The organism is Achromobacter sp. MUI-25009338, assembly GCF_057359325.1.
Genome location: NZ_CM170627.1, coordinates 4,667,400 through 4,777,260, shown reverse-complemented (window position 1 = coordinate 4,777,260; position 109,861 = coordinate 4,667,400). Strand labels below are relative to the sequence as shown.

The 109,861-nt window shown below is 67.9% G+C and carries 106 protein-coding genes, 3 tRNA genes and 1 pseudogene (2 of these 110 only partly in view); 55 read left to right on the top strand and 55 right to left on the bottom strand.

Annotation, left to right across the window (positions count from 1 at the left end):
• The 5 genes in view from AC1IQ6_RS22565 to kdpF are tightly spaced (at most 45 nt apart) and all read right to left on the bottom strand, a layout consistent with a single transcriptional unit that may run on beyond the window.
• On the bottom strand, positions 1–392 hold the 5' end (the start) of the coding sequence (locus AC1IQ6_RS22565) for a DUF4118 domain-containing protein (protein ID WP_485865335.1). It extends 2,383 nt beyond the left edge of the window; only the first 392 of its 2,775 coding nucleotides appear in the window; the start codon lies at positions 390–392; its stop codon lies off the left edge, out of view.
• 45 nt (positions 393–437) lie between these two features.
• On the bottom strand, positions 438–1,046 hold the full coding sequence (gene kdpC / locus AC1IQ6_RS22560; protein WP_102774219.1) for a potassium-transporting ATPase subunit KdpC: 609 nt from the start codon (positions 1,044–1,046) through the stop codon (positions 438–440).
• Between the two features lie 27 nt (positions 1,047–1,073).
• A complete protein-coding gene (gene kdpB / locus AC1IQ6_RS22555; protein WP_485865334.1) occupies positions 1,074–3,233 on the bottom strand; it encodes a potassium-transporting ATPase subunit KdpB in 2,160 nt (719 codons plus the stop codon).
• A 23-nt stretch (positions 3,234–3,256) separates the two neighbouring features.
• Positions 3,257–4,948, bottom strand: a complete 1,692-nt coding sequence (gene kdpA, locus AC1IQ6_RS22550; protein ID WP_485865333.1) for a potassium-transporting ATPase subunit KdpA — start codon at positions 4,946–4,948, stop codon at positions 3,257–3,259.
• Positions 4,948–5,037: a K(+)-transporting ATPase subunit F gene (gene kdpF, locus AC1IQ6_RS22545; protein ID WP_102774222.1), complete on the bottom strand. Its 90-nt coding sequence runs from the start codon at positions 5,035–5,037 to the stop codon at positions 4,948–4,950. Before kdpF ends, kdpA begins: the two co-directional genes overlap by 1 nt.
• Before the next feature lie 576 nt (positions 5,038–5,613).
• Here kdpF and AC1IQ6_RS22540 point away from each other — a divergent pair.
• Both AC1IQ6_RS22540 and AC1IQ6_RS22535 read left to right on the top strand, forming a co-directional pair.
• Positions 5,614–5,892 carry a DUF4212 domain-containing protein gene (locus tag AC1IQ6_RS22540; RefSeq protein WP_102774223.1) on the top strand — a complete coding sequence of 93 codons (279 nt, stop codon included), beginning with the start codon at positions 5,614–5,616 and terminating at the stop codon, positions 5,890–5,892.
• The gene (locus tag AC1IQ6_RS22535) at positions 5,892–7,982 is read left to right on the top strand and encodes a sodium:solute symporter family protein (protein ID WP_102774224.1); all 2,091 of its coding nucleotides are present in this window, start codon (positions 5,892–5,894) and stop codon (positions 7,980–7,982) included. Before AC1IQ6_RS22540 ends, AC1IQ6_RS22535 begins: the two co-directional genes overlap by 1 nt.
• Here the strand turns inward: AC1IQ6_RS22535 and AC1IQ6_RS22530 are convergent.
• From AC1IQ6_RS22530 to trxB, 5 genes are read right to left on the bottom strand one after another with little or no spacing between them, the layout of a single operon-like run.
• Positions 7,979–9,076, bottom strand: coding sequence for a hypothetical protein (locus AC1IQ6_RS22530; RefSeq protein WP_485865332.1), 1,098 nt, complete (start codon positions 9,074–9,076; stop codon positions 7,979–7,981). The two genes, AC1IQ6_RS22535 and AC1IQ6_RS22530, sit on opposite strands and share 4 nt — an antisense overlap.
• Positions 9,063–9,698 (bottom strand): hypothetical protein, encoded by a 636-nt coding sequence (locus AC1IQ6_RS22525; RefSeq protein WP_485865331.1) that lies wholly within the window; start codon positions 9,696–9,698, stop codon positions 9,063–9,065. The genes AC1IQ6_RS22530 and AC1IQ6_RS22525 overlap by 14 nt, the downstream gene beginning before the upstream one ends.
• The gene (locus tag AC1IQ6_RS22520; RefSeq protein WP_102774226.1) at positions 9,695–10,024 is read right to left on the bottom strand and encodes a DMT family transporter; all 330 of its coding nucleotides are present in this window, start codon (positions 10,022–10,024) and stop codon (positions 9,695–9,697) included. Before AC1IQ6_RS22520 ends, AC1IQ6_RS22525 begins: the two co-directional genes overlap by 4 nt.
• A complete protein-coding gene (locus tag AC1IQ6_RS22515) occupies positions 10,021–10,695 on the bottom strand; it encodes a Smr/MutS family protein (protein WP_111826484.1) in 675 nt (224 codons plus the stop codon). Before AC1IQ6_RS22515 ends, AC1IQ6_RS22520 begins: the two co-directional genes overlap by 4 nt.
• On the bottom strand, positions 10,682–11,641 hold the full coding sequence (gene trxB / locus AC1IQ6_RS22510) for a thioredoxin-disulfide reductase (RefSeq protein WP_102774228.1): 960 nt from the start codon (positions 11,639–11,641) through the stop codon (positions 10,682–10,684). The genes AC1IQ6_RS22515 and trxB overlap by 14 nt, the downstream gene beginning before the upstream one ends.
• 54 nt (positions 11,642–11,695) lie before the next feature.
• On the opposite strand from trxB, the gene AC1IQ6_RS22505 reads away from it, so the two are divergent.
• Together AC1IQ6_RS22505 and lolA are read left to right on the top strand one after the other, a co-directional pair.
• Positions 11,696–14,074 carry a DNA translocase FtsK gene (locus AC1IQ6_RS22505; RefSeq protein ID WP_102774229.1) on the top strand — a complete coding sequence of 793 codons (2,379 nt, stop codon included), beginning with the start codon at positions 11,696–11,698 and terminating at the stop codon, positions 14,072–14,074.
• Positions 14,074–14,697: an outer membrane lipoprotein chaperone LolA gene (lolA, locus tag AC1IQ6_RS22500; protein ID WP_485865330.1), complete on the top strand. Its 624-nt coding sequence runs from the start codon at positions 14,074–14,076 to the stop codon at positions 14,695–14,697. The genes AC1IQ6_RS22505 and lolA overlap by 1 nt, the downstream gene beginning before the upstream one ends.
• 35 nt (positions 14,698–14,732) lie before the next feature.
• Here the strand turns inward: lolA and AC1IQ6_RS22495 are convergent, their stop codons facing one another.
• From AC1IQ6_RS22495 to AC1IQ6_RS22455, 9 genes are all read right to left on the bottom strand, one after another.
• The gene (locus tag AC1IQ6_RS22495) at positions 14,733–15,149 is read right to left on the bottom strand and encodes a RidA family protein (protein WP_102774231.1); all 417 of its coding nucleotides are present in this window, start codon (positions 15,147–15,149) and stop codon (positions 14,733–14,735) included.
• Between the two features lie 29 nt (positions 15,150–15,178).
• Positions 15,179–16,633, bottom strand: a complete 1,455-nt coding sequence (locus AC1IQ6_RS22490) for an N-acyl-D-amino-acid deacylase family protein (protein ID WP_485865329.1) — start codon at positions 16,631–16,633, stop codon at positions 15,179–15,181.
• A gap of 13 nt (positions 16,634–16,646) precedes the next feature.
• A complete protein-coding gene (locus AC1IQ6_RS22485) occupies positions 16,647–17,519 on the bottom strand; it encodes a MurR/RpiR family transcriptional regulator (protein WP_102774233.1) in 873 nt (290 codons plus the stop codon).
• Between the two features lie 13 nt (positions 17,520–17,532).
• Positions 17,533–18,534, bottom strand: coding sequence for an ABC transporter ATP-binding protein (locus tag AC1IQ6_RS22480; protein WP_485865328.1), 1,002 nt, complete (start codon positions 18,532–18,534; stop codon positions 17,533–17,535).
• A complete protein-coding gene (locus AC1IQ6_RS22475) occupies positions 18,531–19,538 on the bottom strand; it encodes an ABC transporter ATP-binding protein (RefSeq protein ID WP_102774235.1) in 1,008 nt (335 codons plus the stop codon). The genes AC1IQ6_RS22480 and AC1IQ6_RS22475 overlap by 4 nt, the downstream gene beginning before the upstream one ends.
• A gap of 2 nt (positions 19,539–19,540) precedes the next feature.
• Positions 19,541–20,410: an ABC transporter permease gene (locus AC1IQ6_RS22470; protein ID WP_111826488.1), complete on the bottom strand. Its 870-nt coding sequence runs from the start codon at positions 20,408–20,410 to the stop codon at positions 19,541–19,543.
• Positions 20,411–20,416: 6 nt separating this feature from the next.
• Positions 20,417–21,358, bottom strand: a complete 942-nt coding sequence (locus tag AC1IQ6_RS22465; protein WP_111826688.1) for an ABC transporter permease — start codon at positions 21,356–21,358, stop codon at positions 20,417–20,419.
• 81 nt (positions 21,359–21,439) lie between these two features.
• Positions 21,440–22,999 carry an ABC transporter substrate-binding protein gene (locus tag AC1IQ6_RS22460; RefSeq protein WP_102774237.1) on the bottom strand — a complete coding sequence of 520 codons (1,560 nt, stop codon included), beginning with the start codon at positions 22,997–22,999 and terminating at the stop codon, positions 21,440–21,442.
• A 73-nt stretch (positions 23,000–23,072) separates the two neighbouring features.
• The gene (locus AC1IQ6_RS22455; protein WP_485865327.1) at positions 23,073–24,338 is read right to left on the bottom strand and encodes an amino acid deaminase; all 1,266 of its coding nucleotides are present in this window, start codon (positions 24,336–24,338) and stop codon (positions 23,073–23,075) included.
• Positions 24,339–24,483: 145 nt separating this feature from the next.
• Here AC1IQ6_RS22455 and AC1IQ6_RS22450 point away from each other — a divergent pair, with 145 nt between their 5' ends.
• The 5 genes from AC1IQ6_RS22450 to AC1IQ6_RS22430 all read left to right on the top strand — a co-directional run bounded on the left by AC1IQ6_RS22450 (position 24,484) and on the right by AC1IQ6_RS22430 (position 28,677).
• Entirely contained in the window at positions 24,484–25,275 is a 792-nt protein-coding gene (locus tag AC1IQ6_RS22450) for a deaminated glutathione amidase (RefSeq protein ID WP_102774238.1), read from the top strand.
• Between the two features lie 58 nt (positions 25,276–25,333).
• Entirely contained in the window at positions 25,334–26,674 is a 1,341-nt protein-coding gene (locus tag AC1IQ6_RS22445) for a replication-associated recombination protein A (RefSeq protein WP_102774239.1), read from the top strand.
• Between the two features lie 42 nt (positions 26,675–26,716).
• Positions 26,717–28,063, top strand: a complete 1,347-nt coding sequence (serS, locus tag AC1IQ6_RS22440) for a serine--tRNA ligase (protein WP_485865326.1) — start codon at positions 26,717–26,719, stop codon at positions 28,061–28,063.
• A 220-nt stretch (positions 28,064–28,283) separates the two neighbouring features.
• A complete protein-coding gene (locus AC1IQ6_RS22435) occupies positions 28,284–28,532 on the top strand; it encodes a hypothetical protein (RefSeq protein WP_102774241.1) in 249 nt (82 codons plus the stop codon).
• Positions 28,519–28,677 carry a hypothetical protein gene (locus tag AC1IQ6_RS22430; protein WP_485865325.1) on the top strand — a complete coding sequence of 53 codons (159 nt, stop codon included), beginning with the start codon at positions 28,519–28,521 and terminating at the stop codon, positions 28,675–28,677. Before AC1IQ6_RS22435 ends, AC1IQ6_RS22430 begins: the two co-directional genes overlap by 14 nt.
• Before the next feature lie 109 nt (positions 28,678–28,786).
• Here AC1IQ6_RS22430 and AC1IQ6_RS22425 read toward each other — a convergent pair whose 3' ends face one another.
• Both AC1IQ6_RS22425 and AC1IQ6_RS22420 read right to left on the bottom strand, forming a co-directional pair.
• On the bottom strand, positions 28,787–29,107 hold the full coding sequence (locus AC1IQ6_RS22425; RefSeq protein WP_102774242.1) for a virulence factor: 321 nt from the start codon (positions 29,105–29,107) through the stop codon (positions 28,787–28,789).
• A gap of 302 nt (positions 29,108–29,409) precedes the next feature.
• Positions 29,410–29,904: an ASCH domain-containing protein gene (locus AC1IQ6_RS22420; protein WP_102774243.1), complete on the bottom strand. Its 495-nt coding sequence runs from the start codon at positions 29,902–29,904 to the stop codon at positions 29,410–29,412.
• Positions 29,905–30,088: 184 nt separating this feature from the next.
• Between AC1IQ6_RS22420 and AC1IQ6_RS22415 the strand changes: the two genes are divergently transcribed.
• Both AC1IQ6_RS22415 and AC1IQ6_RS22410 read left to right on the top strand, forming a co-directional pair.
• Complete coding sequence (locus tag AC1IQ6_RS22415; protein ID WP_485865324.1) at positions 30,089–30,286, top strand: hypothetical protein; 198 nt, start codon at positions 30,089–30,091, stop codon at positions 30,284–30,286.
• A 21-nt stretch (positions 30,287–30,307) separates the two neighbouring features.
• On the top strand, positions 30,308–31,489 hold the full coding sequence (locus AC1IQ6_RS22410; RefSeq protein ID WP_209165095.1) for an amidohydrolase family protein: 1,182 nt from the start codon (positions 30,308–30,310) through the stop codon (positions 31,487–31,489).
• Here the strand turns inward: AC1IQ6_RS22410 and AC1IQ6_RS22405 are convergent.
• Positions 31,486–32,370 carry a LysR family transcriptional regulator gene (locus tag AC1IQ6_RS22405; protein ID WP_485865323.1) on the bottom strand — a complete coding sequence of 295 codons (885 nt, stop codon included), beginning with the start codon at positions 32,368–32,370 and terminating at the stop codon, positions 31,486–31,488. The genes AC1IQ6_RS22410 and AC1IQ6_RS22405 overlap by 4 nt on opposite strands.
• Positions 32,371–32,519: 149 nt before the next feature.
• Between AC1IQ6_RS22405 and AC1IQ6_RS22400 the strand changes: the two genes are divergently transcribed.
• Together AC1IQ6_RS22400 and AC1IQ6_RS22395 are read left to right on the top strand one after the other, a co-directional pair.
• Positions 32,520–33,647 carry a mandelate racemase/muconate lactonizing enzyme family protein gene (locus AC1IQ6_RS22400; protein WP_111826491.1) on the top strand — a complete coding sequence of 376 codons (1,128 nt, stop codon included), beginning with the start codon at positions 32,520–32,522 and terminating at the stop codon, positions 33,645–33,647.
• A gap of 81 nt (positions 33,648–33,728) precedes the next feature.
• A complete protein-coding gene (locus AC1IQ6_RS22395; protein WP_102774247.1) occupies positions 33,729–34,709 on the top strand; it encodes a Bug family tripartite tricarboxylate transporter substrate binding protein in 981 nt (326 codons plus the stop codon).
• Positions 34,710–34,728: 19 nt separating this feature from the next.
• On the opposite strand, the gene AC1IQ6_RS22390 is transcribed toward AC1IQ6_RS22395, so the two are convergent.
• On the bottom strand, positions 34,729–35,577 hold the full coding sequence (locus AC1IQ6_RS22390; protein WP_102774248.1) for an IclR family transcriptional regulator: 849 nt from the start codon (positions 35,575–35,577) through the stop codon (positions 34,729–34,731).
• A gap of 157 nt (positions 35,578–35,734) precedes the next feature.
• Here AC1IQ6_RS22390 and AC1IQ6_RS22385 point away from each other — a divergent pair, with 157 nt between their 5' ends.
• The 4 genes from AC1IQ6_RS22385 to AC1IQ6_RS22370 are packed head-to-tail and all read left to right on the top strand — an operon-like array spanning position 35,735 to position 39,995.
• Positions 35,735–37,387: an MFS transporter gene (locus AC1IQ6_RS22385; protein ID WP_111826492.1), complete on the top strand. Its 1,653-nt coding sequence runs from the start codon at positions 35,735–35,737 to the stop codon at positions 37,385–37,387.
• Between the two features lie 14 nt (positions 37,388–37,401).
• A complete protein-coding gene (locus AC1IQ6_RS22380; RefSeq protein WP_102774250.1) occupies positions 37,402–38,358 on the top strand; it encodes a carbon-nitrogen hydrolase family protein in 957 nt (318 codons plus the stop codon).
• Positions 38,359–38,361: 3 nt separating this feature from the next.
• The gene (locus AC1IQ6_RS22375; protein ID WP_485865322.1) at positions 38,362–38,979 is read left to right on the top strand and encodes a flavin reductase family protein; all 618 of its coding nucleotides are present in this window, start codon (positions 38,362–38,364) and stop codon (positions 38,977–38,979) included.
• Between the two features lie 50 nt (positions 38,980–39,029).
• On the top strand, positions 39,030–39,995 hold the full coding sequence (locus AC1IQ6_RS22370; protein WP_111826493.1) for an OmpA family protein: 966 nt from the start codon (positions 39,030–39,032) through the stop codon (positions 39,993–39,995).
• A 64-nt stretch (positions 39,996–40,059) separates the two neighbouring features.
• Here AC1IQ6_RS22370 and AC1IQ6_RS22365 read toward each other — a convergent pair.
• Positions 40,060–40,150: transfer RNA gene (locus tag AC1IQ6_RS22365), tRNA-Ser, on the bottom strand.
• 265 nt (positions 40,151–40,415) lie between these two features.
• Here AC1IQ6_RS22365 and AC1IQ6_RS22360 point away from each other — a divergent pair.
• The 3 genes from AC1IQ6_RS22360 (at position 40,416) to yaaA (ending at position 43,297) form a co-directional block, all read left to right on the top strand.
• Positions 40,416–41,624, top strand: a complete 1,209-nt coding sequence (locus tag AC1IQ6_RS22360) for a cation:proton antiporter domain-containing protein (RefSeq protein WP_102774547.1) — start codon at positions 40,416–40,418, stop codon at positions 41,622–41,624.
• 103 nt (positions 41,625–41,727) lie between these two features.
• Positions 41,728–42,510 (top strand): 3-hydroxybutyrate dehydrogenase, encoded by a 783-nt coding sequence (locus tag AC1IQ6_RS22355; protein WP_111826494.1) that lies wholly within the window; start codon positions 41,728–41,730, stop codon positions 42,508–42,510.
• A gap of 16 nt (positions 42,511–42,526) precedes the next feature.
• Positions 42,527–43,297 carry a peroxide stress protein YaaA gene (yaaA, locus tag AC1IQ6_RS22350; RefSeq protein ID WP_102774254.1) on the top strand — a complete coding sequence of 257 codons (771 nt, stop codon included), beginning with the start codon at positions 42,527–42,529 and terminating at the stop codon, positions 43,295–43,297.
• A 15-nt stretch (positions 43,298–43,312) separates the two neighbouring features.
• On the opposite strand, the gene AC1IQ6_RS22345 is transcribed toward yaaA, so the two are convergent.
• A complete protein-coding gene (locus tag AC1IQ6_RS22345) occupies positions 43,313–45,535 on the bottom strand; it encodes an FUSC family protein (RefSeq protein WP_102774255.1) in 2,223 nt (740 codons plus the stop codon).
• 457 nt (positions 45,536–45,992) lie between these two features.
• On the opposite strand from AC1IQ6_RS22345, the gene AC1IQ6_RS22340 reads away from it, so the two are divergent.
• From AC1IQ6_RS22340 to pssA, 4 genes are all read left to right on the top strand, one after another.
• A complete protein-coding gene (locus tag AC1IQ6_RS22340; RefSeq protein ID WP_102774256.1) occupies positions 45,993–47,708 on the top strand; it encodes an acetolactate synthase 3 catalytic subunit in 1,716 nt (571 codons plus the stop codon).
• Positions 47,709–47,719: 11 nt separating this feature from the next.
• Positions 47,720–48,211: an acetolactate synthase small subunit gene (gene ilvN / locus AC1IQ6_RS22335; RefSeq protein ID WP_102774257.1), complete on the top strand. Its 492-nt coding sequence runs from the start codon at positions 47,720–47,722 to the stop codon at positions 48,209–48,211.
• Positions 48,212–48,270: 59 nt separating this feature from the next.
• Positions 48,271–49,287: a ketol-acid reductoisomerase gene (gene ilvC / locus AC1IQ6_RS22330; protein ID WP_102774258.1), complete on the top strand. Its 1,017-nt coding sequence runs from the start codon at positions 48,271–48,273 to the stop codon at positions 49,285–49,287.
• 177 nt (positions 49,288–49,464) lie between these two features.
• Entirely contained in the window at positions 49,465–50,238 is a 774-nt protein-coding gene (gene pssA / locus AC1IQ6_RS22325; protein ID WP_102774259.1) for a CDP-diacylglycerol--serine O-phosphatidyltransferase, read from the top strand.
• Between the two features lie 69 nt (positions 50,239–50,307).
• Here the strand turns inward: pssA and AC1IQ6_RS22320 are convergent, their stop codons facing one another.
• Positions 50,308–50,826, bottom strand: coding sequence for a hypothetical protein (locus AC1IQ6_RS22320; RefSeq protein ID WP_102774260.1), 519 nt, complete (start codon positions 50,824–50,826; stop codon positions 50,308–50,310).
• A gap of 340 nt (positions 50,827–51,166) precedes the next feature.
• Between AC1IQ6_RS22320 and rpsO the strand changes: the two genes are divergently transcribed.
• The 4 genes from rpsO to AC1IQ6_RS22300 all read left to right on the top strand — a co-directional run bounded on the left by rpsO (position 51,167) and on the right by AC1IQ6_RS22300 (position 55,814).
• On the top strand, positions 51,167–51,436 hold the full coding sequence (gene rpsO, locus AC1IQ6_RS22315; RefSeq protein WP_006223612.1) for a 30S ribosomal protein S15: 270 nt from the start codon (positions 51,167–51,169) through the stop codon (positions 51,434–51,436).
• 90 nt (positions 51,437–51,526) lie between these two features.
• The gene (gene pnp / locus AC1IQ6_RS22310) at positions 51,527–53,689 is read left to right on the top strand and encodes a polyribonucleotide nucleotidyltransferase (RefSeq protein ID WP_102774261.1); all 2,163 of its coding nucleotides are present in this window, start codon (positions 51,527–51,529) and stop codon (positions 53,687–53,689) included.
• Between the two features lie 172 nt (positions 53,690–53,861).
• The gene (locus tag AC1IQ6_RS22305; protein WP_102774262.1) at positions 53,862–54,584 is read left to right on the top strand and encodes a hypothetical protein; all 723 of its coding nucleotides are present in this window, start codon (positions 53,862–53,864) and stop codon (positions 54,582–54,584) included.
• Positions 54,585–54,596: 12 nt separating this feature from the next.
• Entirely contained in the window at positions 54,597–55,814 is a 1,218-nt protein-coding gene (locus AC1IQ6_RS22300) for a threonine ammonia-lyase (RefSeq protein ID WP_102774263.1), read from the top strand.
• Positions 55,815–55,832: 18 nt separating this feature from the next.
• Here AC1IQ6_RS22300 and AC1IQ6_RS22295 read toward each other — a convergent pair whose 3' ends face one another.
• Both AC1IQ6_RS22295 and AC1IQ6_RS22290 read right to left on the bottom strand, forming a co-directional pair.
• On the bottom strand, positions 55,833–56,381 hold the full coding sequence (locus tag AC1IQ6_RS22295; protein ID WP_246842508.1) for a PIN domain-containing protein: 549 nt from the start codon (positions 56,379–56,381) through the stop codon (positions 55,833–55,835).
• Positions 56,382–56,915: 534 nt separating this feature from the next.
• Complete coding sequence (locus AC1IQ6_RS22290) at positions 56,916–57,839, bottom strand: carbon-nitrogen hydrolase family protein (protein ID WP_209165089.1); 924 nt, start codon at positions 57,837–57,839, stop codon at positions 56,916–56,918.
• Positions 57,840–57,921: 82 nt separating this feature from the next.
• Here AC1IQ6_RS22290 and AC1IQ6_RS22285 point away from each other — a divergent pair, with 82 nt between their 5' ends.
• The 5 genes from AC1IQ6_RS22285 (at position 57,922) to AC1IQ6_RS22265 (ending at position 63,201) form a co-directional block, all read left to right on the top strand.
• Positions 57,922–58,914 carry a LysR substrate-binding domain-containing protein gene (locus tag AC1IQ6_RS22285; protein ID WP_485865321.1) on the top strand — a complete coding sequence of 331 codons (993 nt, stop codon included), beginning with the start codon at positions 57,922–57,924 and terminating at the stop codon, positions 58,912–58,914.
• On the top strand, positions 58,911–59,837 hold the full coding sequence (locus AC1IQ6_RS22280; RefSeq protein ID WP_102774268.1) for a LysR family transcriptional regulator: 927 nt from the start codon (positions 58,911–58,913) through the stop codon (positions 59,835–59,837). Before AC1IQ6_RS22285 ends, AC1IQ6_RS22280 begins: the two co-directional genes overlap by 4 nt.
• Positions 59,838–60,008: 171 nt before the next feature.
• Positions 60,009–61,217, top strand: coding sequence for a CaiB/BaiF CoA transferase family protein (locus tag AC1IQ6_RS22275; RefSeq protein WP_102774269.1), 1,209 nt, complete (start codon positions 60,009–60,011; stop codon positions 61,215–61,217).
• A 75-nt stretch (positions 61,218–61,292) separates the two neighbouring features.
• Entirely contained in the window at positions 61,293–62,252 is a 960-nt protein-coding gene (locus AC1IQ6_RS22270) for a Bug family tripartite tricarboxylate transporter substrate binding protein (RefSeq protein WP_485865320.1), read from the top strand.
• Between the two features lie 28 nt (positions 62,253–62,280).
• Complete coding sequence (locus AC1IQ6_RS22265) at positions 62,281–63,201, top strand: hydroxymethylglutaryl-CoA lyase (protein WP_102774271.1); 921 nt, start codon at positions 62,281–62,283, stop codon at positions 63,199–63,201.
• A 6-nt stretch (positions 63,202–63,207) separates the two neighbouring features.
• Here the strand turns inward: AC1IQ6_RS22265 and AC1IQ6_RS22260 are convergent, their stop codons facing one another.
• Both AC1IQ6_RS22260 and AC1IQ6_RS22255 read right to left on the bottom strand, forming a co-directional pair.
• Positions 63,208–63,645 (bottom strand): universal stress protein, encoded by a 438-nt coding sequence (locus AC1IQ6_RS22260; RefSeq protein ID WP_102774272.1) that lies wholly within the window; start codon positions 63,643–63,645, stop codon positions 63,208–63,210.
• A 182-nt stretch (positions 63,646–63,827) separates the two neighbouring features.
• A tRNA-Ser gene (locus AC1IQ6_RS22255) sits at positions 63,828–63,915 on the bottom strand.
• Between the two features lie 136 nt (positions 63,916–64,051).
• Between AC1IQ6_RS22255 and AC1IQ6_RS22250 the strand changes: the two genes are divergently transcribed.
• From AC1IQ6_RS22250 to AC1IQ6_RS22215, 8 genes are all read left to right on the top strand, one after another.
• The gene (locus AC1IQ6_RS22250; protein ID WP_102774273.1) at positions 64,052–65,029 is read left to right on the top strand and encodes an NAD(P)H-quinone oxidoreductase; all 978 of its coding nucleotides are present in this window, start codon (positions 64,052–64,054) and stop codon (positions 65,027–65,029) included.
• 124 nt (positions 65,030–65,153) lie between these two features.
• The gene (gene tpiA, locus AC1IQ6_RS22245; RefSeq protein ID WP_102774274.1) at positions 65,154–65,900 is read left to right on the top strand and encodes a triose-phosphate isomerase; all 747 of its coding nucleotides are present in this window, start codon (positions 65,154–65,156) and stop codon (positions 65,898–65,900) included.
• A gap of 21 nt (positions 65,901–65,921) precedes the next feature.
• Positions 65,922–66,401, top strand: a complete 480-nt coding sequence (secG, locus tag AC1IQ6_RS22240; RefSeq protein WP_102774275.1) for a preprotein translocase subunit SecG — start codon at positions 65,922–65,924, stop codon at positions 66,399–66,401.
• Between the two features lie 156 nt (positions 66,402–66,557).
• A complete protein-coding gene (locus AC1IQ6_RS22235; RefSeq protein WP_102774276.1) occupies positions 66,558–67,454 on the top strand; it encodes a LysR substrate-binding domain-containing protein in 897 nt (298 codons plus the stop codon).
• 94 nt (positions 67,455–67,548) lie between these two features.
• Positions 67,549–68,946, top strand: a complete 1,398-nt coding sequence (hglS, locus tag AC1IQ6_RS22230) for a 2-oxoadipate dioxygenase/decarboxylase HglS (protein WP_485865319.1) — start codon at positions 67,549–67,551, stop codon at positions 68,944–68,946.
• Positions 68,943–70,118: an alpha-hydroxy acid oxidase gene (locus tag AC1IQ6_RS22225; RefSeq protein ID WP_485865318.1), complete on the top strand. Its 1,176-nt coding sequence runs from the start codon at positions 68,943–68,945 to the stop codon at positions 70,116–70,118. The genes hglS and AC1IQ6_RS22225 overlap by 4 nt, the downstream gene beginning before the upstream one ends.
• Positions 70,119–70,196: 78 nt before the next feature.
• A complete protein-coding gene (locus tag AC1IQ6_RS22220; RefSeq protein WP_102774279.1) occupies positions 70,197–71,186 on the top strand; it encodes a Bug family tripartite tricarboxylate transporter substrate binding protein in 990 nt (329 codons plus the stop codon).
• Positions 71,187–71,306: 120 nt separating this feature from the next.
• Positions 71,307–71,391 (top strand) — tRNA-Leu (locus AC1IQ6_RS22215).
• Between the two features lie 248 nt (positions 71,392–71,639).
• Here the strand turns inward: AC1IQ6_RS22215 and AC1IQ6_RS22210 are convergent.
• Both AC1IQ6_RS22210 and AC1IQ6_RS22205 read right to left on the bottom strand, forming a co-directional pair.
• The gene (locus AC1IQ6_RS22210; protein WP_485865317.1) at positions 71,640–72,623 is read right to left on the bottom strand and encodes a quinone oxidoreductase family protein; all 984 of its coding nucleotides are present in this window, start codon (positions 72,621–72,623) and stop codon (positions 71,640–71,642) included.
• A 27-nt stretch (positions 72,624–72,650) separates the two neighbouring features.
• Positions 72,651–73,454, bottom strand: a complete 804-nt coding sequence (locus AC1IQ6_RS22205; RefSeq protein ID WP_485865316.1) for an SDR family oxidoreductase — start codon at positions 73,452–73,454, stop codon at positions 72,651–72,653.
• 164 nt (positions 73,455–73,618) lie between these two features.
• On the opposite strand from AC1IQ6_RS22205, the gene AC1IQ6_RS22200 reads away from it, so the two are divergent.
• The 3 genes from AC1IQ6_RS22200 to AC1IQ6_RS22190 all read left to right on the top strand — a co-directional run bounded on the left by AC1IQ6_RS22200 (position 73,619) and on the right by AC1IQ6_RS22190 (position 77,834).
• Positions 73,619–75,334: a thiamine pyrophosphate-binding protein gene (locus AC1IQ6_RS22200; RefSeq protein ID WP_485866595.1), complete on the top strand. Its 1,716-nt coding sequence runs from the start codon at positions 73,619–73,621 to the stop codon at positions 75,332–75,334.
• 23 nt (positions 75,335–75,357) lie between these two features.
• The gene (locus AC1IQ6_RS22195) at positions 75,358–76,812 is read left to right on the top strand and encodes an aldehyde dehydrogenase family protein (protein WP_485865315.1); all 1,455 of its coding nucleotides are present in this window, start codon (positions 75,358–75,360) and stop codon (positions 76,810–76,812) included.
• Between the two features lie 320 nt (positions 76,813–77,132).
• Positions 77,133–77,834 carry a Bug family tripartite tricarboxylate transporter substrate binding protein gene (locus AC1IQ6_RS22190; protein ID WP_485865314.1) on the top strand — a complete coding sequence of 234 codons (702 nt, stop codon included), beginning with the start codon at positions 77,133–77,135 and terminating at the stop codon, positions 77,832–77,834.
• A 25-nt stretch (positions 77,835–77,859) separates the two neighbouring features.
• Here the strand turns inward: AC1IQ6_RS22190 and AC1IQ6_RS22185 are convergent, their stop codons facing one another.
• Both AC1IQ6_RS22185 and AC1IQ6_RS22180 read right to left on the bottom strand, forming a co-directional pair.
• Positions 77,860–78,720 carry an IclR family transcriptional regulator gene (locus tag AC1IQ6_RS22185; RefSeq protein ID WP_102774285.1) on the bottom strand — a complete coding sequence of 287 codons (861 nt, stop codon included), beginning with the start codon at positions 78,718–78,720 and terminating at the stop codon, positions 77,860–77,862.
• Between the two features lie 71 nt (positions 78,721–78,791).
• Positions 78,792–79,466, bottom strand: coding sequence for an RraA family protein (locus AC1IQ6_RS22180; RefSeq protein WP_168202242.1), 675 nt, complete (start codon positions 79,464–79,466; stop codon positions 78,792–78,794).
• Between the two features lie 188 nt (positions 79,467–79,654).
• On the opposite strand from AC1IQ6_RS22180, the gene AC1IQ6_RS22175 reads away from it, so the two are divergent.
• From AC1IQ6_RS22175 to AC1IQ6_RS22165, 3 genes are all read left to right on the top strand, one after another.
• Complete coding sequence (locus AC1IQ6_RS22175) at positions 79,655–80,635, top strand: Bug family tripartite tricarboxylate transporter substrate binding protein (protein ID WP_485865313.1); 981 nt, start codon at positions 79,655–79,657, stop codon at positions 80,633–80,635.
• A gap of 74 nt (positions 80,636–80,709) precedes the next feature.
• Positions 80,710–81,714, top strand: coding sequence for a Bug family tripartite tricarboxylate transporter substrate binding protein (locus AC1IQ6_RS22170; RefSeq protein WP_111826509.1), 1,005 nt, complete (start codon positions 80,710–80,712; stop codon positions 81,712–81,714).
• Entirely contained in the window at positions 81,711–82,871 is a 1,161-nt protein-coding gene (locus AC1IQ6_RS22165; protein WP_485865312.1) for an alpha-hydroxy acid oxidase, read from the top strand. The genes AC1IQ6_RS22170 and AC1IQ6_RS22165 overlap by 4 nt, the downstream gene beginning before the upstream one ends.
• A gap of 35 nt (positions 82,872–82,906) precedes the next feature.
• On the opposite strand, the pseudogene AC1IQ6_RS22160 reads toward AC1IQ6_RS22165, so the two are convergent.
• A pseudogene (locus tag AC1IQ6_RS22160) lies at positions 82,907–82,988 on the bottom strand (integrase core domain-containing protein); the annotation flags it as partial.
• Between the two features lie 35 nt (positions 82,989–83,023).
• Here AC1IQ6_RS22160 and AC1IQ6_RS22155 point away from each other — a divergent pair.
• The gene (locus AC1IQ6_RS22155) at positions 83,024–83,611 is read left to right on the top strand and encodes a GrpB family protein (RefSeq protein WP_485865311.1); all 588 of its coding nucleotides are present in this window, start codon (positions 83,024–83,026) and stop codon (positions 83,609–83,611) included.
• A gap of 5 nt (positions 83,612–83,616) precedes the next feature.
• Here AC1IQ6_RS22155 and AC1IQ6_RS22150 read toward each other — a convergent pair whose 3' ends face one another.
• From AC1IQ6_RS22150 to AC1IQ6_RS22100, 11 genes are all read right to left on the bottom strand, one after another.
• On the bottom strand, positions 83,617–83,796 hold the full coding sequence (locus tag AC1IQ6_RS22150; RefSeq protein WP_102774291.1) for a hypothetical protein: 180 nt from the start codon (positions 83,794–83,796) through the stop codon (positions 83,617–83,619).
• A 217-nt stretch (positions 83,797–84,013) separates the two neighbouring features.
• Entirely contained in the window at positions 84,014–84,631 is a 618-nt protein-coding gene (locus AC1IQ6_RS22145) for a hypothetical protein (protein ID WP_485865310.1), read from the bottom strand.
• Between the two features lie 48 nt (positions 84,632–84,679).
• Positions 84,680–85,327 (bottom strand): helix-turn-helix domain-containing protein, encoded by a 648-nt coding sequence (locus AC1IQ6_RS22140; RefSeq protein WP_246842510.1) that lies wholly within the window; start codon positions 85,325–85,327, stop codon positions 84,680–84,682.
• 72 nt (positions 85,328–85,399) lie between these two features.
• A complete protein-coding gene (locus AC1IQ6_RS22135) occupies positions 85,400–86,851 on the bottom strand; it encodes an N-acyl-D-amino-acid deacylase family protein (RefSeq protein ID WP_485865309.1) in 1,452 nt (483 codons plus the stop codon).
• A 12-nt stretch (positions 86,852–86,863) separates the two neighbouring features.
• Entirely contained in the window at positions 86,864–87,859 is a 996-nt protein-coding gene (locus AC1IQ6_RS22130) for an ABC transporter ATP-binding protein (RefSeq protein WP_485865308.1), read from the bottom strand.
• Between the two features lie 8 nt (positions 87,860–87,867).
• The gene (locus AC1IQ6_RS22125) at positions 87,868–88,887 is read right to left on the bottom strand and encodes an ABC transporter ATP-binding protein (protein WP_485865307.1); all 1,020 of its coding nucleotides are present in this window, start codon (positions 88,885–88,887) and stop codon (positions 87,868–87,870) included.
• Positions 88,888–88,895: 8 nt separating this feature from the next.
• The gene (locus AC1IQ6_RS22120; RefSeq protein WP_209165063.1) at positions 88,896–89,771 is read right to left on the bottom strand and encodes an ABC transporter permease; all 876 of its coding nucleotides are present in this window, start codon (positions 89,769–89,771) and stop codon (positions 88,896–88,898) included.
• 11 nt (positions 89,772–89,782) lie between these two features.
• Positions 89,783–90,718 (bottom strand): ABC transporter permease, encoded by a 936-nt coding sequence (locus AC1IQ6_RS22115; protein WP_485865306.1) that lies wholly within the window; start codon positions 90,716–90,718, stop codon positions 89,783–89,785.
• A 52-nt stretch (positions 90,719–90,770) separates the two neighbouring features.
• Positions 90,771–92,342, bottom strand: coding sequence for an ABC transporter substrate-binding protein (locus tag AC1IQ6_RS22110; RefSeq protein WP_485865305.1), 1,572 nt, complete (start codon positions 92,340–92,342; stop codon positions 90,771–90,773).
• A 52-nt stretch (positions 92,343–92,394) separates the two neighbouring features.
• Positions 92,395–93,840, bottom strand: a complete 1,446-nt coding sequence (locus AC1IQ6_RS22105) for a M81 family metallopeptidase (protein ID WP_102774299.1) — start codon at positions 93,838–93,840, stop codon at positions 92,395–92,397.
• Between the two features lie 43 nt (positions 93,841–93,883).
• Positions 93,884–95,020, bottom strand: coding sequence for an NAD(P)/FAD-dependent oxidoreductase (locus AC1IQ6_RS22100; protein ID WP_111826517.1), 1,137 nt, complete (start codon positions 95,018–95,020; stop codon positions 93,884–93,886).
• Positions 95,021–95,293: 273 nt separating this feature from the next.
• Here AC1IQ6_RS22100 and AC1IQ6_RS22095 point away from each other — a divergent pair, with 273 nt between their 5' ends.
• The gene (locus AC1IQ6_RS22095; RefSeq protein WP_485865304.1) at positions 95,294–95,893 is read left to right on the top strand and encodes a nitroreductase family protein; all 600 of its coding nucleotides are present in this window, start codon (positions 95,294–95,296) and stop codon (positions 95,891–95,893) included.
• A gap of 42 nt (positions 95,894–95,935) precedes the next feature.
• Here the strand turns inward: AC1IQ6_RS22095 and AC1IQ6_RS22090 are convergent, their stop codons facing one another.
• The 6 genes from AC1IQ6_RS22090 to AC1IQ6_RS22065 are packed head-to-tail and all read right to left on the bottom strand — an operon-like array spanning position 95,936 to position 101,449.
• Complete coding sequence (locus AC1IQ6_RS22090) at positions 95,936–96,862, bottom strand: carbon-nitrogen hydrolase family protein (protein ID WP_102774302.1); 927 nt, start codon at positions 96,860–96,862, stop codon at positions 95,936–95,938.
• Positions 96,863–96,871: 9 nt separating this feature from the next.
• On the bottom strand, positions 96,872–97,549 hold the full coding sequence (locus AC1IQ6_RS22085; protein ID WP_111826519.1) for an ABC transporter ATP-binding protein: 678 nt from the start codon (positions 97,547–97,549) through the stop codon (positions 96,872–96,874).
• Positions 97,549–98,292, bottom strand: coding sequence for an ABC transporter ATP-binding protein (locus AC1IQ6_RS22080; RefSeq protein ID WP_111826520.1), 744 nt, complete (start codon positions 98,290–98,292; stop codon positions 97,549–97,551). Before AC1IQ6_RS22080 ends, AC1IQ6_RS22085 begins: the two co-directional genes overlap by 1 nt.
• Complete coding sequence (locus AC1IQ6_RS22075; RefSeq protein ID WP_102774304.1) at positions 98,289–99,248, bottom strand: branched-chain amino acid ABC transporter permease; 960 nt, start codon at positions 99,246–99,248, stop codon at positions 98,289–98,291. Before AC1IQ6_RS22075 ends, AC1IQ6_RS22080 begins: the two co-directional genes overlap by 4 nt.
• Before the next feature lie 3 nt (positions 99,249–99,251).
• A complete protein-coding gene (locus AC1IQ6_RS22070) occupies positions 99,252–100,151 on the bottom strand; it encodes a branched-chain amino acid ABC transporter permease (RefSeq protein WP_102774305.1) in 900 nt (299 codons plus the stop codon).
• A gap of 11 nt (positions 100,152–100,162) precedes the next feature.
• Positions 100,163–101,449: an ABC transporter substrate-binding protein gene (locus tag AC1IQ6_RS22065; protein WP_485865303.1), complete on the bottom strand. Its 1,287-nt coding sequence runs from the start codon at positions 101,447–101,449 to the stop codon at positions 100,163–100,165.
• 374 nt (positions 101,450–101,823) lie between these two features.
• Between AC1IQ6_RS22065 and AC1IQ6_RS22060 the strand changes: the two genes are divergently transcribed.
• Complete coding sequence (locus AC1IQ6_RS22060) at positions 101,824–102,573, top strand: TrmB family transcriptional regulator (RefSeq protein WP_209165055.1); 750 nt, start codon at positions 101,824–101,826, stop codon at positions 102,571–102,573.
• 15 nt (positions 102,574–102,588) lie between these two features.
• Here AC1IQ6_RS22060 and AC1IQ6_RS22055 read toward each other — a convergent pair whose 3' ends face one another.
• Complete coding sequence (locus AC1IQ6_RS22055) at positions 102,589–103,359, bottom strand: extracellular solute-binding protein (protein ID WP_102774308.1); 771 nt, start codon at positions 103,357–103,359, stop codon at positions 102,589–102,591.
• Positions 103,360–103,830: 471 nt separating this feature from the next.
• Between AC1IQ6_RS22055 and AC1IQ6_RS22050 the strand changes: the two genes are divergently transcribed.
• Positions 103,831–104,556 (top strand): DUF4377 domain-containing protein, encoded by a 726-nt coding sequence (locus AC1IQ6_RS22050; RefSeq protein ID WP_485865302.1) that lies wholly within the window; start codon positions 103,831–103,833, stop codon positions 104,554–104,556.
• Positions 104,557–104,597: 41 nt separating this feature from the next.
• Here AC1IQ6_RS22050 and AC1IQ6_RS22045 read toward each other — a convergent pair whose 3' ends face one another.
• The gene (locus AC1IQ6_RS22045) at positions 104,598–105,281 is read right to left on the bottom strand and encodes a TehB-like domain-containing protein (RefSeq protein WP_102774549.1); all 684 of its coding nucleotides are present in this window, start codon (positions 105,279–105,281) and stop codon (positions 104,598–104,600) included.
• A gap of 200 nt (positions 105,282–105,481) precedes the next feature.
• Between AC1IQ6_RS22045 and AC1IQ6_RS22040 the strand changes: the two genes are divergently transcribed.
• The 3 genes from AC1IQ6_RS22040 (at position 105,482) to AC1IQ6_RS22030 (ending at position 107,529) form a co-directional block, all read left to right on the top strand.
• Complete coding sequence (locus AC1IQ6_RS22040) at positions 105,482–106,318, top strand: ABC transporter permease (RefSeq protein WP_485865301.1); 837 nt, start codon at positions 105,482–105,484, stop codon at positions 106,316–106,318.
• Positions 106,311–107,006 (top strand): ATP-binding cassette domain-containing protein, encoded by a 696-nt coding sequence (locus tag AC1IQ6_RS22035; RefSeq protein WP_485865300.1) that lies wholly within the window; start codon positions 106,311–106,313, stop codon positions 107,004–107,006. The genes AC1IQ6_RS22040 and AC1IQ6_RS22035 overlap by 8 nt, the downstream gene beginning before the upstream one ends.
• Before the next feature lie 79 nt (positions 107,007–107,085).
• A complete protein-coding gene (locus AC1IQ6_RS22030) occupies positions 107,086–107,529 on the top strand; it encodes a CopD family copper resistance protein (RefSeq protein ID WP_485865299.1) in 444 nt (147 codons plus the stop codon).
• 7 nt (positions 107,530–107,536) lie between these two features.
• Here AC1IQ6_RS22030 and AC1IQ6_RS22025 read toward each other — a convergent pair whose 3' ends face one another.
• Positions 107,537–108,442 (bottom strand): LysR substrate-binding domain-containing protein, encoded by a 906-nt coding sequence (locus AC1IQ6_RS22025; RefSeq protein ID WP_485865298.1) that lies wholly within the window; start codon positions 108,440–108,442, stop codon positions 107,537–107,539.
• A 139-nt stretch (positions 108,443–108,581) separates the two neighbouring features.
• Between AC1IQ6_RS22025 and AC1IQ6_RS22020 the strand changes: the two genes are divergently transcribed.
• Positions 108,582–109,861, top strand: the 5' portion of a protein-coding gene (locus tag AC1IQ6_RS22020) for a sulfatase family protein (RefSeq protein ID WP_102774314.1). It continues 307 nt past the right edge of the window; the window shows 1,280 of its 1,587 coding nt (coding positions 1–1,280); the start codon lies at positions 108,582–108,584; its stop codon lies off the right edge, out of view.

The following is a 109,861-nucleotide window of genomic DNA, read 5'->3' as shown; positions in this document are numbered from 1 at the left end:
TGCCAGCGCTTGGCGTGGCGCGAGCCGGGCGCGTTCGAATGCGCCAGCTCGTCCACCAGCACCAGGTCCGGGCGCCGCGCGAGCGCGCCGTCCAGGTCGAATTCCTTCAGCAGGTGGCCGCGGTACGGCGTCTCCTTGAGCGGGAGGACGGGCAGGCCTTCGAGCAGCGCCGCGGTTTCGCGCCGGCCGTGGGTTTCGACCACGCCGGCCAGCACGTGCGCGCCCTGCGCGGCCTGGGCGCGGGCCGCCACCAGCATGGCGTAGGTCTTGCCCACGCCGGCCGAAGACCCGAAGTAGATGCGCAGCCGGCCGCGCGCCGCCTGGCGCGCGGCATCGTCCAGCGTCTTCAAGAGCGCGTCGGGGTCCGGACGCGCGCCGGCGGTATCAGCCATGAAAATAGTATGGGGTGACGGCTGGCAATACTATACGCCGCGCCATCAGCGCGCCGGCGCCAGCCGGTCCAGCGCCAGGTTCAGCGTCAGCACGTTGACCGCGGGCTCGCCCAGCACGCCCAGCCAGGGCTTTTCGGTATGCGCCTGGATCAGCGCGTCGACCTGCGCGCGCGGCAGATGGCGGGCGCGCGCCACGCGCGCGGCCTGGTAGGCCGCCGCGGCCGGGCTGATGTGCGGGTCCAGTCCGCTGCCGGACGCGGTGACCAGGTCCACCGGCACGGGCACGGGGTTGTCGGGATCGGCCGCCTTCAAGGCGGCGATGCGCGCCTGGATGGCCTCGGCCAGCGCCGGATTGCGCGGCCCCAGGTTCGAGCCGCCGGAGTTGGCGCCGTTGTATGGCGCGGGCCCGGTGGCCGACGGCCGGCCCCAGAAGTCGCCGGGCGCGCTGAACGATTGGCCGATCAGTTCGGAGCCGACGACGCGGCCGTCCTGCTCGATGAGCGAGCCGGCCGCTTCGCGCGGAAACACGGCGGCGGCGATGCCGGTGGTCAGGAACGGATAGGCCAGGCCGGTCACCAGCGACAGCGCGGCGAAGACGACCAGCGCCGGGCGCAGGATGCCGGCTTGGCGCGGCAGGGTAGCGGAGGATTTCATGATTGGTTCCTTGGAATAAGCCCGGGCCTAGGCCCAGCCCAGCGCGGCCAGCACCATGTCGATCAGCTTGATGCCGGCGAACGGCACCAGCAGCCCGCCCAGGCCGTAGATCAGCAGGTTGCGGCGCAGCAGCGTCGCCGCGCCCAGCGGGCGGTAGCGCACGCCCTTGAGCGCCAGCGGAATCAGCGCCACGATGATCAGCGCATTGAAGATCACGGCCGACAGGATGGCCGAGGCCGGCGTGGCCAGGCCCATCACGTTCAGCACCTGCAGCTGCGGATACACGGCGGCGAAGGCGGCGGGAATGATGGCGAAGTACTTGGCCACGTCGTTGGCCACGCTGAAGGTGGTGAGCGCGCCGCGGGTCATCAGCATCTGCTTGCCGATCTCCACGATCTCGATCAGCTTGGTGGGGTTGGAGTCCAGGTCCACCATGTTGCCGGCCTCCTTGGCCGCCTGGGTGCCCGAATTCATCGCCACCGCCACGTCGGCCTGCGCCAGCGCGGGTGCGTCGTTGGTGCCGTCGCCCGTCATCGCCACCAGCCGGCCTTCGGCCTGGTAGGTGCGGATCAGCTTGAGCTTGGCCTCGGGCGTGGCCTCGGCCAGGAAGTCGTCGACGCCGGCCTCGGCGGCGATGGAAGCCGCCGTGAGCTTGTTGTCGCCGGTGATCATGACGGTCTTGATCCCCATGCGGCGCAGCGCCGCGAAGCGCGACTGGATGCCGGGCTTGACGATGTCCTTCAGTTCGACCACGCCGAGCGCGCGGCTGCCGTCGCTGACCATCAGCGGCGTGCTGCCGCGGCGCGCGACGTCCTCGGCCAGCTGGCGCGCCTGCGCCGGCACCGCCGAGTCCTGCGCCGCCAGCCAGGACTGGACGGCGTCGACCGCGCCCTTGCGGATGCTACGGCCGCCGGCGTCCACGCCGCTCATGCGCGACTGGGCGCTGAAGGGCACGAACTGCGCGCCCGCCATGGGCGCGGCCGGCGCGCGCAGGAGCTTGTCGGCCAGGGCCACGATGCTGCGGCCCTCGGGCGTTTCGTCGGCCAGCGAGGCCAGGCGCGCGGCGTCGGCCAGTTCGCGTTCGGACACGCCGGGCGCGGGCAGGAAGGCCGAGGCCTGGCGGTTGCCGAAGGTGATGGTGCCGGTCTTGTCCAGCAGCAGCACGTCCACGTCTCCGGCGGCCTCGACCGCGCGTCCCGAGGTGGCGATGACGTTGGCGCCCATCATGCGGCTCATGCCGGCCACGCCGATGGCCGACAGCAGCCCGCCGATGGTGGTGGGGATCAGGCAGACCAGCAGCGCCACCAGCACGGTCACGGTGACCGCGGCGCCCGCGCCGGCGGCGTCGACCGCGTAGATCGAGAACGGCAGCAGGGTCGCCACCACCAGCAGGAACACCACCGTCAGGCCGACCAGCAGGATGGTGAGCGCCAGTTCGTTGGGCGTCTTCTGGCGCTTGGCGCCTTCGACCATGCCTATCATGCGGTCCAGGAAGCTCTCGCCCGGGTCGGCCTCGATGCGCACGAAGATCCAGTCAGACAGCACCCGCGTGCCGCCGGTGACCGAGGAGAAGTCGCCGCCGGACTCGCGGATCACCGGCGCGGATTCGCCGGTGATGGCGCTTTCGTCCACCGAGGCGACGCCGGCCAGCACCTGGCCGTCGCCGGGTATGGTCTCGCCCGCTTCGACCAGCACCACGTCGCCGCGGCGCAGCAGGCCGGACGGCTGGCTGACCGCCAGGCCGCGCCATTCGGCCGGCTGCGCGTGGCGCGCGTCGGCCTCGCGCCAGCCCTTGAGCAGGCGGGCGTTCACGGTGGTGCGCAGGCCGCGCAAGGCGGCGGCCTGCTGCTTGCCGCGGCCTTCGGCCAGGGCCTCGGCGAAATTGGCGAACAGCACGGTGAACCACAGCCACGCGGCGATCGCCAGGATGAAGCCGGCGGGCGCGTCGGCCATGCCGCGCAGGGCCATGACCCACAGCACGGTCGTCAGGATGCTGCCCGCGTAGACCACGAACATCACGGGGTTCTTCAACTGCGCCGCCGGCGATAGCTTGCGCAGGCTTTCCAGCAGGGCGGGGGCGACCAGCGCGCCCGACCACAGTCCGAAGCCGCGTTCCTGCGGGGCGGCGGCAGGGACGTGGGCGGCGCCGCCCGCGGCGCCGAAGGCGGAGGTTTCAATCTTGGCCATTTTCATATTCCAGTTATGCGGCGCTACCGCATCAAGTGTTCGGCGACCGGCCCCAAGGCCAGCGCGGGCACGTAGGTCAGCGCGCCCACCATCAGCACCGCGCCGATCAGCAGGGTCACGAACAGCGGACCGGTCGTGGGCATGCTGGCCGGACCGGCGGGCAGGCGGCGCTTGGCGGCCAGCGAGCCGGCCAGCGCCAGCACCGCGACGATGATGGCGAAGCGGCCGAACCACATGGCCGCGCCGAGCAGGACGTTGTAGAAGGGCGTGTTGGCCGACAGGCCGGCGAAGGCGCTGCCGTTGTTGTTCGCCGCCGAGCTGAGGGCATAGAGGATTTCCGAAAAACCGTGGATGCCCGGGTTCAGCACGCCGGCCTGGCCGGCGGCGACGGACACGGCCAGCGCCGTGCCGCCCAGCACCAGCAGCGGCGTGGCCAAGATGACGATGGACACCATCTTCATGTCGTGGGCCTCGATCTTCTTGCCCAGGTATTCGGGACTGCGGCCTATCATCAGCCCGGCGATGAACACGGCCAGGATGGCGCAGGCCAGCATGCCGTACAGGCCCGAACCCACGCCGCCGAAGACCACCTCGCCCAGCTGCATCAGCAGCATCGGCGTGAGCCCGCCCATCGCGGTGAACGAATCGTGCATGCCGTTGACCGCGCCGCAGGAGGCCGCCGTGGTGACGGTGGCAAACAGCGAGGTCACGGCGATGCCGAAGCGGGTTTCCTTGCCTTCCATGTTGCCGCCGGACACCGAGGCGCCGGCCTGCGCGGCCATGGGATTGGGCTGCTGCTCGAAGTAGCCGGCCGACAGCGCGAACGCGCCGAACAGCAGCGTCATGGCCGCCAGGATCGCGATGCCCTGGCGCCGGCTGCCCACCATCTCGCCGAACGAGAAGCACAGCGCCGCCGGGATCGCCAGAATGGCCAGCATCTCCAGGAAGTTCGCCAGCGCCGTGGGGTTTTCGTACGGATGCGAGGAGTTGGCGTTGAAGAAGCCGCCGCCGTTGGTGCCCAGCAGCTTGATCGATTCCTGCGAGGCCACCGGGCCCATGGCCAGCGTCTGGGTCTGGCCGGCCAGGGTCTGGACTTCCTGGTAGGCGCTGAAGTTCTGGATCACGCCCTGGCTGACCAGCGCCAGCGCCAGCACCAGCGACAGCGGCAGCAGCACGTACAGCGTGCAACGCACCATGTCGGCCCAGAAATTGCCCACCGTAGTGGAGCAATGGCGCGCCAGGCCGCGCACCAAAGCGAACAGCACGGCGATGCCGGTCGCGGCCGAGACGAAGTTCTGCACCGTCAGCGCCAGCATCTGGGTCAGGTAGCTCATGGTGGACTCGCCGCCGTAGCCCTGCCAGTTGGTGTTGGTGACGAAGCTGATGGCGGTGTTCAGCGCCGAGTCCGGCGCCACCGCGCCCAGGCCGGCGGGGTTCAGGGGCAGCACGCCCTGCAGGCGCTGCAGGGCGTAGACCGCCGCGATTCCCACGATGTTGAAGGCCAGCACGGCCAGGGCGTAGCGCTGCCAGCCCATTTCGGCCTGGGGGTCTATGCCGGCCAGCCGGTAAATGCCGCGTTCCAGCGGGCGGCCCCAGGCCGTCAGCCGGGACTGCGGGTTTTCCATGGCCGCGCGGATATACCGCCCCAGAAACGGCGCGACGGCCAGCAGGACCGCCAGGTAGGCGGCGAGCAATCCGATGAATTCGGCGGACATCAGAATTTCTCCGGTTTGAACAGCGCCACCAGCAGGTAGACGAACAACAGGGCGGCGGTCACGCCGCTCAGCCAATAAAGCGCGTTCATGCCCGTGCTCCCGAAGACAGGGCCAGGCAGAAGCGCAGCAGGGCGTAGGTCAGCCCCGCCAGCACGGCGAAAATGGCGATATAGAAGGCATCCACGTTTTTCTCCCGAAAGCGGACGGCCCGCGCGCCGGCAGGCGCGGCCAGGGCCGATCAGGACACCGGCAGGTTACGCAGCGGGGGGTAAAAACGGGGTATAGGTTTGGCGGGGCGGGATAAATGAAACGTAAAAACGAAAAATCCCAATATTTAGGATGTTTCGATCGAAATGCACTTATATGGTGCAGCGAATATGTAAATGAATGCTCCTTCTTAGGGCATTCCCCTAGTGTGACAATCCCGCTACTGGTGCAGAATCTCATCCCATGCAGGTGAGGAGACAAAGCCCTGCATGGGCAAATACCGGCGGCACCGGTACATAAAAAAAGTAAGCAGTACCCAGAAAAAAAGCAAAACGCACAACGGCTGGCACCTGGTAGTGCCAGCCGTTGTCGCATAAAAAGCCGGCATTGCTTCCGCAGGGGGCTTTTCAAGCGCCGCGTTTTCGCGACATTCAGGCGGAGCCCCGCTCACCCTAGTTATGCCGGAATCGCGTCATTCACACCCTGATCCCGCACCGACTCCCTATTGGCGCCGCAACCTGCGGCTGATTCTGCTGCTGCTCGCCATCTGGGCGGCGCTGACCTTCGTTCCCTCGTATTTCGCCCGCAGCCTGAGCTTCGGCTTCCTGGACTGGCCCTTCGCGTTCTGGATGGCCGCCTACGGCGCGCCGCTGGCCTATCTGGTCATCATCGCCGTCTACGCCCGGACTATGAATCGCGCCGATGAACGCGCCGACGAGGCCGGGGAGGAGCGCTGATGCCGTTTTTCAGCGGCGACACGCCCCAGCAGTTCCGCCTGCGCCTGCGGCGTATCTACGTGCTGTACACCGCCGGCTTCGCGCTGATGATCCTGCTGATGGCGCTGGCCGAGATCCTGGGCATGCCGCGCAACTGGATCGGCTACGTGTTCCTGCTGGTGACGGTCAGCCTGTACGCGGGCATCGGCATCGTCTGCCGCACCTCCGACCAGGTGGAGTACTACGTGGCCGGGCGCCGCGTGCCCGCCATCTACAACGGCATGGCCACCGCGGCCGACTGGATGTCGGTGGCTTCCTTCATCGGCGTGGCCGGCACGCTGTACCTGACCGGCTACGGCGGGCTGGCCTACATCATGGGCTGGACCGGCGGCTACGTGCTGGTGGCGATGCTGCTGGCGCCCTATCTGAGGCGCTTCGGCCAGTACACGATTCCCGACTTCATGGGCGCGCGCTACGGCGGCAACATGCCGCGCATGGCCGGCGTGGCCTGCGCGATCCTGTGCTCCTTCACCTATCTCGTGGCGCAGATCTACGGCGTGGGCATCATCACCACGCGCATGACCGGCATATCGTTCGAGCTGGGCATTTTCGTGGCGCTGGGCGGGATGCTGGTGTGCTCCTTCCTGGGCGGCATGCGCGCGGTGACCTGGACGCAGGTGGGCCAGTACATCATCCTGGTCATCGCCTACCTGGTGCCGGTGATATGGCTGTCGGTCAAGCACACCCACATGCCGGTGCCGCAGCTGTCGGCCGGCGCGGTGCTGCAGCAGGTCACCGAGAAAGAGGTGTACCTGCAGAACGACCCCTCGGAGATCGAAGTGCGGCGCCTGTGGCAGCAGCATGCCGACGACATGGCGCGGCGCGTGGCGGCCCTGCCGGAATCCTGGACCCTGGAAAAGGACAAGCTGCGCAGCCGGCTGGCCCAGCTGAACGCGAGCGAGGCGCCGATGGTCGAGATCCGTTCGGCCGAGCGCGAACTGGCCAGCTACCCGGCCAGCGTGGAAGAGGCGCGCACGGTGTGGTCGCAGGCGCGCGCCACGTTCGAGGCGCGCGCCGCGCCGCCCACCCCGCATGCCGAGCCTTTTCCGGCCAAGGACGCCGAAGAGCGGCGCAATATGCGCGTGAATTTCCTGGCGCTGGTGCTGTGCCTGATGCTGGGCACCGCCGGCATGCCGCATATCCTGATGCGCTCGTACACCACGCCCTCCATCATCGAGGCGCGCCGTTCGGTGTGCTGGTCGCTGCTGTTCATCCTGCTGCTGTATTTCATGGCGCCGGCGCTGGCGCTGCTGGTGAAGTACGAGGTCTATACCCAGGTGGTGGGCTCCAGCTTCCTCAGCCTGCCCAACTGGGTGCACGCCTGGAGCGCGGTCGACAGCAACCTGCTGGACGTCACCGACCTCAACCGCGACGGTATCGTGCAGCTGAGCGAGATCAGCATGGGGGCGGACGTGGTTGTGCTGGCCATGCCGGAGATCGGCGGGCTGCCCTATGTGATCTCGGGCCTGGTGGCGGCGGGCGGGCTGGCCGCCGCGCTGTCCACGGCCGACGGGCTGCTGCTGACCCTGTCCAACTCGCTGTCGCACGACATGTGGTATCGGATGGTGTCGCCGCGCATGTCGGCCGCGCGCCGGGTGATGGTGTCCAAGATCCTGCTGCTGCTGGTGGCGTTCGGCGCGGCCTGGGTGGCGGCGCGCAAGCCGGCGGACATTCTCTTCATGGTGTCGGCGGCGTTCTCGTTCGCCGCCTCCTCGTTCTTCCCGGCCCTGGTGATGGGCGTGTTCTGGCGGCGCGCCAACAAATGGGGGGCGACGTTCGGCATGGCGGCGGGGCTGGCGGCGACTTTCGCCTATATGACGCACACGCATCCGTGGCTGCGCGAATGGGTGCTGGGCGTGTCGCGCACGCAGCCGGTGGACCTGTGGTGGGGCATCCAGCCGATCGCCGCCGGCGTCTTCGGCGCGCCGGTGGCGTTCCTGACGATCATCGTGGTGTCCCTGCTGACGCCGGCGCCGGACAGGGCCACGCTGGCGCTGGTGGACTACCTGCGCAGCCCGGGCGCGGCCCGGCCGCAGAGCGAGAATCCCTAGCAGGCGCCGGGGTCGGGATTGCGCGGGTCGGCGCAGGCCGCCCACGCCCGTTGCGGCATGGCGGGCAGCAGCGCGTAGATCTGGCCCGGCGCCCACAGCCAGTGCACCAGGCCGGGCGACTGCCGGATTGCATCCCAGATGCGCCGGCCCTGGGCGGATGACAGCGTGAAGCGGCCGTCGCCGCCGCTGGTGCCGCTGGCGAGCACGGCGGCGGGATCGCTGGCGGCCGCGTACAGGCTGGCGTCGTCCGCGTCGCGCGTCTGCACGATGGACCAGGCGTAGCCATACGAATCCAGTGCGGGCGGCGTCCAGTCGGGGCCCGGCACGATGAGCGCGGGATTGGCCGTTTCCATGGCCCGGTACGGCAGGGCGCCGTCCTGCCGCAGATAGCGCCGGGCGGGCCGGCCCTGCTCGTCGTATACCACCACTTCCTGCGGCTGGTCGCGGCCTTCCGGATAAAGCAGGGTGCGCAGCAGACGGCCCGCCGCGTCGTGCACATAGCGGGCCTGGGGCCGCGGAGCACCGTTGCACGAGCCCTTGCCCAGTTCGGCCAGCCAGCCGTGCTCGTCGTAGCGCAGGCAGTGGCGTTCGGACTGGCTGCGGCTGCCGTCCCAGGCGCGCCAGCGCTGTTCGTAGCCGCTCAGGCGGCTGGTTTCGTCGTAGTAATAGCGGATTTCCTGGTCGGGCGCAGGCAGGCTGGCGGCGGGCGAGGCGAGCGCTTCTTCCACGGTGCGCGGGTTGTACAGGGCGATGCCGCACAGATGCCTGGCGCCGTCGGCGCCGCGTTCGTAGCGCAGCAGCGTGGTCGCGATGCGCGCGCCGGGTTCGGCGGCATAGACCGACCAGTCCACCCGTTCGGCCCAGATGTAGGGGACGGCGCGCGCGCCGGTTTCCACGCCCGCCGGGGGCTGCCAGGTCTTGATCCGCGAGCCGTCCAGGCCGAGGAGTGTATTGGTTTCGTCGAGCCGGACGTCGGCCGCCAGCGTCTCTTTATGGCCGGACGCGGCCAGCGGCGTGCACAGGGCATGGGCCAGCCCCGGGGCCAGCAGCAGCGCCGTCAAGGCGGCCAGGGCGGTTCGGTCAGAGCGCGGCATTGTGCAGATGGACGATGAGGCCCCAGAGTTCGCTGCTGACGCCGCCCAGGCGCAGCGTCCCGTCGCGCGATTCCATCAGCAGGAAGGGATAGGCCTTGCGTTCCAGCGTGCCGGCCGGCGGCAGCCGGTAAGGGGTGAAATTCTCGGGCGATTTCAGGTAAGTGTTGGCCATGTCGCCCGCGTCCACGTGCATGTACCAGACCGTCAGCTCGGGGCCTTTCAGGGCGGGGTCGGTTTTGGGATAGACGCCGCCCTGGCCGGCGGGGATGGCGTTTTGCAGCACGCCCATGAAGACCCGGCGCGGGCCGTAGCGGGCAACGTACGTGCCGTCGTCGCCGCGCTGCGTGAAAGTGCCCCGGATGAACGCCGCCGCGCGCGACCCCGGCACCACGGTGCGTGCGAACAGCGCGTCCAGCTGCGCGTCGCTGAGCGGCCGGCGGGCGGCCGACAGCCGCTCGATGTCCTGCGTGAAAGCCTGGAACCAGGCCCGGTAGCGCTTCAATTCAGCCGCCCGGTTGAACTCCTGCGCCAGAGCCGCGCGCGAAAGCAGGCCGCCCAGCCAGCCCAGGCAGAATCCGGCCGCCAGCAGCCGGCGCCGGGCCGTGTGCGCGGAGGCGTTCAATGCGCGACGGATTTGGAGAACACGTTCATCACCACCACGCCGGCGATGATGAGCCCGATGCCGATCAGGGCCGGCGCGTCCAGGTGCTGCTTGAACAGCACCGCGCCGGCGATGGAGATCAGCACGATGCCCACGCCGGACCAGATGGCGTAGGCGATGCCCACCGGGATCACGCGCAGCGTGAGCGACAGGAAATAGAACGAGATCAGGTAGCCGACCACGGTGACGATGGAGGGCGTCAGCCGGGTCAGTCCGTCGGACGCCTTGAGCGCGCTGGTCGCGAAGATTTCCGCGATGATGGCCACGGCCAGGTACAGCCACTTCATTTGCGGGCTCCTTCGGATTGGCGCAGCAGCACCAGCAGCGCGCCGGCGCCGCCTTCGCGTTCGGGCGCTTCGGAAAACGCCATGACTTCGGCCTTCTGCACCAGCCAGGTGCGCGCCTTGTCCTTGAGCACCGGCTCCAGCCCCTGCGAGCCGTAGCCCTTGCCGTGCACCACGCGCACGCAGCGGATGCCGTGTTCCAGGCATTCGTCCAGGAACGAGAGCAGGGCGTGGCGGGCCTGTTCCACGCGCAGGCCGTGCAGGTCCAGTTCGGCGCCCGCGCGCCATTGGCCGCGGCGCAGGTTGCGCGCGGTGTCGGGGGCGGCGTCGCCGCGCACGAAGGCGGTGCCGCCTTCGGACAGCAGGTGGGTGATTTCGCCGCCGTCGGAGACCCCGGCGTCGGCGCGCGCGGGCGTCTCGCCCAGCGCGTTGGCGCGGCGCAATGCCGGGGCGGGCTGCGCCGGCGGCTTGTGCGCCACGCGCGCGGATTGCGACGGCTTGAGCGGCGTGACCGACTTGAGCGTGCGCCGGAACGCGGCCAGGTCGTCCTCGGGCGCGGCTTCGGCCTTGGCCGGCGCCGCGCGCGGCGGGGCCAGGGCGGCGCGCTCGCGTTCTTCCTGGAGGTCTTTCTTCAGGCGCTTGAGGTCGGCCAGGCCGACCTTACTGCCCCGCATTCTCCAGCCACCGCTGTGCGTCCAGGGCCGCCATGCAGCCGGTGCCGGCGCTGGTGATGGCCTGGCGGTAGACGTGGTCCTGCACGTCGCCGGCGGCGAACACGCCCGGCACCGAGGTCATCGTGGCCATGCCGGACAGGCCGCTCTTGGTGACGATGTAGCCGTCCTTCATTTCGAGCTGGCCCTGGAAGATCTCGGTATTGGGCTGGTGGCCGATGGCGATGAACGCGCCGGTGGCCGCCATGTCCTCGGTGGCGCCGGTCTCGACGTGGCGCACGCGCACGCCGGTGACGCCGCCGTCGTCGCCCAGCACTTCTTCCAGCGTATGGAACAGCTTCAGTTCCATATTGCCGTTCTCGACCTTGCTCATGAGCTTGTCGACCAGGATGGGCTCGGCGCGGAACTTGTCGCGGCGGTGGATCAGGGTGACCTTGCGGCAGATGTTGGACAGGTACAGCGCCTCTTCGACGGCGGTGTTGCCGCCGCCCACCACGACCACGTCCTGGTTGCGGTAGAAAAAGCCGTCGCAGGTGGCGCAGCCCGACACGCCGCGGCCCATGAAGGCCTGCTCGGAAGGCAGGCCCAGGTACTTGGCCGACGCGCCGGTGGCGATGATGAGGGCGTCGCAGGTGTAGACCTTGCCGGTGTCGCCCGTCAGGGTGAAGGGACGCTTGGAGAGATCGACCTTGGCGATGTGGTCGAACAGCATCTCGGTGTTGAAGCGCTCGGCGTGCTTCTGGAAGCGCTGCATCAGGTCCGGACCCTGCACGCCGTCGGCGTCCGCCGGCCAGTTGTCCACATCCGTGGTGGTCATGAGCTGGCCGCCTTGGGCCAGGCCTGTAACAAGTACCGGGTTCAGGTTGGCGCGTGCCGCATAGACGGCCGCCGTGTAACCGGCGGGGCCGGAACCGAGTATCAAAACTTTAGCGTGCGTGGCAGTGGACATGGGCGGGATCTTTAGCAGGTATCTTTAGGTTGACGCCCAATTATAATGAGCCGCATGCCGCGTATCTCGACTGCTTCTCCGCGCGCTTCGCGCAATACCCGTAACGGGCCTTCGCCCCTGCAGACGCGTCTGTCCGCGTTGCTGCGCGAAGCCCGATGGATTCTGTTCGCCGCCCTGGCGGCCTGGCTCACCCTGGTGCTCGCCACCTGGAGTCCGTCCGATCCTGGCTGGTCGCATTCCGTCCCCGCCGGCGCCATCCACAACCGTGGCGGCACGCTGGGCGCCTATCTGGCCGACATCCTGCTTTATCTGTTCGGTTTTTCCGCCTGGTGGTGGGTGGTGTTGCTGCTGCACCGCGTGCGCGCGGGCTACCGCCGCCTGGCCAGCCATCTCAAGGTAACGAACGGTAAGCAGCCGGAAGTGCTGCCCCGCGTCCACTGGGAAGAGGGCATCGGATTCTTCCTGCTGCTGGTCGGCTCGCTGGGCATGGAGGCCCTGCGCCTGGCCAGCCACGGCACGCGCCTGCCGGGGGCGTCCGAAAACGCCAGCGGCGCCGGCGGCGTCATCGGCCAGACCCTGGCCGACCTGATCGGCCGCAGCATCGGCTTCACCGGCAGCACGCTGGCCTTCCTGGTCATGCTGGCGATCGGCCTGAGCCTGTTCTTCTCGTTCTCGTGGCTGTCGGTCGCCGAGCGCGTGGGTTCCTGGCTGGAAGGCCTGCTGCGCCGCGTGCGCGATTCCTACACCGCGCGCCAGGACCGCAAGGTCGGCGAGGTCGCCAAGGCCGTGCGCACCGAGCAGGTGGTGGCCAAGCAGGAAAAACTGGTCCACGAGCAGCCGGTGCGCATCGAGCCCGCCATCACCGTGGTGCCCAAGTCCGAACGGGTCGAAAAGGAAAAGCAGCAGTCGCTGTTCTTCGCCCCGTCGGGCGGCGCCGAGGGCGACCTGCCGGCCATCAGCCTGCTGGACCCGCCGCTGGCCAACCAGGAAACCGTGTCGGCCGAAACCATCGAATTCACCTCGCGCCTGATCGAAAAGAAGCTGGCCGACTTCGGCGTGTCCGTCACGGTGGTGGCGGCGCAGGCCGGCCCGGTCATCACGCGCTACGAAATCGAACCGGCCACCGGCGTCAAGGGCAGCCAGATCGTCAACCTGGCCAAGGACCTGGCGCGCGCGCTGAGCCTGGTCAGCATCCGCGTGGTGGAAACCATCCCCGGCAAGAACCTGATGGGCCTGGAACTGCCGAACCCGCGCCGCCAGATGGTGCGCCTGTCCGAGATCCTGGGGTCGCAGACCTACCACGCCAGCCATTCCGTCGTGACGATGGCGCTGGGCAAGGACATCGCCGGCAACCCGGTGGTGGCCGACCTGGCCAAGATGCCGCACCTGCTGGTGGCGGGCACCACCGGTTCGGGCAAGTCGGTGGGGATCAACGCCATGATCCTGTCGTTGCTGTACAAGGCCGACGCCTCCCACACCCGGCTGATCCTGATCGACCCGAAGATGCTCGAAATGAGCGTCTACGAAGGCATCCCGCACCTGCTGGCGCCGGTGGTCACCGACATGCGCCAGGCGTCGAACGCGCTGAACTGGTGCGTGGGCGAGATGGAAAAGCGCTACCGCCTGATGAGCAAGATGGGCGTGCGCAACCTGGCGGGCTACAACACCAAGATCCGTGAAGCCATCAAGCGCGAGGAACCGATCCCGAATCCGTTCTCGCTGACGCCGGACGCGCCCGAGCCGCTGTCGCCGCTGCCCACCATCGTGGTGGTCATCGACGAGCTGGCCGACCTGATGATGGTCGTGGGCAAGAAAATCGAAGAGCTGATCGCGCGCCTGGCGCAGAAGGCGCGCGCGGCCGGCATCCACCTGATCCTGGCCACCCAGCGCCCCAGCGTGGACGTCATCACCGGCCTGATCAAGGCCAACATTCCCACGCGCATCGCCTTTCAGGTCTCGTCCAAGATCGACTCGCGCACCATTCTCGACCAGATGGGTGCCGAAACCCTGCTGGGCCAGGGCGACATGCTCTACATGCCGCCGGGCACCGGCCTGCCGGTGCGGGTGCACGGCGCCTTCGTGAACGACGATGAAGTCCACCGCGTGGTCGAAAGCCTGAAGTCGCAGGGCGAGCCCAACTACATCGAAGGCCTGCTCGAAGGCGGCCTGGACGGCGACGGCGAAGGCGCCAGCAGCGTCACCGGCATTGGCGGCGACGCCGAATCCGATCCGATGTACGACCAGGCCTGCGAAGTGGTGCTCAAGCACCGCCGCGCCTCGATCTCGCTGGTGCAGCGCCACCTGCGGATTGGTTACAACCGTGCGGCGCGGTTACTGGAGCAGATGGAGCAATCGGGTATGGTGTCGGCGATGCAATCCAACGGCAATCGCGAGATCCTGGTTCCCGCGGCGGCCGCCCGTGAGGAAGCCTGATGAAGACGTTACGCCGACTGGCCGCCGTGGCGGCCCTGACCCTGGCGCCCGCCGTGGCGCTGGCCGCCAGCGCGCAGGAACAGCTGCGCGCCTTCGTGGCCACGGTCTCGTCCGCCACCGGTTCGTTCTCGCAATACACCGTGAACAACCAGGGCCGCACGCAGCCGGCCCAGACCGGCGTGTTCTCGTTCCAGCGCCCCGGCAAGTTCAAGTGGGCCGTGCAAAAGCCCTATGAGCAGCTGGTGGTGTCCGACGGCCGCAAGGTGTCGCAGTTCGATCCCGACCTGGCCCAGGTGACCGAGCGCAAGGTCGACGCCGCCATCGGCACCTCGCCGGCGGCCATCCTGTTCGGCTCGGGCTCGCTCGAACAGTCGTTCGACGTCTCGGCGCTGCCGTCCAAGGACGGCGTCGACTGGCTGCGCGCCAAGCCGCGCACCGCGGACGCGGGGTTCTCGCGCGTGGATATCGGCATGAAGAACAACCTGCCGGTGCGCGTCGAACTGCTGGATTCCTTCGGCCAGACCACGCGCGTGGACCTGTCCAACATTTCCGCCAATCCCCAGCTTTCCGCCAAGGAATTCGAATTCGTCGCCCCGAAGGGTGTCGATGTCGTGAAGATGTGAGCGGCGCGCGGCGCCCCACGACCCACGACCTTTCGTCAGCCGGCGCGCTTGTACGCCACGCAATCCACCTCGACCTTGGCGTCGACTACCAGCGACGACTGCACGCAGGCGCGGGCCGGCGGATGGTCGCCGAAGTACTCCCTGAACACCTTGTTGAACGAGGCGAAGTCGCGCGCGTCGTCCAGCCATACGCCGCAGCGCACCACGTGCTCGCGCCCGTAGCCCGCTTCGTGCAGGATGCCCAGCACCTGTTCGATGGCCTTGCGGCTCTGGGCGACGATGCCGCCTTCGATGACTTCGCCGTGCTCCATCGGCACCTGGCCGGACACGTACAGCCAGCCGTCGGCCTCGACCGCGCGGGCGAACGGCATGTGCGAGCCGCCCTGGCCGGTGCCGCCGGCGACTCCGTAGCGCTTGATGCCGTTGTCGTCGGCGGTGGAAGCGTTGCTCATGGCTTTCTCCTTGGAATGATGATGCGCGGTTAAACGAAATTCCTGCGCAGGTCGCCGTTGCGCGGCAGCCAGCGGCCGGCGCGCTCGCCGGTGGGCTGGCCGTGGCGGTACGACAGCGCGCCGTTGACCCACACCGCCTCGATGCCGGCGGCGGTCTGCACCGGAGCGTCGAAGGTGGCGCGGTCGATGACCGTGGCCGGATCGAACAGCACCAGATCGGCATGATAGCCCTCGCGCAGCAGGCCGCGTTCGGCCAGGCCGAAGCGCGCCGCCGACAGGCCGGTCATCTTGTGCACCGCCTCGGCCAGCGGAAACAGGCCCACGTCGCGGCTGTAGTGGCCCAGCACGCGCGGAAACGCGCCCCACAGCCGCGGGTGCGGCATGGGATCGTTGGGCAGGCCGTCCGATCCCACCATGGTGAGCCGGTGCGACAGCACGCGGCGCACGTCGTCCTCGTGCATGTTGTGGTAGACGGCGCCGGCCGGCTGCAGCCGCGCGGCCGCCTCCAGCAGGCTCACGCCCCAGTCGGCGGCGATGGCGGCCAGCTTGCGGCGGGCCTGCTCGGGATGCGGCACGGACCAGGTGATGTCGATGTCGAACTCGTCGGTGACCTGCTTCAGATCCAGCGTGGACGAGCTGGCCGAATAGGGATAGCAGTCGCAGCCCACGTGCTGCAGCCGTCCCGCGTTCTCCAGCGAGGACAGCACTTCGCGCGTGCGGCCCCAGTTGCCGGCGCCGGCGCATTTCAGGTGCGACACCACCACCGGCACGCGCGCATGGCGCGCGATGTCGTAGGCCTCCTGCATGGCTTCCAGGATGGTGGCGAATTCCGAGCGCAGGTGGGTGGTGTAGAGCGCGCCGAATTCGTCCAGCGCCTCGGCCAGCAGCTTGACTTCGTCGGTGTCGGCCTCGAAGGCGGAAGCGTAGGCCAGGCCGGTGCTCAGGCCGATGGCGCCGTGGGCCAGCGCCTCGCGCAATTGCGCGCGCATCGCCAGGATTTCGGCATGCGTGGCGGGCCGGTCGAGCCGGTCCATGTGGTTGCTGCGCAGGGCGGTATGGCCCACCAGCGCCGCCACGTTGACGGCGGGGCCGGCGGCCTCGATGGCGCGGGTGTAGTCGGCGAAGCTGGGGTAGCTGAAGTCTTCGCGCCCGCCCAGCAGGTTCATCGGGTCCGGCGGTTCGCCGCGCAGGGTCACGGGCGAGGCGCTGATGCCGCAGTTGCCCACCACCACGGTGGTCACGCCCTGCGACAGCTTGGGCAGCATGCCGGGCGTGCGGATGACGTTGGTGTCGTCGTGCGTGTGCACGTCGATGAAGCCGGGCGCCAGCGCCAGGCCGGCGCCGTCGATGCGCTGGCGCGCCTGCGCGCCGGGCAAGTCGCCGATGGCGGCGATGCGTCCGCCGTCCAGGGCCACGCTGGCCCGGTAGGCGGCGCCGCCGGTGCCGTCCAGGACCTGCACATTGCCGATGAGGGTGTCGTACATCTCGTGTTTCCGTTCAATCGCCCAGCGGCAGGCGGTTGGGGCCACCCCGGTGTTCGTCCAGCACCAGCTTGATGCGGCGCAGGCGTTCGCGGTTTTCTTCCTGGTTCAGCATGGCCAGCTCGGTCGAGAGCAGGTCGATGGCCAGCATCATGGCGTAGCGCGAGGCCGAGGGCTTGTAGATGAAATCGGTTTCGTCGGTGCGGATCGGCAGCACCACGTCGGCCAGCGCGGCCAGCTCGGAGGTGGCGTCCGTGATGGCCACCAGGCGCGCGCGGTACTGCTTGACGATGCGGGCCGCGCCCACGATTTCCGGCGTCAGGCCGGAAGCCGACAGCACCAGCACCGCGTCGCGCTCGTCCAGCGTGGCCGCCACCATGCGCAGCAGCACGGCGTCGCTGTAGACCGCGATGGGATAGCCCAGCCGCACCAGGCGCGATTGCACTTCCTGCGCCAGCATGGCCGAGGCGCCGCCCATGCCGAATACGTAGATCATGCGCGCGCCGTCCAGCCTGGCGGCGGCGGCCTCGAACAGCGGCTCGGTGAAGACCGGCAGATGGGCGCGCAGCGTGCTTTCGATGTCGCCGTAGATGCGCGCGTAGAACGTGCTTTCCTCGGCCGGCGCGCTCGGGTCCAGGAAGCGGCTGCCGACCGTGCTGGCCTGGGCCAGCTTCATCTTCAGGTCGCGCGTATCGTCGCAGCCGACGGTGCGGGCGAAGCGCGAGATGGTGGCGATGCTGACGCCGGCCTTGGCCGCCAGCTGGTCGACGGTGGCGCTGGCGCTCCAGATGATGTCGTCCAGGATGGCGTCGGCCACCTTGCGCTCGGTCACGCTCAGTGCGTCGCGCCGGCTGCGTATCTGGAAGACGATGTCGCGGATGATGTTCATGGAGATTCCTGGTTTACCGGGCCAGCTCGGGATCGTCGAGGCGCGAACAGGCCGCGTAATGGCCGGGGCCCACGTTGATCGTCTGGACGGCGGTCGTCGCGCAGGCCTCGATCGCGTGCGGGCAGCGCGTGCGGAACACGCAGCCGGAGGGCGGATCGACCGGGCTGGGAATGTCGCCCTTGAGCAGGATACGCGAACGCGGGGCGCGCGGATCGGGCACGGGCGCGGCCGACAGCAGCGCGCGGGTGTAGGGATGGCGGGGGCTGGCGTAGACCTCGCGGGTCGGGCCGCGCTCCATCACGCGGCCCAGGTACATCACCACGACCTCGTCGCACAGGTAGTCCACCACCGCCAGGTCATGGGCCACGAACAGCATGGTCAGGCCCAGGTCGCGCTGCAGGTCCTGCAGCAGGTTCAGCACCTGCGCCTGCACCGACACGTCCAGGGCCGAGACCGGCTCGTCGGCCACGATGAAGTCCGGCTCCACCGCCAGCGCGCGGGCGATGCCGATGCGCTGGCGCTGGCCGCCGGAGAACTCGTGCGGATAGCGGCGGGCGTGGTCGGCGTTCAGCCCCACGCGCTCCAGCAGTTCGCCGATGCGGGCGGCGCGGCGGTGCTGCGCCAGCTTGTGGGTGTCCAGCGCCTCGCCCAGGATCTCGGCCACGGTCATGCGCGGATTGAGGCTGGCGTACGGGTCCTGGAACACGATCTGCATGCGGCGGCGCCACGGCAGCATCTGTTTTTCGGAAAGCGTGGTGATGTCCTCGCCGTCGAACAGGATGCGGCCGGCGGTGGGGGCGAACAGGCGCAGCAGCGCGCGGCCCGTGGTGGTCTTGCCCGAGCCGGATTCGCCGACCAGGCCGACGATGGTGTTGCGCGGCACGTCGAAGCTGACGCCGTCGACCGCGCGCACCATGGGCGCGTGGCGCGCCTGCGACGTGGGGAAATGGACCTTCAGGTCCTGGATCTGCACCAGCGGCGCTTCGGCGCGTACGGGAGCCGGTCGGTTCGTCATATCGGGTTCACCTTGATGCAGCGCGCGCGGTGGTCGTTCTGCACCGGCACGAGTTCGGGCACGGCCGCCAGACAGTCGTCGGCGGCCAGCGGGCAGCGCGGCGCGAACGTGCAGCCCGGCGGCAGCGACAGCACGCTGGGCACGTTGCCGGGAATGGCGCGCAGGCGCTCGCCCGAGGCCAGCAGCGCGGCGGTGGGAATGCAGGACAGCAGACCGCGGGTGTAGGGGTGGCTGGGCTTTTCGAACAGGTCGTAGACGTCCGCGTCCTCGACCACGCGGCCCGCGTACATCACGGCCACGCGATGCGCGATCTCGGCCACCACGCCCAGGTTGTGCGTGATGAACAGGATGCTCATGTTCATCTCGGCCTGCAGCCGGCGCAGAAGGTCCAGGATCTGCGCCTGCACGGTCACGTCCAGCGCGGTGGTGGGCTCGTCGGCGATCAGCACCGCCGGATTGCAGGCCAGGGCCAGCGCGATCATCACGCGCTGGCGCATGCCGCCCGACATCTGGTGCGGATACTCCTTGACGCGCCGGTCGGCGGCCGGGATTTCGACGCGCTCCAGCATTTCGCGGGCGCGCTTGAGCGCCGCGGCGTACGAGCCGCCTTCATGCTGCAGCACGGCTTCGGCGATCTGGTCGCCCACCGTGTACAGCGGATTCAGGCTGGTCATGGGCTCCTGGAAGATCATCGCGATCTCCGCGCCGCGGATGCGGCGCAGCGTCGCCGCCGAAGCGCGGGCCAGATCGTGCTGCGCGCCCTGGCGGTCGCGAAACAGGATGCGCCCGCCTTCGATGCGGCCGGCCGGCTTGGGCAACAGGCCCATGATGGAAAGACTGGTCACGGACTTGCCGGAGCCCGACTCGCCGACGATGGCCAGCGTCTCGCCGCGGGCCAGGTCGAAGGTCACGCCGTCGACCGACTTGGCGACGCCGTCGCGGCTGTGGAACCAGGTCTGCAGGCCTTCCACGGAAAGCACGATGTCTCGGGTGCTTGCGGTCATGATTACAGCTCCTTGCGCAGGCGCGGATCGAGGACGTCGCGCAGCCCGTCGCCCACCAGTTGCAGCGACAGCACGGACAGCACGATGGCGATGCCGGGGAAGATCATGATCCAGTCGGCCGAGCCCATGTACTGCTGGCCGGCGTTGATCATGGTGCCCCAGGTCGGAATGTCGGGCGATACGCCCACGCCGAGAAACGACAGCCCGGCTTCGGCCAGGATGGCGTAGGCGAAAATGAAAGTGCCCTGCACCAGCAGCGGCGAGACCAGGTTACGCAGCACGTGCACCGTGACGATGCGCCAGGTCGGCACGCCCAGCGCGCGCGCCGCTTCCACGAAAGGCAGCTCGCGGATCACCAGCGTCGAGGCGCGCACGATGCGGGCCAGGCGCGGCGTATAGACGATGCCCAGCGCGATCACCACGTTGATCAGCGAGGGGCCGAGCGCGGCCACCAGCGAGATCGCCAGCAGGATGTCGGGAAAGGCCATCATGGCGTCGATCAGCCGCGAGACGAACTTGTCGGCCGAACGGAAGAAACCGGCGGCCAGGCCCAGCGCGATGCCCAGGATGCTGGAGACGATCACCACGGAAAAGCCCACCATCAGCGACAGCCGGCCGCCGTAGATGACGCGGCTGAACACGTCGCGGCCGAAATCGTCGGTGCCGAACCAGTGCGCCGCGCCCGGCGCCTTCAGCCGGTTCATGATGGACAGCTTGAACGGATCGTAGGGGCTGACCCACGGCGCCAGCAGCGCCGCGGCCACCAGCACGGCGATGACGACCAGGCTCACCAGCACCGTCTTGCGCGCCACCAGCAGGCGCAGCACCTGCCAGCGGTCGGCGCCGGAATTCGGGGAAGTTGCGATAGCCATATCAGATCAGTAACGCACTCGAGGATCGACCAGCAGGTACAGCAGGTCGATGAAAAGATTGATCAGGACGTAGATGGCCGCGATGATCAGCAGCGCGCCCTGGATGACGGGGTAGTCGCGGCGCAGCACCGCCGACACCACCAGGCTGCCCACGCCGGGCAGGCCGAACACGGTCTCGGTCACGACCGCGCCGCTGATCAGCAAGGCGGTGGTCAGGCCCAGCACCGTCAGGATCGGGATCAGCGCGTTGCGCACGGCGTGCTTGAGGATCACCTTGCGCTCGGGCAGGCCCTTGGCGCGCGCGGTGCGCACGTAGTCGTCGCGCAGCACGTCCAGCATGCTGGCGCGGATGAAGCGGGTGATCAGCGCCGAGTTCACCAGGCCCAGCACCACCGCCGGCAGGATCAGGTGCGACATGCGCGTGGCGAGCGAGGCGTCCGGGCCGCCGTAGCCGGCCACCGGCAGCCAGCCCAGCTTCACCGAGAACAACTGCATCAGCAGCAGCCCCAGCCAGAAGCTGGGCACGCTGGAGGTGAACATCGAGAACGACAGCACCGACTGGTCCAGCGTGGTGCCGCGCTTGACCGCCGACAGTATCCCCACCGGCAGCGCGATGGCGCTGGCGATCAGCAGCGACAGCAGCGTCAGCAGCAGCGTGGGTTCGGCGCGGTCGGCCAGCGCCGCCAGCACCGGCTTGTTCATGAAGATGGACTGGCCCAGGTCGCCCTGGGCCAGCTTGCCCAGCCACGACAGGTACTGCACCGCCATGGGCTGGTCCAGCCCCAGCTGCGCGCGCAGCGCGGCGATGTCCTGCTGGCTGGCCTGCGGGCCCAGCATCACCGCGGCGGGATCGCCCGGCGTGATGCGGATGATCACGAACACGATGGTCGCGACGATGAACATCACGGCCACCAGCCCGACCAGCCGGTTCAAGAGATAGCGCAACACGATGAAAGCCCCGAAAAAATTGGAACGCCGAAGGACGTGGAGGGCGGCGCGAACCGCCATGCCCCCCGCGCCCTCAAACCATTACTTCGCCGCCTTCCACGCATTCCAGAAGTACGGCCACGGCACGGCCCGGGTCCCTTGCAGCGACGGCGAGCGCGCGGCCTGCGCATTGAAGTCGCCGACCTTGATGAAAGGCACCTCGTCATACACCGCCTGCTGCACGTCGGCCCAGCGCTTGACGCGTTCTTCCTGCGTGCGGGCCTGATTGAAGGCGTCCAGCACCTGGTTGCGGCGCGGCGTGTCCCACCAGCCCGGCGCGTCCTTGGACGGGAAGTCGATCAGCGCGGGCTCGGGCAGGAACGGGCTGTGGGTAATGAAGATGTCCCACAGCGCCGGGTCCTGGCGGCGCTGGGTCAGCGTGGCCCAGTCCACCACCTGCATGTCCACCGTGAAGCCGGCGGCCTTCAGGTATTCGGCGGCCACCAGCGCCATCTTGTAGTGGAACTCGTACTGCTGGCTGGTCAGGATGCGGATCTTGCGGTCCTGCACCTGCGCGCCGTCCACCAGCTTCTTGGCCGCGGCGGCGTCGCCCTTGTTGTAGACCTTGCCGCCCAGCGAGGTGGCCCACGGGAAGCCTTCGGGATACAGGTCGCCGTTGAGCTTGTAGAAATCCTTGTTGCCGAACGCGGCGTACAGCATGTCCTCTTCGTTCAGCGCGAGCTGCACCGCCTGGCGCACGGCCAGATTGGACATGATGCCCTGCTTGGTGTTGAGCACCAGCCGGGGCCAGCCGAAAGGCTTGAGCATGACCGGATCGGAACGGCCGTTCTTGAGCTTGGGCAGCGACTCCACCGGCAGGGCGTCGACGTAGTCGAACTGGCCGGCCACCGCGCTTTCGACGCGGGTATTGGCGTTGCTGACCGGCACGAAGCGGATTTCGTCCAGGTATTGCTTGCGCGCGCCGCCGTAGCCGTCGGGCTCGCCATCGCGCTGCTTGTAGCCTTCGAAGCGGACCAGCTGGATGTACTGGTCGGGCACGCGCGCCTTCAGCTGATAGGGGCCGGTGCCGACGAACTCGGTCAGGGCGGGCGCGATCTTGCCCTTGGGCATGATGATGGCGGCGCTGTTGTTCATCGCCAGCAGCGCGGTCAGCGGCGCATAGGGCTGCTTGAGCGTGATGCGGACGGTGTTGGCGTCCGGCGCCTCGATGGCGCTGATGATCTTGGCGGCCATCTTGCCGCGCGTGGCGGTTTCGGTCCAGCGCTTGAGCGAGGCCGTCACGTCGGCCGAATCCATCCTGGAGCCGTCATGGAAAGTGATGCCCTGGCGCAGGGGAATGGTGTAGACCAGCCCGTCGGGCGACACCTCGGGCATCTTGTCGGCCAGCAGCGGCGTCAGGTTCCATTTGGCGTCGAAGGTGTACAGCGTTTCGAAGAAATGCTGCGTCAGGATGCCCACCAGGTCGGCCGTGCTGGTCATCGGGTCCAGCGTCGGCGGCTCGCCGACGGTGGCCACCGAGATCGTGCCTCCCTTGACCGGCGCGGCACTCAGGGCGGGGGACGACAATGCGGTCAAACCAATTGCGCCGGCCAGCAGCAGGCTATTGAGCCTGCCGCCTCGCGGGGAGGTGCGGAAGTTCATGATGCTCTCTCCAGAGGGTAGAAAACAGGATGTCGCGTGCGGATCGGGATTGCCCCGCGAGGGGGGCGGGAGGTCAGAAGAAAGTCGCGGCCACGTCGATGACGCCGTAGTGTTCGTCGACCAGCAGCACCTGGCGCCACTTGTCGAAAGTCAGGCAGGGGTGGGATATGTCGAAGGCGATCATGTCGCCGACCTGGATGTCGTCGTCCGCGCCGATCTGCATGAAAGCGTGCTGGTCCATCATGGCGGTCAGCTTCCAGTGCGCGGGCGCGGCGTCCGGGGCCTGCGCGCCGGGGCGGTAGCGCTGGGCGGGCGTGGGCAGGCCGGCGTCGAAGGCGGCGTCGCGCTTGCCCAGCGCGACGATGGCGCGGCCCGGTTCGGGCAGCGATTGCACATAGGCCCAGACCTGCAGCGCCGGCTGCAGGCCGGGTTCCATGCCGCGGGCCACCGGATTGTTGGCGTTGATGCGCTCGGCCGCCGAGCGGTAGATGCCCACGTCGTGCGACAGGTAGCAGCCGGGGCGCAGCACGATTTCCAGCGGCGCGCCGATATCGACCTGCGAGAATTCCTCGGCCACCACGTCGAACCAGGCCGAGCCCGCGCCCGAGATCAGGGCGGGACCGTTCCTGCGCAGCCGGCCGGCGGCCGCCAGTTCGCCGAGCGCGCCGGTGGCGCGGCGCAGGAAGGCGCGGATGGCGCTTTCTTCCTGCAGCACGCCTTCGTAGACCTCGATGCCGGCCAGCGCCAGGCCGGGCCAGCGCGCGATCTCGTCGGCCACGGCCTGCAGCTGCGCCTCGTCGCGCACGCCGGTGCGCCCGCCGGCCGGGCCCAGCTCGATCAGCACCGGCAGCACCAGGCCCTGCTCGCCGAAATAGGCGCCCAGCTGGGCGGCGTTGGCGGGCGAGTCCACGATGCAGAAGTAGGTGAAGGACGGATCGCGCAGGAGCCGCGCGATGATGGCCATGTTGGCGCGGCCCACCAGCTGGTTGGCCATCAGCACGCGGCGGATGCCGTGGCGGTAGGCGGCCAGCGTCTGCGGCGCCGTGGCCAGCGTGATGCCCCAGGCGCCGCCGTCGATCTGGCGCTGGAACAAGGCCGGACTCATGGTGGTCTTGCCGTGCGGCGCCAGCTTGACCTTGTAGGCCTCCATGAAGCGCTGCATCCATTGCAGGTTGTGCCGCACCCGCGATTCGTACAGCACGGCCACCGGCAGGCTGACGTCCTCGCGCAGCAGATTCCATTGCAGCCCGGCCACGCCGGCGGCGTCACAGGATTCGGGGAAGGCGCCCAGGCCTTTGCCGTTCGGGTCCAGCGGGGCGGGGGAGGAGGAGGGCGTCATGGCGGCTTCCTGGAAAATATTTACCGTCAAATCGGATTTTTTTCATTATCCTGAAAGAAATTTACAAGCGGCAGCTAGGAGTTTCCCGTAGTGCGCGGCGGCGCGACAATGGAACGAACGCTCGGTCTCAGGAAAAGGAAACGTCATGCTGAAAGTCGCTTTGGGCCAGTTCGCCGTCAGCCGCGTCTGGGAAGAAAACGCGCAGGTCTGCATCGACCTGATGGAACGCGCCCGCGCCGGCGGGGCCGGGCTGCTGGTGCTGCCCGAGGGCGTGCTGGCGCGCGACATCACCGATCCGCAGATCGTCCTGAAGGCCGCGCAGCCGCTGGACGGCCCCTTCATCGGCAAGCTGCTGGAGGCCAGCCGCGGATCGCCGCTGGCGACCATGATGTGCGTGCACGTCCCGACCGGAGAAGGGCGGGTCTGGAATACGCTGGTCACCCTGCAGGACGGCCGCATCCTGTCGCAGTACCGCAAGCTGCATCTGTACGACGCCTTCACCATGAAGGAATCCACCAACGTCACCGCCGGCGATGAGATCCCGCCCCTGCTCGACATAGGCGGGCTGCGCGTCGGCCTGATGACCTGCTACGACGTGCGCTTTCCCGAATTGGCGCGCCGCCTGGCGCTGGACGGCGCCGACCTGCTGGTCCTGCCGGCCGCCTGGGTGCGCGGCCCCTTGAAGGAAAAGCACTGGGAAGTGCTGGTCACGGCGCGCGCGCTGGAGAACACCTGCTACGTGGCCGCCACCGGCGAATGCGGCGAGCGCAACATCGGCTGCAGCATGGTGGTGGACCCGCTGGGCGTGGTGACGGCGCGCGCGGGCGAGGCGCCGGCGCTGGTGTACGCCGACATCGATCCCGAGCGCCTGGCGCACGCGCGCAAGGTGCTGCCGGCGCTGGCCAACCGCCGCTTCGCGCCGCCGCAGTTGGCCTAGGGCGCGGCATGGTGTAATGCTGGATTGATTATTCGCTTTCTCCCCCCATCTGCTGCCAATGAGCAATGATCTCTTTGCGGCCGATCCCGCGCATCGGCCCTATGTGCCCCTGGCCGAACGGCTGCGCCCGCGCACCCTGTCCGACGTGGTGGGGCAGTCGCACCTGCTGGGTCCGGACAAGCCGCTGCGCGTGGCTTTCGAATCCGGCCGCCCGCACTCCATGATCTTCTGGGGGCCGCCCGGCGTGGGCAAGACCACGCTGGCGCGCCTCATGGCCGACGGTTTCGACGCGCAGTTCATCGCCATCTCGGCGGTGCTGGGCGGCGTCAAGGACATCCGCGACGCGGTCACGGTCGCGCAGGTGGCGCAGGGCCAGGGCCGCCGCACCATCCTGTTCGTCGACGAGGTGCACCGCTTCAACAAGTCGCAGCAGGACGCCTTCCTGCCCTATGTGGAAAGCGGGCTGTTCACCTTCATCGGCGCCACCACGGAAAATCCCTCGTTCGAGGTCAACTCGGCGCTGCTGTCGCGCGCCCGCGTCTACGTGCTGCAATCGCTGACGGCCGAAGAACTGCAACTGCTGGTCGACCGCGCCGAGCAGGCGCTGAACGACGGCCGCGAGCCCGGCGAGACCATCCGCATCGAGCCCGACGCGCGCGAACAGCTGGCGGCCTGGGCCGATGGCGACGCGCGCCGCCTGATCAGCGCGGTGGAAGTGGTGGCGGAATCCGCCCAGTCGGCCGGCCGCGACAGCGTGGACGCGGCCTGGCTGGAGATTTCGCTGTCGCAGAACCTGCGCCGCTTCGACAAGGGCGGTGACGCGTTCTACGACCAGATCAGCGCCCTGCACAAATCGGTGCGCGGCTCCAATCCGGACGCCGCGCTGTACTGGTTCTGCCGCATGATCGACGGCGGCGCCGATCCGAAATACCTGGCCCGCCGCCTGGTGCGCATGGCGGTCGAAGACATCGGCCTGGCCGATCCGCGCGCCACCGACCTGGCCGTCAACGGCGCCGACATCTACGAGCGGCTGGGCTCGCCGGAAGGCGAGCTGGCGCTGGCGCAGGCGGTGGTCTACATGGCCTGCGCGGCCAAGTCCAACGCCGTCTACAACGCCTACAACCAGGCGCGCAAGTTCGCCGCCGAGCACGGCAGCGCGCCGGTGCCCATCCACCTGCGCAACGCGCCCACCAAGCTGATGAAGCAGCTGGGCCATGGCAAGGCCTACCGCTACGCGCACGACGAGCCCCACGGCTACGCCGCCGCCGAGCAATATTTCCCGGATGGACTGAATCCCTCCTTCTATCGGCCGACCGATCGCGGCCTGGAGGCTAAAATCCAGCAAAAGCTGGCATTCCTGCGTGAGCTGGACGCGCAGGAACGTGCCAGGAAACGCTAACGGGCCGCGCCCGTTGTCTCTCGCAACCTCACCGACCAAACCATGCTAGACCCGATACTGCTGCGCAAAGACCTGCAAACCGTCGTAGACCGCCTCAAGACCCGCGGCGTGTCCTTCGACACGGAACGGTTCAACGACCTGGAATCCCGCCGCAAGGCCGTCCAGACCGAAACCGAATCCCTGCAAGCCCGCCGCAACGCGCTGGCCAAGCAGATCGGCCAGCTCAAGGCCAAGGGCGAGGACGCCAGCGCCGTCATGGCCGAGTCGCAGGCCGTGCCGGTGCGCCTGAAGCAGCTGGAAGAAGAACTGGCCGCGCTGCAGCAGCCGCTCAACGATCTGCTGATGTCGGTGCCCAACCTGCCGCACGCCAGCGTGCCGCAAGGCGAGTCGGCCGACGACAACGTCGAGGTGCGGCGCTGGCTGCCCGGCCCGGCCGGCGCCGATGGCAATCCGCCGGCCCTGCCGTTCGAGGCGCGCGACCACGTCGCCGTGGGCGGGCCGCTGGGGCTGGATTTCGACACGGCCGCCAAGCTGTCGGGCGCCCGTTTTTCGTTCATGCGCGGCCCCATCGCGCGCCTGCACCGCGCGCTGGCGCAGTTCATGCTGGACCTGCAAACGGGCACGCACGGCTACACCGAGTGCTACACGCCGTACATCGTCAACGCCTCGACGCTTTACGGCACGGGCCAGCTGCCCAAGTTCAAGGACGACATGTTCGCCGTGTCCAAGGGCGGCGGCGACGACGATCCGAAACAGGATGAACAGGGCAAGCCCTATGTGCGCGAAGACCAGTACCTGATCTCCACTTCCGAAATCACGCTGACCAGCGTGGCGCGGGATACCATCCAGGCCGCGGCCGACCTGCCGCTCAAGCTCACCGCCCACACGCCGTGCTTCCGTTCCGAAGCCGGCAGCGGCGGGCGCGATACGCGCGGCATGATCCGCCAGCACCAGTTCGACAAGGTCGAAATGGTGCAGATCACGCATCCGGACCAATCGTACGAGGCGCTCGAAGAGATGGTCGGCCACGCCGAGCGCGTGCTGCAGCTGCTGGGCCTGCCGTACCGCGTGATGCTGCTGTGCACCGGCGACATGGGCTTCGGCGCGGCCAAGACCTACGACCTGGAAGTGTGGCTGCCGGCCCAGAACACCTGGCGCGAGATTTCCTCGGTCTCCAATTGCGAGACCTTCCAGGCCCGCCGCATGCAGGCGCGTTTCCGCAACGCCCAGGGCAAGCCGGAATACGTGCACACGCTCAACGGTTCCGGCCTGGCGGTGGGCCGTACGCTGGTGGCGGTGCTGGAAAACTGCCAGCAGGCCGACGGCAGCGTGCTGGTGCCCGAGGCCCTGCAGCCTTATATGGGCGGCCTGACGGTCTTGAAACCTTAGGTCCATCCACCGTTTGGAGGATAAAAAGGCGGAGTCTGCGGGCTCCGTTTTTTTTTATTATGTGGACATATTCCTGTCGCCGCTGGACATTAACCTGGCGGCGCTGGTGGCTGATTTTGATGTGAACAGTTGTGTATTGCAATAAAAGGGCCGGATAGTTGAGGCACAATACGCAATGTGTTCGACACGCTTCATTCACTTAAATAAAAAGGAGTTGTCCATGACTTCAAGAATGATTGGAGATTTTCGTGTGAGATGCTCCGTGGCCCGTGAAGACGAACAGGGCTACCGCGTGCAGATATGGACTCGCCGCATCGGCGGCACTGCGCCGGAAAAATGCTGGACGGTCCCGGGGCAGGCGCCTTTCGCCAACCTGCAAGAGGCCGAGCAGCAGAGCCAGCAGTTGTTCCAGGGCATCAATGGCGTGCGTTTCAACGGTGAACCGGAGTTTGCTCATGCGTCCGCATAATGGCTGGTGGCGGGCGTCGAGTACGCCGCGCCGATGGATCGACCTCGTCCAGGAATCGCCCCGCTGGGCCGACGGCAAAACCGGCCAGGCGCCGCAGCAGCCGCCCGCGCTGGTGGCCAAACCCGCGCAGGCCCCGGCGGCCTGAAGGCAGTTCCCCGGGGGCACCGGACATGCCCCGAACGCCGCGGCTATTTCCGCGGCAAAAAAAGGCCACTCGCGAGAGTGGCCTTGGTATTTCCGGCGCTGGCGTCCGATCAGTCGCGGTCGTGTCCGCGGCCGCGATGGTGATGCTTGTAGCCGCCGTGGCGATAGTAACCGCCGCGGTCGTAGTAGCGGCCGCCGCGATAATAGACCGGCGCCGGATAGACTACCGGAGGCGCGACGTACACGGGCGCCGGACGGTAATAGACCGGGGGCGGCGGCGGCACGTACACCGGCTGGGGCGCCACGTAGACCGGCGCCGGGAAAACCACCCCGGGCACGCCGATGGAAATGCCCACGTCCACCCGGGCCAAGGCGGCGCTCGAGATCAGCAGACCCGCAGCACCGGCACCAGCGATAAGCCATTTTTTCATGTTGCACCTGCCTGCTGCATGACGCAGCAAAGTTGAGTATTCGTTGAGCCTATTTTCCGGCTTTTTCGCCGGCCATTGGTAAGCGAGCCGGCCTCAATCGCGACAATCCGCAACCGTCCCCCAACCCGCGTTCCCCGCCTTGCTGCCCTGCAGCAGCCGTCGCCCGCTATGGTGAAACGGATGATGAAATCGATTGAAATCGGCTGGAATGCGGTGTAGTGGGGCGCCACGGTTACAGGCGGTCACGATCGGCGGGCGATTTCACGCGCGGGTGTTGCAGGAATGCGCCATTGCCGGGGCCGTCAGGCCTGCTGGCAGCGGAATTCGACCACCCAGACCCAGGGATTGGCGGCCCAGGCGTGGGCGCCGTAGCGTTCGCACCAGGTCAGGGCGAAGGCGGTCTGCAGCGGCACCCCGGGCAATAGCGACGAGGATTGGTAGAGCGCCGGGATGCCTTCGGCCCGGGCGTCGGCGTCGGACAGGTTTTGCAGCCGCTGGATGCGCACGCCCACGATCACGGCCGACGTGAACGGATTGCCGGCCTCGTCGGTCAGGAGAATGCTTTCGCCCGATTTTCCGTACGGACATCGGACCCAGCTGGAAGTTTTCCGCAGCTCGGCGGGATTATCCACGGACGGCCCCATGGCCACCCATCTTCCGGAATCCGACGCGTCGGCATACCAGACGGTAGTCGGTTTGGTAGGCTGCGGTTTCAAGATACGCCGGCTCTGTACTTTATCGCCGTTCAATACAGCCTGTTTAAGCGGTTCGCTGAATTGAAGAGATTGCCTTTTCATACACTCGCGGTTCCTCTCACGATCAAGGCATGCGCCACAGCGGCATTTGCCCAGCCGGCGCATGCGAGAGCGCGGTCCGAGCCTGGCATCTTGCAGTATGCCGCCTAGTGGTCATCATGTCAGGGGCTCGCAAGGGATGTGTGTCATTTTGAATACGTTGCGAGGAAGTTTGTATACTCGAAGCATGAACACAGACCTGCACGATCTCAAGCCGGGTTACTACTGGTACACCATGGCGAACGACCCGCTGGCCATCATCCGTATTCATGAGGATGGCGGCGCCACGCTGATGGGCACGGATTACCGTATCGGCGCCGAAGGCGTGGCCGATATGGTGCGCCAGGGCGAACGCTTTTTCTGGATCGAACCGCCTCAAGTCTGAGCCGCCGGCGCGCCGTCCTCCATGACCGACCTCTTATTGAAAAACGTCCGGGCCGGTCGCGATCCGGTGGATGTGCTGGTGCGCGGCGGGCGCATCCGGAAAATCGGCCCGGCGCTGGAAGCCGAGCCCGGCATGGCCTTGGAAGACGGCGGCGGCGCCTTGCTGCTGCCCGGCCTGATCGAAGGCCATACCCATCTGGACAAGACCACCTGGGGCTCGCCCTGGTACGTGAACCAGGTCGGGCCTGCGCTGACCGACCGCATCCACAACGAACGGCAATGGCGCGCCAGCACCGGCCATGACGCCGCCAGCCATGCGCGCGCGCTGGCGCTGGCGTTCCTGCGCGAAGGCGCGACCCGCATCCGCACCCACGTCGACGTCGATACCGATGCCGGGCTGCGCCACCTGGACGGCGTGCATGCCACGCGCCAGGAACTGGCCGACCGCGTCGAGATCCAGACCGTGGCTTTTCCCCAGTCGGGCCTGCTGGTGCGGCCCGGCACCGCCGAGCTGCTGGACCGGGCGCTGGCGAACGGGGCCGACGTGCTGGGCGGACTGGACCCTTCGGCCATCGACCGCGATCCCGCGCGTTCGCTGGACGTGCTGTTCGGCCTGGCCGACAAGCATGGCAAGCCCGTGGACATCCATCTGCACGAACCGGGCGAACTGGGCGCGTTCACGCTGGAACTGATCCTGGACCGCACCCAGGCGCTGGGCATGAACGGCAAGGTCGTCATCAGCCACGCATTCTGCCTGGGCGGCGTGGACGCGAAGCGCCTCGAGGGCCTGCTGGGCCGGCTCGCCGCGCTGGACGTGGCGCTGCTGACCACCGCGCCGCCTTCGCGTCCGGTACCTTCGCTGCGCGCCTGCCGCGACGCCGGCGTGACGCTTTTCGGCGGCAATGACGGCATCCGCGACACCTGGACCCCTTACGGCAGTCCCGACATGCTGGCGCGCGCCATGCTGATCGGGCTGCGCAACGACCTGCGCCGCGACGACGAGGTCGAATGGGCCTTCGATTGCGTGACCGCCGCCGCGGCCCGCGCCTGCGGCTTCGCCGATTACGGCCTGGCGCCGGGCGCGCGCGCCGACCTGGTGCTGGTCGACGCCAGCTGCGTGGCCGAAGCCGTGGCGCAGCGCGCGCCGCGCCGGCTGGTGGTGTCGCGCGGCGCAGTCGTGGCGCGCGACGGCCGCGACGCCTAGTCCCGGGCCAGCCCGAGCTGCGTTTCGGTCAGTTCCACGAAGGCCTGCATCAAGGCCGAACGCACGCCCGCGCGCGGCCAGATCGCGCCCACGGTGCGCAGCGGGCAGGGCGCCGGCAGCGGCCAGCGCCTGACGTCGGCGGCCGGCGCGCCCGTGCTGGCCCAGTCCGGCAGCAGCGCGACGCCCAGCCCTTCCGACACCAGCCTCGCGATGGAATCGATGCCATCGAGCTCGAAGCGCACGTGCGGGCGCAGATTGCGCGCGCGCAGATAATCCTCGGCCATCTTGCCGCCCACCACGCTGCGGTCGTAGCGGATGTACGGCTCGCGCGCGAGCACGGCCAGCGGGTCGCGCACTTTCATGCCGGCCGGGGTCACCAGCACTAGCGGCTCGCGCCGCAGGTCGCGCCACGCGCAGGTCTTGGGAATGGAAAACAGGGGGTGCACCAGCAGCGCGCCGTCCAGTTCGCCGGACAGCACCTTGCTGTAGAGCAGGGTGGTGGGGGCGGGTTCTATGTAGATCTCGATCTGCGGATGCCGCGCCACCCAGGTTCGCAGCACCGGCGGCATGATGCCGGTCAGCGCCGTGGGCGTGGCCCCCAGCCTGAGCGGGCCGGCGGGCAGTTCGGTGTCCGAGGCCGCCGAGCGCAGGTCGCGCACGTCGCGCAGGATGGCGCGGGCGCGTTCGAGGATGCGCAAGCCGGCCGGCGTGGGCTTGACGGTGCGGCCCGAGCGCGCGATGAGCGCACTGCCCATGTCGGCCTCGAGCGCCCGCAGCCGCTGCTGCACGGTGGCCGGCGTCAGGCCCTGGTGGCGCGCGGCCTGGGCGATGGAACCGAGTTCCACGACGTGCACGTAGGTTTGCAGAAAACGCGAGTCCATGGCGGCGGCAGCCCTGCGGAAGATGGTTTTTCCATATTCTAAAGATGGGTGACGATAATTGTTGTTTTCTTTGGCCACGGCAAGAATACGTGCAGGGCGTCGCGCTGGCGGCGCCAGCCGAACCTCTCAGCCCCCCAAAGGAGCCTGTTGTGCCCATCATCGAATCCATAGACGTCTGCGCCGCCGCGGTGCCCCTGGACAAAGTCACCTCGTTTTCCAACCGCACCGTGTCGTCGCGGCACTATGGCCTGGTGAAGGTCCGCTCTTCCGACGGCGTCGAAGGCATAGGCTTCTGCTACGTGGGCAGCGCCGGCGGCGCCATTTTCGAGGCGGCGGTGCAGAGCCTGCTCGCGCCGGTGCTGCTGGGCAAGGATTCCCATGCCGTCGAGGGGCTGTGGCAGGCCATGTACCAGGAGGCGCTGCTGCAGGGGCGCCAGGGCACGGTGATGCGCGCGCTCAGCGCGCTGGACATCGCGCTGTGGGACCTCAACGCCAAGGCCGCCGGCCTGCCGCTGCACCGCTACCTGGGCGCGGTCGAGCTGGAGTCGGTGCCGGCATACGCCAGCGGCGGCTACTACCTCGACGGCAAGACGCCGCAGCACCTGGGCGAGGAAATGGCCAGCTACGTGGACAAGGGATTCCGCGCGGTCAAGATGAAGACCGGCCGCCTGTCGCCGGCCGAGGAAGAGGCGCGCCTGAAGGCCGCGCGCGAAGCCGTGGGGCCGGACGTCGAACTGATGATGGACTGCAACAACGCCTGGCAGGACGTGACCCAGGCCATGCAGTACATCCGCCGCTTCGAGCAATACGATCCCTACTTCATCGAGGAGCCGTTCGGCCCCGATGACATCGATAGCCACGCCAAGCTGGCGCGGCTGACGCGCCTGCCCATCGCCACCGCCGAAATCGGCTACGGCCGCTGGTATCACAAGGAGCTGCTGGACAAGGGCGCGGCGGGCATCCTCCAGACCGACGCCGCCGTGTGCGGCGGCATCACCGAATGGAAGCGCATCGCCGCCACCGCCGCCAGCTACGGCGTGGTGGTCTGCCCGCACTGGTTCCACGACGTACACGCGCCGCTGGTGGCCGCCACGCCGAACGCGCGCTACGTCGAATTCTTCTGGGACGACCAGGTGCTGAACTTCCGCAAGCTGGTCGACCGCCAATTGAGCCACAAGAACGGCCGCGTGATCCTGCACCAGGAGCCCGGCCTGGGCTTCGGCTTCGATGAGCGCATGGTGGAGCGCTACGGCAAGTGGACCCGCGTCGGCCGCTGAGCGCCGCGGGCGGCGTCGCGACCCGCGGCGCCGCATGACTATCAGTCGCCGGCGGCAAGACCGGCGCGCGAGGAGACAGCAATGCAACGTAGGCAATTCATGAGCGGCGCCGCGGCGCTGGGCGCGGCGCTGATGCTGCCGGCGATGGCGCGGGCGCAGGACATGCCGTCGGGGCCGGTGAAAATCGTGGTGGGGTTTCCCGCCGGCGGCGGCACCGACGTGCTGGCGCGCCTGCTGGGCCAGAAGCTGGGCGTGCTGTGGAACCTGCCCGTCATCGTCGAAAACCGCGCGGGCGCGGCCGGCGTCATCGCCGCCGAGCAGGTGGCCCGCCAGCCCAATGACGGCAATACGCTGATGATGGCGCACGTCAACAGCCACGGCATCGCGCCCGGGCTGCAGCCCAAGCTGGCCTATTCGGTCGAGCGCGATTTCTCGCCCATCGCGCTGGTGGGCAAGACGCCCACCATCCTGATCGGCGGCGCCTCGCAGCCGGCCAGGACGCTGCCCGAACTGGTCGCGCTGTGCCGCGCCCAGCCGGGCAAGATCGTGTTCGGTTCGGCCGGCAGCGGCTCGGCCCAGCACCTGGCGCTGGAGATCTTCAAGGCGCGCGCCGGCATCGACGTGCTGCACGTGCCCTACAAGGGCTCCGCGCCGCTGATGAACGACCTGATGGGCGGCCACGTGCAGTACTGCTTCGAAGGCATGACCACCGCGACGCCGCTGCTGCAGTCCGGCAAGGTGATCGGCCTGGCGCAGACGCTGCAGCGCCGCTCCAAGAGCCATCCGGACGTGCCCACCGTGGCCGAGCAGGGCTATCCCGGATTCGAGGCCAGCATCTGGTTCGGCATGGTGGGTCCGGGCAATATGCCGGGCCCCATGGTCCAGCGCATGAACCAGGACATCGACCGCGTGCTGGCCATGCCCGACGTGCAGGAAAAGCTGGCGCAGATCGGCGCGGAAGAAGGCGGCGGCAGCGCGCAGCGCTTCGCCGATTTCATGCGGCAGGAACAGCAGAAATACGCCAGGACCATCAAGGACGCCAAGCTCGTCGCCGAGGGCTGAGCGGCCGCGGGCGGGCCGCTCAGCCCCCGGCGGGGGCCGCCCAGCCGGCCGAGGCCGAGATCGAGCGCGCCTTCTCGCCGAGCAGGCGCGCGGTCTCGGACTGCAGATCGTCGTCGATGGAACCGACCGGTCCCATCAGCGTGATGGCGGCCTTCATTTCGCCCAGCATGTCGAAAATGGGCGCCGACAGCGACGTGAAATGCGGCAGCAGCGCGTCGCGGCAGCGGCTCAGGCCGTGCTTGAGCACCTCGTCGCGGATGGCCTGCACGTCCTGCAGCGTGTACGAGCTGCCCGCCGCGCCGCCGGCGCCCTCGGGCACCGACGAGGCCATTTCCTGCTCCAGCAGCTCGCGCGTGCTGGCTTGCGGCAGATGCGCCAGGAAGTTGCGGCCCAGCGCCGACGACAGCAGCGGCAGCACGCTGCCCACGCGCAATTCCAGCAGCGGCCGGCTGCGGCTGCCCTCGACCCGGTAGACGATGGTCGGACCCTTGTTGCCCCAGACGCCCAGGAACACCGTCTGGCCGGTGATCGCGGCCACCTCGGCCATGACCGGCCGGGCCGTGGTGAAGACGTCGAACTGCTCCAGCGCCGCCAGTCCCAGCCGCAAGGCATAAGGGCCCAGGCCGTAATGGCCGGTGTCCGCGTGCTGCTGCACCACGCCCACCTTCTGGAAACTCACCAGGTAGTAATGGACGTTGGGCACCGTCAGTTCACAGGCCTGCGCGATTTCCTTCAACGGGATCGGGCGGCCGGCCTTGCGGATCAGGTCCAGGATGCGGAACCCCACTTCGATCGACTGGATGCCTCTGCGCGCGGCGGCTGGCGCTTTTTCTGCGTTTTCATCGACCTTGCCGGCGGGCCTAGCCATGACTGCCTCCTCTGTTTCTGGCGGGAGTGTAGCAGCGGCGCCAGGGGCCTTCCGGGGCCGCGTGCCGGGTTTTCCCCAGCTTTTTTAGTCCCGGCTTTAGATTTGATAATAGTTAATGACTACAGCAGTATCAATCTAAGTGATCGGGAAAGCAGGCATGGACGCGAATATTGCAATGCAGCATCCGGGTGGCGCGCAGACGCTCAGCCGCAAAGAGGAACGCCAGGTCGTGGTGGCATCGACCCTCGGCACCTTGTTCGAGTGGTACGACTTTTTCATCTATGGAACCCTGGCCGTCTTCATGAGCCAGGTGCTGTTTCCGCAGGACAATCCGACCGTGGCGCTGCTGGCGGCGCTGGGCGCGCTGGCGGTGGGCTTCATCATCCGGCCGCTGGGCGCGGTGCTGTTCGGCTATCTCGGCGACAGGCTCGGGCGCAAGTACACCTTCCTGATCACGGTGGTGATGATGGGCGGGGCGACCGTGCTGATCGGCTGCCTGCCCACCTATGAATCGGCGGGCCACCTGTCGTGGATACTGCTGCTGACGCTGCGCGTGGTGCAGGGCCTGGCCGTGGGCGGCGAATACGGCGGCGCGGTGATCTATGTGGCCGAGCATTGCGAGCCGCGGCGCCGCGGCCTGTTGACCGGCTGGATCCAGATCACCTCGTCGGCCGGGCTGATCCTGTCGCTGGTCGTGATCCTGTGCACCCAGGCCGCGATGAGCGCCGAGGACTTCCGCCAATGGGGCTGGCGCCTGCCGTTCATTCTGTCGATCGTGATGCTGGCGATTTCCATCTATGTGCGCGCCAGGCTGCACGAGTCGCCCGTGTTCACGCGCATGAAGCAGCAGAACCGCCTGTCGAAGAATCCGGTCAAGGAGACCTTCGGCCAATGGTCCAGCCTGCGCCTGGTGCTGCTGGCGCTGGTCGGCGTCACCGCCGGCCAGGGCGCGACCTATTTCACCGGCCAGTTCTACGTCATGATCTTCCTGCAGCAGGCGGTGCAGCTGGACCAGACCAGCGTGTACACGCTGATCCTGATCGGCTTCATCATCGGCGCGCCGACCTTCGTGCTGTTCGGCTGGCTGTCCGACCGCATCGGCCGCAAGTGGATCATGATGGCCGGCCTGTTCATCGCCGCCATCGGCTACCACGCCATGTTCGACGTGCTGCTCAAGGCCGGCAATCCCGCCCTGGCGCAGGCCATGCAGACCACGCCGGTGCGCGTGCATGCCGATGTCGGTGGCGGCGCCTGCGACTTCGGATTGCAGGCGGCGATGGTGGGCAGCCATGCCGACCACAAGAAAGTCTGCGTGCAGGCCAAGAAATTCCTGGTCGCCAAGGGCATCAACTTCGAGTACGCCGAGCCGCTGCCGGGCCAGGAGATCGCCATGAGCGTGGGCGGCCAGACCGTCAACGGCTTCGACCGGGCCGGCTACGCCGCCGCGCTGGCCGCCGCCGGCTACCCCGAGCGCGCCGATCCGGCGCGAGTCGACAACACCGTCATCGTGCTGATCCTGGTGCTGATGACCGCCGTGGTCGCCATGGTCTATGGCCCGGTCGCGGCCTACCTGGTGGAGCTGTTTCCGGCCCGCATCCGCTATACGGCGCTATCCTTCCCGTACCACATCGGCGCCGGCATCTTCGGCGGCATCGTGCCCTTTACCGCGACCTACCTGGCCCAGGCCAGCGGCAATATCTTCGGCGGCCTGATGTACCCGGTCGCCGTGACGGCGGTGGTCGGCGTCATCGGCAGCCTGTTGCTGCCCAACACCCGCGCCACGGCCATCGACGAAGACCCGACGCACTGAGAGAGAGAAGAGACATGTCCGTGCAACCCAGATTCAAGGCCGCCGTCATTCAGGCGGCGTCCATCCCCACCGACAGCCTCGCCTGCGCCCGCAAGGCGGCGGCGCTGATCCGCCAGGCGGCCGAGCAGGGCGCGCGGGTGCAGGTGTTCCCCGAAGCGTTCCTGGGCGGCTATCCCAAGGGCAACTCCTTCGGCGCGCCGATAGGCATGCGCAAGCCCGAAGGCCGCGACGCCTACGCCAGCTACCACCGCCAGGCCGTGCGCCTGGACGGCGAGGAAGTCGCGCTGATCGCGCAGGCCGCGGCCGATACCGACAGCTTCGTGGTCATGGGCTGCATCGAAGCCGACGGCGGCACGCTGTACTGCACCGTGCTGTACTTCAACGGCCAGCAGGGCCTGGCGGGCAAGCACCGCAAACTCATGCCCACGGCCGGCGAGCGCCTGGTGTGGGGGTTCGGCGACGGCTCGACCCTGCCGGTGTTCGACACGCCCTACGGCAAGATCGGCGCGGTCATCTGCTGGGAAAACTACATGCCCATGCTGCGCATGTACATGTACGGCCAGGGCGTGGCGCTGTATTGCGCGCCCACCGCCGACGACCGCGACTCCTGGATTCCCAGCATGCGCCACATCGCGCTGGAAGGGCGTTGCTACGTGCTGACCTCGTGCCAGCACCTGCGCCGCGACGCCTATCCCGACGACTTCGAATGCGCGCTGGGCGACAAGCCGGACACGGTGCTGATGCGCGGCGGCAGCGCCATCATCGACCCGCTGGGCGAAGTGCTGGCCGGGCCGGACTACTCGGGCGAGACGATTCTGTACGCGGACATCGACCCCAACCAGATCCTGCGCGGCAAGTTCGATTTCGACGTCGCCGGCCACTACGCGCGGCCCGACGTCTTCCAGCTGCAGGTCGACACCCGCGCCAAGCGTCCGGTGTCGGCGCTGGACGACGGCCGGCAGGAGGCCTGACCCATGCATTTCGATTTCAGCGCCTTGCCGGCGCAGACGGTCTACAACCTGCTGACCTCGACCGTCACCCCGCGTCCGATCGCGTGGCTCACCACCATCTCCGGCAAGGGCGTGGTGAACGCGGCGCCCTTCAGCTTTTTCAACGTCATGGGGCACCAGCCGCCCACGGTGGCCATCGGGCTGATGCGCCATGCCAACGGCGAGTTCAAGGACTCCGGCGCCAACATCATCGAGAACTGCGAGTTCGTCGTGAACCTGGTGCCCGAGTCCCTGGTCCGGCAGATGAACCAGACCTGCGCCGACTATCCGCCCGAGGTGGACGAACTGGCGGCGGCCGGCCTGACCGCCAGGCCGGCCATCCACGTGCGCCCGCCCCTGATCGAGGGCAGCCCGGTGTCGTTGGAATGCGTCAGCCAGGCCACGGTCGTGACCGGCCCGCGCCAGATCGTGGTGATCGGCCGCGTGCTGGGGGCGCACGTCGACGACGCGTACGTGCGCGACGCCGCCCGCGGCCACGTGGATACGCCGGCCCTGGGGCTGATCGCGCGCATGCACGGGGGCGGCTGGTATGCTCGCTCCTCGGACCTGTTCCAACTGGCCCGGCCCACGGCGCCGGTCTGAGGAAACGCGGGTCTTCAACCCAGGATTTCGGCGCAAGGAGGCCCGGCCCGATGGCATGTGTTGCAAGTAGCGTTCGTTGCGCCCTGCTGGGCGCGGCACTGATGGCGGCGGCGCTGCCGGGCCATGCGGCAGACGTGGCGGGCTCCAGGGACCACCCGCTGGTGGGGCGTTTCTCGGGCGCGCAGATCAACGCCTACAAACAGCTGGATTACGACGAAGCGCTGGCGCCCGACCGGGCCATCCCCAAGGAGTCCGAGGCCAAGGCCCTGGCGCTCGAAGGCAAGGTCACGCGCATCGGCTATCGCATCGACGGCGGCAAGTCGGCGCTCGAGGTCTACCGCAATTACCAGGACACCTTGCAGGCGGGCGGCTTCAAGACCGTCTTCGAGTGCAAGGGCGACGAGCAGTGCGGCGGGGATTTCCAGTCCTACGTCTTCAACAGCGGCAAAGTCAGCCCGCTCGGCCACGGCGACGCCGTCTTTGGCGGCAAGTACTACGCCATGCTTGCCAGGAAGCAGGCGCCGTCGGGCGACGTCTATGCGTTCCTGGACGTCATGCAGGACGAAGCCAACAAACGCACGCCGGTGTTCCTGCAGGTGGTCGAACTCAAGGCCATGCAGACGGGCCAGGTCGAATTGCCCGACGCGACGGCCATGCAGAAAGCGCTGACCGAGTCCGGCAGGGTCGCCGTCTATGGCGTGTATTTCGATACCGACAAGGCCGAGGTCAAGGCCGATTCCAAGGCCGCGCTGGACGAAATGGGCAAGCTGCTGCAGGCCAATCCCGCGCTCAAGGTCTACATCGTCGGCCATACCGACAACCAGGGCAGCCTGGCGCGCAACATGGACCTGTCGCAAAAGCGGGCGGACGCCGTGGCCAAGGCATTGGCCGAGTCTTACCGCATTCCCGCCGGCCGGCTGTCGGCCAAGGGCGTGGCATCGCTCGCGCCCGTGGCGTCCAACGACGCCGAGGAAGGCCGCGCCCGGAACCGGCGCGTGGAGCTGGTGAAGCAATAGGGAGAGGTGCCCGGGTCACCGACAGAAAAAAGGCCAATCCCGAGGGATTGGCCTTTTTGAATACTGGCGGAGAGGGTGGGATTCGAACCCACGGTACGGGGATACCGTACGCCTGATTTCGAGTCAGGTACATTCGACCACTCTGCCACCTCTCCTTTTCGCTATTGATGTTCCGATGACGGCGAAAGCCGGATCTTGCGATCCACACTATCCAGCTTCTGGCGAAAGATCCCTGGTCGGAAGAATCTTCGTCGTCGAACTAGCGAAGCCCGCAATTCTACAGGATTTTTTTCGTTTGTGTAAAGGGGGCTGAAAAAAGCCCGCCACGGGGGTTTTAACTAACTACCGGTGCCGCCGTTCTTTGCCCAGAATCCCGGCAACGCCGGCGCATCGCGCCGGTCTTTCCGCTCCCTTGCGCCCATGGATCTGATCCTCATCCTCCTGCTTGCGGCCGTGCTGTGCGTGCCCATCACCCAGCAGCTGGGGCTGGGCGCCATTCCGGGTTACCTGATCGCCGGCATCCTGGTGGGGCCGTCCTGCCTGAAGCTGGTGACCAACGTGGACACCATGATCGGGGTGTCGCAGTGGGGCGTGGTGATGATGCTGTTCATCATCGGGCTGGAACTGTCGCCCAGGCGGCTGTGGGCCATGCGCAACGAGGTGTTCGTCCTGGGTTCGCTGCAGATGCTGGTCTGCGGGCTGCTGCTGGGCGTGGTGTTCGGCGCGGCGCTGCGGCACCTGGCCGGGATGAGCTGGCAGGCGGCGGTGCTTTGCGGCCTGTCGCTGGCGCTGTCGTCCACGGCGGTGGCCCTGCGCCTGCTGGAGGAACGCGGCCTGACGCGGATGCCGCTGGGGCGGTCGGCGCTGGGGGTGCTGCTGTTCCAGGACATGGCGGCGATACCGATGCTGGTGGCGGCCGGCCTGATGGGATCGGACGGAAGCTCGGCGCCGTCGTTCAAGGAGGCGCTGATCGCCGTGGCCGTGGTCGCCGCGGCTCACCACTTGCGTCTGCTGGGCTGGGCCGCGCGCGCGCAGTTGAACGAGCTGTTCACCGCCGCGGCGCTGCTGATGGTGGTGGGCGCCGCCCAGCTGTTCGACTATGCCGGGCTGTCGGCCGGCCTGGGCGGGTTCCTGGCGGGGGTGCTGATGGCCGAGTCGCGCTACCGCGACGAACTGGAAAAGGCCATCGACCCGTTCAAGGGCTTGCTGCTGGGCCTGTTTTTCGTGGCCATCGGCATGTCGGTGAACCTGAAAGTGGTGCAGCATCATTGGCTGTTCATCGTCGTCGGGGTCACCGCGCTGCTGCTGGTCAAGGGCGCGGTGCTGTACGGCTTCGCGCGCTTTCTGGGGCTGCCGCGCTACCACCGGCTGCTGTTCGCCGTGGCGCTGGCGCAGGGCGGCGAATTCAGCTTCGCCATCTTCAACGAAGCCTGGGACAACCATCTGGTGGACCTGGAACAGCGCGACGTGCTTTCCGTGGTGGTCGCCATCTCCATGGGCGTGGTGCCGGTGCTGATCAAGCTGCTCGAGCGCATCCCGGAAAACCGCGGCGGCATGGCCGAGCTGCCGGCCGTCCAGCCGCCCGCCGACGAGGCCGGCACGCCGCGCGATCCGCCTTCCGCGGCTTGACCCTGACGGTCTTGCGGGCATGGCATGATGGCCGACATGCGGGGCAGCTACACTTGACGCCTGCTTCGCTTTCCGCCCCATGCGAGATCACAGGAGAACGTCCATGTTCAAAGGAAAAGTCGCCCTCGTCACCGGTTCCACCAGCGGTATCGGCCTGGGCATCGCCACGGCCTTCGCCGCGCAAGGCGCCGATATCGTCCTGAATGGTTTCGGCGACGCGGCCGAGATCGAAAAAGTCCGCGCCGGCCTGGCCGAAAAACATGGCGTGAAGGTGATCTACGACGGCGCCGACCTGTCCAAGGGCGAGGCCGTGCGCGGCCTGATCGAGAACGCCGTGCGCCAGCTGGGCCGCATCGACATCCTGGTCAACAACGCCGGCATCCAGCACACCGCGCCGATCGAGGAATTCCCGGTCGAGAAATGGGACGCCATCCTGGCGCTGAACCTGTCGGCCGTGTTCCACGGCACCGCCGCCGCGCTGCCGCACATGAAGAAGCAGGGCTTCGGCCGCATCATCAACATCGCTTCGGCGCACGGCCTGGTGGCCTCGGCCTACAAGTCGGCCTACGTGGCCGCCAAGCATGGCGTGGTGGGCTTCACCAAGGTCACGGCGCTGGAGACGGCCGGCCAGGGCATTACCGCCAACGCCATCTGCCCGGGCTGGGTCCGCACCCCGCTGGTGGAAAAGCAGATCACCGCGCTGGCCGAAAAGAACGGCATCGACCAGGAAGCCGCCGCGCGCGAACTGCTGGGCGAAAAGCAGCCGTCGCTGCAATTCGTGACGCCGGAACAACTGGGCGGCACCGCCGTGTTCCTGGCCTCCGACGCCGCGGCCCAAATCACTGGAACGTCCGTCTCGGTCGATGGCGGCTGGACGGCGCGCTGAACAAAGGAAACCCGCAATGCTGTTTTTGCTTTCCCCCGCCAAGAAGCTGGACTACGACTCGCCGCTGCACATCGAGACGCATACCCAGCCGCTGTTCGTGGACCAGGCCGCCGGCCTGATCAAGGTGCTGAAGACCAAGTCGGCCGAGGACATTGCCGAGCTCATGAGCCTGAGTCCGGCGCTGTCGGAGCTGAACGTGCAGCGCTACGCCCACTGGAAGCGCAGCTTCACCCAGGCCAATTCGCGCCAGGCGGTGCTGGCCTTCAACGGCGACGTGTACGAAGGGCTGGAAGCCTCGACCCTCTCGGCCAAGCAGCTGGACTGGGCGCAGGAGCACGTCGCCATCCTGAGCGGCCTGTATGGCGTGCTGCGTCCGCTGGACCTGATGCAGCCGTACCGGCTGGAAATGGGCACGCGCCTGCAGACGCCCAAGGGCAAGAACCTGTACGAATACTGGGGCAGCGCCATCGCCGACTACCTCAACGAACGCCAGGCCGGCCAGAAGGCGCCGGTGGTGGTCAACCTGGCGTCCGAGGAGTACTTCAAGTCGGTCGACCTGAAGACCCTGAAGGCGCGCGTGGTGCAGTGCGTGTTCCAGGACTGGAAAAACGGCGCCTGGAAGGTCATCAGCTTCCATGCCAAGCGCGCGCGCGGCCTGATGGCGCGCTACGCCATCCTGCACAAGGTCTCCAAGCCGGAAGGCCTGCAGGGCTTCGACCTGGAAGGCTATGCGTATGACGCTTCAGCTTCGTCGGCGGACAAGCTGGTGTTCCGGCGCAAGGCGTAATACGGGGGGCGGCGCTCAGGCCGCCACCGCCATCTGCGGCGCGTGGGCGGGATCTTCCAGCGCCTGCAGTTCCTGGCGGATCATGTGGGCGGCCTTCAGTATCTGCTTGATGGGATAGACCAGCGCGGCCTGTTCGCCTTCGGTGTCGAACTGGGTGGGCAGGTCGGCGGGCGGCTGGGCGCGGCTCTGGTCCAGCAGCCCGGCCACGCCGTTCAAGGCCCGCTGCACGGCCTCGGGCGTGGCGGGCAGGGCGGCCAGGATGGGAATGGCCGCCGTGATCTGCGAGGCCAGCACGTGGTTCTGGATCAGCAGGTTGTTCAGCTCCGGCACGTTCACCTGGTGCGACTTGGGCTCGCTCATCATCCGGTAGAAGGCTTCGGCGAAATTGCTGAACGCGATGTGCACGTTCTTGCGTCCCAGCCGCCACGCCAGGTCGGCGTCGGTCACGGCGGGCGTGTCGCCGGCGGCCGCGCCCACGGGGGCGCCGTGGGCCTGCATCGCCTCGACGTAGCGCAGGCCCGCCAGCAGGTATTCGCGGTTGGCGCGTGTGGCCGCCGCGGCCAGCGGGCGCAGGTAGCGCGCTTCCCACCAGGGCAGGATATAGCTGCAGACCAGCGCCAGCGCGCAGCCCAGCAGCGTGTCCAGCGCGCGTTCGCCGATCACCGCCATGGACACCGTGCCCGGCGAGACGAAGTGGAACACCAGCACCACGAACAGCGTATTGAAGATGGCGCTGGCCATGTAGTTGAGCTGCACCAGGCTGTTGCCCATGATGCATGCGCCCAGCAGCACGGCGAACAGGATTTCGGGCTGGTCGGTCAGGTGGAACAGCAGCAGGGCGCCCAGGCAGCCTATCAGCGTGCCCATCAGCCGCCAGCCGTTGCGCTGGCGCGTGAGCGCGAAGCCCGGCTTCATGATGATGACGATGGTCAGCATGATCCAGTAGCTGTGCGACGAGAACGCCGGCGACAGCCAGCGGCTGGCCAGCGTCATGGCGATCGCGGCCGCCGCCGTGACCCGCAGCGCGTAGCGGAAGTGCGGCGAGTCCAGCCGCAGGTTGCTGGTCAGCAGCCCCAGGCGGAATTCCTGGCGCGAAATGAAGCGCGTGAGCGACTTGTTGATGCGTAGCACGTCGGTGGGCTTGGCGTCCGGCGAGGCGGCGGTGTGGTCGGCGAGCCGGTCGACGATGCGCGCCGAATTGCGCAGGCGGCGCAGCACCTGGATGATGAGCGCCAGCATCTCGGGCTCGCGCTCGCCCAGGCCCTGCTGCTTGAGCTGTTCGATCTCGTACTCGATGGCGCGCAACTCGGCCTTGGCGCTGCTGCGGTACTGCACCTTGCGTCCGCGCGACACGTCCAGCGCGATGCGGTTGAGCTCCAGCGACATCTTCACCAGCGCGTCGCGCATGAACATCAGGCAGTCGTTGCCGGCCAGCGCGCGGCGCAGCGCCGCGTAGTCGGTGTGCGTGGCCACCAGCGTGTCCAGGAGCAGCAGCATGTCGACGAACATGTTCCAGATCATCACGCGCTGGCGGTCGCCCAGGCCCTTGCCGCGGGGCAGGGCGCGCAGCACCATGTCGCGCGCGGCCTGGTGCTTGTCGGTCATGACGGACTGGCGCTGGATCAGGTCGCGGTAGGCCTCGTCCAGGTCCGACGTGGTGTCGTAGAAGGCGGCCCGGGCGGCGACGTAGTCGGCGGTGGCGAACAGCGCCACCGACATGGCCTGCTGCTCTTCGCGCAGCCAGAACAGGCGCGAAAAGCCCAGGCTGAACACCAGGTAGAACAGCGCGCCGCCCAGCGTGGCCGTGGCGTGCGCCAGCACCTCGTGCGGCTGCAGCGGCGTATGCATGGTCAGCGTCATCAGCAGCAGGCCGGCGAAGCCGATCAGCCCGCCGCGCTTGCCGAACACGCTGAACATGGAATAGACGAAGCACTGCGCGATGACCGCCAGCCAGATCAGCACCGGATAGCTGGACGCCAGCCCCGTGATGACCACGGTCAGGGTGCCTAGCGCCGCGCCGCCCAGCATTTCGTTGGTGCGGTGGCGCTGCGGGCCGCCGGGCTGGTCGATGATGGCCAGGCACTGCGCGCCGAAGGTCGCCACCAGGCCCGTCGTGTAATTGCCGAACAGGCCGCCCACCACCAGCACGGGCAACAGCATCCCCACCCCCTGGCGCACCCCGCCGAAGAAGTAGTGGCTGTAGAGGAAGCGGCGGATGCTGGCGATGCGCAAATCCATGGGCGGGCTCGATTCTGGGCGACGGGATAAGTATAGAGAGACTGTGGATTTTTTCGGGGTCGGATGGTTACCGAAACTTCCACGCAACGCCGATTTGCCACCTTTGACGCAACGCGGTAAATTCCCCCACTTGCGCCGGCCCGCTATCCGAAGCCGGTGCGTTGAGGCGGATGGCCAGGGTCACCTCCCAGCCCTCCCGCAGCAGTTACACCTGCCGTTGGCCGCGCCACAAGCGTGTGTTGCCAAGGCTTCCATTTCGACCTCCAGCGTCCCCCAGGGGCGTTTGCACTGCGTTCTGTCGAGCGTGTGCCGGGTCGGCAGGGTGTCCGGGTGGCGTGGCTCCGTGAGCCGCTAAGCGCCGGATCATGTTGCCGCAGCCGGTATGGGTTCAGTTGCCGTCGTATCCGGGCGGGCAGCAGACAGGGTTTGCAGGGCCGGTTTTGAAAGGAATGACAACATGGAACTGAATGGCGCCGATATCGTCGTGCGCTGCCTGGCCGAAGAAGGCGTGGAACACGTTTTCGGCTACCCCGGCGGCGCGGTGCTCTACATCTACGACGCGATTTTCAAGCAAGACAAATTCCAGCATATCCTGGTGCGCCACGAGCAGGCTGCCGTGCACGCCGCCGATGCCTATTCGCGCTCGTCGCAAAAGGTCGGCGTCTGCATCGTGACCAGCGGCCCCGGCGTGACCAATGCCGTCACCGGCATCGCCACCGCCTACATGGACTCCATCCCGATGGTCATCATCAGCGGGCAGGTGCCCACTGCGGCCATCGGCGAAGACGCCTTCCAGGAATGCGACACCGTCGGCATCACGCGCCCCTGCGTCAAGCACAATTTCCTGGTGCGCGACGTCAAGGACCTGGCCGAGACCATGCGCCGCGCGTTCTACATCGCGCGCACCGGCCGTCCCGGCCCGGTGCTGGTGGACATCCCCAAGGACATCACCGTCGCGCAGTGCAAGTACGCGCCGCCCAAGGGCGAAATCTCGATGCGCTCCTACGCGCCCGTCAACAAGGGCCACCAGGGGCAGATCAAGAAAGCCGTGCAGATGCTGCTGTCGGCCGAGCGCCCGATGATCTACACGGGCGGCGGCGTGATCCTGTCGGACGCCGCTCCCGAACTGAACAAGCTCGTCACGCAGCTGGGCGCGCCGTGCACCAGCACCCTGATGGGACTGGGCGGCTATCCCGCCAGCAGCGGCCAGTTCGTGGGCATGCCCGGCATGCACGGCACCTACGAAGCCAATATGGCGATGCAGCACTGCGACGTGCTGCTGGCCATCGGCGCGCGCTTCGACGACCGCGTGATCGGCAATCCCAAGCACTTCGCGCAGAACGCCCGCAAGATCATCCACATCGACATCGACCCCTCGTCGATCTCCAAGCGCGTGCGCGTGGACGTGCCGATCGTGGGCAACGTGAAGGACGTGCTGGCCGATCTCAGCACCCAGTACGACATTGCCGCGGCCGAACACAAGCCCGCCTCCATCGCCAAATGGTGGGAGCAGGTCGAGGCCTGGCGCGGCAAGGAATGCCTGAAGTACGCCAACTCGGACGAGGTCATCAAGCCGCAGTTCGTGGTGGAAAAGCTCTGGGAAGTGACCGGCGGCGACGCCTTCGTCACCTCCGACGTGGGCCAGCACCAGATGTGGGCGGCCCAGTACTACAAGTTCGACAAGCCGCGCCGCTGGATCAATTCCGGCGGCCTGGGCACCATGGGCGTGGGCCTGCCCTATGCCATGGGCGTGCAGATGGCCAATCCGGGCAGCGACGTGGCCGTGATCACCGGCGAGGCGTCCATCCAGATGAACATCCAGGAGCTGTCGACCTGCCACCAGTACCGCCTGACGCCGAAGATCGTCTGCCTGAACAACCGCTTCCTGGGCATGGTCCGGCAGTGGCAGCAGATCGACTACGGTTCGCGCTATTCCGAGTCCTACATGGATTCGCTGCCCGATTTCGTCAAGGTGGCCGAGGCCTATGGCCACGTGGGCCTGCGCATCGAGCGCCCGGCCGACGTCGAGCCGGCGCTGCGCGAAGCGTTCAAGAAGCACAAGGACCGCCTGGTCTTCCTGGACTTCATCACCGACCGCACCGAAAACGTGTGGCCGATGGTCAAGGCCGGCCGCGGGCTGACCGAAATGCTGCTCGGCTCTGAAGACCTGTAAGGAGGCCACCCATGAAGCATGTGATTTCCGTCCTCCTCGAAAACGAACCCGGCGCGCTGTCGCGCGTGGTGGGTCTGTTTTCCGCGCGGGGCTACAACATCGAGACCCTGACCGTGGCGCCCACCGAGGACGCCACCCTGTCGCGCATGACCATCGTGACCACCGGGTCCGACGAGATCATCGAGCAGATCACCAAGCACCTGAACCGCCTGGTGGACGTGGTCAAGGTCGTCGATCTGACCGAGGGCGCGCACATCGAACGCGAGCTGATGCTGGTGAAAGTGCGGGCCGTCGGCAAGGAGCGCGAGGAAATGAAGCGCATGGCGGACATCTTCCGCGGCCGCATCATCGACGTGACCGACAAGTCCTACACCATCGAACTGACGGGGGTGCAGGAAAAAGTACAGGCCTTCCTGGAGGCCCTGGACCGCAGTGCCATCCTGGAAACCGTGCGCACCGGCGTGTCCGGCATCGGACGCGGCGAACGGATTCTGAAGCTTTGACCGCCGCACCCTACATCTGAACTGAAAAAATCCAAAATACTGGAATCTGGAGCACAACCATGAAAGTTTTCTACGACAAAGACTGCGATCTCTCCCTCATCAAAGGCAAGACCGTCGCCATCATCGGCTACGGTTCGCAAGGCCATGCGCACGCGCAGAACCTGCATGACTCGGGCGTGAAGGTCGTGGTCGGCCTGCGCAAGGGCGGCGCCTCGTGGAACAAGGCCGCCAACGCCGGCCTGGAAGTCAAGGAAGTCGCCGAGGCCGTCAAGTCGGCCGACATCGTCATGATGCTGCTGCCCGACGAGAACATCGCCGCCGTCTACAACAAGGAAGTGCACGCCAACATCAAGGCCGGCGCCGCGCTGGCCTTCGCCCACGGCTTCAACGTGCACTACGGCCAGGTCGTGCCGCGCGAAGACATCGACGTCATCATGATCGCACCGAAGGCTCCGGGCCACACCGTGCGCAACACCTACAAGCAGGGCGGCGGCGTGCCGCACCTGGTGGCCGTGTACCAGGACAAGTCGGGCGCCGCGCGCGACGTGGCCCTGTCGTACGCCAGCGCCAACGGCGGCGGCCGCGCCGGCATCATCGAAACCAACTTCCGCGAAGAAACCGAAACCGACCTGTTCGGCGAACAGGCCGTGCTGTGCGGCGGCACCGTCGAACTGATCAAGGCCGGTTTCGACACGCTGGTGGAAGCCGGCTACGCGCCCGAAATGGCCTACTTCGAGTGCCTGCACGAGCTGAAGCTGATCGTCGACCTGATCTACGAAGGCGGCATCGCCAACATGAACTACTCGATCTCGAACAACGCCGAATTCGGCGAATACGAGACCGGCCCGAAGATCGTCACCGACGAGACCCGCAAGGCCATGCGCCAGTGCCTGACGGACATCCAGACCGGCGAATACGCCAAGAAGTTCATCCTGGAAAACGCCGCCGGCGCCCCGACGCTGACCTCGCGCCGCCGCATCAACGCGGAATCGCAGATCGAAGTGGTGGGCGGCAAGCTGCGCGCCATGATGCCCTGGATCGCCGCCAACAAGCTGGTGGACAAGTCCAAGAACTGATCCCTTTGCGGCGCGGGGCCCGTTCCCCGCGCAATCAGGGTCAAAACGGCATGCCCGCGGGGCATGCCTTTTTTTTCGGGTATTCGACTGGCTAATGCCGGGCACGCCGCTTGCGGCGGCCCGCAAGCGGGGCCAGATGGGTTAACCTTTGAAAGTCCGTTGTAAGTTATTGAGACCATGCCCAATTTTTCCATGCGCGATTCCGAGAATCGCCACCGAAGCATCTACCTGCTGCCCAACGCGTTCACCACCGCGGCGTTGTTCGCGGGGTTCTACGCCGTCGTGCAGGCCATGAACGATCGCTTCGAAGTCGCCGCCATCGCCATATTCGTCGCCATGGTGCTGGACGGCATGGACGGCCGCGTGGCGCGGCTGACCAACACGCAGTCGGCCTTCGGCGAGCAATACGACTCGCTGTCCGACATGACCTCGTTCGGCGTGGCCCCGGCGCTGGTGATGTACGAATGGATCCTGAACGACCTGGGCCGCTGGGGCTGGCTGGCCGCCTTCGTCTACGTGTCGGGCGCGGCGCTGCGCCTGGCGCGCTTCAACACCAATATCGCCGTGGTCGACAAGCGCTATTTCCAGGGCCTGCCCAGCCCGGCCGCGGCCGCGCTGGTGGCCGGCTTCGTCTGGCTGGCGGTGGACAACAAGCTGCCCATCCACGACAGCCTGATGGCCTGGGTGGCGTTCACGCTGACCATGTACGCCGGCATCACCATGGTGTCGAACGCGCCGTTCTTCAGCGGCAAGAGCTTCGCGCTGGGCCGCAGCGTGCCGTTCTGGGGCATCCTGCTGGTGGTGGCGGTCTTCGTGTTCGTCTCCAGCGATCCCCCGGTCGTGCTGTTCGGCCTGTTCGTGCTCTACGGCCTGTCGGGCTGGATCACCTGGGCCTGGCGCTGGAACCGGGCGCGCCGCCTGACGCAGGAACGCCGCAACCATACTTCCTGACCGCCGCCCGCCCGTAAACACAAAACCCGCCGACGAACCGGCGGGTTTTGTTTTGGGCCGGGCCCGGCGCTACCACCACATGAAGCGGTCTTCGTCGTACATGGGGTCGGGGCCGGGGTGGAAATGCGTGACCTTGTTGCCGTCGCGGCCCATGTATACGTACATGAGCGAGTTCCACACACCGTTCTCTTTGTAGCGGTACGACCACACCACCTCGCGTTTTTCGCCCAGGCCGGTTTCCTCGATGCGGGCCGGCGGGCCGAATTCGCAGCGCACCCGGTCGGGGCTCCAGTCGCCCTGTTCCAGCACCTTGAAGTGCGCGTCCGTCAGCAGCGGCAGCACGCGGTCCACGCGGCCGTCGGCGCCCACGTTGGTGCCCCAGGCGTACTGGCCCATGGGCTGCTGCGTCCAGATGACGCGGCGCCCGCCGTTGGCCTGCGGACATTCGAAATTCGGGTTGCCGAACTGGGTCAGGACCTCGCCGTAAGGGGTGCCCGGCTGTATCTGGGCCATGTTGGCGCAGGCCGACAGGCCGGCCAGCGCGGCGGCGGCCAGCGCGCCGCGGGCGATCTTGTAGTATTTGGACATATTCATCTCCTGCGAAGCTCGGTTCGCGGCCGTCCAGCCGGGCCCGAAAGGGAGAGGCGGGCGGCGCATTGGGGTAATTCTAGCGAATCGGCTATAATCATCGAGCTTTATCAAGTGTATTGATTTGAGCAAGGTATTTAAGCAAGTACTTTGTGCCGGCCACAGCAACCGGAAAGTGCATCGAAAGTCGGGCGTCGAAGCTCGCCTGAGCACGTTTCAGGGCGCTGTTTGAGTCATCATTGGCAGCAGTGAGAAAGCGAATACAGCCAGGCTCGCACAAATTTTTTTCCAAACCACGTCAGGGCGCCTCGGCCCTGTCGCATGTCCGAAGAGGTCATTAATGTCTGTTGCTGACATCAAGAAATCCGATATCGTTGCGCAATTCCAACGCGCTCAAGGCGATACCGGCTCCCCCGAAGTCCAGGTGGCTCTGCTCACCGCCCGTATCAACGAGCTGACCGGTCACTTCAAAGAACACATGAAGGATCACCACTCGCGCCGCGGTCTGCTGCGCATGGTCAGCCGTCGCCGCAAGCTGCTCGACTACCTCAAGGGCCGCAATCCCGATTCGTACCGCGCACTGATCGAAAAACTCGGTCTGCGCAAGTGATCGACGGGGCTGGCTCCCCATGACGCAACCGTGGTCGGTGCGACGCATGTCGCGGCGGCCACGGTTTTTCATTTGTAAGGAATAATCGTCATGTTCAATAAAGTGACAAAATCGTTCCAGTACGGCCAGCACACGGTCGTCCTGGAAACCGGCGAGATCGCCCGCCAGGCTTCTGGCGCCGTGATGGTGTCGATCGAGGACACCGTCGTCCTGGCCACTGTCGTGGCTTCCAAGAAGGCCAAGCCGGGCCAGACGTTCTTCCCGCTGACCGTCGACTACATCGAAAAGACCTACGCCGCCGGCCGCATTCCCGGCGGCTTCTTCAAGCGCGAAGGCAAGCCGTCCGAGAAGGAAACGCTGACCTCGCGCCTGATCGACCGTCCCCTGCGTCCGCTGTTCCCCGAAGACTTCTACAACGAAGTCCAGGTGGTCATCCACACGCTGTCGGTCAATCCCGAAATCGATCCCGACATCGCCGCCATGATCGGCGCCTCGGCCGCGCTGGCCATTTCGGGCATCCCGTTCAACGGCCCGATCGGCGCCGCCCGCGTGGGCTACATCGATGGCCAGTACGCCATCAACCCGACCGCCTCGCAGCTGAAGTCGTCGCAGCTGGACCTGGTCGTCGCCGGCACCGAGAACGCCGTGCTGATGGTGGAATCGGAAGCCCGCGAGCTGTCCGAAGAAATCATGCTGGGCGGCGTGGTCTACGGCCACGAGCAGATGCAGGCCGTCATCAACGCCATCCACGAACTGGTCAAGGAAGCCGGCAAGCCCGATTGGGACTGGCAGCCGCCGGCCAAGGACGAGGCCCTGATCGCCGCCGTCACCGCCGCCGCCCAGGAAGGCCTGAGCGCCGCCTACCAGATCCGCGAAAAGCAGGCCCGCACCACGCAGCTGCGCGAAGTCTACGCCAGCGTGTCGGAGAAGCTGAACGCCGCCGCCGCCGAGAAGGGCGAGCCGGCCCCGGACGCCGTGACCGTCGACAACATCCTGTTCTCGCTGGAATCGGCCATCGTCCGCGGCCAGATCCTCAACGGCGAGCCGCGCATCGACGGCCGCGACACCCGCACCGTGCGTCCGATCAGCGTGCGCCTGGGCGTGCTGCCCCGCGCGCACGGCAGCGCGCTGTTCACCCGCGGCGAAACCCAGGCGCTGGTCGTCGCCACGCTGGGCACCAAGCAGGATGAGCAGATCATCGACGCGCTCATGGGCGAGTACCGCGACCGCTTCATGCTGCACTACAACATGCCTCCGTTCGCCACCGGCGAAACGGGCCGCATCGGCGTGCCCAAGCGCCGCGAAATCGGCCACGGCCGCCTGGCCAAGCGCGCGCTGATCCCGCTGCTGCCGGCGCCCGAGGACTTCCAGTACACCATCCGCATCGTGTCGGAAATCACCGAGTCCAACGGCTCCTCGTCGATGGCTTCGGTCTGCGGCGGCTCGCTGGCCATGATGGACGCCGGCGTGCCGGTCAAGGATCACGTGGCCGGCGTGGCCATGGGCCTGATCCTGGACGGCGGCAAGTTCGCCGTGCTGACCGACATCCTGGGCGACGAAGATCACCTGGGCGACATGGACTTCAAGGTCGCGGGCACCGAGAACGGCGTCACCGCGCTCCAGATGGACATCAAGATCCAGGGCATCACCAAGGAAATCATGCAGGTGGCGCTGGCCCAGGCCCGCGAAGGCCGCCTGCACATCCTGGGCAAGATGAAGGAAGCCCTGGACGGTTCGCGCGGCGAGTTGTCGGCTTTCGCCCCGCGCATGCTGACCATCAAGATCAACCCCGAGAAGATCCGCGACGTGATCGGCAAGGGCGGCGCCACCATCCGCGCGCTGACCGAAGAAACCGGCACGCAGATCGACATCTCCGACGACGGCACGATCGTGATCGCCAGCGTCGACGAAGCGCAGGCCAAGGAAGCCCAGCGCCGCATCGTCGAGCTGACCGCCGACGTCGAAGTGGGCCAGATCTACGAAGGCTCGGTGCTGCGCCTGCTGGACTTCGGCGCCATCGTGCAGGTGCTGCCGGGCCGCGACGGCCTGCTGCACATCTCGGAGATCGCCAACTACCGCATCGCCAACATCAACGATGTGCTGAAGGTCGGCCAGCAGGTCCGCGTCAAGGTCATCGAGGCCGACGACAAGGGCCGCCTGCGCCTGTCGATCAAGGCCATCGGCGGCATCGAGCAGCAGCAGGCCGCTGCCGCTCCGGAAGCCGCCCCGCAATCGGAACCGCAAGCCGAATAAGCCTGCGCGACCGGTAGCCAGGAACGGCGCCCCTCGGGGCGCCGTTTTTCATTCTGTAGCCGGCCGCGGCCGACGACGCGCCGATTTCCTGTAAAGTCTTGCGCGAAGAGCCGGACCGGGCCGATGCCGCCGGCGGCCGGTAGAGCGCATGGGGGAAACGGATGGGCAAGGCATGACCGGATGGCTGAGATCCGCTGGCGCGGCGGGGCTGATCGCGGCGCTGCTGGCCGGCTGTATGAACCCCGCGCCCGGCCAGCGCGGGCCCAAGAGCGAGGACATGTCCGCCGACCAGTTCGGCCAGACCGACTTCAACCGCACCGTCACGCTGGAGGTGCGCGACAACCTCGCCAGCCTCTACGTGCTGCTGGACAAGCTGTATCGCCGCAACCCGCGCGAATGGCGCAAGACCGGGGCCCCGGACCAGGCCAAGGCGGTGGCGCTGGTCAAGCACGCGATCGAAGTCCGCATCCCGCCCCGCGACCTGCAGGGCCTGCGCGACATCCAGATCCTGGCGGTGTCGCTGGACCCCAACTACACCGGCGACCGCGTCGGCGCATTCATCTACGGCCTGGCCGACACCATCATCGCGGCCCATAATGGGAAAACCCGCTTGTACGCCATGGACGCGCTGGACGGGCAGCGGGTCTACAATGCCGCACGGAACGTCGAAGCGGCCGCCTGGCTGCTGGCGTCGCGCCGCGACAACCAGGGCGAACCGCTGCTGCTGGCCAACGAAATGTCCCAGAACGCCACGAACCTCAGCTTTGAGCGCGAATTCGGCGCCATCATCGGCCGGTTGGACCTGATCGCCAACCTGCTGGGCGAGAACGCGCGGCGCATCGGGATCAACTATGCGCAGGGGCTCTTGCTCTTCAATTTCCTTCCGGTGCGCTAAGGATTTCCCATCGTGATCGATATCGCTTCCATTCAGACCGCCCGCGAGAACCTGCGCGGCCAGGTGCTGAAGACCCCGTTTACCCTTTCCCGCACGCTGTCCGATATTTTCGGCGCCGAGATCTGGCTGAAATTCGAGAACCTGCAGTTCACGGCTTCCTTCAAGGAGCGCGGCGCGCTGAACCGCATGCTGACCCTGTCGGACGCCGAGCGCGCCGCCGGCGTGATCGCCGTGTCCGCCGGCAACCACGCCCAGGGCGTGGCCTACCACGCGCAGCGCATGGGCGTGCCGGCGGTGATCGTGATGCCGCGCTTCACGCCCACTGTGAAAATCGCCAACACGCGCCGCTTTGGCGCCGAGGTGGTGCTGGCGGGAGACACCTTCGACGACGCCAAGGCGCGTGGCTACGAGCTGGCCCGGGAGCGCGGGCTGACCATGATCCATCCGTACGACGACGAGGCCGTCATCTCGGGGCAGGGCACCGTGGCGCTGGAAATGCTGGAAGACCAGCCGCAGCTCGACATGCTGGTCATCGCCATCGGCGGCGGCGGCCTGATATCCGGGGTCGCCACCGCGGCCAAGGCGCTCAAGCCCGGCATCGAGATCGTCGGCGTGCAGACCGAACGCTTCCCGTCCATGTACGCCGCGGTCACCGGCGTCTCCATGCCGCAGGGGCAGTACACCATCGCCGAAGGCATCGCCGTCAAATCGCCCGGCGCGCTGACCCAGCCCATCGTCAGCAAACTGGTCGACCGCATCGAACTGGTGTCCGAAAGCGATATCGAACACGCCATCGTGGTGCTGCTGGAGATCGAAAAATCCGTGGTCGAAGGCGCCGGCGCGGCCGGCCTGGCCGCGCTGCTGCACGCGCAGGAAGCGGGCAGCGACCGCTACAAGGGCAAGCGCATCGGCCTGGTGCTGACCGGCGGCAACATCGACCCGCTGATGCTGGGCGAACTGATCGAGCGCGGCATGGTGCGCGCCGGACGCCTGGCGCGCATCCGCGTGGACCTGCGCGACCTGCCGGGCGCGCTGGCCCACGCCACCAAGCTCATCGCGGACGCCCAGGCCAACATCACCGAGGTCCACCACCAGCGCGCCTTCACCTCGCTGCCGGTGCGCAACGTCGAAGTCGATTTCGTGCTGCAGACCCGCGGCCCGGACCACATCCAGGAAGTGATCGACGTCCTGAACGCGGCGGGTTTCGCCGCCAGTAACCACGACCACTGAGCGCGGCCGCGCGGCGGCTCAGCCCGCCTCGCGCGCCAGCAGATTCCTCAGGCCATACAGCCGCTCGCGATGCAGGGTGGCCGCCAGCGGCTCGGGTTCGCGCCCCAGCGCGACGTAGTCGGCCGGCACCTGCGCCACCGCTTCGCGGATACGGTCGGCGCCGGTCTGCCACCATTGCACCAGCATGCGGTCCGGGTTGTAGACGTCCAGCCCCTGGCGCCGCAGTTCGGAACGGTTGAAATCCTTCAGGTTCCAGGTCAGCACCTGCACCACCGGCGGCTGCTGCAGGCCGCAGCGCGCGCGCCGCGCCAGTCCGGCCGCGATCACGTGGAAATCCTTGGGATCGCTGTAGCGCAGCGACGCCTCGTAGACCGCCGTGTCCAACTCCCGGGCGGCCGGGAAACGCGCATTCATCTCGTCCCACATCTCGCTCATGACCTCGGGCGGGATCTCCCAGATACGCGAGGCGTTGCGGCGCCATTCCTCGCCGATGCGGTCGGTCCAGACCGGCACGAACACCCCCGCCTCGGCCAGCCGCAGCAGCAGGCGGCGGAGAATGCCGGACATGAGAACGCAGGCGTCCAGGACGATGAAGGGCGGAGAGACGGCAGGGACGGTCAAGGTGCGGCCGGACAGGGTGGAAAGGCGAGGCGCAAGAATAATGGACTCTTCGGCAGCGCTGCGCGACTGGCGCAGGCGATGCGCGGGGAATGGGTGGTGCCCGAGACCGGAATCGAACCGGTACGGCCGCGAGGCCGAGGGATTTTCTTACCACTTCGGCTTTCGCCGCCAGCGCGGGCGCTGTTCGTGGTCTGGAGCACGCCTTCACCTTAGCCTTGCGGCCTTAGGTGCCCGCCGTCTGCTCTCTACACCTTCCCCGGCGATACGGCCTGGGCTTGGCTCGGCGTTGGCTCGGAACGGGTCCAGGGCATTCGCCGAGTTTGACGGGCTACACCTTTGGAGTTTCCTCCAAAGGGCTCAAATTGATTCAAGTCCCTTGTGTCTACCAATTTCACCACTCGGGCGTTGCCGGCCCGGTGAGGGCCGGCAGCGGGCGTGACTATACCATCCCGCGCATGGGGATATTGGCGGCGGCGTCCATCACTCGGTGAAACGCACGGACGTGCGCGGCCGTTCGTCCACGGTCAGGGAAAACACGTCGGGACGCGCATAATGCCCCACCACGTCGAAATCGTAGCGGGCCCGCACCAGCTCTTCGGTATCGACCTCCGCGGTCAGCAGCCCCGTCCCGCCGTGCATCGGCCCGGCCAGCACCTGGCCCAGCGGGCCGACGATGACCGAGCCGCCGTTGATCAGCGGCCGGGTGGCTTCCCAGCCCGGCACGTCCTGGCCGAGTTCGGCGGGCGAGGGCTGTACCTGGCAGGCGCTGACCACGAAGCAGCGGCCTTCGTGGGCGATGTGGCGCATCGAGCATTGCCAGATGTCGCGTTCGTCCACCGTGGGCGCGCACCAGATTTCGACGCCCTTGGCGTACATGGCGGTGCGCAGCAGCGGCATGTGGTTTTCCCAGCAGATGGCGCCGCCGATGCGGCCGGCGGCCGTGTCGACCACGGGCAGGGTGGAGCCGTCGCCCTGGCCCCAGATCAGCCGCTCGGTGCCCGTCGGCATGAGCTTGCGGTGCTTGGCGGCCAGGCCCGCGCCGGGCTCGAAGAAGAGCGCGGTGCAGTACAGCGTGCTGCCGCCGCGTTCGATCACGCCCACGACCAGGCTGGCGCCGGTGCGCTGCGACAGGGCGGCCAGCGCGTCGGTTTCCGGGCCGGGCACATCGATGGCGTTCTCGTAATAGCGGGCATAGGCCTCGCGGCCTTCCGGCAGGCGGTAGCCCAGGCGGGTGCCGAAGATTTCGCCCTTGGGGTAGCCGCCCAGCAGCGCTTCGGGCATGACGACCAGCGCGGCGCCGCTGGCGGCGATGTCGGTTTCGAAGGCCAGGATGTGTTCCAGCGTGCGGGCCTTGCCTTCGGGGGAAGCGCCGATCTGCAGCGCGGCGACGGTTTTCGCGGTCATGGGGGTCTCGCGGGTGGATGGAGGGTCGGCACAGTGTCCGGCCCGCCCTAAAATCAATCAATCCCGCCCGGAGATAAATGATATGAACAGAATTGATATCGAATCGACGGACCTCAACCTGCTGAAGGTCTTCGAGGCGATCTACGACGAGGGCGGGGCCGGCCGCGCGGCCTTGCGCCTGGGCGTGACGCAGTCGGCGGTCAGCGCCGCGCTGGGGCGCCTGCGCACGCTGTATGCGGACCCGCTGTTCGTGCGCACCGGCCGGGGCCTGGCGCCCAGCCTGCGGGCGCGCGAGCTGCGGCCGGTCATCGGCGAGGCGCTGGACAAGTGCCGCCAGAGCCTGGCGCTGGCGCGCCCGGAGGCGGCGGATTTCGCCGGGCGGTCGGTGACGCTGGGCCTGTCCGACGACTTCGAGATCGCGCTGGGGCGGCAGGCGATCGGCGCGCTGGCCGCCAGCGCGCCGGGCCTGCGCCTCATCTTCCGGCAGACCCACAGCCGGCTGGCCGCCGACATGCTGATGGCGCGCGAGGCCGATCTGGTCATTGCTTCGGGTGGCCTGGCTTCTCATGCCCTGCAGCGGGTGACGGTCGGGCAGGGCGGCTACGCCTGTCTGCTGGACCCGGCGAGCCTGGCGCCGGGACAGGCGGCGCTGACCGTGGACGAGTTCATCCGCCGCCGGCACGTGCTGGTGTCCTCGGGCGGCTTCATCGGCGTGGTGGACGAGGTGCTGCACGGCCTGGGGCTGGCGCGGCGGGTGCTGGCGTCGACCACGCATTTCGCCGCGTTGGCCTTTCTGTTGCGCGGCAGCGATTCCATCTCGACCCTGCCCGCCCATGCCGCGCGCGGACTGGCCGCGGCCACGGGGCTGCGCATGCTGCCCTGTCCGCAGGCCATGCCGGGCTACGCCATCGAAATGGGATGGCGGGCCGACGCATTGCGCGACGCGGCGGTGGCGGCGGTGAGGCGCAGCGTGCTGGGCCTGCTGGAGGCGTTCGACTGGATGCCTTCGGGCACGGCTATCGGGGAAACCCCCGTGACCGCTGCGGCGGACAACGCGGGACACTTGCGCCCATGAAACCCGCCGCACCCCTCATCCCGCCGCCGCGCGACATAGATCTGGTGTCGCTGCGCCTGTTCCTGTCCGCCCTGCAGGAAGGCAGCCTGGCGCGCGCCGCCGCCCGCGAGAACATCGTGCCTTCGGCGGTCAGCAAGCGCATGTCGGAAATGGAAGAGGCATTCGGCGTGCTGTTGCTGGAACGCGGCGTCAAGGGCGTGCAGCCCACGCCGGCCGGCGATGCGCTGGCCGCGCACGTGCGGCGCCTGCTGCAGGACATGGAGCGCATGCACCGCGAAATGGCGGGATTCGCGACCGGCGTGCGCGGGCGCGTCAGGCTGGCGGTCAGCGTGGCGGCGCTGTCCGGCGAGCTGCCGGAGCAGATCCAGTCGTTTCGCCGCGCGCATCCGCAGATCGACATCCTGCTGCAGGAGGACACCACGCAGGCCGCGTTTCGCGCCGTGCTGGAAGGGCAGGCCGACGTGGCGGCGGGCTCGGACTTCGGCCACGAGGGCCTGCAGGTCTATCCCTGCGGCCATTGCGAGCTGGCGGCGGTGGTGCCGGGGCAGCATCTGCTGGCCGAGCGCGAAACGCTGGACTATGCGCAGCTGCTGCCCTATGAGCAGATCGAGCTGAACCGCGACAACGGCATCAGCAGCGTATTCGAGCAGGCCGCCCGCGAGGCCGGCGTGACGCGGCGCATCAGCGCCCGCGTCAGCGCGCACGAGACCATCTGCACGCTGGTTGCCCGCGGCATGGGCGTGGCGGTGGTGCCGCTGTACCTGAAGGCGCGCCACGCGCACCTGGACATCCGTTTCATCCGCCTGACCGGTCCCTGGTCCAGCACGCCCTTGTGCATCGCCGTGCGCGACCCGGACGCGCTGGCGCCGGCGGCGCGCACGCTGCTGGCGCACCTGGGCGTGCTGCCCGCCGCCGGCGCATGACGCCTCACTGGGGCTAACCCGGACGTTCCGAAACGAGAATGCCCCGGTGCTGAAAGACCGCTACCCGCGACGCGCCCGCGGCGGCGATCATGGATGCATTGCGGCGGCGGCCGGCCCGGTTTCCGGAGCGGGCCGCGCCGGTTCATCCAACGCGGGCCAGAGGAAACATCGATGAGCGCAGCACCGGCTTCACCCTTCATGGACAACGACGAATTGCCCTTGCGCGGCATCAAGGTGCTGGAGCTGTCCCACATGATCATGGGGCCGGCGGCCGGCCTGGCGCTGGCCGACCTGGGCGCCGAAGTCATCAAGGTCGAGCCCATCGAAGGCGACCGCACGCGCCGCCTCAAGGGTTCGGGCAGCGGCTATTTCCCGGTGTTCAACCGCAACAAGCAAAGCCTGGCCATCGACCTGAAGGCGCCGCAGGGGCAGGCGGTGGTGCGCGAGCTGGCGCTGCAGGCCGACATGCTGGTGGAGAACTTCCGCGACGGCAGCCTGGCCCAGTACGGGCTGGACTACGAATCGCTGTCGGCCGCGAACCCGAAGCTGATCTACGTATCGCTCAAGGGCTTTCTGTCCGGCCCCTACAAACACCGCACCGCGCTCGACGAAGTGGTGCAGATGATGGGCGGGCTGGCCTATATCAACGGGGGCGCCGATACGCCGCAGCGCGTGGCGGCGTCGGTCAACGACATCCTAGGCGGAACGTTCGGCGTGGTGGGCGCGCTGGCGGCCCTGCACGACCGCCATCTGACGGGGCGCGGCCGGCACGTGCGCTCGGGCCTGTTCGAGAACAACCTGCTGCTGGTGGCGCAGTTCATCGCCCAGTACCAGTTGACCGGATCGGCGCCCAGGCCCATGGGCGCCGAGCGGCGGCCGCCCTGGGGGGTATACGACATCTTCGATACGGCCGACGGCCGGGTGTTCGTGGCGGTGGTCGGCGATGCGCAATGGCGCAACTTCGCGCAGACCTTCCTGCCGCCGGAATGGGCCGCCGATCCGCGGCTGGCCACCGCCGTCGACCGCGAGGCCGCGCGGCCGTGGCTGGTGCCGGGCGTGGCCGAGATCCTGAAGACCTGGAAGACGGATGCGCTGTGCGCCGCGCTGGAGGCGGCCAACCTGTCCTACGGTCCGATCCGCCAGCCGCACGACCTGCTGCAGGACGCGCACCTCAACGCCGGCGGCGCGCTGCTGAAGACGCGGCTGCCGGACGGCGGCGAGATCGACGCGGCGGCCCTGCCGATCGAATTCGACGGCCGCAAGGCCGGCAAGCGCTGCGACCCGCCCCACCGGGGCGGCGACACGCAAGCCATCCTGCGGGGCCTGGGCTGGGATGCCGAGCGCATCGACGCCTTGCGCTCGGCCGGCGTCATCGCCTGAGGGGACGCCGGCGCCCGAACCCCGTCGAGGCGGCGACAGACCGCCAAGACTTCCATCGAAGAGGAGACACCCGAGATGATCCGCAAACTTCTGGCGGTGGCCGCCCTGGCCGCCGCGTGCACGGCGCACGCGCAGGACTACCCCAACAAGCCCATCCGCATCATTATTCCGTCCACGCCCGGCGGCGGCACCGACTATATCGGCCGCCTGATGAGCACCAAGCTGCATGAACTCAACGGCTGGGCCGTCATCCCGGAAAACAAGCCGGGCGCGGGCACGGCGCTGGGCCTGGCCGAGGCGGCGCGCTCGCCCGCCCAGGGCTACGACCTGGTGATAGGCCAGTCCGACAACGTCACGCTGATACCGCTGCTGATGAAGGTGTCGTACGACCCGGTCAAGGACCTGGCCCCGGTGGCGCTGGTGGCCACCACGCCCATGGTGCTGCTGGTGGCCGACGGCTCGCCGTACAAGACCCTGCCCGAAGTGATCGAGGCCGCCAAGAAAGAGCCCAACAAGATCTCGTACGGCACCTCCGGCACGGGCGGCGGCGTGCACATCGCCATGGAGATGCTGCAGCACGAGGCCGGCTTCAAGATGCAGCACGTGCCATACAAGGGTTCGGCGCCCGCGCTGGCGGACCTGATGGGCGGCCACCTGCAGTTCGCGGGCTCCTCGATCTCGTCGGCCGCGACGCTGATCAAGTCCGGCAAGGTGCGCGCGCTGGCCGTGACCTCGCCCAAGCGCAATCCCGCGCTGCCGGACGTGCCCACCGTCGCCGAGCTGGGCTACAAGGGCTTCAGCGTGGTCACCTACTACGGCGTGCTGGCTCCGGCCAAGACGCCCAAGGCCGTGGTGTCCCGCCTGAACAGCGATTTCAACAAGCTGCTGGCGCGCAAGGACGTGCAGGAGGCGCTGGCCTCGCAGGGGCTGGAGACCGATCCGGTTTCCACCGAGCAGTTCGCCGCGCTGATCCAGTCGGACATCGGCAAGGCGCGCGAGACCATCAAGAGCGCGGGCATCGTGGTGCAGCAATAAGCCCGCTTCAGACCACAGGACGCCGCATATGAACCAGGAAGTCAGGCTTTGCGAAGTGGGCCCGCGCGACGGGCTGCAGATGGCCAGGGGCATGATGTCCGCCGCCGACAAGCTGCGCTGGATAAGGCAGTTGGCCGAGGCCGGGCTGCGCGAGATCGAGGTGGGCAGTTTCGTGTCGCCGCGGCTGGTGCCGCAGATGGCCGACACCGGCGCCATCCTGCCCGAAGCGCTCAAGGTGGAGGGGCTGACGGTCTGTGCGCTGGCCTGCAACCTCAAGGGCGCCATCGCCGCCTACGAGGCCGGCGCGCACGTGCTGTCGTTTCCCGTCTCGGTCAGCGACACGCACAGTCGCGCCAACGTGGGCAAGAGCACCGACGCGCAGCTGGAGGCGCTGGCGGCCATCGTCGACTGGGTCCGCGCCCAGGGCCGGCCCATGCGCATCGACGCGGCCGTGGCCACCGCCTTCGGCTGCTCGCTGGAAGGCGCGGTGCCGCTGCCGCGGGTGGCCCGGGTGGCGGCGGCCGCGGCCCGCGCCGGCGCCGACGAGATCGCCCTGGCCGACACGGTGGGCTACGCCCATCCCGCCCAGGTCCGCGACGCGGTGCGCGCCGCCCAGGACGCCGTGGGCGCGCGCCTGACCAAGCTGCACCTGCACGACACGATGGGGCTGGGGCTGGCCAATGCGCTGGCCGGCCTGAACGAAGGCATCCGCAGCTTCGACGCCTGCCTGGGCGGGCTGGGCGGCTGCCCATTCGCGCCCGGCGCGTCAGGCAACATCGTCACCGAGGACCTGGTGTTCATGCTGGAAAGCATGGGCTATGGCACCGGCATCGACCTGCCGCGGCTATTGGCCGCGCGTCCCCTGCTGGCCGAGGCGCTGCCGCAGGAAAGCCTGCGCAGCGGCGTGGCCGCCGCCGGGATTCCCAAGACCTTCCGGGCGGCGGCCTGACAGGCCTCAGCGATACACCAGCACCGGCAGCGTGGAGTGCGCCAGCACCTTCTGCGTCTCGCTGCCCAGCAGCATGGCGGCCATGGCGCCGTGGCCGCGCGAGGACATGGCGATCAGGTCGCAGCCCTGGGTCATCGCCAGGTCGATGATGGCCTGGTAGGGGCTGTTGCTCTCGCGCATTTCGGTCGTGCAGGCCACGCCGGCGGCCTGCGCCTTGGCCGCGGCCTGCGACAGGTACGACTGGGCCAGGTCGCGCGCGTGGCGCTCGTACTCCGTGCGCACGCCCTGCAGCTGCACGGCTTCCATGGAAATGGTATGGAAGGGGCTGTAGACCGTCAGCACCGTGACTTGCGCGCCCAGCGCGCGGGCCATGCCCAGTCCTTGCTCCAGTCCGGAGAAGGACAGCGCGGAGCCGTCGATGGGGATGAGTATGTGCTTGTACATGACAACCTCCCTGGAGTGGGGGAGGGCGCGCCGGTCCGGGAGCCCTCCGCAGGAGCGTGAACAGCGACAGCTATCCTCATACTACGCCTTGCGGCGCGTTCCGGCGAACCGGGCCGGCGCCGCGGATGCCGCGCGGGGACGAAAAAAAGCCCTTGCGCACGCAAGGGCTTGATTTCCTGTGTTGGCGGAAGCGGTGAGATTCGAACTCACGAACGGTTGCCCGTTGCCGGTTTTCAAGACCGGTGCAATCGACCACTCTGCCACGCTTCCGGGGGGCTTTGCCGCGCATTGTGCGGCAAATCTTGCGGCGATTCGACCATCTGGCAAACAATCGGGCCGAGGCGGACGCGATCCGCAGCAAAGGGCGCAATAATAATCCATTTGATGCAAAGGAAGGAGGCACGCGATGCACGCCGTAGAAATCTCCCGCCCGGGCGGCCCCGAGGTCCTGGTCCCCGTGGAGCGTCCCACGCCGCAAGCCGGCGCGGGTGAAGTCCTGATCAAGGTCAGCGCGGCCGGGGTCAACCGCCCGGACGTGTTCCAGCGCAAGGGCAACTACGCGCCGCCTCCCGGCGCCTCCGACCTGCCCGGCCTGGAAGTGGCCGGCGAGATCGTCGGCGGCGACGTCGCCGGCAGCGGCCTGGCCGTGGGCGACCGCGTCTGCGCGCTGGTGGCCGGCGGCGGCTACGCGGAATACTGCGTCGCGCCCGCGGCGCAATGCCTGCCCATCCCCAAGGGCCTGTCCGATATCGAGGCCGCGGGCCTGCCGGAAACCTATTTCACGGTCTGGAGCAACGTGTTCGACCGCGGCCGGCTGTCCGAGGGCGAGAGCCTGCTGGTGCATGGCGGCGCCAGCGGCATCGGCACCACGGCGATCCAGCTTGCCCGCGCGCTGGGCCACAAGGTCTACGCCACGGTCGGCAGCGACGAGCGCGCCCGCGCCGTGGAAGCCCTGGGCGCCACGCTGGGGATCAACTACAAGACCCAGGACTTCGTCAAGGAAGTGCTGGAGGCCAATGGCGGGCGCGGCGTGGACGTGATCCTGGACATGGTGGCCGGCGACTACATCGCCCGCGACATGCAGTGCCTGGCCGACGATGGGCGCATCGTCATCATCGCCCAGCTGGGCGGGGCCCGCGCCGAGGTGGACACGGCCCAGGTCATGCGCCGCCGCCTGACCATCACCGGTTCGACCCTGCGTCCGCGGCCGGTCGCCTTCAAGGGCGCCATCGCTCGCGCGCTGCGCGAACGCGCCTGGCCGCTGCTGGAAAAAGGGGACATTAAGCCCATCGTGCACGCGACCTTCCCGCTGGCCGAGGCCGCCCGGGCCCACGCCATGATGGAAAGCGGCGAAAACATCGGCAAAATCATTCTGACGATGTAAGAATCGCGGGGCCTCTCGGCGTAGCGCCCCGCAACAGGATACAATCACGGGTTTCGCCTGGAATTATTTCCAGGCAGGCCCGTGGGCGCTTTTCGCCGCCCGCATCCTCTCTAGACACTACGCCATGACTTCAGTCGAAAACCGCGCCCGCCTCGTGCTGGGCAACTGGAAGATGCACGGTAACCTGGCCGAGAACGCTGCGTTGCTGACCGAGCTGCGCGCCGCGGATGCTGCGAGCCACTGCGAAATCGGCGTCTGCGTGCCGTTTCCGTACCTGGCGCAAGCCGCATCGGCCCTGACTGGAAGCAGTGTGTCCTGGGGGGCGCAGGATGTCAGCGCGCACGAAAAGGGCGCCTATACCGGCGAGGTGTCCGGCCCCATGCTGAAGGAATTCGGCTGCCGCTGGGCGCTGGCCGGCCATTCCGAGCGCCGCGTGCTGCACGGTGAAACCGACGAAGCGGTGGCCGCCAAGGCCCAGGCCGCCCTGGCCGCCGGCCTGACGCCGGTGGTCTGCGTCGGCGAATCGCTGGCCGACCGCGACGCCGGCAATACCCTGGCCGTGATCGAGCGCCAGCTCAAGCCGGTGCTGGCCCTGGGCGCCGACGCCGTGTCGCGCATGGTGCTGGCCTATGAACCGGTCTGGGCCATCGGCACGGGCCGCAGCGCCAGCCCCGAGCAGGCCCAGGAAGTCCACGGCGCCATCCGCGCCTCGCTGCGCGCGCTGGGCGCGGAGCAGGTGCAAGTGTTGTACGGCGGCAGCGTCAAAGCTGCCAACGCCGCCAGTCTGTTCGCCATGACTGATATCGACGGGGCCCTGGTCGGCGGCGCGTCGCTCGTGGCCGAAGAATTTTTGCGTATCGCCGCCATCTAAGTTTCCGCTCCGGAGTCTGTAATGCCCATCACGTTCAAACTTCTGCTGGCCGTCCAAGTGATCTCGGCGCTGGCTATCATCGTCCTGGTCCTGCTGCAGCAGGGCAAAGGCGCCGACATGGGGTCCGCCTTCGGCAGCGGCTCGGCCGGCAGCCTGTTCGGCGCCACCGGCGCCGCGAACTTCCTGTCGCGCGCGACCAAGTGGGCCGCCGTCGTGTTCTTCGCGTCCACCGCCGGCCTGGCCTACTTCAGCCACCAGGGCTCGGCCGCTCCCGGCGTCGATTCGGGCGTGATGCAAAGCTACCCGGCCGACCGTTCGGTGCCCCAGGTGCCGGGTTCGTCGGCTCCGGCCTCGTCCGTGCCGGGCGCCGCCTCGGTGCCCGCCGCCCCGGCCAAGCCCGACGCCTCGGTGCCGTCGGTGCCGGCGGCTCCGGCCACCCCCGCGCCCGCCGCGCCGGCTCCGGCCGCCGGCGACAAGCCGGCCGAAACGCCGGCGAAGTAAGCCACAGCAGTCCACGGGGCCGGCGCAAGCCGGCCTTTTTCATGGGCGCGCTGGAACGTCATGGGCGCGCTGGAACGGCCTGCGATAATGCGGGCGGACGGCGGCCGGCGTGGACGCGCGCGGGCCGCCGGCACAGGTATTTTCGGATCGGCCTCCATGGAAAAGCGTTTGATGCCATCGATGATGGCGCTGCAGTGTTTCGAGGCGGTGGCGCGGCACATGAGCTTCACGCGCGCCGCCGAGGAACTGCACATGACCCAGAGCGCGATCAGCAAACAGATCGCGCAACTCGAGGCGCTGCTGCGCAACCCGCTGTTCCTGCGGGTGCGGCGGCGCCTGCAGTTGACGCCGGCGGGCGCGCTGTACCAGTCCGAGGTCCGGGCCATCCTGAACCAGGTGGACATGTCCTCGCGCTACATCCTGACCTACGGCAGCGAGACGCAGGTTCTCACCATCGGCACCCAGCCGACCTTCGGCGCGCGCTGGCTGATCCCGCGCCTCAAGCGCTTCATGGCCGCGCATCCGGACATCCAGGTCAAGGTCCGCAGCGAGACCCGGCCGTTCGACCTGATGCAGGCCAAGATCGACATTTCGTTCTTCTTCGGCCACGGCACCTTGCCCGGCGCCCAGTGCCGCGAATTGTTCGAGGCCGAAGTGGTGCCGGTCTGCGCGCCCGGCTTCCTGCCGGGCGACCGGGTCGACAGCCTGGAAGCGCTGAGCGCGCAGGAACTGATCCAGTGCGCCTCGCGGCCCGAGGCCTGGCACGACTATTTCTCGCACCAGCAGTTCCAGTCCGACCGCAGCTACCACGGGCCGCGCTTCGACACTTTCTACATGTGCGTGCGCGCCGCCGAAAGCGGCTGCGGCATCGCGCTGACCCCGCGCCTGCTGGCCGAGGAAGAGCTGCAGGCCGGCAAGCTGGTGATCCCGTGGGGCTACGTGCAGCCCAGCGACGGCGCGTATTTCGTCGCCTATTCCGAGCATTCGGCCGAGGTGCCGAAGATCAAGCAGTTCGTCGCCTGGGTCGAGCAGGAAGCCGCGCGCCGTCCATGAAAAAATGGACTGATTAAGCCGAATTTTTTCATTTGATTGCGGCGGCGCGGCATGATTTCATGCGGGCCTTGTCTACCGATGCGCCAAGCCCGCCATGAATCAGAATTTCGTCAGCCCCGACCAGATCCGCGCCTGGTTCTCCCGCGCCATGTCCGACATGTACAAGTCGGAAGTGCCCCTGTATGACACGCTGCTGGACCTGGTCGCCCAGGTCAACGCCAAGACCCTGGCCGAGCAGCCCGAACTGGCCGCACAGCTGGCGCGCACGGGCGAGATCGAGCGCCTGGACATCGAGCGCCATGGCGCCATCCGCGTGGGCACGGCCGAAGAGCTGTCCAATATGCGCCGCGTGTTCGCCGTGATGGGCATGCAGCCCGTGGGCTATTACGACCTGTCGCCGGCCGGCGTGCCGGTGCACTCCACCGCGTTTCGCGCCACCCACGAGCAGGCGCTGCAGGCCAGCCCGTTCCGCGTCTTCACCTCGCTGCTGCGCCTGGAACTGATCGACGACGCCGCGCTGCGCGAGAAGGCCGCACGCATCCTGGCGGCGCGCCGCATCTTCACCCCGCGGGCGCTGGAACTGGCCGCGCGCTTCGAAGCCGAGGGCGGCCTGGACGAGGCCTGCGCCCGGGAATTCGTGGCCGAAGCCCTGCACACGTTCCGCTGGCACGGCGAAGCCACCGTCAGCCTGCAGGACTACCAGGAGCTGCATGGCCAGCACCGCCTGATCGCCGACGTGGTGGCCTTCAAGGGTCCGCACATCAACCACCTGACGCCGCGCACGCTGGACATCGACGAAGCCCAGGCCGAGATGCCGCGCCGCGGCGTGGCCGCCAAGGCCGTGATCGAAGGCCCGCCGCCGCGCAAGTGCCCGATCCTGCTGCGCCAGACCAGCTTCAAGGCGCTGGAGGAAGCCGTCAGCTTCATCGGCGCCGACGGCCGCGCCGCGCCCGGCAGCCATACGGCCCGCTTCGGCGAGATCGAACAGCGCGGCGTCGCGCTCACGCGCAAGGGCCGCGCGCTGTACGACCACCTGCTGGACCTGGCGCGCAGCCGCAATCCGGGCGCGACCAACGAAAGCAATGCCGCCGCCTACATGCAGAACCTGCAGGACTGCTTCGCCGCGTTTCCGGACGACTACTCGGAACTGCATGCCCAGGGCCTGGCGTATTTCCGCTACTACCTGACCGGCAAGACCGGCGCGCCGGCCAGCGCCGACGCGCAAGCGCTGATCGAGCAGGGCTACATCCGCTACGAGCCGCTGGTGTACGAAGACTTCCTGCCGGTCAGCGCCGCCGGCATCTTCCAGTCGAACCTGGGCGACAAGGGCCAGACCGAATACGCGCAGAACGCCAGCCAGGCCGCTTTCGAGCAGGCGCTGGGCGCGCCGGTGCTGGACGAGCTGGCGCTCTACCAGGACACGCAGGACCGCTCGCTGGCGGCCTGTCTGCAGGCGCTGGGCGTACAGGCCGGCGAGCCGGCGGTAGCATGAGCCGGCTGGACCGCTGCCTGTCGGTGCGCGACTTCGAGCGCGAGGCGCGGCGCATCATGCCGCGCTGCGTCGAAGGCTACGTCTGCGGCGGCACCGAGGACGGCGCTTCGCTGGCCGAGTCGGTGCGCGCCCTGGGCGACGTCGGGTTCCGGCCGCGGGGGCTGCGCGTAGTGGACCAGCGCAACAGCAAGGTCGAACTCTACGGCCAGACCTACGCCATGCCGGTGGGTTTCGCGCCCACCGGATTCTCCGCCATCGTCATGCACGAGTGCGACCTGGCGCTGGCGCAGGCCGCGCAGCACGCCGAGATTCCGTTCATCATCAGCGGCGCTTCCAGCGTGCCGCTGGAACGCCTGCAGCAGGCCACGGGCAAGCGCTGCTGGTACCAGGCCTATCTGCCGGGCAACACCGAACGCATCGGCAGGCTGTTGGACCGCCTGCGCCAGGCCGAGATCCCGGTGCTGGTGGTCACCATCGACACCTGCGTAGGCGCGAACCGCGAGAACCTGCAGCGCCTGGCCTTCACCGTGCCTTTCAAGATGAGCGCCAGCGTGGTGCTCGACGGCCTGCGGCATCCGCGCTGGAGCCTGAACGTCTTCATGCGCACGCTGCTGGGCAGCGGCGTGCCGCGCTTCTCGAATCTTTACGAGGAGATCGGCCCGCCCATCACGCAGGACCCGCCCAACGGCTTTCGCGGCGAACGCGACAAGCTGTCGTGGGAGCACATCCGCTGGATTCGCGAGAACTGGCCGGGCAAGCTGGTGCTCAAGGGCGTGATGCATCCCGACGACGCGCGCCAGGCCTGCGCGGCCGGCGCCGACGGCGTCATCGTCTCCAACCACGGCGGCCGCCAGCTGGACGGCTGCATTTCGCCGCTGCAGGCGCTGCCCGAGATCGTGGCGGCGGTGCCGCCCGGATTTCCGGTCATGGTCGACGGCGGATTCCGCCGCGGCTCGGACGTGCTCAAGGCGGTGGCCCTGGGCGCGCGCATGGTGTTCACCGGCAGGCCGCAGCTTTTCGGGGCGGCGGTCGGCGGCCAGGCCGGCATCCGCAAGGTGGCCGCGATTTTCCGCAGCGAAATCTCGACCGACCTGGCGCTGCTGGGCTGCAGCAGCCTGGCCGATGTCACGCCGGATCTGATCGCGCCGATACGGCCAGCCAGCCCGGCATAGGCCGCCGCCAGCCCCCACAACGATAAAAACGGCCGCGCCCGCCCGGGGCGCGCCGATCCGCTTTCGACAGGAGGAAACATGAAGAAGATCCATACCAGACTGGCCGCCGCCGCGGCGGCGCTCGCCTGCTTCGCGTCGGCGCCGGCCCACGCCCAGGCCGATGCCTATCCGTCCAAGCCGGTGCGGCTGGTCGTGGGCTATGCCCCCGGCGGCACCACCGACATCAGCGCCCGCATGATCGCCGACGTGCTGGGCAAGGAGTTCGGCCAGACTTTCGTGGTCGAGAACAAGCCTGGCGCCAACAGCAACATCGGCGCCGAGTCGGTGGTGCGCGCGCCCGCCGACGGCTACACCTTGTTCGTGGGGTCCATCTCGACCGCCATCAACCAGTCCCTGTACTCCAAGATGTCGTTCGACGCGCTCAAGGACCTGGACGCCGTCGCGCTGCTGAACGTGGTGCCCAACATCCTGGCCGTCAACGCCGCCGTGCCCGTCAAGACCGTGCAGGAATACATCGATTACGCCAAAAAGCATCCCGGCAAGCTGACCTGCGCCTCGCCCGGCAACGGCTCGTCCGCGCACCTGGGCTGCGAGCTCTTCAAGATGAAGACCGGCATCGACATCCTGCACGTGCCGTATCGCGGCAGCGGCCCGGCCGTGGCCGACCTGCTGGGCGGACAGGTCGATTCCATCTTCGACAACCTGCCGCCGCTGCTGCCGCACGTGCGCGCCGGCAAGCTCACCGGCCTGGCCGTCACCACCGGCAGCCGCGTGCCGTTCGCGCCCGAAATCCCCACCATCGCCGAGTCCGGCGTGGCCGGCTTCGACGTGGCGGCCTGGTTCGGCGTATTCGCGCCCGCCGGCACCCCGGCGGACATCGTGCAGAAGGTCAATACCGCCATCAACAAGGCCCTGGCATCCGACCCCGCGCTGGCGGCCAGCTACCAGAACAACGGCTTCCTGATGCCCCCGCCGCCCAACACGCCGCAGGCGTTCAAGGCCTTCATGGAAAGCGAAACGCGCAAATGGGACGAAGTCGTCAAGGCGACGAACCTGCAGATCAACTAGAATTGTTGCTGCTCGGCGGGAGCGGGCCGGACGACAAAGAACCGGCCGTTTCCCCCGAATCGCAATTTGCGTGGTAGAATGCTCGACTTTCCAGGAAGTTAAGATTTTCTGAAAACCCCAGCCGACGTGGTGAAATTGGTAGACACGCTATCTTGAGGGGGTAGTGGCGAAAGCTGTGCGAGTTCGAGTCTCGCCGTCGGCACCAAGCATTTGGAATCCGTTGAACTCATATAATCAATAACGTTCAATTTCAACGGGTTGCAGGATAGGGCCTAGATCCATTGACTGCAGAAAATCAAGTTTTCGCAGGCAACGGTCCCAGGCAATCCCCACGCATGCCAAGCATCCAGAAGATGGCGAAAGCTCATCGCACTTCGCCTTCCACGATGCGCGCCGCACTGCCGCGACCGATCCTCCTCCTGACAGCCGCCGGCGCAGGCCGCCCCTCGCCGCTCAGTTTCCGTCCACGCGCAACACCAGCGGCCTGAGGCGGGAGCGGTCCTCCAACATGGCGTGCGCCCGGGCCGCATCGCGCAGCGGCAGTTCCTGGCTTTCCGGAATGTCCAGGGCGCCTTCCTGGCACGCGGCAAAGTAGCGCCGGGCAGCATCGCGCAGCAGCGCGGGCGTTCGCACGTGCTGGAAGACACTGGGGCGGGAAAGCGAATTGGATTTCGGAAAGAGCATCGACACTTCGAAGGCGGGCACGGCGCCCGACGCCTGGCCGTAGTTCGCGAGATGCCCGAAGGGCGCCAGGCATTCCATCGAGCCGAAGAACGTGTCCTTGCCCACCGCGTCGTACGCGACCTGGACGCCGGCGTTCCCGGTGATCTCGCGCACGCGCGCCACGAAGTCCTCGTCGCGGTAGCGCACCACCGAATGGCAGCCGGCCGCCAGCGCCAGCGGCACCTTCTCCGCGGAGCCCACCGTGCCGATCACATTGGCTCCCAGGTGCCGCGCCCATTGGCACAGCAGCGTCCCGACCCCGCCCGCCGCCGCATGCACCAGCACCCAATCGCCTTCCTGGACGGCATACACGCGCTGGACCAGCATCTGCGCGGTCAGGCCCTTGAGCAACGAAGACGCGGCCGTGATGTCGGACACGCCGTCCGGCAGCGGCACCAGGAGATCCGCGGCGATGGCGCGCCGTTCGGAATAGGCGCCATATTGCCGGGTGACATAGGCGACGCGGTCACCCGGCTTGAAATCCCGTACGTCCCTTCCGGCCGCTACGACGACGCCGGCCGCCTCGATGCCCGGAATACCCGGCAGGGCCAGGGTCTTGTAAAGACCCGAGCGCACATACGCGTCGTGATAGTTCACGCCGACGGCGGTATGGCGCAGCAGCACTTCATGCGCCTGCGGCTCGGCGACTTCGATGGGTTCCCACTGCAGGACATCCGGGCCTCCGGTGGTGCGCATGACGATGGCTGAAGTCATGGATTTTCCTCTTGTTCGATGAAGGGGTTACAGGGTGCCGGGATAGGCGCCGCCGTCAATCAGCAGATTCTGCGCCGTAATGTAGGCGGCCTGCCGGCTGCAAAGAAAGGCGCAGGCGGCCCCGAATTCCTCCGCGTGTCCAAAGCGCCGCGCGGGAATGGCGTCCAGGCGCTTGGCGATGTAGGCCTCCAGTTCCATCGCCGCCTGAGCGGCGCCCGCGGCCAGATTGGACCTGAGCCGGTCCGTATCGAACGTGCCGGGCAAGAGGTTGTTGATGGTGACGCCGCTGCCCGCGACCTGGCGCGCCAGCCCCGCCACAAAGCCGGTAAGGCCGCTGCGCGCCCCGTTGGACAGGCCCAGATAAGGGCTGGGGGCCTTTACCGCCGTGCTGGTGATATTGCAGATCCGCCCCCAGCCGCGCGACATCATGCCATCCAGCGTCTCGCGCATCAGCGCGATCGGGGTGAGCATGTTGGCGTCGAGCGCGCGGTGCCAGGCCGCGTCGTCCCAATCACGGAAATCGCCCGCGGGCGGGCCTCCCGCGTTCGTCACGAGTATGTCGAATTCCCCCCGTGCGCCGTCGGGTAGCCGGGCGGCGGCTGCAAGCGCGTCCGCGCGCCCTTCCGGGGTCGTGATGTCGGCGGCGACGGCCTCCACGCTTACCGGCCCCAACGATCTCAGATGCCCGGCCGCGGCCTGGAGCGGGGGCTCGTTGCGCGCCACGATCACCAGATGCACGCCGGCCCGCGCCAAGGCCTGGGCGCAGGCGTAGCCCAATCCCTTGCTGGCAGCGCACACCAACGCTCTCTTTCCTGAAATACCGAGGTCCATCGTCTCCTCCATTTCCTTTGTGCGACAAGGCGGCACTTTGCATGCGACGCCGGTACGCGCATTATTTATCAAAATAAATTTTGCTGCTTGTGAAATTTTACTTTCATTATTATGATGAAAACCGAATATTCACCCTCTCCATCTACGCAACCATCCGAGAAGCAATGAGCGCAACGCATACAGCCCCCGTCCCGATGTCGCGGCCCCGCACCGGCGGCCAGATCCTGGTCGACCAGCTTCGCATCCACGGAATCGAACACGTCTTCTGCGTTCCGGGCGAAAGCTATCTTGCGGTGCTGGACGCATTGCACGATGCCGACATCAACGTGACGGTATGCCGCCAGGAAGGCGGCGCCATGATGATGGCCGAGGCGCATGGCAAGCTGACCGGCCGGCCCGCCGCCTGCTTCGTGACGCGGGGGCCGGGAGCCGCGAACGCGACGCCTGGAATCCATATCGCTTCGCACGATTCCACTCCCGTGCTGGTTTTCGTCGGCCAGATAGAACGCGGCGTGCGCGAGCGCGGTGCGCTCCAGGAGCTGGACTACCGCGCCGCATTCAGCCATTTCGCGAAGTGGGCCACCGAGATCGACGACGCCCGCCGCATACCAGAGATCGTGTCGCGTGCGGTCCACACGGCCATGTCGGGCCGGCCCGGGCCGGTTCTGGTCGCGCTGCCCGAGGACATGCTCGTCGACCGGGTCGAATGCGCGGATGCGCAGCCGGCCCAGGAAACGCAAGCCTATCCCGGCGCCGGGCAGGTGGCCGCCGCGCTGGCGCTCCTGGCCCAGGCCAGCCGGCCCCTGGTGGTGCTCGGCGGCACCCGCTGGACCGCCGAGGCGGTAAGCCGTTTCGCGCAGTGGGCGCGCGACTCGCGCCTGCCGGTGACCGTTTCGCTGCGCCGCCAGATGCTTTTTCCAACCAGCAACGAATCATTCGTCGGCGATCTCGGCTTCGGGCCCAATCCGGCCCTGGTCGAACAGGTCAAGCAGGCCGATCTCATTCTCCTGGTCGGCAGCCGGATGTCCGAGACGCCCAGCCAGGGCTATACCCTGCTCGACATTCCCGTTCCGAGGCAAAAGCTCATCCACGTCTTCCCCGATGCCGCCGAGCTTGGCCGCGTCTACGCGCCCACGCTCGGCATCTGCGCGACTCCCTCGGCATTTGTCGAGGCGCTGGCCGCCAAGCCGCTGCCGGCCTCGAAATCCCGCGCGGAATATGCCGCCAGGCTGCGCACCATCTACGAGACATGGCGCAGCACCGAGCCAGTGGCGACTCCGGGCGCGTTGCAGATGTCCAGGGTGATAGAGCATCTCAACAAGGTGCTGCCGCAGGACGCCATCGTATGCAACGGCGCCGGCAACTATGCCACCTGGATTCACCGCTTCTACCGCTTCGACGCATTCGGCACCCAGCTGGCGCCGACCTCCGGTTCGATGGGCTATGGCGTTCCGGCCGCAGTGGGCGCAAAACGCGTGTTCCCGCACAAGACCGTGGTCGCGTTCGCCGGGGACGGCTGTTTCCTGATGAACGGCCAGGAGTTCGCGACGGCCGTGCAATACGGGCTGCCGATCATCGTCATCGTGGTGGACAACGGCATGTACGGGACGATACGCATGCACCAGGAACGAGAGTATCCCGGCCGCATCAGCGCCACGGCGCTGCGCAACCCCGACTTCGCCGCCTATGCCCGCGCCTTCGGCGGGCACGGAGAGCGCGTCGAGAAAACGGAGGATTTCGCCCCCGCCTTCGAGCGCGCGCTGGCCTGCGGCCAGCCCGCCATTCTGCATTGCGTGATCGACCCGGAGGCCATCAGCCCCGCTTTCACGCTCTCGCAGGTGCGCGAATCCGCACTGGCCGCCGGCCGCGGCCGCGCCTGAACCCAAGCACGGAGAACACCGCCATGGATACAGCAAAAGCGGCGCATCGCAACCTGATCGGAGGCGAATGGTGCGATGCGGCCGACGTCACGCAGAACGTCAACCCATCGGACACGCGGGAGATCGTCGGCCTGTACGCGCGCGGCGGCGCGGCCGACGCGCAACATGCCGTGGAGGCGGCGCGCGCCGCCTTCCCGGCATGGTCTGGCAGTTCCCCGCAGCTGCGCCACGACATCCTCGCTCGCGCGGCCCATGAGCTGCAGTCGCGCAGGGAGGAGTTGGGGCGCCTGCTTTCCAGCGAGGAGGGCAAGACGCTGCCCGAGGGCATAGGCGAGGTGGCGCGCGCGGCGAGCGTGCTGTTCTTCATGGCGGGCGAGGCGCTGCGTATACGCGGTGACCGCCTGCCCGGCCTGCAGCCGGGTAGCGACACCGAAGTCACCCGGGAGCCCCTGGGCGTGGTGGGCGTGATCTCGCCTTGGAATTTCCCCATCGCCATCCCCGCCTGGAAGATCGCGCCGGCGCTGGCCTATGGCAATACCGTGGTGTTCAAGCCGGCGGATCTGGTGCCGGCCTCGGCCTGGGCGCTCGTGGACATCCTGCACCGCGCCGGCTTGCCGGATGGCGTGCTCAATCTGGTGATGGGCCCCGGAAGCCAGATCGGCAGCGTGTTGTGCTCGCATCCCGAGGTCGACGCGATCAGCTTTACCGGTTCGGTTCCCACGGGCCGCCGCATCGCGGCCGACTGCGTGGCCGGCCCGTCCATGAAACGCATGCAATTGGAGATGGGCGGCAAGAATCCGCTGGTCATCCTGGACGACGCGGACCTCGACGTCGCGGTGGAATGCGCCGTGCAGGGCGCGTTCTTCAGCACGGGCCAGCGCTGCACGGCATCGTCCCGCTTCATCGTGACAGAGGGCATCCACGACCGTTTCGTGCAGGGCGTCGCCAGGCGGCTGGAAACGCTCAGGATCGGCCATGCCTTGCGGGCCGACTCGCATATCGGTCCGGTCGTGGACCGCAAGCAGCTCGACGTCGACCTGTCGTACATCGACATCGGCCGCAAGGAAGGCGCCCGCCTGGTCTGGGGCGGGGAGCGCCTGGAACGGGACACGCCGGGCTTCTACCTGCAGCCCGCCCTGTTCAGCGAGGTCGACCCATCCATGCGGATCGCCCGCGAAGAGATCTTCGGCCCCGTCGCCTCCGTCACGCGGGCCCGCGATTTCGAGGAAGCGCTCCATCTCGCCAACGACACGGAATTCGGCCTCGCCGCCGGCATCTGCACCACCAGCCTGCGCCACGCGTCCCAATTCAAGCGGCAGGCCCAGGCCGGCATCGTCAAGGTCAACCAGGCAACCAGCGGTCTGGACTACCACTTGCCGTTCGGCGGACGCAAGGCTTCCTCTTACGGGCCGCGCGAACAGGGCCAGTATGCGGTGGACTTCTATACCGTCATCAAGACGGCGTACACGTCCGCCTGAAGCCGGTCGCCGCGCGGTGAGCAGTTCCCCATCCACTGAAGGAGACAAGAAGATGAAGAAACTGATCGGCAGCCTTTTCCTGTTCTCGGCGGCCGCGATGGCGACCGCTGCGCATGCGGCGGATTATCCACAGCGCGCCATCCGCATCATCGTCCCGTTCGCCGCGGGCGGCATCACCGACGTGATGGGGCGCACGATCGCCAACCATCTCGGCGCCGAGCTCGGGCAGCCCGTCATCGTGGAGAACCGGCCCGGGGCCAGCGGCATGATAGGGCCGCGAAGCGGCCGCCAAGGCGGAGCCCGACGGCTATACCCTGCTGGTGGCGGGCATCGCCCCGCTGGGCACGAACCCCGTGATGTACCGGCAGATCCGGTACGACCCGGTCAAGAGCTACGAACACATCGGCCTGGTGGCCAAGCAGCCGCTGGTCGTCGTCGTGGGCAAGGCGGTGCCGGCCGACAGCATCCAGGAGCTCGCGGCCTACCTCAAGGCGCGCCCTCAAGGCGACATGTTCTATGGCACGTCCGGCAGTTCGTACCAGCTGATCACCGAAGCCTTCAACGCGCAATTGGGCGTGAAGATGACCCATGTCCCCTTCAAGGGCACGAGCCCCGCGATCGAGGCGATGCTGGGCGGACAGATCGGTTTCATGATCGATCCCTATTCCACCATGGGCGCGCTGGTCAAGGCCGGCAAGGTCAAGGCGCTGGCGCTCACCGCCGACAAGCGTTCCGACGCCGCGCCGCAGTTGCCCACGGTGAGCGAGGAAGGCATACCGGGATTCGAGGCTTCGTCGTGGCAGGGCCTGCTCGCGCCGGCGGGAACGCCCAGGGAGATCGTCGAGAAGCTGAATGCGGCCCTGGTGAAGATTCTCGCATCCGATGAGATCAAGCAGAACTTCGCCGCCTCCGGCGTGCAGCCCTCGCCATCTTCGCCGGAAGAGTTCCGCCGATTCATCATCGCCCAGAACGAGCGCTGGAAGCGTGTTGCCGCGGCCGCGGGCATCCAGCCTCAGGACTGACCGCGATGGCGCCGTCCGGCCGCGGTCAACGGCCGGACAGTTGCGCGATCTGCTGCAGAGCGGGCACCTGGAGCGGCATCAGGCGGGTGCAGGCCAGCAGTTCCCTGGCGACGAACGCGACGGTCTCGTCGTCGAAGCTTTCGGAATAGGCCGTGATCGCCAGGCAGCCAAGCGCGGTCTTGTCCCAGGAATAATAATTGGCCGCAATGGCGCTCAGGCCATCGTAGAACTCGTCGCGCACCAGCACGTAGCCGTTCTCCGCGGCCCGTTTGAGATCCGCGTCCAGCGCCGCCTTCGTCGTGAGGGTCTTGCTGGTCCGCGCCGCATAGGGAGGCTTGCCCAGCAGCGCCTCGCGCCTGGCCGGATCGGATGCGAGCAGCAAGGCCTTGCCCGGACCGGAGGCATGCATGGGGCCATGCAGCCAGGTCGAGTAATACGGATTGAGCGAAGTGCCCGCCTGCATCACATCGACCACGACCCGCTCGCCGCCGATATAGGCTACCAGCACGACCGACTGGTTCACCTTGTTCGCGAGGCCGCGCACCAGCGGATCGGCCTGGCGGCGCAGTTCTTCCAGCGGGTGCTTCAACCCCAGGGGACGCAGCGTGGAAGGCGAGGCCAGATAGTATTTGCCGTCGCCGATGCGCAGGACGCGCTTGGCGTCTTCCAGCGTTCTCAACAGGCGCAACGTGGTGCTTAGATCCAGTTTGACGTCGGAGGCCAGTTCCGCGAGCGTCATCGGGTGGCTTGCGGCGATCAGGGTGTCCAGCAGGGCCAGTCCGCGCAACAGGGTGCCGGCCAGCGGCCCGCTCCCCTTGGCGCTATCGGTCAGTGCGGCCGTCCCGGCGGCGGTGGAAGATGCAGGATTTTTACGTGGTCTCGGCATAGTCTGGTCTACAAGGCGGGGCACGCGTAGGCTGGAGTCCAGCCGCTGACGCGCTCCGGCCAAGCTGCGGATCAGAGTTTAGCGTACTTGCGCAGCGCTTCCGTGAACGAAAGTCCCGCCCGGATTTCGTCGCTGGCCAGCCTGTCCTGGTGTTCGAGTTCGCTTGCGCGCTGCGCCACCTCCGCCGCCCGATCGCGCGGCACCACCACCAGGCCGCTGGAGTCCCCGATGATGATATCGCCCGGATGTACGGGCATGCCATCGATCTTCACCGTGGTATTGATCTCGATGACCTTGACCCGCGTCTTGCCCGACAGCGGCACGACGTGGCGCGAGAACACCGGGAACCCCAGTTCGATGATCTCGTCGGCATCGCGCACGCCGCCGTCCACCACCAGCCCCACGACGCCGTTCTGCACGGCCGCTACTGAAGCCACCCCGCCCCAGGTGGACACCTGCTGGCCGCCGTTGTCGATCACGACGACATCCAGGGGCCGGCACATGTCGACGACGGCGCCCAGCCCGAACTCGGAGGGCAGGTAGGCGTTCTTCGCGCCCGTCACTTCCTTGACGGTGAGCGCGGCGCCGACGAATCGCATTCCCGGCGCGACCGGCCCGAGGTTCAGGCCGATGCTGCCGATACCGAGGTCGTCGAGCACATTACCGATGGTGCTGGTGGCAAGGCCCTCGAACGCTTTGATCAGTTCAGGGGAGGTCTCGGGACGGGTTCCTTGATGGATAGGCACTTGCGTTCTTCTCCAAATTGAATGATGATGCATGCCAAAATTACAATAAAGAAATAAAACTTTCAATGGATGATTAATTAATTTCGTCTAGTGAATTACCTTTGTTTGTGTGGCCGAGTGGCAGAGCCAGGCGACGATGGCTCTGCATATCTGGACGGCAAAGGTCCAAATACAAGGAGACTGGATACATGCGTGAAACTCGACGTACCGTGCTCAAACAACTCTCAGCCGCGGCGCTGGCCGGCGCCTTCGCCCCGCGGGCCTTCGCCTCCGGCGACTGGCCAAGCCGGCCCGTCCGGGTCATCGTGCCTTTCACGCCCGGCGGGTCCACCGACATCGCGGCTCGGCTGGCGGCCGAAGGCATGGGCCGCGCGCTGGGGCAGACCTTCGTGGTGGAAAACCGCCCCGGCGCCGGCGGAAACCTGGGGCTCGAGGCCTTGGCGCGGTCGGACAACGATGGCTACACGATCGGTATTCTCACCACGGCTCACCCGATCAACAGCTGGCTGTACAAGAAGCCCGGCTATGACCTCGCAAGCAGTTTTTCGCCCATCGGCTTTCTGCAGGAAGGGCCCATCATGCTGGTGGTGCATCCCAGCCTGCAGGTCAACTCGCTGCCGGAATTCATCGCATACGCCAAAGCGCGCCCGGGCAAGCTCAACTTCGCCACCTCAGGCACCGGCAATTCCACCCACATGGCGGGCGAATTGTTCTGCAACCGCGCGCAGATCCAGATGACGCACGTGCCCTACAAGGGCAGCGCGCCCGCGATCACGGACACCATCGCGGGAGTATGCGAGCTGAGCTTCGACACGATGATCTCCGCGCTTCCGCATGTAAAGGCGGGCAAGCTCAAGGCCATTGCGGTCACGACCGCCCAGCGTTCCCCGATGACGCCCGAGGTGCCCGCCATCGCCGAGACCATCCCCGGCTTCGACGTGTCGGCCTGGAACGGCATGGTGGCGCCGGCGGGCACGCCCAAGGAAGTCATCGGAAAGCTGCATCAGGCGATGGTGCAGGCGCTGGCCGCTCCCGCAGTGATCCAACGCTTCGCGGACATGGGCGTAGCGCCCCGCGCCATGCAGCCGGACGAGTTCCAGCGCTTCATCCTGCAGGAGCGGGATATGTGGGGCAAGACGGTCCAGGCCGCGAACATCACCATCGACTGAGAACGGATCCGTTGCGCCGCCTTTGATACAAAGGCGGCAAGCGTGGAACGAAAAGATAAAAACAGGAGACAAATATGAAAGCAAATCGGCGTTCCGCCATCAAGGCGGCATTGGCCCTGGCCATCGTCACGGCCGGCATGACGGGCGTGCCCGCGCATGCCAAGGACGAGGCGGCCGCCGCCTACCCCGCCAAGCAGGTGACCTTTCTGGTGCCCTACGCCGCCGGGGGGCCCACGGACCTGATAGCGCGCCAGCTCGCCTTCGGCCTGAGCAAGCTGTGGAACCAGCCCGTGGTGGTCGAGAACCGCACGGGCGCCAGCGGCATCGTCGCCTTGACGGCCCTGGCGCGCGCGCCTTCGGATGGCTATACGCTGGGGATCATGGTGTCCCCGGTGACGGCCATCGCGCCGCTCACGCAGCCCAGCTTCCGCTACGACGTCACGCAGGACTTCACCGCGGTATCCGATCTGGTCGACTACGCCCTGGTTCTGCTCGCCGGGCCTCAGATCAAGGCGGCGAATCTCAAGGAACTGGTGGAATTCGCCAAGCAGAACCCGACGGCCGTCAGCTACGGTTCCTCGGGCCTGGGCGGCACCAACCATCTTGCGGGCGAACTGTTTTCCCGGTCCGCCAACGCGCCCATGCTGCACGTTCCCTACAAGGGGAATGCCCCGGCGCTCAATGACGTCATGGCGGGGCAGGTCAGTTTCGTGTTCGCCCAGACCGACGCGGCCATCGGGCTCGCCAAGAGCGACAAGGTGCGGGCGCTGGGCATCACCTCCAAGCAACGCAACGCCATGCTGCCCAACGTCCCCACGATGGAAGAAAGCGGCTTCAAGGGCGTGGACGTTGGAGGCTGGACGGGCGTGATGGGACCGGCGAAACTGCCTCCCGATGTGCTCAAGAAGCTGGAAGCGGGCATTGCCGAAGTCAAGAAGACCCCGGAATTCAAGGAAAGAATGGAGTCCCTCGGCTTTGTGATCACCGGCACCTCTTCCGCCGATTTCACCCAGCGCGTGCGTGCCGAACGGGATTTCTGGAAAGCCAAAGTCACCGAAGCGAACATCCAACTCCAATGAACTCAAAGAAACTCCTGTCGATAGGCGACTACGAGCGTGCGGCCAAGGCGGTCCTGCCGCACGCGGTGTTCGGCTACGTCAACGGCGGCACCGAAGACTGCCTGACGCTGCAAGCCAACCGCGAGGCGTTCCGTTCGGTCCAGTTCCGTCCGCGCGGCCTGGTCGGCGTCGCGCAGCGCACGCAGGCCGTGGAACTCTGGGGAAGGCAATACCGGCATCCTTTCGGGATCGCGCCCATGGGCATGACCGCCATGTGCCGCCATCGCTGCGAATGGGACCTGGCCAAGGCCGCGTCAGAGGCGAAAATTCCGTTCGTGCTCAGCGGTCTTTCCACGCTGGCCATGGAAACCGTGCGCCAGGCCGATGCCGATTTCTGGTACCAGGGCTACATCCCCGGCGACAAGGACGTCATCGAACCGCTGCTGCGGCGCCTGCGGGCCAACGAGGTCGACGTGCTGGTCGTCACCATCGACACGCCCGTGGGCGCGAACCGCGAGAACAACCAGCGCAACGGCTTCACCATTCCGTTCAAGTTCAGCGGCGGCCTGCTCTGGGACGGGCTGCGCCATCCCCGCTGGTCCGCCAACGTGTTTCTCCGCACCCTGCTTTCGGACCGGCAGGTGCCGCGCTTCTGCAACGTGGTCGCCGATACGCGCGGCTACCGCATCACCGAAGAACCCAAGGGCGGCCTGCGCGGCGGCCGCGACCGGCTGGACTGGTCGCACCTGGCCTGGATGCGCGACATCTGGCCGGGCCGCATCGTCCTCAAGGGCGTCGCCCATCCCGGCGACGCACGGCTGGCGGAACAAATGGGCCTGGACGGCGTCATCGTCTCCAACCACGGCGGACGCCAGCTCGACGGCGCGCAGGGCGCCCTGGACGCCTTGCCCGAGGTCGTCGCCGCGGTGGGCCCGAATTTCCCGGTGATGGTCGACGGCGGTTTTCGCCGCGGCGCCGACGTCCTCAAGGCCATCGCGCTGGGCGCGCGCATGGTGTTCCTGGGCCGCCCCTTTCTCTACGGCGCGTCCGTGGCCGGACAGGCCGGCGTGGCGCGCATCATCGACATTTTGGGAACCGAAATCGACCGCAACCTGGGGTTGCTCGGGTGCCGCGACCTGGCGGAGCTGGGAAGCGACTTCATCGTGTCGCGGCCTTGATCTTCGCGAGCAGGTAGTTGCCCCAATGCGCTCCTTAAGGAATTCATCACGCAGCCGGCGGTTGAACGATTCGATCAGCCCATTATCCGTCGGCTTGCCTGGGCGCGTGTAATCGAGACGAGGCCGTCGTTCGCCGCAGTAGGATATATCGCATGGCGACACCCGAAGAAATCATGAAACACCACGAACCGGACCCGGACGAAGACCCCTGGGTCCGAGGCCGGCCGGCGCCGGCGCCGGTGGAAGTCGTGCCCTACGATTTCCGATGGCCGGCCCGCTACGAGGCGCTGGCCGCGGCGATACGCGAGGCGCTGGGGCCGGTGGCGCTGGACGTGGAGCATATGGGGTCCACGGCGGTGCCGGGGCTGGCGGCCAAGCCGGTGATCGACATCGACCTGACCGTGGCCGATCCGGCGCGGGAGGAAGACTACGTGGGGCCGCTGGAGGCGATCGGCTATGTGCTGGCGCTGCGCGAGCCGTCCTGGCATCAGCACCGCGCGCTGCGGCTGGAGGCGCCGGCGGCGAACCTGCATGTGTTCGGGCCCGATTGTCCGGAGAATATCCGGCACCGGATGTTCCGCGACTGGCTGCGCGCCAATCCGGCGGACCGCGACCTGTATGCGCGGGCCAAGCAGTCCGCGGCCGTGGGCGCGATGCAGGTGATGGCGTACAACAAGCGCAAGGAGGCGACGCTGCGCGAGATCTACGAGCGCATGTTCCGCGCGGCCGGCTTTCTATAAGGCGCTCAGGCGCCCGGCAGCATGTAGCGCGCGGATACGGCGAGGATGCGTTGGGCGGATTCGCGCAGCTGGCGGGCTTCGCGGTAGGCCTGCAGGGACACGACGGCGTCATAGCGGCGCGCGCTGCGGGGGCCGGCGAGCAGCGCCGGACGGCGGCTCAGGATCGGGGATATCAGGCGTTGCATATTGGAACCTTCGTGGAACCTTGGTACGGGCGTCTGGCCCGGGGTATGGCAGGCATCGTAGGCCGGCCGGCAAGGCGCGGCAACGAATTACCTTTCATATGGATATCCAGGGATATCCAGGGATATCCGGGCCTTTCCCCGGGGATGCCGGGGAGTTGCGCGCATTGCGGAGCCAGTATCGCCGGCTTATATGACAGTCTGATGCCGGCGGCGGACGCTAGCCCAATATGCGCGAGGAGGAGACCGCCGCGACCCAGACCCAGCGCTCGCCGCGCAGTTCGAAGTCGTAGGTCATGGCGTCCGAAGGCCTGTGCAGGAACGGCGCGAACCAGACGCGCACGCGGCCGGGCGACGGGGTCTGCCATAGCGAGACGCCGCTGATGGGACTGTTCGGCGTCAGGCCCAGCATGGAGATATAGGCCTCGTCGCGCGGGCTGTGGCTTTCGATCTCGATGGGCCATTCGCCCAGTTCCTTGCTGCCGGAGTAGAACGTCATGCCGGTGCCGAACGAGTCGGCCGCGTCCTCGCCGTAGCGGGCGATGGAGAGTTTGCCCATGCCGTCGTCGGAGCGGGCGCACAGGATGCGCTGGAACAGGTCGAGCAGGGCAGCCTCGTGCGCCACGCCGAGCTGGCCGCGCAGCTGCGCGGCGACGGGCGCCTGGCCGTCGATGCAGTGGCGCGTTTCCAGCAGCAGTCCGCGGTCGCTGCGGGCGATGGCGCTGCCGCTTTTGGCGCCGGAAAGCATGGCGCCGATGTCGCGCAGCACGGGTTGTGCGAGGGCGGGGTTGCCGGCCGCCAGGGCCGCGCAAAGAGTCAGTGTAGGGGTGATGCGCATTGCTGCTTGTCGTGATCGTCGTTGCGGTATCGGCGCCAGGTGCGCGAGTCAGGCGGGTTTCAGCCGCGAGGGCACTTCGTCGGTGTCGCTGCAGACCGCCAGCACTTCGGCCGGCTTTTTGCTCAGCGACAGGTAGACGTGGCCGATGCTGCTGTCGAAATAGGCGGTTTCGTGCTTGGCGAGCACGACGCTGTCGCCGTTCTCGAACTGGATGCGGACCTTGCCCGACAGCACCACGGCGAATTCCTGGCCGGGATGCCGGATGTAGTCCTCGAACTCGACCACTTTGCGCGAGTCGATGAGGGCGACCATGGGCGTCATTTTCTTGCCCGGGTATTCGCCCATCAGCAGGCGGTAGTGGTAGTTCTCCGTGACGTAGTCGCAGGCGTCGCCGAGCTTGTTCTTGACGTAGGTCGGCGCGACGGCGGCCTGGGAGGCGTCGCCCAGCATGAACAGCCGGGTCATGTCGACGTCCAGCGCGCGGGCCAGCGCGCCGAATTTCTCGTAGCTCAGGGCGATCTGCCCCAGCTCGGCCTTGGAAAGCGTGGACACCGCGATGCCGCTGGCGCGGGAGACTTCCTGCAAGGTCAGTTTTCTTGCCTTGCGCTCGGCCCGCAGGCGAGCGCCCATTTCTTCCTTGCCCACGATTTCGGGCGGAACGGTCTTGCCGGGTAGGGCCATGTAGCGGTCTGGCATCAAGGGTTGAGGGCTGGGGCTGGGGCCCGCAAGCCCCGCCGCGTTTGCCGGATTGTAAAGGTTGTGCCCGGTTCAGGCGGCCCGGTTCAGCACGCGCCCGGCGTGCAGGCCGGTAAAGGCCTGGTCCTGCCAGACCGGCGCGCCGTTGACGTAGACCGAATGGATGCCGGCGGCGCTCTCGGTGGGCCGCTCGAAGGTGGCGGAGTCGGCCACGGTGGCCGGGTCGAAGACCGTCAGGTCGGCGTAGTAGCCGGGCCGCACCTGGCCGCGTCCGGCCAGGCCGAAGCGGGCGGCGGTCAGGCCGGTCATCTTCCAGACGGCCGTCTCCAGCGGGAACAGGCCCAGGTCGCGCGAGTAGTGCCCCAGCACGCGCGGGAAGGTGCCCCACAGCCGCGGGTGCGGGCGCTCGTCGTGGGGCAGGCCGTCCGAGCCGATCATGGTGGGGCCGAAGGCCAGGATGCGCTGGACGTCGGGCTCGTCCATCATGAAGTAGATGGCGCCGGCCGGCTGCAGTTCGGGTACCACGTCGTACTTGGACTTGCCGCGTTCGGCGGCGATCTCGTCCAGGTCGCGCCCGCTCAGTTCGGGGCAGGGCTTGCACCAGGTGATGAGGGAGCGGCCGGCGAGCAGCACGCGGTCCTGCTTGAGCATGGTGGAGCCGGCCACGTAGGGATAGGCGTCCAGCGAGACGTCCTGGCCGGCCATGGCGGCCTCGATCAGGGCCAGGGTTTCGCGGGAGCGGCCGAAGTTGGGCTTGCCCATGACCTTGTGGTGCGAGATCACGACGGGCACGCCCAGTTCGCGGCCGATGCGGAAGGTTTCTTCCAGCGCCGCGACGATGTGCTCGCCTTCGTCGCGCATGTGGGTGGCGTAGACGCCGCCGCGCGCGGCCAGCGGCCGGCAGACTTCGATGATCTCCTCGGTGCTGGCGCAGGCGGCGGGCGGGTAGAACGCGCCGGTGGAGATGCCGATGGCGCCGCTGGCCAGGGCTTCGTCGGCCAGCGCCTGCATGGCCTCGATCTCGGCGGGCGTGGCCTCGCGCTGCAGCTCGGGCATGACGGCGGCGCGCAGCGTGGAGTGGCCCACCATGCAGGCGGCGTTGACGGCGGCGGGCGCGGCGCGCAGCGCGTCGAGGTAGTCGCGGAAGCGTTCGTAGCGATAGGAGCCGCCTTCGTCCAGCAGGTCCAGCGGCGCGGGCGGATTGGCGTGCGCCAGCGGCGCCAGGCTGATGCCGCAATTGCCGGTGACCACGGTGGTGACGCCCTGCGAAATCTTGGGCGTCATGTCGCGGCGCTTGAGCAGGTAGTTGTCGTCGTGCGTATGGGAGTCGATGAAGCCGGGCGCCACCACCTTGCCGGCGACGTCGATGCGGCGTGCGGCGGCATGGCCGGCCAGGTCGCCGACGGCGGCGATGCGGTCGCCGCGCACGCCCACGTCGGCGCGGCGGCCAGGGGTGTTGGCGCCGTCGATGACGGTGCCGCCGGCAAGAATGTAATCGAACGGGGTGGCGTCGGGCTGGGACATGCGTATCTCCGGCTAGGCAAAGTGGCAGGCGACCTGCTGCCCGGGGGCGACGTGGCGCGGCAGCGGGGTTTCTTCGGCGCAGCGCGGCCGGGCCATGGGGCAGCGGCTGCGGAACGCGCAGCCCGAGGGCGGCGACAGGGGGCTGGGGATTTCGCCCCTGAGCACCTCGACCGGCGTGCGCTCGCCGCGGCGGGCGGACGGCACCGCGGCCAGCAGGGCGCGGGTATAGGGATGGGCCGGGCGCCCGAAGATGGCGTCGCGCGGGCCGCTTTCGACGATGCGGCCCAGGTACATCACGGCCACCTGGTGGCTGATGTGGCGCACCACGCTCAGGTCGTGCGAAATGAACACGTAAGTCAGGCCGAGGTCGCGTTGCAGGTCCATCAGCAGGTTGATGACCTGGGCCTGGACCGAGACGTCCAGCGCCGACACCGGCTCGTCGCACACGATCAGCCCGGGGTCCAGCGCCAGCGCGCGCGCGATCACGATGCGCTGGCGCTGCCCGCCGGAGAATTCGTGCGGGTAGCGGTCGGCGGCGTCGGGGCGCAGGCTGACGCGGGCCAGCAGCTGGGCCACGCGCTCGCGGATCGCGGCGCGGCCGTGGCCGAAGTTGCGCAGCGGCTCGCCGATGATGTCGCGCACCCGCATGCGCGGATTCATGGACGAAAACGGGGCCTGGAAGATGAATTGCACCCGCTGGCGCATGGCGCGCAGCTGGCGGCCGTTCATCGCCGCCAGGTCCTGGCCTTCGAGCAGGATGCGGCCGGCGGTGGGTTCGGCCAGCCGGATCAGGCATTTGCCGGTGGTGGATTTGCCGCAGCCGGATTCGCCGACCAGGCTCAGCGTCTGGCCGCGCGGCACCGACAGCGACACGCCGTCGACGGCGCGCAGCACCTTGCCGCCGTCCACCGGAAAGTGCTTCTTGAGGTCGACGACTTCCAGCATGGGCGCGGCGGATGCGGACATGGCGGACGCGGCGGGCGCGAGGGGGATATCGTGCAGGTTCATGGCGGCTCTCACGCGGTCAGGGCGCCGGTCGCGGGCGCGGCGGCCAGTCCTTCGGCGCGCGCCCAGCACCAGACGCGGTGGCGGCTGCCGGCGTCCACGGCGGGCGGGGCGGCGTCGCGGCAGCGCGGCTGCGCCTCGGGGCAGCGCGCGGCGAAGGCGCAGCCGCGCGAGGCCGGCGTCATCACGGGCACGATGCCCGGCAGCTCGGCCAGCCGGGCGTCGTGGCCCTGGCCGTCGACGAAATCGGGCAGCGATCGGATCAGCGCCCGGGTATAGGGATGCTGCGGGCGGTCCAGCACGTCGTCCACGCCGCCTTCCTCGACCTTGCGGCCGGCGTACATGACGATGACGCGCTGGCACATCTGCGCCACGACGCCCAGGTCGTGCGTGATCAGCACGATGGCGGTCCCCAGGCGCGCCTGGATGTCGCGCAGCAGGTGCAGGATCTGCGCCTGGATGGTGACGTCCAGCGCGGTGGTGGGTTCGTCGGCGATCAGCACCTTGGGCTGGCAGGCCAGCGCCATCGCGATCATGGCGCGTTGGCGCATGCCGCCGGACAACTGATAGGGGTACTCGCGCGCGCGGCGCGCGGGGTCGGCGATCTGCACCAGGTCCAGCAGTTTTTCGGCCTGGGCCAGGGCGTCGCGGCGCGACAGGCCCTGGTGCAGCATCAGCGATTCGCTGATCTGGCGGCCGATGGTGAACACCGGGTTCAGGGACGTCATCGGCTCCTGGAAGATCATCGAGATCCGGTTGCCGCGGATCGCGCGCATGGCCTTCTCGGGCAGGGCCAGCAGGTCCTGGCCGTCGAACTCGATGCGTCCGCCGGCATTGCGGCCGGGGGCGCGCAGCAGACGCATGATGGACAGCGAGGTCACGCTCTTGCCGCAGCCGGATTCGCCCACCAGGCCCAGGGTTTCGCCGGGCATCAGGTCGAACGACAGGCCGTCGACGGCGACCACCGTGGTCTCGTCGCCGTCGAAACAGGTGGTGAGGTCGCGCACGCTCAGGACGGGTCGGGTTTGCATGGACGCTCCTACAGCTTTTTGGCCAGGCGCGGATCGAGCATGTCGCGCAGTCCGTCGCCCACCAGGTTGACGGCCAGCACGGCCACGCCCAGGAACAGGCCGGGATACAGGATGATGTGGAAGGCCACGGCCACGAAGTTGCGACCCTCGGCCATGATGTTGCCCCAGCTCGGTATCTGCGGCGGGATGCCCACGCCCAGGAAGCTCAGCACGGCCTCCGTCAGGATTGCCGAGGCCGCGATGAAGGTGGCCTGCACCATCAACGGCGCGAACAGGTTGGGCAGGACGTGGCGCAGCAGGATGGCCGGCACGCGTGTGCCGCAGGACACCGCGGCCTCGATGTAGGGCTGCTCGCGTATCGTCAGCACCAGCGCGCGCACCAGGCGCACGACGCGCGGCACTTCCGGGATCACGATGGCGACGATCACGGTGCCCAGGCCGCCCTTGAGCGTGGCCATCAGCGCGATCGCCAGCAGCACGCCGGGAATGGCCATCAGGCCGTCCATGATGCGCATGATGACGGCGTCCAGGCGGCGGAAATAGCCGGCCGCCATGCCCAGCGCGACGCCGCCCGCGGTGGCGACCGCCGCCACCACCAGGCCGACCACCAGGGACACGCGCGCGCCCCAGAGCGTGCGCGAGTAGACGTCGCGGCCCAGGGCGTCGGTGCCGAAGTAGTGCTCGGACGAGGGCGGCTTCATGCGCGCCATCGGATTGATGTCCTGCGGATCGACCGTGGCCAGCCACGGCGCGGCCAGCGCGACCGCGGCCAGGAGCAGCAGGATGGCGCCGCCGGCATACAGCATCGGGTGGCGGCGCAGCGATTTCAGTGCGCGGCGCAGGCGCGTACGCCTGGCGGGCAGCGGCAGGGTTGCGGTAGTCATGCGTTTCCCCGTCAGTAGCGGATGCGCGGATCGAAGAGCCGGTAGCTCAGGTCGACCAGCAGGTTGATCAGCACGTAGATGCCCGAGGCCACCAGCAGCACGCCCTGGATGACCGGATAGTCGTGGCGCAGCACCGCGTCTATGGTCAGGCGGCCCAGGCCGGGAATGGCGAACACGGTCTCCGTGACCACCACGCCGCCGATCAGCAGCGCCACGCCCACGCCGATGGTGGTGACGATGGGGTTGGCGGCGTTCTTCAAGGCATGCCATACGATGGGGCCGGCCGACAGGCCCTTGGCCCGGGCGGTGCGGATGTAGTCCTCGGACAGCGCCTCCAGCATGGTGGCGCGCGTCATGCGCGTGAGCAGCGCCATATACACCAGGCCCAGCGACAGGCAGGGCAGCACCAGGTGGCGCAGATAGGGCGCCAGGCCGGCCGACAGCGGCTTGTAGCCCTGCACCGGCAGCCAGCCCAGCTTGATGGAGAAACCGTAGACCAGGCTGTAGCCGATCAGGAACACCGGCACCGAGAACGCGCAGACCGCGCCCACCATGACCAGCCGGTCCAGCGAGCGTCCGGCGTTCCAGGCCGCCAGCACGCCCAGCGGTATCGCCGCGACCACGGCGAACAGCATGGTGAAGGCGGCGATGGACAGGGTGGGGCCCATGCGCTGGCCGATCAGTTCCGAGACCGGCATCTGCGTGGCGATGGAGGTGCCCAGGTCGCCGCTGGCGATGTGCGCGACCCAGATGCCGAACTGCTGCAGCAGCGGCTTGTCCAGGCCCAGGTTCTGGCGGATCTTCTCCACGTCGTCGGCGGTGGCGTTGTCGCCGGCGATGACGGCCGCCGGGTCGCCCGGCGACAGGTGGATCAGCAGGAACACCACGACCGCGACCACGGCCATGACGGGAATGACGGCCGCGACGCGGCGCAGTATGAATTTCACGCTGTTTTCCCCCCGGCTTGCGGCCGGGCGCAAGCCGCGCCCGGCGTCTGCCTTACGGTTTTTCGATGTTCCACATCACCGGGATGCCGGTCTTGAGCAGCTCGGTGTGCTGCAGCCCGCGAAACGCGGAGACCGGCTTGAATTCGCCCCACATGACGTACGGCACCGTCTGGTAGGCGCGCGCCTGCAGCTGCGCGGCGATCTGCTTGCGCTTGGCCGCGTCGGTTTCGCGGATCCATTGCGTGCGCAGCGCGTCCAGCTCCTTGTCGCAGGGCCAGCCCGGCAGGCTGTTGCCGCAGGCCGCGGACAGCCAGGGGTTGGTCACCGGCGTGCTGGCGTCGTAATAGCCGCCCCAGGTCAGGAAGATGTTCCAGCCGCCTTGCGCGGGCGGGTCTTTCTTCAGGCGGCGCGCGGCCAGCGAGGCCCAGTCCATGGATTGCAGGTCCACGTTGATGCCAGCCTTCTTCATGTTCTGCGCCAGGACCATGACGGCCGGCGCGCTGATGTGGTCGGTCGGATACAGCACCACGACCTTTTCGCCCTTGTAGCCGGCCTCCTGCAGCAGCTGTTTGGCGCGTTCCGGGTCGCGCTTGGCGTAGGGCGCGGCGCCGGCGTCGGTGGCCAGGGGCGAGCCGCAGACATAGAGCGTGGCGCAATAGTCGACCCGGTACTTCTCGGGGTAGCCCATGGCCGACAGCATTTCCTTCTGGCTGACCAGGTAGTAGAGGGCCTGGCGCGCCTGCGGCTTGTCGAAGGGCGGATGCAGCGAGTTGAGCACGACCATGCCCTGCGAGGACACCGAGGTGTTCAGCGTGATGTCCGGATTGCTTTCCAGCACCGGCAGGAAGTCCGGCGTGGTCTGCTCGATCATGTCGACCTCGCCGTTCATCAGCGCCGCCGTGGCGGTGTTGCCGTCGGGGATGTAGACCCATTCGACCCGGTCCACCTTGACCTGCTTGCCGCCGGCCAGGCCGTCGGCCGGCTCGGCGCGCGGCACGTAGGCGGGGTTCTTGACGTACACCACCTTGTTGCCCGGCACCCATTCGTCGCGCTTGAACAGGAACGGGCCGGAGCCGACCATTTCGGTGACCTGGGTGTTGGGGTCCGTCATCGCCAGGCGCTTGGGCATGATGAAGGGCGGCATGCCGGAAGGCTTGGACAGGGCGTCCAGCACCAGGCCGAAGGGCTGTTTCAAGGTCAGCGTGAAGCTGTTGTCGCCGGTGGCGGCAAGCTCGGCGCCGGCGGCCATCATGGCCTGGCCCAGCGTGTCCTTCTTGGCCCAGCGCTGGATCGAGGCCACGCAGTCCTCGGCCTTGACCGGCGTGCCGTCGTTGAACTTCAGGCCCGGGCGCAGCGTGAAGCGCCAGGACCTGCCGTCCTCCGACACGGTCCAGGTGTCCACCATCTGCGGCTGCACCTGGCCCTTGCCGTCCTGCGAGAACAGGGTGTCGAACACCATGTAGCCGTGGTTGCGCGTGATGTAGGCGGTATTGAACAGCGGGTCCGGCGTCTTGAGGTCCGCGTGCGGCACCAGGCGCAGGGTCTTGGTCTGCGCGGCCGCGCCGGCGGCGGCGCCGATGGCCAGCAGGGCGGCTGCGCCCAGCAAACTGATACGTCGGATCATTGTTTTCCCCTTGGTCTTGCGGCGCCCGTGGCGGGCGGCGGTGGATGGCGCTTCACGCCGTGAACGGCCATTTCGGCAGCTTGCGCTTGACGAACGGCAACGCGTTGTAGTCCTGCGTGATGGCGCCCGGCGTCTCCACGTAGATGACGTGGCGGCCCACCTTCGAGTACGAGGCGTAGAAGTGCTGCGACGATTTCACGATGATGAGTTTCATGGCCGCCAGGTCCACGCCGAACTGCGTGAACAGGTCGGTGCCCATGGCCTGGGTGCGATTGGTGGTCAGGGCCAGCGTCACGCCCTGGCTGCGCACGATGGCGGTGTCGCCCAGCAGGGCCGGCGTGCCGGCCAGGCCGGTCATGACGGCGTCGCGCTGCAGCGCCAGGATTTCGCAGTCCAGGTCCAGCGGCCGGCCCGAGACCGGCGCGACCTTGCCGCCGATGCGCAGCTTGATCTGCGCGCCCACGCCGGCCTCGAAGCAGAGCTGCACGGCCACCGGGTCCCAGAACGGACCCGTGGCCACGTCGCGGATGCCGCGCGCCAGCACGCGTTCCAGGATGAAGGTGGCGTCGCTGGGCGCGCCGCCGCCGGCGTTGTCGGCGGAGTCCGCCAGCACCACCGGGAAATCGTCCAGCGCCAGCGCCTGGTCCAGCGCGTCGTCGGCGCCCGGGTAGGGCGGCGCGAGCTGGTCGCGAAAACCGATGATCTCTGCGCCCAGCGCGCGCGCGAGCGCGTCGGCGCCGGCCTGGTCGCCGTCGGTGTAGACCAGCACCTTGGAGCCCATGTCGGGCGTGTCGCCCCACGGAAAGCCATGCGCGATGGACACCGACAGCACGCCGTCCTTGCCTTCCATGGCCAGCAGGCGGTCCACGAAGCCGCGCATCGGCTCGCGGCTGGTGTGCATGATGGAGATCATCTCGCAGTCGTACACGGCGCGCGTGGGGCGGATGCGGCCTTCGGCGCGCGCCACGCACAGGTCCACCAGGTCGTAGGCGCGCTCCAGGATGTCGGTGTGGGGATATTCCTTGAAACAGACCAGGAAGTCCGCGCTGTCCGTCATGGTCGCGGTCAGGTGGCAATGCGGGTCGAGCTCGGCGCCGATCACGGTATCGGGTCCCACGATCTCGCGCGCGCGGCGCAGCAGGTCGCCCTCGCAGTCGTCGTAGCCGTCGGCCACCATGGCGCCGTGCAGGCCGAACAGCGCGATGTCGACCTTGCCGGCGCGGCGCAGGTCGTCCAGCAGTTCGTCGCGCAGGGTTTCGTAGGCATGGCGGGTGGTGATGCCGGCCGGCGTGGCGCCGGCCGTCATGCCTTCGATCAGGGTCCAGTCCTTGCCCTGCGCGCGCTGGCGCGCGGCCCACAGCGGGCCGGAGAACATCTGCATGCGGTCGGGATGCTGGCCGGCGGGGTAGTAGCCGCGCGCGCGGTAGGCGGACAGCCCGGTGGGAATGGGAGAGAAGGTGTTGGTCTCGGTCGCGAGGGACCCGGAAAATATTCTCATGCTGCCGCTCCGCGTAAAGAGAGAGTTGGGGGTCGATGAACAATCAGCGCAGGCGCGCGGGACGCACGGCGGCGGCGTCCACCCCGTGCATGTGCAGATGGGCCGGCAGCGGCTGGCGCATGAGCAGCGCGGCGGCCAGCTCCGAGGTCGCCGCCGCGGTCTGGATGCCATAGCCGCCTTGCGCCGCCAGCCAGAAAAACGCCGGCGCCTCAGGGTCCCAGCCCACCACGAAGTCGCCGTCGCGCACGAAGGAGCGCAGCCCGGCCCAGGTGTGCCGGGGGCGGCGGATGGTGAGCGAGGTCGCGGACTCGATCCGGTAGATGCCGGTGGCCACGTCCAGTTCTTCGGGCACCACGTCGTGCGCCTCGACCGGATCGGCGTTGGCGGGCGAGCCCAGCAGCTGGCCGGCGTCGGGCTTGAAGTAATAGCTTTCGTCGACGCCGACCACCGCGGGCCAGCGCGAAAAATCCACGTCCTGCGGGCCGGAGAAGGTGAAGGCGGTGCGGCGGCACGGCTGCAGCCCGACCTGGCGCGCGCCGCACAGGGCGGCGGCCTGGTCGGCCCAGGCGCCGGCGGCGTTGACCACGGCGCGCGCGCGCACTTGGCGGCCGTCGGCCAGCGTCAGCGTCCAGGCGTCGTCGGCGTGGACCGCGGCCACCACTTCGGCGCGGTTGAGCAGCGCCGCGCCCTGGCGCGTCATGGCGCGCAGGAATCCCTGGTGCAGGGCGTGCACGTCGATGTCGCGGGCGTCCGGCTCCTCGATGGCGCCGCAAAGCTGTTCGGCGCGCAGGCAGGGCACGCGGGCGAGCGCCTGCCCGGCGTCGATCAGCCTCACGTTGGGCGACTGGCTGCGGAAGTCTTCATACACCTGGTGCAGCAGGCCTTCCTGTTCGGGCGTCGCCACGTACAGCACGCCGCGCGGATGCAGCAGCGGCGTGTCGCTGAAGCCCGGCGGCGGGTTTTCGTAGAAGGCGCGGCTGGCCCGCGTGAGCGCCTTGATCTGCGCGGTGCCGTAGGTTTCCATGAACATGGCCGCCGAGCGGCCGGTGGAGTGATAGCCCGGCTGGGGCTCGCGTTCCAACACGGCGACCGAGGCCGTGGCGCTGAGACGGTAGGCGACCGAGGCGCCGGCGATGCCGGCGCCGATCACGGCGTAATCGTATAGGGGCTCTGCTGTCATTTTGTCGGAACCGAGAATTCTCTTATCTGATAATTCTCGAATACGATAGTTTTTTGGCGGCAGACGGGTAATAGGGGTAAGCCCTGATGGGCTCGGCAGGCTTCAGGCCGGCCTGTAATGCATGGGCGCATCCGCGATGCCGGAAGATTTGGCGCATGAGTGGAACGGTTTGTTCCGGCCGGAAACGCGGCCGCATCGGCGCTTTACGCCATCGCCGGCCGTAGAATTCCTCATGCACGTTTCTCTATCTACCAGTCGGAAGGTCATATCGTCATGAGCAATGCTTACCTCGAAGCGCTGAAGAAGCGCCGCACCCAATATTCGCTGGGCCGCAATCTGTCGATGCCCAAGGATGAACTGGCGACGCTGATCCAGGAAGCGATCAAGCACAGCCCGTCCTCGTTCAACTCGCAGAGCTCGCGCGCGGTGATCCTGTTCGGCGCGGAAAGCGAAAAACTGTGGGACATCGCCATCGAGGAAGTGCGCAAGGTCGCCCCGGCCGAAGGGTTCGACAAGACCGAGGCCAAGCTCAAGAGCTTCGCCGCCGGCGTGGGCACCGTGCTGTTCTTCGAGGACCAGGACGTGGTGCGCAGCCTGCAGGAGAAGTTCGCGCTGTACGCCGATAACTTCCCCGTCTGGTCCGAACAGGCCGGCGGCATGGCGCAGCTGTCGGTCTGGACCGCCCTGGCCAACGCCGGCGTTGGCGCCAGCCTGCAGCACTACAACCCGCTGATCGACGCCGCCGTGGCGAGCCTGTGGAATATCCCGGCCTACTGGAAGCTGCGCGCGCAGATGCCGTTCGGCTCCAATGAGAACGGCTTCGGCGAGAAGCCGTTCATGGACGACGCCGAACGCTTCCGCGTGATCGGCTGATCGCACCGGGCGCCCGCGGGCGCCCGACGTCGCGCCCGCCGGTCAGCGCTTGAGCACGACCGGCGGCGTCGGCGATTCGTCGACCACCAGCTGGAAGATGTCCGGCCGCGCATAGTGGCCCACCACGTCGAAATCGAACTTGCCGCGCGCAATGTCGTCCAGGTCCAGGTCGGCGGTCAGGATGCACTCTCCCTCATAGTCCGGTCCGGCCAGGACCTCGCCCAGCGGGCTGACGATGGCGCTGCCGCCGCGCATCAGCACGGTGTCGGGCGCGTTGCCCTGGATCGCGTCGTAGTCCTCCGGGAAGTCGGCGCGGGTCAGGTACTGGCAGGCGGTCAGCACGAAGCAGCGGCCTTCCAGCGCGATGTGGCGGGCGGTGGCCAGCCACGAATCCTTGTCGTCGGCCGTGGGCATGCAGTAGAGCTGGATGCCCTTGCCGTACATCGCCATGCGCAGCAGCGGCATGTAGTTTTCCCAGCAGATCACCGAGCCCAGCTTGCCGAAGGGCGTGTCGAACACGGGCAGGGTGGAGCCGTCGCCGTAGCCCCAGACCAGCCGCTCCATCGCCGTGGGCATGAGCTTGCGGTGCTTGCCCAGCAGTTCGCCCTCGGGCGAGAAGAATAGCACCGTGCAGTACAGCGTGCCGCCGTCGCGCTCGATCACGCCGATGACCACGTACGAGCCGGCTTCGCGCGCGGCCTCGGCGATCTGTTCGGTCTCGGGGCCGGGCACGTCGATGGCGCTGTCGTAGTAGCGCAGGAACTCATCGCGTCCGCGCGGCAGGCGTCCGCCCACGCGCGCGCCGAAGTCGGCGCCCTTGGGATAGGCCGACAGCAGGGCCTCGGGGAACACCTGCAGGCGCGCGCCCTGCGCGGCAGCCTCCAGGATGAGCTTGACCACCTTCTTGGTGGTGGCGGCGCTGTCGAAGGGAACCGATGCGGTCTGGATCACCGCGGCTCGCAAATGCATAGGGACTCCTTAGTGGGTCTGTCTGGCGGCGTCTGCCGCGGAAATGGCGCCCCGTTCGATCGACAGGGTGCGATCGGCCATGGCGTCGAGCAACTTGGGGTTGGATTCGGTGATGATGATGGCCAGCTCGGGCTGCTGGCGGCGCAGCGTGCGCAGGCTGTCCGCATAGCGCAGCGCCAGCGCCGGGGCCAGGCCCTGGAACGGTTCGTCCAGCAGCACCAGCCGGTGGCCGGCCATCAGCGCGCGGCCCAGCGCCACCATCTTCTGCTGGCCGCCCGACAGCAGGCCGCCGGCGCGCGCGCTCAGCGCGGGCAGCTCGGGGGCCACGGCGTAGATCAGGTCGAGCCGCTGGCGCACCGCGCGCGCGGGCAGGCCGCAGGCCCAGGCCGGCACCATGATGTTCTCCAGTACCGAGAATTTGCCGATCAGGCGGCGTTCCTCGGGCGCGTAGCCGATGCCCAGGCCGGCGCGCCGGTGCGCGTCCATGGCGCGCAGGTCCTGTCCGTCGAAGCGCAGCGTGCCGCCGTCGGCGCGCAGCACGCCCATGATGGCGCGCAGCAGCGAGGTCTTGCCCGCGCCGTTGCGTCCGATCAGGGCCAGCGTTTCGCCGGCGGACAGATCCAGGCCGACTTCGCGAAGGACGGCGGCGCCTTCGATGCGGGCGGTGAGTCGGTCGATATGCAGCATCACATCGCTCCCACCACGTCGCGCAGCACGTCCTCGCGCTGGAGGATGTCGGCCGGCGTGCCGACCGCCGCCACCTGGCCGGCGTTCCAGAACACCACGCGGTCCATGTAGCGTTCGACCAGTTCCATGTCGTGCTCGACCAGCAGGGCGGTGATGCCCTGGTCGCGCAGCACGGGTATGAGCATGTCCATGATGGCGAATTTCTCCTGTGAACTGACGCCGCTGGTCGGCTCGTCCATCAGCAGCAGGCGCGGCTTGAGCGCCAGCGCCACGGCGATGTCGATGAGCTTGCGCACGCCTTCGGGCAGCGAGCCGATCTCGCGCTTGCTGTGGCCTTGCAGGTGAAACAGGCGCAGCAGCGCCGCGGCTTCGTCGCGCGCCTCGGGGGTGGACAGCGGCGACAGCCGCCAGAAGCCGCGGCGCGCGGCGATGGCGAGCAGCAGGTTCTGTTCGACCGTCTGTTCGGTGAAGAGCTGCGGCAGCTGGAAGGCGCGCGCGATGCCCAGCCGGGCGATCCGGCGCGGCGGCAGCCGCGTCAGTTCCACGCCGTCGAACTGCACGCTGCCGGCCGAGGCCCGCACATAGCCCGTGCACAGGTTCAGGAAGGTGGTCTTGCCCGAGCCGTTGGGGCCGATGATGGAGGCCAGTTCGCCCGCGTGCAGCGTCAGGTCCACGCCGTTGGCGGCCTTGACCCCGCCGAATTCGATGTGCAGGCCGCGGGCCTGCAGGATGGGCGCGCTCATGCCGAGGCCTCCTTGGCGGCGCGGGCCGCGCCCGCTTTCCTGACCAGGCCGCACAGGCCTTGCGGCGCGAACAGCACGATGAGTATGAGCACGGCGCCCATGATGAGCTGCCAGGCGTTGGCGGCCGCGGCGCTGGCGTAGCTGCGCAGCAGTTCGAAGCCCACCGCGCCGGCCAGCGCGCCGGCCACGTGCCCCACGCCGCCCAGCACCGCGATGAACACGAATTCGGCGGACTTGGTCCAGTAGCCCAGTTCGGGCGTGACGTGGCCGGTGCCCAGCGCCGCCAGCGCGCCGCCCAGGCCGGCCAGCGCCGCCGAGGCGACGTAGGCGCGGTAGAGCACGGCGCGGCCCGACACCCCCAGGTATTCCAGGCGGGTCTCGTTGGTTTTCAGCGCCGACAGCGCCTGGCCCTGGGGCGAGGCCAGATAGCGCGAGGTGGCGAGCAGCGCCAGCGCCAGCAGCGCCACCGCGAGCGCATACGTGGCCGGGCCGTAGTCGTCGGCCGGCAGCGCCAGGCCGGCGTAGCGGTGCTGCGCGACGGTCAGGCCGTCGCTGCCGCCGGTCAGGTCATAGAGCTTGAGCAGCAGCGTGAAGCCCACCATCGAGAAAGCCAGGTTCAGCATGGCGAAGAAGATGTCGCGGTAGCGCACCAGGATGGCGCCCAGCGCCGCGCCCAGCAGCGCGCTGCACGCCACGGCGAAAGGCAGCGTGAGCAGCAGTTCCGGACCCAGCCAGCGCGATCCGAACGCCACCGCATAGGCGCCGGCGGCGAAGTACAGCGCGTGGCCGTAGGAGATCTGGCCGGCGCGCAGCAGCACCAGGATGCCCAGCGCCACCACCGCCTCGGCGACCGCCATGAACAGGATGGCGCGCAGTCCGGGCGCCATCGCGGGCGCGGCCAGCAGGATGGCCGCGGCCAGCAGCACGGGCGCCTTGTCGCGTAGAGAAAATTGCATGATTCAAACCCTCTTCACCTGCGCGCGGCCGAACAGCCCGTAGGGCCGGACCAGCAGGATTAGCGTCATCACCACGTAGGGGACGACCGATGCGATTTCGCTGTACAGGTGCACGCACAGCGCCTGGCCCAGCCCGATGATGAGCGCGGTCACCGCCGCGCCCTGGAAATGGCCCAGCCCGGCCGCGGCCACGATGGCGAAGGACAGCACGATGGTGTCCGCGCCGATGCCCGGCACCAGCGAAGTGGTGGGCGAGGCCAGCGCGCCGCCCAGCGCCGCCAGCATGGCGCCCAGCGTGAAGGTCAGCAGGTAAACGCGCCTGGCGTTCACGCCCAGCGTGCAGGCGACCTCGTAGTCCTCGATCACGGCGGTGATGAGCTTGCCCTGGCGCGTGTACGAAAAGAACCAGGTCAGGCCCGCCATCACCGCCACCGCCGCGGCCGGCAGCAGCACGAGCTGGTAGACGGTGTAGTAGATGCCGCCGATCTCCAGCATGCCCAGGCGCGCCAGCGGCGCGTCGGCGAAGATGGGCTCCACGCCGAACAGCAGCTTCTGCGCGTCCTCCAGCATCATGAAAATGCCGAAGGTGATGAGGATCTGCAGCGAGGGTTCCTTGCCGTAGACGCGCCGCAGCAGCACGCGCTCGATTACCGGGCCCAGGGCCAGCCCGACCACCAGCGCGGCCGCGAGCAGCGCGGGATAGGTCCAGGCGCCGCCGTCGGGGCCGGCCAGCCACAGGCCGAGCGCCGCGGCCGTATAGGCGCCCAGCGCGTAGAAGCTGCCATGGGCGATGTTGAGGATGCGCATGATGCCGAAGATCAGGCTCAGCCCCACCGCGACCATGAACGAGACCGACGCCTGCGCCAGCCCGTCCAGGAGCGCCAACAATAGGGTTTGCTGCATGGTCGCCGCCGTTATTCAGCCGGGATGGAGATCTGTTCGAGCAGCGACGGCTTGAGCGTGCGCAGCCAGTCGTCGGTCTTTTCGCCCACCGGCGGCGAGACCAGCTCGGGCGGAATCAGCGCCAGCCGCGACAGCGTCAGGAACGGCTGGCCCTCGGCCGGCTGGCTGACGCCGTAGAGCTGGCCTTCCATGGCCTGGTGGTCCGCGCGGATGGCCAGCTTGCCGGTGTAGTCGTCCAGCTGCAGGCCGTCCCAGCCTTGCAGCAGCGCGGTCTTGAGCGTGGCGGGCTGGCCGTCCCAGCGCTGTTCCAGCGCCTGGCGCACGGCCGACAGGGCCTGGGCCATATGGTAGGCGGGGAAGCTGGGATAGGCGCGCGTCTTGGCGCGGAAGTCTTCCACGAACTTGCGGTGCTGCGCGTTGTCGCGCATGGCCGGGTTGAACGCCCAGCTGTCGCCGCGCATGCCCACGATCGCGTTGGCCGGGAAGGTCTTGCCCAATTGCTCCAGCGAGCTCTGCCCGTTGGGCGCCACCAGGCGGCTGGTGCGGAACAGCGCGCGCGAGGACGACTGCTTGACGAAGGTGTTCATGTCGCCGCCCCACAGCGTGGTGAAGACGACGTCGGGGCGCAGCGCCGACAGGCGCGAGATTTCGGTCGAATAGTCGGCCGTGCCCAGCTTGGGGAACAGCTCGGCCACGAACTTCACGTCCGGCCGCAGCGCCTGCACCGCCTCCTTGAACGCGGCCCAGTTGTCGCGGCCGAAGGCGTAATCCTGGTTGATGCCGGCGATGGTCTTGACCTGCGGCATGTCCTTGAGCAGGTAGAGCGCGGCGGCCACGTTGTTCGAGGGCGTGTAGTCGGCGGTGCGGTACACGTGGTCGTAGCGCTGTTCCTCGAACAGCCGCGCGGTGCCGCAGTCCCACAGCAGGGTCGGCATCTTGAGCTGCTCGGCCACCGGCGCCACCGCCAGGCAGGTCGAGCTGGACAGCCCGATCACCATGGCGTCGACCTGGTTCGATTCGACCAGGCGCTTGTACTCGATAACCGTGTTGTCCACGCCCTGGTTCTCGTCGAAGAACGTCAGCTTCACCTGCGCGCCCTTGATGCCGCCCTGGCGGTTGATGTCGGCGGCCACCAGTTCGGCGGCGTCGCGGGCCGGCACCCCGAACACCGCGCCGGCGCCGGACAGGAAGGTCGAGATGCCGATCCGGACGCTGCGGTCGGATTGGGCCTGGGCTGCGCTGGCGCACAGCAAAAGGGCGCTGACCGTGGCCAGTGCGGTTTTACGGGATAGGCGCATGAGTGACTCCCCTGGGTGTACGCGTCCGGACAAAGATGACGGAAATTTCCGACATCGATTTCTTTTGCTTCCCGTTTTACGGGAATCATGACGACGAATCGTAAGTTTGTCGGGTATATGCGTCAATGTCGCATGTGCCGGTTTTATCTTTGGAAGTTTATTTAATTCATTGATTATTAATGATAAGTTAGTAAAACTAGGTGTTTTCCCTGTTTCCTGCTCCGGTGATTTGAGTGGACAAAGCGATATAGTGTCGGAAAACTCCGACTTGAATTTTTTAAGTCGGATTATTCCGACAGATTGAATGGCAGAGCGCTTCGTTACACTGCGGCAGGTGGCTCTGGCCATTCACCAACAACGAGCGAACCGGCGCAATGGATGTAGAAGATCAACTCGCCCGCCTGGGCATCAGCGGCAATCTGTTCAAGGTCTATCGCGCCGCGATAGAGCTGGGGGAGGCGCCCGTGTCGGAGGTCGCCACGCGCGCGGGGCTGCCGCGCACCACGGTCTACGACGCCGTCACGCGTCTGCAGGAGCACGGGCTGATCGCGCTGGACGATCGCGGCAGCCGGCGCTTCGTCACCGCGCTCGATCCCAGCGTGCTGCTGGAGCAGGCGCAGGCGCGCCGGCAGATGCTGGAAAACATGATGCCGCAGCTGCGCTCGCTCTATAACCAGGCCAAGGGCAAGCCCAACATCCGCTTCTACGAAGGCGCCGAGGGCGTGCGCACGGTGCTGCGCGATTCGCTGTCGGCCGAGTCCAAGCAGCTGCGCGCGATCTTTTCCATGTCCGAGCTGGAGGACGCGCCCGGCCTGGACGAGATCGACGTCTATCGCGCCGAGCGGATCGCCCTGGGCATCCACATGAAGGTCGTGCGCTCGCGCAGCCGCGACACCGCCGACATCTGGCCGTCCAGCGTGGACGAGCTGCGCGAACTGCGCTTCGCGCCGGAACACATGACGCTCTCAATGACCGCGCTGATCTACGACCACCGCGTCGCGCTGGTGTCGTCGCGGCGCGAGAACTACGGGCTCATCATCGAAAGCGAGGAATTCGCCGCCTTGCAGCGCACGTTGTTCGACGCGATCTGGTCGCTGAGCCACCCGCCCGAAGCCGAAGGCTGAGGCGGGCGGGCCCGGTCAGTCCGTCTTCCAGCCCCACTTGCGGAAGATGGCCTTGCCTTCGGGCGCTTCGAGGAAATCGACGAAGGCCTGGGCCTGGGGATTGGCCTTGCCCTTGCGGGTCACGACCGCGCCGGCGTCGCGATAGATGCGGTACGGCTCTTCCACCTCGACCATGCTGGCCAGATCGGGATTCGACACCTGCCAGATGTTCCAGATCAGCCAGGCGTCGATGCTCTGGTCCTCGGTCCATTGCTTGCGGGCCTGGGCGCTGTTGCCCGCTTCCGGCAGGATCAGGTTGGCGCGCAGCGCCCGCACGCTTTCGATGTCGCCCAGCCGGCCGGCCACGTCCTCCCACAGCCCGGTCTGCCCGGCGCCCGAGACCGCCATGACCTTGACGCCCGGCTTGAGCAGGTCCTTGAAGCCGCCGATGCCCTTGGGGTTGCCGGGACGCACCAGGATGGCGGCGGGACGCAGGTACAGCGGGCGGGCCTCGCGCAGGTCGAACACGCCGGGCAGCGCCGTGGCGAAGCCGCTCATCATGTTTTCCGCGCCGCTGTAGATCACGTCGGCGTCCTGTTTGGCCTGTTCGGCCCAGGCCGGCGTGGGGCCGGCGGTGACCGTCACGCGCAGGCCGTGCTGCTTGCCGAAGGCGGCGGCCGCTTCCTTCATGGCCGGGGCGGGGCCGCCCGGTCCGTACACATTGAGGTCCTGCGCCGCCCAGGCGGCGGGGCCCGCCAGGCAGGCCAGGGCGGCCACGCCGCAGGCGAACTTTCTGATCGACTTCATGGTTGTTTCCGCTGTATTCCGATGCGCGCCGGGGCCGGCGCGCCAGGTTGGTCTGAGGGCATGCCGTGGCGTGCGGGGCATGCTTTCGATGGACGCATGCGGGAAAGCGGATATTCCGCAAGACGGTCCGCCGGCGCGTCCGGCGGACAGCAAAATCCGGAAGATAGGGGTGGTCAGCGCGCCGTTAGCGGCTTTTTGGCAAGAAATGCAGGATTTTGCGGGTATCGTGTCTATGTGTAAACGCGGCGGGCCGGCCGCGCGGGGGAAGCCGGAACGGCTTGCAAGATTTTGAAACGGCCTACCCGCCCTTCGGTCCGATTCGTCCATACCCCGGACGTAGAATGCCGCTTTTCACCCGTGCCATCCGGCTCAAAGGACCGAACCATGAAAAAAACCATTCTCCTTGCGTCCGTATGCGCCGCGCTGCTCCAAGCTTGCGCCCCGGCATCGTCCCCTCGCGAAGAATCCTCCATGCCTACCAACGCCGCCACCTCCGCCTCCAGCCAAGTGACCCTGCCCGCCTACTACTGGCGCCTGGCTTCCGCCGTCGACGCCTCGGGCAAGCCGATAGCCGCGCTGCAGGAAGGCATCGGCCGTCCGCTGCGCCTGGAGTTCAGCGACGACAAGATGAGCGTGCGCGGCGGCTGCAACACCCAGTTCGGCGGCTACGCCTACAAGAACGGCGTGCTGCGCATCGACAACCTGGCCTCCACCATGAAGGCCTGCGAACCGGCCCTGATGAAGCTGGACGCCGAACTCGGCCTGCGCCTGAAGGGCGAGCTGCGCGCCACGCTCGGCGGCGACAGCGCCGAGCCCGCCCTGGAGCTGGTGGCCAAGGACGGCAGCGTCCTGAAGTTCGTCGGCGAGCCCACGCCGGAAACGCGCTACGGCAGCGCCGGCGAAATCATGTTCCTGGAAGTCGCCCCGAAGAAAACGGCGTGCAGCCATCCGCTGATTCCCGGCTACCAGTGCCTGATGGTGCGCGAGCGCCGCTACAACGAGGCCGGCGTCGCGCAGCCCACGACCGACGAATGGCGCCCGCTGTACCAGTCGATCGAGGGTTATGAGCACCAGGACGGCATGCGCACCGTGCTGCGCGTCAAGCGCTACGACTGGAAGAACCCGCCGGCCGACGCGCCGTCCCAGGTGTACGTGCTGGACATGGTGGTGGAGCAGGGCGCCGCCCGCAAGAAGTAAGAAGCACAGTAAGAAGCACGTGAAAGCGCCGGACGAGGCGGCTACGCCTCGGCCCGGCAGAACGTGATCTGGAAGCTGCCCGGCAGCTCGAACGCCACGTGGTGCCGCACCTGCGGCTCGATCACCACCTGCTGGCCGCTGGTCAGCACCACCTCGGTATGCGGCGGGTCGTCAAGCGTATAGCGCAGCACGCCCGCATGCACCAGCAGCAATCCCCATGTGCCTTCCTTGACCGTATGCGCGGTGCGCAGCGCGGCGGGCAGATTGTCGGGGGTGAATATCGGACTTTGTGAGTAGGGCCGCACGCCTTCCGGCAGCACGTCGGGCAGGCTGGGCAGGCTGTGCCGCGTCTGCCACACGCTCCAGAGCTTGGCGGCGATGCCTTCGGCCATGATGTCGGCCTGTTCCTGCAGCAGCGGATGCCCGAGGCTGGCGGTGACGCCGTGGAACAGCCCCAGCCAGCGCTGGAACAAGGGCCAGGACAAGTCCGGTATGCGCACGTGCGCCTGCACCGGCGCGCCCTTGAAGCGGCCCGTGCCCAGCAGCACCGACGACCAGAAATCGCACAGCATCTCCAGGTGGTGATCCCAGTCGGCCACGCGGGAGTTGAATATCGGCCCCAGTATTTCGTCCTGGCGCACCAAGGCATAAAAGCGGTGCACCATCTGCTGGATGTCGGATTCGGCGATGAAGTTCGGAGCGGATGCGGGGGCGGTCTGGGGCATGGCGGAACCAGGCAGGGTAGTGGGCGCGCAGCCATTGTCCGGCGCGGCCGGCCGGCCGCCGATGACAATCGTCATTGGGCCGCGCGGCCGAACTGGACGCCATGCCGCCGGTTCGGCATTGATAATCGTCATTCTGGGTGTTTCGGCGTGAATGAGAAGATTTTTATGTAAATCATTCTCGTGTGATATCCAGGAATTCAATGACAGACTCTTTCGCGCGCCGCCACGCTTGCGCCAACCTTTCCGGCGCCCTGCTTTTGCCAGCCCGTGCGGCCCCGGTGCGGATCTCGCCGGCCTGGTGCGCGGCCGGCGTGCTGCTACTGGTGCTGGCCTGGCACCTGGCGGCGCGCCAGCTCGGCCCGCAAGTGCTGGCCACGCCCTGGCAGGCCTTGCGCGCCATCGGCCCATTGCTGCACAGCCCGCAGTTCTACGCCAATGCCGGCGTCTGCCTGATGCGCATCGGCGCGGGCGTGCTGGCCGGCGCATCCGTCGGCTTCGCGCTGGGCATGCTGGCCGGGCACAGCGGCCGGCTGCGGGGGCTGATCGAGCCGCTGCGCTGGCTGTTGACCGCCTTGCCGCCGGTGGTGGCGGTGGTGCTGGCCGCGCTGTGGTTCGGCCGCGGCTCGCCCATGGTGATCGTCATCACCGCGCTGATCATGGCGCCGGGCATGTACTCCCATACCGTCCAGGGCGTGCAGGCGGTGGATTGCAAGCTGGTCGAAATGACGCGCGTCTACCGCTATGGAATGTGGCGCAGCCTGCGCCACCTGTACCTGCCGGTGCTCCGGCCCGTGCTGTTGGCCGCGCTGATCGGCGCAGCCAGCACCGGCGCGCGGCTGGTGGTCATGGCCGAAGCGCTGGGCGCCGAGAGCGGGGTGGGCCACGCGCTGGCCAATGCCCGCGGCGCCTTCGCCAGCGCCGAGCTGATCGCCTGGGCGCTGTTGATCCTGGGGCTGGCGGCGGCGCTGGAATTCGCCTGCCTGCGGCCGCTGCGGCGCCGGCTGGAACCCTTGCTGGAGCAGCCCCGCCATGCTTGAAATGCAATCCGTTTCGCTGGGCTACGGCGCCCGCCACGTGCTGCACGACGTGGACCTGCGCCTGCGGCCGGGCGAGCGGCTGGGCCTGATCGGCCCGCGCGGCGCGGGCAAGACCAGCCTGCTGCGCCTTGCCGCCGGCCTGGCGCGTCCCAGCGGCGGCGTGCTGCGCAATGGCTTCCGGCATCCGCTGCTGATGTTCAAGGAGCCGCGGCTGCTGCTCTGGCGCCACGCGCTGGAGAACGTGGCGCTGCCGTTGCGGGCGTCGGGATTGCCGGAGCCGGAGGCCCGCAGCGTGTCGGCGTACTGGCTGCGCCGCGTCGGCCTGGACGCGGCGATGGAGTCGCCGGCCGCCGAACTGCCCCGCGCCCTGGCGCAGCGCGCGGCCCTGGCGCGCGCGCTGGCCCTGGCTCCCGACCTGCTGATGCTGGACCGGCCCTTCAACGCAATGGAGCCGGCCGCGCGCCGCCAGCTCGCCGACTGCTGCCGGCAGGCCGTGGTCCGCAGCGGCGCGGCGCTGCTGTGCGTCAGCGACGACCCCGACGAACTGCTGGGGCTGGTCGATCGTTGCGCGCTGCTCCACCGGGGGCGGCTCAGGCCGGTCTCGCTGGTCTCGCCGTTTGGCGGCAGCATGCAGGCCGACGCGCAGCGCCTGCGCGAACTGCTGGCGGTGGCCGGGGCCGAACCCTGACTGGCTCGGGCCGCTTTGATTTAGCTCATCCATCGGTGGGGCGGCGGGGTGAGACAATCGTTTGCAGGAGCTCCCAGCCATGAATACCTATCCCTTGCTGCTCGTCCTGCATCTGCTGGCCGCTTTCGTGTTCGTCGGCACGGTGACCTTCGAGGTGCTGTTCCTGGAACCCGTGCACAAGCGCCTGCCCGCCGAGGTGCGCAAGGCATTGGGCAGCCAGCTCGGCCCGCGCGTGCGCTCGGTGGTTCCGTGGGCGGTGCTGGTGCTTTACCTGGCCGGCCTGGGCCTGGCCTGGCAGTACCGGGGCGCGCTCGCCAGCGCCGGCTCGTCGCCCTTCGGCATCCTGTTCGGCCTGAAGATCCTGCTGGCCTTGAGCGTGCTGGCGCATGTGGTGACGGCGCTGACGATGGCCCGGCGCAAGCGGCTCACGCCCGAGCGGCAGCGGCGCATACACCGCAGCGTGTTCTGCCACATGGTGGCCATCGTGATCCTGGCCAAACTGATGTTCTACGTGAACGGGTAGCGCCGGGTCAGCGCGACAGCCGCAGGCACTCCATGAAGTAGGCAGCATGTTCCGACGCCAGCGCCGCGTCGCGCCACACCATGCCGGTGATGCCGCGGCTGCGCATCGCCAGCGGCAGCACCTGGATCATGTTCTGCCTGGCGAAATGGCGCGCCAGCCGTTCCGAGATCGGCATCACCAGGTCCGAATCCGCCAATAGCGAGAGGTTGACGAGAACCGACGAGGACTCGACCTGCTGCCAGGGCGCGGGCTGCCCGGCCAGGGCCAGTTCATAGTCCATCCGCATGCGCATCGGGGTGGAGGGGCCGGGCACGATCCAGGGATGCGCCTGCACGTCGCGCCAGGTGACCGAGCGCTTGCCGGCCAGCGGGTGGCTGCCGCCCACGGCCAGGCAGATGGGCTCGTCGTAAAGCTCTTCGTAGTGCAGATTGCGCGGCAGCGAGTGCTGCTCCAGGCGTCCCACCAGCACGTCGTAGGAGCCTTCCTGCATCAGCGGAAGCAGGTGGTCCAGCGTGTTTTCCGCCAGGCGCAGCAGCACCTTTGGATAGCGTTCGCGGAAGCGCCGGATGCCGGGCGGCAGCAGCACCGGCGCGATATTGGGCGTGACGCCCACGGCCAGCGTGCCGGTGGCGCCGTGGGCCAGTTGCGCCATGGTGTCCTGGGCGCGGCCCAGCTTACCCAGGATTTCACGCGCGTGGGTGCGCAGTTCCAGTCCGTACAGCGTGGGTTCGATGCCGCGCGCATGCCGCTCGAACAGCGGCAGGCCGATGTCTTCTTCCAGGCTGCGCAGCCATTTCGACAGCGCCGGCTGGGTGATGTTGAGTTCGGACGCAACCTGGCTCAGGTTACGGCTCTCGCACAGGCGCACCAGGATGGCCAGGTGGCGCAGGCGGATGCGGTGGGTCCAGTCCATGCGTGTCCGTCGTCTTTTCAGACATGAGTCTGTGGTTATGGCTCAGTAATATTAATTCATTATCAATTCATGTCTGCCCTGCACATAATGGCCGCACAACAGAGCCATGCCGGCATCGACCCGGCGGCGAGGAGACACGATGCAGCCGAATTTCCTGCTATTCATCACGGATCAGCAGCGCGCCGATCATCTGGGCAGCTATGGCAACGCCATAGTGCGCACGCCGGAACTGGACGCGCTGGCGGCGCAGGGGTGGTCCGCCGACCGCTTCTACGTGGCCTCGCCGATCTGCATGCCCAACCGCGCCACGCTGATGACAGGCCGCATGCCTTCAGTGCACGGCGTGCGCCACAACGGCATCCCGCTATCGCAGCGCGCCACCACCTTCGTCGAACGCCTGCGCGGCGCGGGCTACGCCACCGCGCTGGTCGGCAAGGCGCATTTGCAGAACATGACGGGCAACGGCCCCGCCTGGCCGCCGGCCGGCGGCGACGGCACGCAGGGCGAAGCCTGGACCGCGGAACCCGGCGACTACGACCAGGAGTGGGGGCCGCTGTGGCGCACCGATCCGGCCCACGACCTGGATACGCCGTTCTACGGTTTCGGGCGCGTGGCGCTGGCGGTGGACCACGGCGACCAGGTCTGGGGCCATTACGAGCGCTGGCTGGCGCAAGAGCATCCCGAGGCGCGGCGCCTGTGGGGGCCCGAGCACGCCTTGCCCGCGCCGGAGTTCGAGCTGACCCGGCATCACCAGGCCTGGCGTACCCGCGTGCCAGAGGAGTGCTCCACCAACGCCTATATCGGCGACCAGACCATCGCCTTGCTGCGCGAGCATGCCGCGGGCGGCAAGCCGTTTTTCATCCAGTGTTCGTTTCCCGATCCGCACCATCCGTTCACGCCTCACGGCAAGTACTGGGACATGTACCGTCCCGAAGACGTGGAGCTGCCGGCGTCCTTCCATGCCTGCGCCGCGCCCGGCCACCGTCCGCCGCCGCACGTGGCGTGGCTGCATGAGCAGCGCGACCGCAACCAGGCGGTCAAGCACACGCCGGCGATCTTCGCCTGCACCGAGCGCGAGGCGCGCGAGGCTATTGCGCTGAACTACGGCTCCATCAGCCATATCGACGCCACCATCGGCCGGGTCATGCAGGCCTTGCGCCAGACCGGGCTGGACCGGAACACCGTGGTCATCTTCACCAGCGACCACGGCGATTACCTGGGCGATCACCAGTTGCTGCTCAAGGGGCCGGTCCATTACCAGAGCCTGATCCGCACGCCTTTCATCTGGCGCGACCCGCAGGCCGCGCCGGCCGCGCCGCGCAGCCAGGCGCTGTGCTCGACCGCCGACATCGCGGCCACGGTGCTGGCCCGCGCCGGCCTGCCCGCCTACAACGGCATGCAGGGCCAGTCGCTGCTGCC

Coding starts and splice junctions, on each gene's coding strand:
- AC1IQ6_RS22035 (WP_485865300.1), top strand. CDS start 106,311: ATGCTTGAAATGCAATCCGTTTCGCTGGGCTACGGCGCCCGCCACGTG.
- AC1IQ6_RS22420 (WP_102774243.1), bottom strand. CDS start 29,904: ATGAAAAGGCAATCTCTTCAATTCAGCGAACCGCTTAAACAGGCTGTA.
- AC1IQ6_RS22275 (WP_102774269.1), top strand. CDS start 60,009: ATGAGCGCAGCACCGGCTTCACCCTTCATGGACAACGACGAATTGCCC.
- AC1IQ6_RS22385 (WP_111826492.1), top strand. CDS start 35,735: ATGGACGCGAATATTGCAATGCAGCATCCGGGTGGCGCGCAGACGCTC.
- AC1IQ6_RS22130 (WP_485865308.1), bottom strand. CDS start 87,859: ATGAACCTGCACGATATCCCCCTCGCGCCCGCCGCGTCCGCCATGTCC.
- AC1IQ6_RS22185 (WP_102774285.1), bottom strand. CDS start 78,720: ATGCCGAGACCACGTAAAAATCCTGCATCTTCCACCGCCGCCGGGACG.
- AC1IQ6_RS22205 (WP_485865316.1), bottom strand. CDS start 73,454: ATGGACCTCGGTATTTCAGGAAAGAGAGCGTTGGTGTGCGCTGCCAGC.
- AC1IQ6_RS22085 (WP_111826519.1), bottom strand. CDS start 97,549: ATGCTGCATATCGACCGACTCACCGCCCGCATCGAAGGCGCCGCCGTC.
- lolA (WP_485865330.1), top strand. CDS start 14,074: ATGAAGACGTTACGCCGACTGGCCGCCGTGGCGGCCCTGACCCTGGCG.
- AC1IQ6_RS22145 (WP_485865310.1), bottom strand. CDS start 84,631: ATGCGCATCACCCCTACACTGACTCTTTGCGCGGCCCTGGCGGCCGGC.
- AC1IQ6_RS22140 (WP_246842510.1), bottom strand. CDS start 85,327: ATGCCAGACCGCTACATGGCCCTACCCGGCAAGACCGTTCCGCCCGAA.
- AC1IQ6_RS22355 (WP_111826494.1), top strand. CDS start 41,728: ATGTTCAAAGGAAAAGTCGCCCTCGTCACCGGTTCCACCAGCGGTATC.
- AC1IQ6_RS22155 (WP_485865311.1), top strand. CDS start 83,024: ATGGCGACACCCGAAGAAATCATGAAACACCACGAACCGGACCCGGAC.
- AC1IQ6_RS22410 (WP_209165095.1), top strand. CDS start 30,308: ATGACCGACCTCTTATTGAAAAACGTCCGGGCCGGTCGCGATCCGGTG.
- AC1IQ6_RS22530 (WP_485865332.1), bottom strand. CDS start 9,076: ATGCCGCGCTCTGACCGAACCGCCCTGGCCGCCTTGACGGCGCTGCTG.
- hglS (WP_485865319.1), top strand. CDS start 67,549: ATGAATCAGAATTTCGTCAGCCCCGACCAGATCCGCGCCTGGTTCTCC.
- AC1IQ6_RS22505 (WP_102774229.1), top strand. CDS start 11,696: ATGCCGCGTATCTCGACTGCTTCTCCGCGCGCTTCGCGCAATACCCGT.
- AC1IQ6_RS22050 (WP_485865302.1), top strand. CDS start 103,831: ATGCCTACCAACGCCGCCACCTCCGCCTCCAGCCAAGTGACCCTGCCC.
- AC1IQ6_RS22520 (WP_102774226.1), bottom strand. CDS start 10,024: ATGAAGTGGCTGTACCTGGCCGTGGCCATCATCGCGGAAATCTTCGCG.
- ilvC (WP_102774258.1), top strand. CDS start 48,271: ATGAAAGTTTTCTACGACAAAGACTGCGATCTCTCCCTCATCAAAGGC.
- AC1IQ6_RS22495 (WP_102774231.1), bottom strand. CDS start 15,149: ATGAGCAACGCTTCCACCGCCGACGACAACGGCATCAAGCGCTACGGA.
- AC1IQ6_RS22250 (WP_102774273.1), top strand. CDS start 64,052: ATGCACGCCGTAGAAATCTCCCGCCCGGGCGGCCCCGAGGTCCTGGTC.
- AC1IQ6_RS22270 (WP_485865320.1), top strand. CDS start 61,293: ATGATCCGCAAACTTCTGGCGGTGGCCGCCCTGGCCGCCGCGTGCACG.
- kdpB (WP_485865334.1), bottom strand. CDS start 3,233: ATGGCCAAGATTGAAACCTCCGCCTTCGGCGCCGCGGGCGGCGCCGCC.
- tpiA (WP_102774274.1), top strand. CDS start 65,154: ATGACTTCAGTCGAAAACCGCGCCCGCCTCGTGCTGGGCAACTGGAAG.
- AC1IQ6_RS22345 (WP_102774255.1), bottom strand. CDS start 45,535: ATGGATTTGCGCATCGCCAGCATCCGCCGCTTCCTCTACAGCCACTAC.
- AC1IQ6_RS22080 (WP_111826520.1), bottom strand. CDS start 98,292: ATGAGCGCGCCCATCCTGCAGGCCCGCGGCCTGCACATCGAATTCGGC.
- AC1IQ6_RS22380 (WP_102774250.1), top strand. CDS start 37,402: ATGTCCGTGCAACCCAGATTCAAGGCCGCCGTCATTCAGGCGGCGTCC.
- AC1IQ6_RS22120 (WP_209165063.1), bottom strand. CDS start 89,771: ATGACTACCGCAACCCTGCCGCTGCCCGCCAGGCGTACGCGCCTGCGC.
- pssA (WP_102774259.1), top strand. CDS start 49,465: ATGCCCAATTTTTCCATGCGCGATTCCGAGAATCGCCACCGAAGCATC.
- AC1IQ6_RS22110 (WP_485865305.1), bottom strand. CDS start 92,342: ATGATCCGACGTATCAGTTTGCTGGGCGCAGCCGCCCTGCTGGCCATC.
- AC1IQ6_RS22415 (WP_485865324.1), top strand. CDS start 30,089: ATGAACACAGACCTGCACGATCTCAAGCCGGGTTACTACTGGTACACC.
- AC1IQ6_RS22195 (WP_485865315.1), top strand. CDS start 75,358: ATGGATACAGCAAAAGCGGCGCATCGCAACCTGATCGGAGGCGAATGG.
- AC1IQ6_RS22165 (WP_485865312.1), top strand. CDS start 81,711: ATGAACTCAAAGAAACTCCTGTCGATAGGCGACTACGAGCGTGCGGCC.
- AC1IQ6_RS22485 (WP_102774233.1), bottom strand. CDS start 17,519: ATGAACATCATCCGCGACATCGTCTTCCAGATACGCAGCCGGCGCGAC.
- AC1IQ6_RS22450 (WP_102774238.1), top strand. CDS start 24,484: ATGCTGAAAGTCGCTTTGGGCCAGTTCGCCGTCAGCCGCGTCTGGGAA.
- trxB (WP_102774228.1), bottom strand. CDS start 11,641: ATGTCCACTGCCACGCACGCTAAAGTTTTGATACTCGGTTCCGGCCCC.
- AC1IQ6_RS22285 (WP_485865321.1), top strand. CDS start 57,922: ATGAACAGAATTGATATCGAATCGACGGACCTCAACCTGCTGAAGGTC.
- AC1IQ6_RS22370 (WP_111826493.1), top strand. CDS start 39,030: ATGGCATGTGTTGCAAGTAGCGTTCGTTGCGCCCTGCTGGGCGCGGCA.
- AC1IQ6_RS22175 (WP_485865313.1), top strand. CDS start 79,655: ATGCGTGAAACTCGACGTACCGTGCTCAAACAACTCTCAGCCGCGGCG.
- AC1IQ6_RS22090 (WP_102774302.1), bottom strand. CDS start 96,862: ATGCATTTGCGAGCCGCGGTGATCCAGACCGCATCGGTTCCCTTCGAC.
- AC1IQ6_RS22480 (WP_485865328.1), bottom strand. CDS start 18,534: ATGACGAACCGACCGGCTCCCGTACGCGCCGAAGCGCCGCTGGTGCAG.
- AC1IQ6_RS22280 (WP_102774268.1), top strand. CDS start 58,911: ATGAAACCCGCCGCACCCCTCATCCCGCCGCCGCGCGACATAGATCTG.
- AC1IQ6_RS22150 (WP_102774291.1), bottom strand. CDS start 83,796: ATGCAACGCCTGATATCCCCGATCCTGAGCCGCCGTCCGGCGCTGCTC.
- AC1IQ6_RS22490 (WP_485865329.1), bottom strand. CDS start 16,633: ATGTACGACACCCTCATCGGCAATGTGCAGGTCCTGGACGGCACCGGC.
- AC1IQ6_RS22535 (WP_102774224.1), top strand. CDS start 5,892: ATGCCGTTTTTCAGCGGCGACACGCCCCAGCAGTTCCGCCTGCGCCTG.
- AC1IQ6_RS22425 (WP_102774242.1), bottom strand. CDS start 29,107: ATGAAAAAATGGCTTATCGCTGGTGCCGGTGCTGCGGGTCTGCTGATC.
- kdpC (WP_102774219.1), bottom strand. CDS start 1,046: ATGAAATCCTCCGCTACCCTGCCGCGCCAAGCCGGCATCCTGCGCCCG.
- AC1IQ6_RS22075 (WP_102774304.1), bottom strand. CDS start 99,248: ATGCAATTTTCTCTACGCGACAAGGCGCCCGTGCTGCTGGCCGCGGCC.
- AC1IQ6_RS22065 (WP_485865303.1), bottom strand. CDS start 101,449: ATGCGCCTATCCCGTAAAACCGCACTGGCCACGGTCAGCGCCCTTTTG.
- AC1IQ6_RS22045 (WP_102774549.1), bottom strand. CDS start 105,281: ATGCCCCAGACCGCCCCCGCATCCGCTCCGAACTTCATCGCCGAATCC.
- AC1IQ6_RS22135 (WP_485865309.1), bottom strand. CDS start 86,851: ATGTCCCAGCCCGACGCCACCCCGTTCGATTACATTCTTGCCGGCGGC.
- rpsO (WP_006223612.1), top strand. CDS start 51,167: ATGTCTGTTGCTGACATCAAGAAATCCGATATCGTTGCGCAATTCCAA.
- AC1IQ6_RS22540 (WP_102774223.1), top strand. CDS start 5,614: ATGCCGGAATCGCGTCATTCACACCCTGATCCCGCACCGACTCCCTAT.
- AC1IQ6_RS22405 (WP_485865323.1), bottom strand. CDS start 32,370: ATGGACTCGCGTTTTCTGCAAACCTACGTGCACGTCGTGGAACTCGGT.
- AC1IQ6_RS22340 (WP_102774256.1), top strand. CDS start 45,993: ATGGAACTGAATGGCGCCGATATCGTCGTGCGCTGCCTGGCCGAAGAA.
- AC1IQ6_RS22320 (WP_102774260.1), bottom strand. CDS start 50,826: ATGTCCAAATACTACAAGATCGCCCGCGGCGCGCTGGCCGCCGCCGCG.
- AC1IQ6_RS22460 (WP_102774237.1), bottom strand. CDS start 22,999: ATGAACTTCCGCACCTCCCCGCGAGGCGGCAGGCTCAATAGCCTGCTG.
- ilvN (WP_102774257.1), top strand. CDS start 47,720: ATGAAGCATGTGATTTCCGTCCTCCTCGAAAACGAACCCGGCGCGCTG.
- AC1IQ6_RS22060 (WP_209165055.1), top strand. CDS start 101,824: ATGGATGTAGAAGATCAACTCGCCCGCCTGGGCATCAGCGGCAATCTG.
- AC1IQ6_RS22265 (WP_102774271.1), top strand. CDS start 62,281: ATGAACCAGGAAGTCAGGCTTTGCGAAGTGGGCCCGCGCGACGGGCTG.
- AC1IQ6_RS22170 (WP_111826509.1), top strand. CDS start 80,710: ATGAAAGCAAATCGGCGTTCCGCCATCAAGGCGGCATTGGCCCTGGCC.
- pnp (WP_102774261.1), top strand. CDS start 51,527: ATGTTCAATAAAGTGACAAAATCGTTCCAGTACGGCCAGCACACGGTC.
- AC1IQ6_RS22105 (WP_102774299.1), bottom strand. CDS start 93,840: ATGAGAATATTTTCCGGGTCCCTCGCGACCGAGACCAACACCTTCTCT.
- AC1IQ6_RS22475 (WP_102774235.1), bottom strand. CDS start 19,538: ATGACCGCAAGCACCCGAGACATCGTGCTTTCCGTGGAAGGCCTGCAG.
- AC1IQ6_RS22430 (WP_485865325.1), top strand. CDS start 28,519: ATGCGTCCGCATAATGGCTGGTGGCGGGCGTCGAGTACGCCGCGCCGA.
- AC1IQ6_RS22025 (WP_485865298.1), bottom strand. CDS start 108,442: ATGGACTGGACCCACCGCATCCGCCTGCGCCACCTGGCCATCCTGGTG.
- AC1IQ6_RS22200 (WP_485866595.1), top strand. CDS start 73,619: ATGAGCGCAACGCATACAGCCCCCGTCCCGATGTCGCGGCCCCGCACC.
- AC1IQ6_RS22070 (WP_102774305.1), bottom strand. CDS start 100,151: ATGCAGCAAACCCTATTGTTGGCGCTCCTGGACGGGCTGGCGCAGGCG.
- AC1IQ6_RS22375 (WP_485865322.1), top strand. CDS start 38,362: ATGCATTTCGATTTCAGCGCCTTGCCGGCGCAGACGGTCTACAACCTG.
- AC1IQ6_RS22455 (WP_485865327.1), bottom strand. CDS start 24,338: ATGACGCCCTCCTCCTCCCCCGCCCCGCTGGACCCGAACGGCAAAGGC.
- AC1IQ6_RS22360 (WP_102774547.1), top strand. CDS start 40,416: ATGGATCTGATCCTCATCCTCCTGCTTGCGGCCGTGCTGTGCGTGCCC.
- kdpA (WP_485865333.1), bottom strand. CDS start 4,948: ATGTCCGCCGAATTCATCGGATTGCTCGCCGCCTACCTGGCGGTCCTG.
- secG (WP_102774275.1), top strand. CDS start 65,922: ATGCCCATCACGTTCAAACTTCTGCTGGCCGTCCAAGTGATCTCGGCG.
- AC1IQ6_RS22125 (WP_485865307.1), bottom strand. CDS start 88,887: ATGCAAACCCGACCCGTCCTGAGCGTGCGCGACCTCACCACCTGTTTC.
- AC1IQ6_RS22040 (WP_485865301.1), top strand. CDS start 105,482: ATGACAGACTCTTTCGCGCGCCGCCACGCTTGCGCCAACCTTTCCGGC.
- AC1IQ6_RS22210 (WP_485865317.1), bottom strand. CDS start 72,623: ATGACTTCAGCCATCGTCATGCGCACCACCGGAGGCCCGGATGTCCTG.
- serS (WP_485865326.1), top strand. CDS start 26,717: ATGCTAGACCCGATACTGCTGCGCAAAGACCTGCAAACCGTCGTAGAC.
- AC1IQ6_RS22305 (WP_102774262.1), top strand. CDS start 53,862: ATGACCGGATGGCTGAGATCCGCTGGCGCGGCGGGGCTGATCGCGGCG.
- AC1IQ6_RS22030 (WP_485865299.1), top strand. CDS start 107,086: ATGAATACCTATCCCTTGCTGCTCGTCCTGCATCTGCTGGCCGCTTTC.
- AC1IQ6_RS22225 (WP_485865318.1), top strand. CDS start 68,943: ATGAGCCGGCTGGACCGCTGCCTGTCGGTGCGCGACTTCGAGCGCGAG.
- AC1IQ6_RS22055 (WP_102774308.1), bottom strand. CDS start 103,359: ATGAAGTCGATCAGAAAGTTCGCCTGCGGCGTGGCCGCCCTGGCCTGC.
- AC1IQ6_RS22100 (WP_111826517.1), bottom strand. CDS start 95,020: ATGACAGCAGAGCCCCTATACGATTACGCCGTGATCGGCGCCGGCATC.
- kdpF (WP_102774222.1), bottom strand. CDS start 5,037: ATGAACGCGCTTTATTGGCTGAGCGGCGTGACCGCCGCCCTGTTGTTC.
- AC1IQ6_RS22470 (WP_111826488.1), bottom strand. CDS start 20,410: ATGGCTATCGCAACTTCCCCGAATTCCGGCGCCGACCGCTGGCAGGTG.
- AC1IQ6_RS22260 (WP_102774272.1), bottom strand. CDS start 63,645: ATGTACAAGCACATACTCATCCCCATCGACGGCTCCGCGCTGTCCTTC.
- AC1IQ6_RS22435 (WP_102774241.1), top strand. CDS start 28,284: ATGACTTCAAGAATGATTGGAGATTTTCGTGTGAGATGCTCCGTGGCC.
- AC1IQ6_RS22220 (WP_102774279.1), top strand. CDS start 70,197: ATGAAGAAGATCCATACCAGACTGGCCGCCGCCGCGGCGGCGCTCGCC.
- AC1IQ6_RS22290 (WP_209165089.1), bottom strand. CDS start 57,839: ATGACCGCGAAAACCGTCGCCGCGCTGCAGATCGGCGCTTCCCCCGAA.
- AC1IQ6_RS22395 (WP_102774247.1), top strand. CDS start 33,729: ATGCAACGTAGGCAATTCATGAGCGGCGCCGCGGCGCTGGGCGCGGCG.
- yaaA (WP_102774254.1), top strand. CDS start 42,527: ATGCTGTTTTTGCTTTCCCCCGCCAAGAAGCTGGACTACGACTCGCCG.
- AC1IQ6_RS22390 (WP_102774248.1), bottom strand. CDS start 35,577: ATGGCTAGGCCCGCCGGCAAGGTCGATGAAAACGCAGAAAAAGCGCCA.
- AC1IQ6_RS22095 (WP_485865304.1), top strand. CDS start 95,294: ATGAGCAATGCTTACCTCGAAGCGCTGAAGAAGCGCCGCACCCAATAT.
- AC1IQ6_RS22445 (WP_102774239.1), top strand. CDS start 25,334: ATGAGCAATGATCTCTTTGCGGCCGATCCCGCGCATCGGCCCTATGTG.
- AC1IQ6_RS22515 (WP_111826484.1), bottom strand. CDS start 10,695: ATGCGGGGCAGTAAGGTCGGCCTGGCCGACCTCAAGCGCCTGAAGAAA.
- AC1IQ6_RS22295 (WP_246842508.1), bottom strand. CDS start 56,381: ATGTCCGGCATTCTCCGCCGCCTGCTGCTGCGGCTGGCCGAGGCGGGG.
- AC1IQ6_RS22235 (WP_102774276.1), top strand. CDS start 66,558: ATGGAAAAGCGTTTGATGCCATCGATGATGGCGCTGCAGTGTTTCGAG.